Annotated in this window: 52 protein-coding genes (1 of these 52 running past the window's edge); 32 read left to right on the top strand and 20 right to left on the bottom strand. The window is 41.9% G+C overall.

Annotation, left to right across the window (positions count from 1 at the left end; all coding sequences use genetic code 11):
• The 12 genes from KTR06_RS07680 to KTR06_RS07735 all read left to right on the top strand — a co-directional run.
• Nucleotides 1–321, top strand: partial view of a RagB/SusD family nutrient uptake outer membrane protein gene (locus KTR06_RS07680; RefSeq protein WP_118407807.1) — the 3' portion only. It extends 1,533 nt beyond the left edge of the window; the window shows 321 of its 1,854 coding nt (coding positions 1,534–1,854); its start codon lies off the left edge, out of view; the stop codon is at nucleotides 319–321.
• Nucleotides 322–341: 20 nt separating this feature from the next.
• On the top strand, nucleotides 342–797 hold the full coding sequence (locus KTR06_RS07685; RefSeq protein ID WP_254306405.1) for a DUF5004 domain-containing protein: 456 nt from the start codon (nucleotides 342–344) through the stop codon (nucleotides 795–797).
• 17 nt (nucleotides 798–814) lie between these two features.
• Nucleotides 815–1,882: a DUF4961 domain-containing protein gene (locus KTR06_RS07690; RefSeq protein WP_118407809.1), complete on the top strand. Its 1,068-nt coding sequence runs from the start codon at nucleotides 815–817 to the stop codon at nucleotides 1,880–1,882.
• Nucleotides 1,883–1,935: 53 nt separating this feature from the next.
• The gene (locus KTR06_RS07695; RefSeq protein WP_118407810.1) at nucleotides 1,936–5,058 is read left to right on the top strand and encodes a SusC/RagA family TonB-linked outer membrane protein; all 3,123 of its coding nucleotides are present in this window, start codon (nucleotides 1,936–1,938) and stop codon (nucleotides 5,056–5,058) included.
• Nucleotides 5,059–5,069: 11 nt separating this feature from the next.
• The gene (locus KTR06_RS07700) at nucleotides 5,070–6,833 is read left to right on the top strand and encodes a RagB/SusD family nutrient uptake outer membrane protein (protein ID WP_182425121.1); all 1,764 of its coding nucleotides are present in this window, start codon (nucleotides 5,070–5,072) and stop codon (nucleotides 6,831–6,833) included.
• A 6-nt stretch (nucleotides 6,834–6,839) separates the two neighbouring features.
• A complete protein-coding gene (locus KTR06_RS07705; RefSeq protein WP_118407812.1) occupies nucleotides 6,840–9,929 on the top strand; it encodes a TonB-dependent receptor in 3,090 nt (1,029 codons plus the stop codon).
• 22 nt (nucleotides 9,930–9,951) lie between these two features.
• Complete coding sequence (locus KTR06_RS07710; RefSeq protein WP_118407813.1) at nucleotides 9,952–11,277, top strand: DUF5005 domain-containing protein; 1,326 nt, start codon at nucleotides 9,952–9,954, stop codon at nucleotides 11,275–11,277.
• Nucleotides 11,278–11,487: 210 nt separating this feature from the next.
• Nucleotides 11,488–13,476 carry a sialate O-acetylesterase gene (locus KTR06_RS07715; protein ID WP_120067182.1) on the top strand — a complete coding sequence of 663 codons (1,989 nt, stop codon included), beginning with the start codon at nucleotides 11,488–11,490 and terminating at the stop codon, nucleotides 13,474–13,476.
• A gap of 55 nt (nucleotides 13,477–13,531) precedes the next feature.
• Nucleotides 13,532–15,805, top strand: coding sequence for a GH92 family glycosyl hydrolase (locus KTR06_RS07720; protein WP_120067181.1), 2,274 nt, complete (start codon nucleotides 13,532–13,534; stop codon nucleotides 15,803–15,805).
• Nucleotides 15,806–15,835: 30 nt separating this feature from the next.
• Nucleotides 15,836–17,992 carry a GH92 family glycosyl hydrolase gene (locus KTR06_RS07725; RefSeq protein WP_120067180.1) on the top strand — a complete coding sequence of 719 codons (2,157 nt, stop codon included), beginning with the start codon at nucleotides 15,836–15,838 and terminating at the stop codon, nucleotides 17,990–17,992.
• A gap of 78 nt (nucleotides 17,993–18,070) precedes the next feature.
• Nucleotides 18,071–19,204 (top strand): glycoside hydrolase family 130 protein, encoded by a 1,134-nt coding sequence (locus KTR06_RS07730; protein WP_118194803.1) that lies wholly within the window; start codon nucleotides 18,071–18,073, stop codon nucleotides 19,202–19,204.
• 49 nt (nucleotides 19,205–19,253) lie between these two features.
• The gene (locus KTR06_RS07735; protein WP_004301490.1) at nucleotides 19,254–20,636 is read left to right on the top strand and encodes an SGNH/GDSL hydrolase family protein; all 1,383 of its coding nucleotides are present in this window, start codon (nucleotides 19,254–19,256) and stop codon (nucleotides 20,634–20,636) included.
• A 213-nt stretch (nucleotides 20,637–20,849) separates the two neighbouring features.
• On the opposite strand, the gene KTR06_RS07740 is transcribed toward KTR06_RS07735, so the two are convergent.
• The 4 genes from KTR06_RS07740 to KTR06_RS07755 form a co-directional block, all read right to left on the bottom strand.
• On the bottom strand, nucleotides 20,850–22,301 hold the full coding sequence (locus KTR06_RS07740) for a TrkH family potassium uptake protein (RefSeq protein ID WP_087321471.1): 1,452 nt from the start codon (nucleotides 22,299–22,301) through the stop codon (nucleotides 20,850–20,852).
• 20 nt (nucleotides 22,302–22,321) lie between these two features.
• Nucleotides 22,322–23,662 (bottom strand): Trk system potassium transporter TrkA, encoded by a 1,341-nt coding sequence (gene trkA / locus KTR06_RS07745; protein WP_004305310.1) that lies wholly within the window; start codon nucleotides 23,660–23,662, stop codon nucleotides 22,322–22,324.
• A gap of 1 nt (nucleotide 23,663) precedes the next feature.
• A complete protein-coding gene (gene dxs, locus KTR06_RS07750) occupies nucleotides 23,664–25,568 on the bottom strand; it encodes a 1-deoxy-D-xylulose-5-phosphate synthase (RefSeq protein WP_049701907.1) in 1,905 nt (634 codons plus the stop codon).
• A 268-nt stretch (nucleotides 25,569–25,836) separates the two neighbouring features.
• Entirely contained in the window at nucleotides 25,837–25,974 is a 138-nt protein-coding gene (locus KTR06_RS07755) for a hypothetical protein (protein ID WP_153882607.1), read from the bottom strand.
• Between the two features lie 148 nt (nucleotides 25,975–26,122).
• Between KTR06_RS07755 and KTR06_RS07760 the strand changes: the two genes are divergently transcribed.
• From KTR06_RS07760 to KTR06_RS07785, 6 genes are all read left to right on the top strand, one after another.
• Entirely contained in the window at nucleotides 26,123–27,592 is a 1,470-nt protein-coding gene (locus tag KTR06_RS07760) for an RNA-binding domain-containing protein (RefSeq protein WP_120067179.1), read from the top strand.
• Nucleotides 27,593–27,618: 26 nt separating this feature from the next.
• Nucleotides 27,619–28,608: a GSCFA domain-containing protein gene (locus tag KTR06_RS07765; protein WP_217290164.1), complete on the top strand. Its 990-nt coding sequence runs from the start codon at nucleotides 27,619–27,621 to the stop codon at nucleotides 28,606–28,608.
• Nucleotides 28,584–31,124 carry a bifunctional UDP-N-acetylmuramoyl-tripeptide:D-alanyl-D-alanine ligase/alanine racemase gene (locus KTR06_RS07770; RefSeq protein WP_217290165.1) on the top strand — a complete coding sequence of 847 codons (2,541 nt, stop codon included), beginning with the start codon at nucleotides 28,584–28,586 and terminating at the stop codon, nucleotides 31,122–31,124. Before KTR06_RS07765 ends, KTR06_RS07770 begins: the two co-directional genes overlap by 25 nt.
• Nucleotides 31,125–31,278: 154 nt before the next feature.
• Complete coding sequence (tatA, locus tag KTR06_RS07775) at nucleotides 31,279–31,500, top strand: twin-arginine translocase TatA/TatE family subunit (RefSeq protein ID WP_004301497.1); 222 nt, start codon at nucleotides 31,279–31,281, stop codon at nucleotides 31,498–31,500.
• A 17-nt stretch (nucleotides 31,501–31,517) separates the two neighbouring features.
• The gene (gene tatC, locus KTR06_RS07780) at nucleotides 31,518–32,354 is read left to right on the top strand and encodes a twin-arginine translocase subunit TatC (protein WP_004301498.1); all 837 of its coding nucleotides are present in this window, start codon (nucleotides 31,518–31,520) and stop codon (nucleotides 32,352–32,354) included.
• Complete coding sequence (locus KTR06_RS07785; protein ID WP_217290173.1) at nucleotides 32,317–35,808, top strand: AAA domain-containing protein; 3,492 nt, start codon at nucleotides 32,317–32,319, stop codon at nucleotides 35,806–35,808. The genes tatC and KTR06_RS07785 overlap by 38 nt, the downstream gene beginning before the upstream one ends.
• Before the next feature lie 400 nt (nucleotides 35,809–36,208).
• Here KTR06_RS07785 and KTR06_RS07790 read toward each other — a convergent pair whose 3' ends face one another.
• The 3 genes from KTR06_RS07790 to KTR06_RS07800 all read right to left on the bottom strand — a co-directional run bounded on the left by KTR06_RS07790 (nucleotide 36,209) and on the right by KTR06_RS07800 (nucleotide 40,448).
• On the bottom strand, nucleotides 36,209–37,726 hold the full coding sequence (locus tag KTR06_RS07790; RefSeq protein WP_004301500.1) for an MFS transporter: 1,518 nt from the start codon (nucleotides 37,724–37,726) through the stop codon (nucleotides 36,209–36,211).
• Between the two features lie 327 nt (nucleotides 37,727–38,053).
• Nucleotides 38,054–38,974 (bottom strand): 5-dehydro-4-deoxy-D-glucuronate isomerase, encoded by a 921-nt coding sequence (gene kduI, locus KTR06_RS07795; RefSeq protein WP_004324875.1) that lies wholly within the window; start codon nucleotides 38,972–38,974, stop codon nucleotides 38,054–38,056.
• Nucleotides 38,975–39,041: 67 nt separating this feature from the next.
• Nucleotides 39,042–40,448, bottom strand: a complete 1,407-nt coding sequence (locus tag KTR06_RS07800) for a PTS galactitol transporter subunit IIC (RefSeq protein WP_004301502.1) — start codon at nucleotides 40,446–40,448, stop codon at nucleotides 39,042–39,044.
• Nucleotides 40,449–40,749: 301 nt separating this feature from the next.
• Here KTR06_RS07800 and KTR06_RS07805 point away from each other — a divergent pair, with 301 nt between their 5' ends.
• The 5 genes from KTR06_RS07805 (at nucleotide 40,750) to KTR06_RS07825 (ending at nucleotide 51,356) form a co-directional block, all read left to right on the top strand.
• The gene (locus tag KTR06_RS07805; protein ID WP_004309408.1) at nucleotides 40,750–41,949 is read left to right on the top strand and encodes a glycoside hydrolase family 88 protein; all 1,200 of its coding nucleotides are present in this window, start codon (nucleotides 40,750–40,752) and stop codon (nucleotides 41,947–41,949) included.
• Nucleotides 41,950–41,958: 9 nt separating this feature from the next.
• Nucleotides 41,959–42,930: a pectinesterase family protein gene (locus KTR06_RS07810; protein ID WP_120144442.1), complete on the top strand. Its 972-nt coding sequence runs from the start codon at nucleotides 41,959–41,961 to the stop codon at nucleotides 42,928–42,930.
• Nucleotides 42,931–43,289: 359 nt separating this feature from the next.
• On the top strand, nucleotides 43,290–45,038 hold the full coding sequence (locus tag KTR06_RS07815) for a pectinesterase family protein (RefSeq protein WP_217290166.1): 1,749 nt from the start codon (nucleotides 43,290–43,292) through the stop codon (nucleotides 45,036–45,038).
• Nucleotides 45,039–45,389: 351 nt separating this feature from the next.
• Nucleotides 45,390–46,730 (top strand): ATP-binding protein, encoded by a 1,341-nt coding sequence (locus tag KTR06_RS07820; RefSeq protein ID WP_004315064.1) that lies wholly within the window; start codon nucleotides 45,390–45,392, stop codon nucleotides 46,728–46,730.
• 90 nt (nucleotides 46,731–46,820) lie between these two features.
• Entirely contained in the window at nucleotides 46,821–51,356 is a 4,536-nt protein-coding gene (locus KTR06_RS07825) for a two-component regulator propeller domain-containing protein (protein ID WP_217290174.1), read from the top strand.
• A gap of 72 nt (nucleotides 51,357–51,428) precedes the next feature.
• Here the strand turns inward: KTR06_RS07825 and KTR06_RS07830 are convergent, their stop codons facing one another.
• The 3 genes from KTR06_RS07830 to KTR06_RS07840 are packed head-to-tail and all read right to left on the bottom strand — an operon-like array spanning nucleotide 51,429 to nucleotide 58,317.
• The gene (locus KTR06_RS07830; RefSeq protein ID WP_120067176.1) at nucleotides 51,429–53,039 is read right to left on the bottom strand and encodes a DUF5123 domain-containing protein; all 1,611 of its coding nucleotides are present in this window, start codon (nucleotides 53,037–53,039) and stop codon (nucleotides 51,429–51,431) included.
• Between the two features lie 32 nt (nucleotides 53,040–53,071).
• Complete coding sequence (locus tag KTR06_RS07835) at nucleotides 53,072–55,069, bottom strand: RagB/SusD family nutrient uptake outer membrane protein (protein WP_120067175.1); 1,998 nt, start codon at nucleotides 55,067–55,069, stop codon at nucleotides 53,072–53,074.
• A gap of 26 nt (nucleotides 55,070–55,095) precedes the next feature.
• Nucleotides 55,096–58,317, bottom strand: a complete 3,222-nt coding sequence (locus KTR06_RS07840; RefSeq protein ID WP_217290167.1) for a TonB-dependent receptor — start codon at nucleotides 58,315–58,317, stop codon at nucleotides 55,096–55,098.
• Nucleotides 58,318–58,614: 297 nt separating this feature from the next.
• On the opposite strand from KTR06_RS07840, the gene KTR06_RS07845 reads away from it, so the two are divergent.
• From KTR06_RS07845 to nagB, 7 genes are all read left to right on the top strand, one after another.
• On the top strand, nucleotides 58,615–60,255 hold the full coding sequence (locus KTR06_RS07845) for a hypothetical protein (RefSeq protein WP_015532387.1): 1,641 nt from the start codon (nucleotides 58,615–58,617) through the stop codon (nucleotides 60,253–60,255).
• Nucleotides 60,256–60,302: 47 nt separating this feature from the next.
• Nucleotides 60,303–61,880 carry a polysaccharide lyase family 1 protein gene (locus KTR06_RS07850; RefSeq protein WP_117809236.1) on the top strand — a complete coding sequence of 526 codons (1,578 nt, stop codon included), beginning with the start codon at nucleotides 60,303–60,305 and terminating at the stop codon, nucleotides 61,878–61,880.
• A gap of 173 nt (nucleotides 61,881–62,053) precedes the next feature.
• Nucleotides 62,054–62,848 carry a LiaF domain-containing protein gene (locus tag KTR06_RS07855; RefSeq protein ID WP_008020765.1) on the top strand — a complete coding sequence of 265 codons (795 nt, stop codon included), beginning with the start codon at nucleotides 62,054–62,056 and terminating at the stop codon, nucleotides 62,846–62,848.
• Nucleotides 62,849–62,851: 3 nt separating this feature from the next.
• Nucleotides 62,852–63,670, top strand: a complete 819-nt coding sequence (locus KTR06_RS07860; RefSeq protein WP_117809218.1) for a LytTR family DNA-binding domain-containing protein — start codon at nucleotides 62,852–62,854, stop codon at nucleotides 63,668–63,670.
• Between the two features lie 437 nt (nucleotides 63,671–64,107).
• Complete coding sequence (locus tag KTR06_RS07865) at nucleotides 64,108–65,088, top strand: TIGR01212 family radical SAM protein (protein WP_217290168.1); 981 nt, start codon at nucleotides 64,108–64,110, stop codon at nucleotides 65,086–65,088.
• Nucleotides 65,089–65,142: 54 nt separating this feature from the next.
• The gene (locus tag KTR06_RS07870; protein ID WP_008020770.1) at nucleotides 65,143–66,339 is read left to right on the top strand and encodes an FprA family A-type flavoprotein; all 1,197 of its coding nucleotides are present in this window, start codon (nucleotides 65,143–65,145) and stop codon (nucleotides 66,337–66,339) included.
• A 51-nt stretch (nucleotides 66,340–66,390) separates the two neighbouring features.
• Nucleotides 66,391–67,203 carry a glucosamine-6-phosphate deaminase gene (gene nagB, locus KTR06_RS07875; protein ID WP_004301540.1) on the top strand — a complete coding sequence of 271 codons (813 nt, stop codon included), beginning with the start codon at nucleotides 66,391–66,393 and terminating at the stop codon, nucleotides 67,201–67,203.
• Nucleotides 67,204–67,296: 93 nt separating this feature from the next.
• Here nagB and KTR06_RS07880 read toward each other — a convergent pair whose 3' ends face one another.
• The 4 genes from KTR06_RS07880 to KTR06_RS07895 all read right to left on the bottom strand — a co-directional run bounded on the left by KTR06_RS07880 (nucleotide 67,297) and on the right by KTR06_RS07895 (nucleotide 74,206).
• Nucleotides 67,297–67,911 (bottom strand): L-threonylcarbamoyladenylate synthase, encoded by a 615-nt coding sequence (locus tag KTR06_RS07880; protein WP_015532391.1) that lies wholly within the window; start codon nucleotides 67,909–67,911, stop codon nucleotides 67,297–67,299.
• Nucleotides 67,912–67,991: 80 nt separating this feature from the next.
• On the bottom strand, nucleotides 67,992–70,517 hold the full coding sequence (locus KTR06_RS07885) for an AsmA-like C-terminal region-containing protein (RefSeq protein WP_217290169.1): 2,526 nt from the start codon (nucleotides 70,515–70,517) through the stop codon (nucleotides 67,992–67,994).
• An 800-nt stretch (nucleotides 70,518–71,317) separates the two neighbouring features.
• Entirely contained in the window at nucleotides 71,318–73,315 is a 1,998-nt protein-coding gene (locus tag KTR06_RS07890; protein WP_008642180.1) for an AAA family ATPase, read from the bottom strand.
• Nucleotides 73,316–73,420: 105 nt separating this feature from the next.
• Complete coding sequence (locus tag KTR06_RS07895; RefSeq protein WP_004316729.1) at nucleotides 73,421–74,206, bottom strand: Cof-type HAD-IIB family hydrolase; 786 nt, start codon at nucleotides 74,204–74,206, stop codon at nucleotides 73,421–73,423.
• 68 nt (nucleotides 74,207–74,274) lie between these two features.
• On the opposite strand from KTR06_RS07895, the gene KTR06_RS07900 reads away from it, so the two are divergent.
• Nucleotides 74,275–75,447: a MalY/PatB family protein gene (locus tag KTR06_RS07900; protein ID WP_008642182.1), complete on the top strand. Its 1,173-nt coding sequence runs from the start codon at nucleotides 74,275–74,277 to the stop codon at nucleotides 75,445–75,447.
• A gap of 316 nt (nucleotides 75,448–75,763) precedes the next feature.
• Here the strand turns inward: KTR06_RS07900 and KTR06_RS07905 are convergent, their stop codons facing one another.
• From KTR06_RS07905 to KTR06_RS07930, 6 genes are all read right to left on the bottom strand, one after another.
• Nucleotides 75,764–78,529, bottom strand: coding sequence for a glycosyl hydrolase (locus tag KTR06_RS07905; RefSeq protein ID WP_217290170.1), 2,766 nt, complete (start codon nucleotides 78,527–78,529; stop codon nucleotides 75,764–75,766).
• Nucleotides 78,529–79,932 (bottom strand): glycoside hydrolase family 28 protein, encoded by a 1,404-nt coding sequence (locus KTR06_RS07910; protein ID WP_004316732.1) that lies wholly within the window; start codon nucleotides 79,930–79,932, stop codon nucleotides 78,529–78,531. The genes KTR06_RS07905 and KTR06_RS07910 overlap by 1 nt, the downstream gene beginning before the upstream one ends.
• Nucleotides 79,929–80,531: a DUF4450 domain-containing protein gene (locus tag KTR06_RS07915; RefSeq protein ID WP_004316733.1), complete on the bottom strand. Its 603-nt coding sequence runs from the start codon at nucleotides 80,529–80,531 to the stop codon at nucleotides 79,929–79,931. Before KTR06_RS07915 ends, KTR06_RS07910 begins: the two co-directional genes overlap by 4 nt.
• Complete coding sequence (locus tag KTR06_RS07920) at nucleotides 80,482–82,017, bottom strand: glycoside hydrolase family 28 protein (RefSeq protein WP_134993477.1); 1,536 nt, start codon at nucleotides 82,015–82,017, stop codon at nucleotides 80,482–80,484. The genes KTR06_RS07915 and KTR06_RS07920 overlap by 50 nt, the downstream gene beginning before the upstream one ends.
• Before the next feature lie 62 nt (nucleotides 82,018–82,079).
• On the bottom strand, nucleotides 82,080–83,318 hold the full coding sequence (locus KTR06_RS07925; protein ID WP_008771097.1) for a rhamnogalacturonan acetylesterase: 1,239 nt from the start codon (nucleotides 83,316–83,318) through the stop codon (nucleotides 82,080–82,082).
• A 130-nt stretch (nucleotides 83,319–83,448) separates the two neighbouring features.
• Complete coding sequence (locus KTR06_RS07930; RefSeq protein ID WP_217290171.1) at nucleotides 83,449–86,325, bottom strand: sugar-binding domain-containing protein; 2,877 nt, start codon at nucleotides 86,323–86,325, stop codon at nucleotides 83,449–83,451.
• Nucleotides 86,326–86,568: 243 nt separating this feature from the next.
• Here KTR06_RS07930 and KTR06_RS07935 point away from each other — a divergent pair, with 243 nt between their 5' ends.
• A complete protein-coding gene (locus KTR06_RS07935; protein WP_217290172.1) occupies nucleotides 86,569–88,926 on the top strand; it encodes a family 43 glycosylhydrolase in 2,358 nt (785 codons plus the stop codon).
• Nucleotides 88,927–88,975 lie beyond the last annotated feature (49 nt).

An 88,975-nucleotide genomic window follows, 5' to 3' on the forward strand; every position in this document is an offset into this window, starting at 1 on the left:
GCTGGAGATGACGGTAGGTATGGATTGGAAGAGGGCGTAGAAACAGATTACCAAAAAATGAAAGACGCTATTCGTTTGGAACGTCGTATTGAGCTGGCTTTTGAGGGACATCGTTTCTTTGATGTGCGTCGTTGGATGATTGCTGAAGAAACTGAAAATATGCAAATGCACGGATTCGAAATTACCAAAAATATAACAGAAAAAGGCAAGGTGGTTCCGGTACGTAAACATACTTTCCGTAAAGCGATGTACTTCTTTCCTATTCCTTATAAAGAAACGGTGAAATCTGAAGATTTGATACAAAATCCTTATTATGAATAATTTAAGAAATAAAGTATAGTATGAAATTAAATGTGCGATTTATAATGGGGGCTTTTCTTACATTAACAGTAATTGTTAGCTCTTGCAATACGTTTAAAGACGAAATAACCCCTGAAAATTATTCAGAAGTAGTTAAAAATATAAATGCCAACTGGCAATTATCGGCTGTTTCTCGAAATGGAGTAGACATTACGGACATGATGGATTTTACACGTTTCCATATTGTGCTGAATGAAGATAATACATACGAACTAGAAAACTATTTACCTTTTATCGTAAAAGGTAATGGTAGCTGGAGTGTGGATGATCCTATATATCCGTTCCATCTTTTTTTTAAAGAAAATGGGACAGAGAGGGAAATAAAGACGCTAATTGGGTTTCGAACAGTAAATGGAAAACGTCAGATGACCATCACTTTGAGTCCGGGGTGTCATACAAATAAGTATATCTATACTTTTAAGCAAGTAACAGAATAACGTTTTAAAGTAATTTTATGAAAATGAATATCAAAAAAAATAGGATTGCTTGGGTAAGCAGTAGCATTCTGATGGCGCTTGTTGTAGTCGGATGTGTTTATCTTGATAAGGTTAATATCAACCAAGGTACAGAAGAGAATCCCATTTATTGGGCAAAAGCAGGAGAAATTGCAACTTTTACTATTGATGGACATATCGAATGTGCAGAAAATCAAACGAGAAAATTTCTTATGGCAATCTTGGTCCCGAAAAGTTGGAATGCACGTGAGAATACAACTGTGACTTATACGGCTACTGGTAAGGAAGATGGAGTAACTTTGTTTTCCATGTCACCTGTTGATCCTCAATTAGTACCTAAAAATGTGGATGTACCTTGGTCGGAAGTATTAAGGGCTGAATATGGTGTGGGTACCAATGTATTGAACGATATGGAATGGGTAGCCTTTAGTACGAATAAGATCTATACGATGCTTGAGCATGAGGACGCTACTTTCAAAATAACTTTGAAATGTAAAACCGGACCTAAAAATCTCCGTTTTAAACCTGCTTTCTTTATTAATTTTGCGGAAGACGACTTTCCTGCGAATGATGAACACGGTATGAAATATAAGAAATATGTATCTAGTAATGATTGCTTCGAAGTGGTAGAAGGAGTAGGTGAAGTAACTGATTTCTGTGCTTTTCACTATAATAAAGTTGAACCACTAGCAGCATTACAAGATGACTTTGTGACATTCACTTTCCTAGGTGATACATATGACAATAAACTTAAGGAGGCTGATGCTGTCTATCTGGAAGCTATAGCATATACGGATAATGGCAATGCGTATGAAGTAAAAGAAAAGAATGCAAAAACGTTGATGCCTAAGGAAGACAGTATTCTTAGTAATATCTTTAACTTAACAATTTGGCCGGCAGAATATTTTGGAATTCAAGAGGGGGAAACCATCACCCGTATTGAGTACATCTTTACAAATGAGGACGGTACGCTTAGCATTACGGGTACTGATGATAAAATAGCTGCAGAAGGGGGAGAGGTAGAAGGTGAAAAAGAACCTTTTATTTGCGAACTTGCCTGTGAATAAAGACATCAAGCGTTTGTTCTTTTTATTAATATTAAAAAAGATAGATAAATTGTATGTATAATATAGTAACTAAAATAAGTAGACGGTTTTATTTTGTATTGCTTGCTATGAGTATGCTTTGGGGAATGATGTCTCCGAAAGTATTTGCGCAGGAAGTAGGTGGTGCTAATATTACTGGTAAGGTGGTTGACCAATACGGTAATCCAGTTCCGGATGTAACGATCACCATAAAGAATAGTGATTTTAAAGTTATAACAGGGATTGATGGGGCTTTTACATTTCAAATGAAAAAAGGAGATGTATTGCGTTTGTCACATCCGGAGTTCATTCACAAAGAAGTTAAGGTTAATAAGTTGAAGAATACTGAGCGTGTATTCAAGGTAACATTAAATGAACAGTTTATAAAAAATAAAGAAACTATTAGTGGACCTTATGAACCTAAAAATAAGAAAAACTATTTAGGATCTGCTGCTACTGTGTATACGGACGAGTTATCGTCTATGATGGGGACAACTATCTTACCGGCTCTGCAAGGTCGTATGGCTGGTTTGAATGTTAGTCAATATGCAGGAGCTCGTGCACATCAGATTGCTGCTAATTCAAGAAATGATTTGATTGGTGCTATACCTCTGTTTGGTCAGGGATTTTATAGTGACAACACTGAATTCAGCGTCGGTTCACGTGGCAATGCTCCGGTAGTAGTTGTTGATGGTATCCAAAGAGAACTATATTCACTTGACCCGGAAGCTATCGAATCGGTATCTGTACAGAAAGATGCGTTGTCATCAATGTTTTTGGGCATGCGTAGTTCGCGTGGAACTTTACTGATTACAACTAAAGAACCGATTAAAGAAGGTTTTCAATTGTCTTTTACGGGACGTTTTGGTGTACAGAGTGCGTTAAAAACTCCTAAGCCTCTATCAGCATATCAATATGCATATTTGTTGAATGAAGCATTACAAAATGACGGAAAGGATCCGCTTTATTCATACGATGACTTTAATAAGTTTCGTACACACTCTAATCCATACACGCATCCTGATATAAATTGGTTCGATGAAATATTGAACAAAAATGCTATTACACAAGCTTATAATCTAAATGTGACAGGAGGTAATAAGGTTACACAATATTTTGTCAGTGTAGGTTATCAGGGTGAAAAAGGGTTGTTTGCAAATCCCACAGATAATGATGCTCATGATACGAATTTATCATATTCACGTTATATGATTTCTTCGAAGGTGAACATCAATATTACTGATGATTTTACAGCAAAAGTAACTTTACTTGGTCGTGTAGAAGATGGTAATCAACCTGGCGTATCTTATGGGAATTTATTAAATTCTATTTATAATACTCCTAATAATGCTTATCCTATTAAAAACCCAAATGGAACGTGGGGAGGGAATAAAACGTTTGACAATAACCTGATGTCTCAGTCGATTAATTCAGGTTATATCAAGGATAGCGCGAGAGATATGGTAGGAGGCATTAACTTGAAATATGATTTTGGCAAATTAGTGGAAGGTCTGTCAGTTCGTATGGTGGGTAATGTTTCTATTCAGAACCGTTCGTATGTTCAAAGAAGCAAACGTGCTCCGGTATATGCTTATGGATTTGATAAAGAAGGGAAAGAATTTTATACTCTACATGGGGCCACAAATACACAATCTAATTTCTTTAATTCAGTGACTAGTTATCAGCAGATGTATGGTCAGATTGCTGTCGACTACAATCGGCGCTTTGGAAAACATGGAGTAAAAGCTACTTTAATGAGTGACACTCGTCAAACATTGGTCAACTATGATTTACCTCAGTTACCTTCCAATATAATAGGTGATGTGGCTTATGATTATGCAGAGAAGTATTTTGTACAGGCTGCTTTGAGTGAAAGCTATTTCAATCGTTATGCGCCAGGTAACCGTTGGGGAACTTTCTACGCGTTTGGCCTTGGTTGGGATATAAGCAAAGAAAATTTTATGGAAGATGCTAATTGGCTAGATCAGTTAAAAATACGTGGAATATTTGGTAAGACAGGTAATGGTATGGATAACTCTGGTTATTATGGATATCGACAAACTTTTTCTAGCAATGTGGCAGCTGGTTACCCAATGGGAACAAATCTGGGCATGGGGAATCTTACAACAGAAAATACCCCGTTAGCTAATCCCTACTTGACATGGGAAAAAGCGTATAAGTTGAATGTAGGAGTTGATTTGTCATTATTTAATAACCGTTTAAAACTGACTGCAGATTATTATAATGATAAATATTTTGATTTGCTCCAAAGCAGAGGTAAAAGTATCCAGTTAATTGGACAGTATTATCCGGCAGAAAATATAGGTAAGGTACGTCGTTTTGGTGGAGAACTCTCGTTGACTTATCAAGACCGTGTGAGTAATTTCAATTATTATATTTCTGCTAACTGGAGTTGTGATCAAAGTAAATTGCTCTATATGGACGAACAGTATGTTCCGGAAGAATATCTACGTCAAACAGGTCGTCCTGTAGGAGTAATGTACGGATTGGTAGCCGATGGATTCTTTACTTCCAAAGAAGAAATAGAAAATAGTCCGGTTATCGAAGGTTTTAAAAATATTCAGCCGGGTGATATCAAATACAAAGATTTGAATGGTGATAAAGTGATTAATGAGTTTGATCGTACTGTAATTGGTGGTGATAAACCGTATTCCTATTTTGGAATTAATTTGGGTTTTGAGTGGAAAGGACTAGAGTTCTCTATGCTTTGGCAAGGAGCTTATAACCGTGATTATTATTTAGGTGATGTGACTTTGACCGAGGGTTTCCAACAAAATGGTCAATTTTATGGTCAGGCTTATGAAAATATGTTGGGGAGATGGACTCCGGAAACAGCTGAAACTGCTACGTTCCCAAGACTGACGGCTGGTGGAAATAATTATAATCGTGGTAATGGCTGGAACTCCTCTTTCTGGTTACGTTCCGGAAACTATATCCGTTTGAAAAATATCAGTTTGGGATATAACTTGCCCGATTCATTTTGCCGTAACAATTTAGGTGGCTTGCGTGTGAAATTATTTGTCAATGGACAGAACTTGTTTACAAAGTCTGCGTGCGATTTAGTTGACCCGGAAGTTAGTTTCACAAGCTATCCGTTACAACGTTGCATTAGTACAGGTATTAATATCAGATTTTAATGAATTATTGTATGGTACGAAATAAATATTTAACATTTTTGTGTGCAGGCTTGTTGTTCATGGCTTCGGCTTGTAACGATGGATATGAAAAAGAACCGGTGGAACAATTTACGCTTGATTATTTGTTTTCCAGAGTCGATTCGGCTGGAGTACAATCCAGACGATTTCTGAACAATATCTATTATGAACATTTATATAGTGGATACAACCGGGTAGATGGTGATTTTTTGGATGCAGCCTCGGATGATGCTGTCTCTGTCAATAATAATGATCCAGCTGTCTATAAATTGCTAATGGGACGCTATTCGGCATTAACTCGTGTGACAGATATGGAATGGGGTGAATATTATCAAGGAATCCGTAAAGCGAATATCTTGATTAATAATATTGACGTGGTGCCTTTTAACCTGAAATATACGAATGCGTTGGGAGAGGTAAAACCGTTGAATTATACAATGAAAGCGGAAGCTCGTTTTTTGAGAGCTCACTTTTACTTTGAACTAGTGAAACGTTATGGTGGTGTTACTTTGGTGGGAGATCAAGTATACGATTTGAACGATGATATAGAGCTTCCTCGGAATACATTTGCTCAATGCGTTGATTATATTGTTCGTGAACTGGATGAAATTAAAAACGATCTTCGTTCATTACCGATGTCGGATGGTGGTGACTATGCACATGCACCTACAAAAGAAGCTTGTATGGCAATGAAAGCCAGAGTATTGTTGTATGCAGCTAGTCCGTTGTTTAATGAAAGACCTATAGAACCTGGAAATGAATTGATAGGATATGCTTCTTATGATCCGGAGCGATGGAATCTGGCGGCTCAAGCAGCCAAGGATCTGATTGAAGAGTTTGGTCCTAATGGTAAAAAGACGTTAGATTTGACAGCTGATTTCCGTAATATATCTACAGAATTTTATAGCTCAACAAATAATCCGGAATTGATTTTTTTTCGTCCTATAGGTAAAGGTAAAGGATTTGAAACAGCTAATGGACCATTGGGATTTTCTGGAAATGCATTGGGATATGGAAATACTAATCCGACACAAAATTTAGTGGAATCATTTTTAATGAAAGATGGAAAAACTCCCGGTAATAGTACAAAATATGAATATAATGAGAAGAATGATCCGTATAGAGATCGCGATCCCCGTTTAGAGTTAACAGTATTGCATCATGGTTCTTCTTGGTTGAATACGCAGCTTCAAACAAATTTCGGTGGAGCGAATAATCCTTCAGGGGCCGAATATAGCCGAACTAGTTATTATATATCTAAGTTTATGAAAGATTATAAAACGAAAAGCGAGTATGATAATGAAGCACTACACTTGTGGGTGATGTATCGATATGGAGAGGTATTGCTAAATTATGCTGAAGCGTTGAATGAATATCAGTCGACACCTTCACAAGATGTATATAATGCTATTATCGCGTTGAGGAAACGTGCGGGTATCGATGAAGATGATAATTATGGCTTAGGAGCATTAGGGGCGATAAATAAAACTGAGATGCGTAAAATTATTCAAAACGAACGACGTATTGAGATGGCTTTTGAAGAACAACGCTATTGGGATATCCGTCGTTGGAGAATAGCTGAAGAAGTTTTTGAGAAACCTCTGGAAGGTTTAAATATTCAAATTTCTGGTGCCGTAACGACTTATTATAAGATAAATGTATTGTCTACTACGTTTAATGTGAAACGTTACTTCTATCCTATTCCGTACTCGGAAGTGATAAAGAATAAAAATATGGTTCAAAACCCGAATTGGTAATATGTTATGAAAAGAATACTTTTAATATTATTAAGTATAAACCTGTTTGCGTTTGCCTTTGGACAATCGATAACAGTAAAAGGAAAGGTGTCTTCCACAGATGGTGAACTGCTTCCGGGAGTAAATGTAAAAGTGAAGGATGCGACAATTGGTACAATTACGGATTTTGACGGTAATTATCAGTTGAAGGTAAATAAAGGTGAAGTGTTGGAATTCACTTATATTGGTTTTAAGAAACTTACTGTGAAGGTTGGGAATCAGCGGGATTGGAACGTAGAGCTAACGCCAGACTTGACGAATCTTGATGAGGTAGTGGTAGTAGCTTATGGTAAAGCTAAGCGTATTACGATGACTGGAGCTGTTAGTGGTATACAAGCACGTGAAATTCGTAATGTACCGACTAGTAGTTTGCAGAATGCATTAACCGGAAAATTACCGGGCTTTTTTAGCCAACAACAATCCGGACAGCCGGGTAAAGATGCTTCTGATTTCTTTATTCGTGGTGTGAGTTCATTGAATACGGATGGTAATAAGCCATTGATTATAGTGGACGATGTTCAGTATACGTATGATCAGTTGTCTCAAATTAATGTGAATGAAATCGAAAGTATATCTATCTTGAAAGATGCTTCTACAACGGCTATCTATGGTATTAAAGGAGCTAATGGAGTATTGGTGGTGAAGACCCGAAGAGGAGAACAGGGTAAGCCTCAAATCAATGTACGTTTAGAAGGTGGTATGCAGATTCCAGTACGTACTCCGAAATTTTTAGACTCATACAATACGTCCATTTTGGTGAATGAAGCTTACGAGAATGATGGTATGCCTAGACCATTCTCAAAGGCAGATGTGATGGCTTTCAGAGATCATACAGATCCTTACGGTCATCCTGATGTAAATTGGTATGATGAGATTTTTAAGAAAAGTGCTTTTCAGGAAAATGTGAATGTGGATGTTTCCGGTGGTTCTAAAAGGCTGAAATATTTTGTTTCTGCTGGTTACTTTACGCAAGATGGTATGGTGAAAGACTTTGGGACGAAGGATAGTGGAGTGAATTCTAATTATTTCTACCGTCGTTTTAATTATCGTACTAATATAGACTTTGCTGTAACGGATAATTTGAGCATGCGCTTGGATATATCATCGCGTTTTATGAATATCAATGAGCCTTGTAATATGAATGCGACAGGGGAAATTTATGATTTTTCAAAAATGCATCCTTATTCAGCTCCAGTATTGAACCCGGATGGCTCTTATGCTTATTTGAATGATACGGAGGGGTATAGACCAACGTTGAATGCTCGTTTAGCAAATGAAGGATATAAGCGTACCCGTCGTAATGATAATAATATTCTATATGGAGCTACTTGGAAAATGGATTTTCTGACACAGGGACTTTCTGCCAATTACCGCTTGGCATATTCGAGTGTAGACGAAAATCATCGTCAGGCAAACCGATCTCAATATCCTACTTATCATTATGATTCGTCAACTAATGGATATGTAATTAATCCCAATAAAGTATATGATTATGGAACGTTTTCTGTGACTAGTGGTACGGAAAAGGCTACAAAAGATTTGAATATTCAGGCATCGCTGAACTATGCTCGCGTATTTAATGGAGGAGATCATGATGTCAGTGCTATGTTTCTGTATAATCTTCAAACTACGACAGTAGACAGGGATGGTCTTGTATCAGCAGCTGTTCCCAGTAATTTTGAGGGATATACCTTAACAATGGGATATAAGTATAAAAGCAAATATTTGATAGATCTCAATATGGCTTATAATGGAACCGATCGTTTTGGAAGGAGTAATCGTTTCGGATTCTTTCCGGCTGTAGGTATTGGTTATGCTATTTCAGAAGAAGACTTTTTTAAGAATGTAGATTGGCTGGCAGATAAAGTACAACTTTTGAAAGTTAGAGCTTCTTACGGTCTTGTTGGTTCGGATGTGGCAGCGGGCAATCGTTATTTGTATGATCAGGTATATCAGAAGGGTGATGGTTACTCTTTTGGTGATTATCCAAAACTTACTGACTCTTATAAGGAAGGTGATTTGGGAACTCCTAATGCTACTTGGGAAAAGGCGAAGAAATTTGATGTTGGTTTGGATATGAATTTTTTGAATAAATTTTCGTTTACTATTGACTACTTTTTAGATAAACGTTATGATCAATTGGTGACGAGAAATGACATTCCGCTGGTTCTTGGTATCGGATTTTCTCCCAATAATATAGCTAAGACAACCAACCAAGGGTTCGATGGTCAGATTAGTTATCAGGACCGTTTTGGTGATTTTGATTTTAATACGAATCTAGTCTTTTCTTATGCAAAGAATAGAGTCGATTATAAAGCTGAAGCTCAGCAAAAATATCCATGGTTAGCAGAGACAGGGAAACCTTTGAACCAACCTTTTGGTTATAAATGGATTGGGTATTATACTCCAGAAGATATTACAAAAATACAGTCTGGTGCTCCAGATGCTCCGGCGACTCCATATACAGATATTCCAGTACAAGCCGGTGATTTAAAATATGCCGATTTGAATAATGATGGAACAATCGATGATTATGATAAAGGAGCTATTGGTAAACCGAATTTGCCTTCTACTACTTTGGGATGGTCGTTTGGTGGTTATTGGCGAGGATTTAGCTTCAATGTATTATTTCAGGGCTCATTTGATTATAGCTTTGCTATTAATGGTACAGGTATTGAATCATTTAAGAGTCAGTTTCAGCCTATTCATACTAGCCGTTGGACATTGGAACGCTATCAAAATGGTGAAGAAATTAGTTTCCCGCGCTTGACGACCAATCCTTCTACAATTAATAGTGCTAGTACCTATATGTCTGATTTTTGGTTGATTAATGCTTGGTATATTCGCTTGAAAACTGTTGATTTGGGATATCAGCTTCCAAAGAAGATATTGCCGAAAGCTATCGATAATATTCGTTTCTATGTAAATGCTTACAATTTGCTAACATTTACAGGTTATGATAAGTATCAGCAAGACCCGGAAATAAAAACAAATACGGCTGGTGATGCATACATGAACCAACGTGTTGTGAATTTGGGTGTGCAATTGACATTCTAATTAATTGATAAAAGATATAGTTATGAATAAATATAAGATTGGAAAGTTCTTATTACTTCCTTTGTTGTGTGGAACAATTGAAGCTTGTGACAAATTTGAAGCTTTTCCTTTGGAATACAAGAATACTCCGCAAGATGATGCTGTAGAAAATGTATTAAATAATATAGACCCGGCATGGGAATTAGAACTGTTGGAACGTAATGATTATGTGGTAGCTTTTAAAGATAAGAAATATGATAAATTATTTACTCGTACTTTAGGATGGAATGGAGGGGATGGAGTGCTGACGACTCAATTGCCTGATGGAAATACCTTTTGGTCATTTAATGATAGTTTTTATGGAGTTGTAGATGGAGAAACCCGGTCACGTGATGGAAACAAGGTGAACTTCCCACGTAACACGATTATGGTACAAACACCAGGTGATAAGGAGGAGAATCTTGTTTGGTTGGCTGATTTTATCCAGACTACTGATCCTAATGCTCCACGCTATTATCAGGCACGTACTCATATTCGTCATCCGAGGGCATCCAAAACAGATGAACAGATTCAAGAAGGAGAGATTGATCAAGACTGGTTATATTGGGCTGGTGATGCTACAGTATATAATAATCAATTGCAAGTTCTTTGGAATGGGGTGGATAATACGGATGAAGAACATTTGATGAGACATGAAGGGATTTGTCTGGCTACTTATAGTTTAGAAGGTAAACCGGGTGATGAAAACTACATGAAACTCATTAGTGCAAATCATCATTTTAATGATGTTGATATTTATGGATATGGTTCTACTTTGTATGAAGATGAAGACGGACATATTTATTTGTATGGTACATATAATAATTATGATATTATAGTTGCACGTACGGCTACACATAGTTTAGATAGTCCATGGGAATATTATGTGTGTAATGAAGAAGGAGAATACTCCTGGCAAAATGCTTATCCAACGCAAGAACAAGTTGCTCTTTCAAAAATTCAAGCAGAAGATTGTAGTATGCCTTGGGTATTTAAAAAAGGAGACAGTTATTATATGGTAGCACAGGCCAAATGGTTTGGACGCGAAATGTATATTTTCAGGAGTGATAAGCCTTATGGACCTTTTGTAGATCGTAAAACTTTATTCGGATTTCCAAATACTTTGGATAAATTGGGGGTACAGACTTATGGTAATTTATATATGGTGAATTTACATCCTCATTTATCACGAGAAGGTGAATTAGTCTTTTCTACTAATACAGACCCTGCAGATGGCTTTGGAGGAAATTTTAATGCAATAGGTAGTGCAGATCTTTATCGTCCTTACTTCTATCGTGTATACAATTGGGAAATGCTTTATAAAGAATAAGTTTGATAGGCATTAATATCGTTCATTTAAGAGGATCATTTCTTGACTTTATAAACAGGAAATGGTCCTCTTAAATATTGTTAAAGATGTATTTTGGGCTATTCTCAGGTAGGCTAATTGGGAAAACTAAAAAATGGATATTAGTGGTAAATGTTCTTTTATTCGTTCTTATAATAAATATCTTGTAAATTGATAAAAGTATATTTAGGAATGAATAAGTTGTATATGTTTTCATTATTCTGGTCATTATGTGTGACTAGTGTTTCAGCGCAAGTGAACTTGCTTCCAATATTCTCGGATAACATGGTGTTGCAGCAACAAACACAAGCCCCTATATGGGGTGAGTCTAAACCCAATAAAGAGATAGAGATTATTACTTCATGGGATCAGAAGAGATATACTATCCAAGCTGATGCGCGAGGAAAGTGGAAAACAAAAGTAACCACTCCAGCAGCAGGAGGTCCTTATGATATTACAATTTCCGATGGGAAACAAGTGAAGCTTTCTAATGTGATGATTGGGGAGGTATGGGTATGTTCCGGTCAATCAAATATGGAAATGCAGGTAGAAGGTTGGGGTAAAGTAATGAACTACCAACAAGAAAAAGAAGAAGCAAATAGCTATCCAAATATTCGTTTCCTATTGATAGAAAAAGCTACAAGTCCATTGCCTGTTAGTGATATAAAAGCAGCAGGAAATGGCTGGCAAGTTTGTTCGTCAAAAAGTGTGGCAGACTTTTCAGCAGCTGGTTATTTCTTCGGACGCGATTTGCATAAATATCAGAATGTACCAATCGGACTGGTTGACACATCTTGGGGAGGTACGTATATAGAAACTTGGACGAGCAAGGAAGCGTTGGCAACAATGCCAGATATGCAAAAGAAACTGGATGTGTTGAATGAACTTCCAATAACCAAAGAAGATCGTGAAAGGAAATTTCATTCGGATCTGGAAGATTGGAAAAAGGATGTAGAGAAGATTGATAAAGGGTTTGTCAATAGTAAAGCTGTATGGGCGGCTGTAGATTTGGAAGATAGCACATGGAAAACAATGAAAGTACCTGGTTTGATGCAAGATCAAGATTTGAAAGGATTTAATGGTATTGTTTGGTTTAGGAAAACGATAGATATTCCAGCTAACTGGGCAGGTAAAGAGCTGACATTGAATGTAGGGGTAATTGATGATAATGATTTTACTTACTTTAATGGTGTGCAAGTAGGTCATACAGAAGGATGGATGGCTCCAAGAAGTTATAAAATTCCGAAAGGGTTAGTTAAGATAGGAAAGGCTGTGATTGCTGTACGGGTAATGGATACAGGCGGTACAGGAGGAATTAATGGTAGTTCGGAAAGTATTTCACTTCATCGTTCCCAATCAGATGTCATACAATTGGCTGGAGATTGGAAGTATCAGATTTCTTTGAATATTAAGGATATTCCACAGATGCCAGTTAATACTGCTAATGAACCGAATGTTCCCAGTTTTCTGTTCAATGCAATGTTGAATCCCCTAATTCCTTATGCTATTAAGGGTGCGATCTGGTATCAAGGAGAGGCTAATACAAGGCAAGCATATCAATATCGCGAATTGATGCCATTAATGATAAAAGACTGGCGGGATCGTTGGGGATATGATTTCCCATTTTATATGGTACAGTTAGCTAGTTTCACAGCTCAACAAACTGTTCCGGTAGACGCAACCTGGGCAGAGTTACGAGAAGCTCAGACAAGAACCTTGCATCTTGCAAATACAGGTATGGCTGTGACAATTGATATAGGTGATGCTTTTGATATTCATCCGAAGAACAAACAGGAAGTAGGAAGACGCTTGGCGTTAGTTGCCCGGACGCAAACCTATGGAGAAAAGATTCCTTATTCTGGTCCTATGTATGATACTTATCAGATTGAAGGTAATAAGATACGCATTTACTTTAAGCATACAGACGGGGGACTGAAAACTCAAAATAATGAAACTCTAAAAGGATTTACTATCTCTGGCGTTGATCATAAGTTTCACTGGGCTGATGCTGTGATTGATGGTAATTCCATCATCGTCTCATCTCCTGAAGTTGCTTTCCCAATAGCAGTGCGTTATGCTTGGGCAGATAATCCAATTTGTAATTTATACAATGGAGTTAACCTTCCGGCGTCCCCTTTCCGTACAGATGACTGGCAGGGTATTACTTATGGTAATAAATAGATATAGTTGTTTCGATTTGTCAAGTGAAATAGATGTAACACATAAAAAAATAACCATGAACAAGCTCATTTATTTAGTGATCTTCTCTTTTTTCTCAACAGGTATATATGCCCAAATGAAAGACCTTGTGCAATATGTCAATACACTGCAAGGTACCGACTCTCATTTCGGATTAAGTTATGGAAATACATATCCTACTACAGGTATGCCTTATGCCATGCATACGTGGTCTGCCCAGACAGGGAAAAATGGAGAAGGCTGGAAATATCAATATGCAGTAGATAATATCAGAGGATTCTGCCAGTCTCACCAATGCAGTCCGTGGATGAGTGATTATGCAGTGTATTCCTTTATGCCGATGGTGGGGAAATTAGTTGTAAATCAGGAGATGCGGGCAACGAAGTTCAGCCATGATAATGAAATAGCCAAGCCGCATTATTATAAAGTGATGCTGGATAATGGAATTACAACCGAGATGGCTCCAACTACTCGTGGTGTACATTTACGCTTTTCTTATCCCTCTACCGAAGACGCCTATCTGGTAATTGACGGATATACAGATATGAGTGAAATCAAGATTGATCCGGCAAAGAGACAAATCTCCGGTTGGGTGAATAACCAACGTTTTGTAAATAACTCTAAGACATTCCGTAGTTACTTTGTAGTGCAGTTCGACAAAGCATTTGAGGATTACGGTATGTGGGAAAATCAGAAAGATGAGATTTATCCTAAAAAGTTGGAAGGAGAAGGCAAAGGCTATGGTGCTTATATCAAATTTAAGAAAGGATCGAAAGTACAGGCAAAGGCTGCCTCTTCCTATATCAGCGCAGAGCAGGCTGTGATTACACTGAACGACGAACTGGGTAAAGATAAGAATTTGGAAGCCACCAAAATACGTGGACATAAAACGTGGAATGAATTATTGAACAGAATCCAGGTAGAAGGTGGAACAGACGAACAAATGAAAACTTTCTACTCCTGCCTGTTCCGTGCCAATCTCTTCTCACGCAAATTCTATGAACGTAAAGCAAATGGAGAACCTTATTATTATAGTCCTTATGACGGTAAAGTATATGACGGATATATGTATACAGATAATGGTTTCTGGGACACTTTCCGTTCTCAATTTCCATTAACTAATATTCTTCATCCTACTATGCAGGGACGTTACATGAATGCCTTGCTTGCCGCACAAGAACAATGCGGATGGTTACCTTCCTGGTCAGCACCCGGAGAAACAGGAGGAATGTTGGGTAATCACTCCATTTCATTATTGGCAGATGCGTGGGCAAAAGGGATTCGGACTTTTGATCCGGAGAAAGCTCTGAAAGCCTACGCACACGAAGCCATGAATAAAGGTCCTTGGGGAGGTGCCAACGGACGTGGTTTCTGGAAAGAATATTTTGAACTGGGATATGTTCCTTATCCGGAATCAATGGGATCGAGTGCACAGACAATGGAATATGCATACGATGATTTCTGTGGCTACCAACTGGCTAAAATGACCGGAAACAAACACTATCAGGAAGTCTTTGCCCGTCAGATGTATAATTATAAAAACGTATTCGATCCGTCTATCGGTTTTATGCGTGGAAAAGGCGTTGATGGTAAATGGCAGGAACCGTTTGACCCATTGGAGTGGGGTGGACCTTTCTGCGAAGGTAATGCCTGGCATTATACCTGGTCCGTATTCCATGATGTAGAAGGATTAATAGACTTGTTCGGAAGCGACCAAAGATTTACGACCAAAATGGATTCGGTATTCACCCTTCCCTGCACTATTAAACCGGGAACTTACGGAGGAGTGATCCATGAAATGAAAGAAATGGAATTGGCGGGTATGGGACAATATGCACACGGCAATCAGCCGATTCAGCACATGCCTTATTTGTATAGCTATGCCGGCCAGCCATGGAAAACACAGTATTGGGTACGCCAGATCGTTGAAAGATTGTATAATTCCACAGAAAGAGGATATCCGGGAGACGAAGACCAGGGTGGTATGTCATCATGGTATATCTTGAGCTCATTAGGCATTTATGCCGTTTGTCCGGGTACGGATGAGTATGTAATTGGTAGCCCGTTATTTAAGAAAGCTACTATAACGATGGAAAACGGCAATAAATTCGTGATTGAAGCGAACAACAATAGTAAAGAGAATCTCTATATCCAGTCTGCTACCTTAAATGGACGTGTGTTGGATAAGAATTTTATCAGATACGACGATATAGCAGACGGAGGAATTATCCGTTTTGAAATGGGAAGTCAACCGAATAAAGAACGATGTACGTCGAAGTATGCTGCTCCTTTCTCATTGTCGAAAGAATAAGAAACTAAAAAGATATAAGAAGAATACAGTATGAAAAATAAAATTTTAACAGGTTTATTATTGGTTTTGATTGGAGGGTGGGGGAGTCTCTCGGCGCAGAACGTCGGGAGTAATTATGCCCGTCAGGTAAATACCCTGATAGGAACGAAGGGCGTGGGTTTGACTTCGGGATATCTTTATCCCGGAGCCACCTATCCATACGGAATGGTGCAGTTCACCCCCTCTTATTTTTCCAAACGTTCCGGATTCGTCATCAATCAGTTGAGTGGTGGCGGTTGCGAGCACATGGGCAACTTTCCCACTTTTCCGGTAAAAGGTAAACTGAAGATGTCTCCGGACAATATCCTCAACTACCGCATCAATATTTCTGAAGAAAAAGGACACGCCGGTTATTATGAAGCAAAGGTGCAGGAAGATATTCATGCAAAACTGACAGTAACCGAAAGGACCGGTATGGCGAGTTATGAATATCCGGCCGATCAGCAATATGGTACGGTAATTATCGGTGGAGGCATTTCCGCAACTCCGATAGAGCAGGCCGCCATCGTTATTACTGCACCGAATAAGTGTGAAGGATATGCAGAAGGCGGTAATTTCTGTGGACTCCGTACACCGTATAAAGTCTATTTTGTAGCAGAGTTTGATACGGATGCGTTGGAATCGGGAACATGGAAAAGAGATGAACTGAAGCCGAACACGACTTTTGCTGAAGGAGAATACTCCGGAGTCTATTTTACTTTTGATGTAAATAAGAAGAAAAATATCCAATATAAGATTGGGGTTTCTTATGTATCAGTAGAAAATGCACGCGAGAATCTGAAAGCGGAGAATACCGGATGGGATTTCCTGCAGATTCAGAATCAGGCAGAATCCAAATGGAATCATTATTTGGGTAAGATTGAAGTAGAAGGAACCAATCCGGATCGTACCACTCAATTTTATACTCATCTGTATCGTTCATTCATTCACCCGAATGTATGCAGCGATGTGAACGGAGAATACATGGGAGCTGACTTCAGAGTGCATAAATCCCGTTCCAAGCACTATACTTCTTTTAGCAACTGGGATACCTATCGTACACAGATTCAACTATTGTCAATCCTTGATCCTGAAGTAGCCTCTGATATTGTTATTTCTCACCAATTGTTTGCCGAAGAAGCTGGTGGTGCTTTCCCGCGTTGGGTGATGGCTAATATAGAGACCGGCGTGATGCAAGGAGATCCGACTCCTATCCTAATATCCAATGCTTACGCTTTTGGTGCCCGCAATTATGACCCGAAACCGATTTTCAAAACCATGAGAAAAGGAGCGGAAGAACCGGGAGCAATGTCACAGGAGGTTGAGGCTCGTCCGGGACTGAAACAGTATTTGGATAAAGGATATTACAACGCTTCTATACAACTAGAATATACTTCCGCTGATTTTGCAATCGCACAATTTGCCTTACATGCCGTAGGAGATGAGTTTGCAAGTTGGCGTTATTTCCATTTTGCACGTTCATGGAAGAATCTGTATAACCCGGAAACCGGATGGTTGCAATCACGTAATCCGGATGGTTCGTGGAAACCACTGACTGAAGATTTCCGTGAATCGACCTATAAGAATTATTTCTGGATGGTACCATACGACATTGCCGGTCTGATAGAAATCATTGGAGGCAAAGCAGCGGCAGAAAAACGTCTGGATGAATTCTTTACCCGCCTGGATGCCGGTTATAATGATGCCTGGTTCGCTTCCGGCAATGAACCGAGCTTCCACATTCCCTGGATATACAACTGGGTAGGAACTCCCTATAAAGCACAGGAGATTATTAACCGTGTATTGAATGAACAATATTCAAGTAAAATTGATGGTCTGCCGGGCAATGATGATTTAGGGACGATGGGCGCCTGGTATGTGTTCGCTTGTATCGGTCTTTATCCCGAAATACCGGGAGTGGGAGGCTTTACGGTGAACACTCCGATATTCTCATCCGTGAAAGTTCATTTGAAGAAAGGGGATATGGTGATAAAAGGCGGTTCGGAAAAGAATATTTATATCAAGTCCATGAAACTGAACGGTAAACCGTATGACAGTACATGGATCGATTGGGATCAACTGAATAATGGGGCTACGATAGAATACACTACCTCGTCCAAGCCTGACGTGAAGTGGGGAACTAAAGTGACGCCTCCCTCTTTTCCTTAAAGCAAATCAACGAGGTATATGAATTTATGATATAAGATAATTTTGTAAGAGCACTTATTTATAACATCAAACGTGAAAATGAAAAGAAAACTACAAAACATAGCTTATCTACTGATGGCTGCCGCATTAATCACTTCCTGTGGCGAGAAGAAGCAAACAGCAGAGTTCCCGGATTGGGCGTGGGCAGATTTCCAGCGTCCGGAAGGTATTAATCCGATTATTTCTCCTGACACTACTACCTTTTTCTATTGTCCGATGAGACAGGATTCAGTAGCATGGGAAGCGAGTGATACGTTTAATCCCGCTGCTACTGTTTATGATGGGAAAGTAGTAGTCCTCTACCGGGCTGAAGATAACTCGGCAACCGGTATCGGATCACGTACCTCCCGTCTGGGATATGCCTCTTCTGACGACGGACTACACTTCAAACGAATGTCCGTACCTGTATTTTATCCGGCAGACGACAGTCAGAAAGAACTGGAAAATCCCGGCGGTTGCGAAGACCCACGTGTTGCTGTAACAGAAGACGGGCTTTACGTAATGCATTACACACAATGGAACCGCAAACAGGCGCGTTTGGCAGTGGCCACCTCGCGCGATCTTCAAACGTGGGAAAAACATGGACCGGCTTTCGCAAAAGCATATAACGGAAGATTCATAGATGAATTTTCCAAATCTGCCTCTATCGTAACCCAATTAATCGACGGCAAACAAGTGATTGCCAAGATTGATGGCAAATACTGGATGTACTGGGGAGAAAAGTTTGTGAATGTAGCCACTTCCACAGACCTTGTCAACTGGGAACCGATGTTGGATGAAAATGGAGAATTCCTGAAAGTGATGACTCCCCGCTCAGGTAAGTTCGACAGTGACCTGACCGAATGTGGTCCTCCTGCCATCCTGACTGACAAAGGAATCCTTTTATTTTATAACGGCAAAAATAAATCGGGCGCAGAAGGAGACACACTGTATACAGCCAACTCTTATTGCGCCGGACAAGCCTTATTTGATGCCAAAGATCCTACTAAACTAATCGATCGCTTGGATAAACCTTTCTATATTCCCGAATCAGACTTTGAGAAGAGCGGACAATATCCAGCCGGAACCGTATTTATAGAAGGACTTGTATTCCACAATCAGAAATGGTTCTTATATTATGGCTGTGCCGATTCACGCGTGGCAGTTGCCGTATATGATCCTCTCAAAAAATAAAGAAAACGTTCATAATGAAAATAACAGTTTATAAAATAGAAATTAAGACATGAAAAAACTTTTTGTATTGATTGCAGCGGCTTGTATGACATGTACTGCTGCGTTTGCACAAACTGTGAAACCTTTTAAGGAGGGTGAGAGAGCAGTGTTTCTGGGAAATAGTATAACGGATGGTGGTCATTACCATTCATACATCTGGTTGTATTATATGACCCGCTTTCCAGATATGCCTATCCGTGTTTTCAACGGTGGTATTGGTGGAGATACAGCCTATGATATGAACAAACGTCTGGATGGTGATATTTTTGCGATGAAACCTTCCGTGTTGATGGTTACTTTTGGTATGAATGATTCCGGATATTTTGAATATAACGGTGATAAGCCCAAAGAATTCGGTGAGCAGAAATATCAGGAAAGTATAAAGAATTACCAGCAGATGGAGAAACGTTTTAAAGATCTTCCTGATACCCGTATCGTGATGGTCGGAACTTCTCCGTATGATGAAACCGTACAACTCAAAGAGAATACACCGTTCAAGACAAAGAATGAAACCATCAAACGGCTTGTTGAATATCAGAAAGAATCGGCAGCTAAGAATAATTGGGAATTTACCGATTTAAATGCTCCTATGACAGCTATTAATCAGCAATATCAGCAGAAAGATCCTACCTTTACCCTTTGTGGCAGTGACCGTATTCATCCCGATAACGACGGGCACATGGTGATGGCCTATCTTTTCCTGAAAGCCCAGGGATTTGTAGGTAAAGAAGTAGCGGATATGGAGATTAATGCTAATAAAAAACAAGCCGTTAAGTCGGAAAATTGTACCGTTTCAAATATAAAGAAGAACGGAAAAGATTTGAGTTTTGACTATTTGGCAGAAGCTCTTCCTTATCCTTTAGATACTATTGCTCGTGGTTGGGGACAGAAAAAGAGCCAGGCAGAAGTGCTGAAAGTTGTTCCTTTTATGGAAGAGATGAACCGTGAAACGTTGAAAGTAACAGGACTGAAAGGCAATTATAAGTTGTTGATAGACGATGAAGAAATTGGAACCTGGAGTGGAGATGAACTGGCAAAGGGCATTAATCTTGCTGCTGAATCCAAAACTCCCCAATACCAACAAGCATTGACGGTGATGCACCTGAATGAATATCGTTGGGAAATTGAAAGAACATTCAGAGAATATGCGTGGTGTGAATTCGGCTTTTTCCAGCAAAAGGGATTGCTGTATGCTGACGACAGAAAAGCGATCGAGGTGATGGATGAAAACTTGGATAAAAACGTTTGGTTGAAGGGACGTCGTGATATGTATTCAAAGATGATGTTTGAAGCTGTCCGTGATGCTCGCCAACAGGAAATGGATGTTCTTATCAATAAGATTTATGAAATAAATAAGCCTGTTGTAAGAAAGATTTTACTTAGAAAGATATGATGTGATAACAGCGTAAAAATACGATAGAATACTCACCGTAATGAGAAAGAATTCTCACTATAATGAGAACTTTTTCTCATTGCGATGAGTATTTTTTCTCATTACAGTGAGTATCGTTGAGAATATATGAATAGATAAGTACTCTTTGTAATAGCTTGATAATGTATGTCTTATTGTAGCTTTTGCATTAAAGAGACTACCTTTATTGAATTCTTAATTCTTTTTCCAGAAATCGGAAGTGAAAAGTAGTAATACTGTAAACAATTCCAAACGTCCCAAGAGCATTAAAAAAGAAAGCAGCCATTTGGCGGCATCAGGCAATTGACTCCATGAAAAAGCCGGGCCGCATGTACCGAGTCCCGGTCCCATATTACCCATACTTGAGATAACCGTTCCGATTGATTCCAGAAAACCGACTCCCAGCCCCATCATGATAAGTATGCTGATGATAGCGATGACTGCATATAAAAAAGTAAAGGCCAATACTGTAGACTGGATGGAAGGAGAAATAACCTGTTTGTTAACTCGCACCGGGAGCACGGCATTAGGGTGAAGAATATGTTTGAATTCGTTTTTCACAACCTGAAACAGGATAACCATACGAATACATTTTATACCTCCTGTTGTACTGCCGGCACAGGCTCCGATTATCATCACTATTAGAAGGCATCCCCAAAGGATAGAAGGCCAAAGCATATAATCGGCTGTGGCAAATCCCGTAGAAGTTTGCAAGGAAATCACTTGGAAAAGAGATTTACGGAACGCTTCTTCTATCTCCATAGAAGAAGTCTGATGAAGCCAGACTGCAATAAATATAGTAAAGAAAGAGACACACCAGAAATAGAACTTTAGCTCTGCATCATGAATGAACTTCTTTATTTTTCCATTGAACATCAACAGTAATAGCGTGAAGTTGATGCCCGAAAGAAACATGAAAATAGAGATTACATAATCTATATAGGGTGAGTGATAATATTCGATACTTGCTTGTTTGGTAGAAAATCCGCCAGTGCTGGTTGTCGTGAAAGCATGGCATATACTGTCAAACACACTCATACCTCCAAATACTAATAAGACAATCAATGTTCCTGTCATTCCGGCATAAATACCCCAAATCCATTTGGCAGTGATACCAATACGGGGATGCACTTTGTCATGAGTAGGACCGCTGGCTTCTGCTGCGAACACCTGAATTCCACCCACACCGAAAATCGGTAGAACGGCAATGGTGAAGAATACAATACCCAAACCGCCTATCCATTGCGTCATAGCCCGCCAAAAAAGTATTCCATGAGGCATTGACTCTATATTATTCAAGATGGTGGCACCCGTACTGCTGAACCCGGACATCGTTTCAAAAAATGCATCCGTAACACTTGGAATATACCCTCCTATATAATAAGGTAACATTCCGAAAAGGGAAAAGGTGACCCATGCTACACTGACTATGACATATCCATCACGGCGATTCAGGGATTTCACTGCGTCTTTCCCGATGGCGAGCAACAGAATACCGATGCTAGTGGTAATAGCCGATGAAACCAGAAAACTCTGCAAGTCATTCTCCTTATAAAAAAGAGAAACACCCCCACAACATAATAGCATAACTGTTTCTATCAGAAGCAGAAAACCCAGAATCCGGAATATCATCTTCGAGTTAATCATATACAAGTATTTGTTAATACTTAGTTAAAGAACTTCTCAATCTTTTTAATCATCATGCTTAGGCAGAATACGACTACATGGTCGCCGGGGCGGATTTGCGTATCACCTGTCACCAGGATACCTTCTCCGTTACGGATCATTCCTCCGATGGTGGTGCCTTTGGGAAGTCCCAGGTCTTTAATCAGGTGTTTGGTTATTTTGGCCCCTTCCGGTACGGTGAATTCTGCAACGTCCGCATTGGCAAAAGTCAGGCATTTCACATTAGACACGTCGGCGTCCAGCATCATTTGGTAGATATGGCTGGCAGCAATCATTTTTTTATTGATAACTGTGCCGATGTCAAGACTCTCTGCCATACCGATATAGTCGATGTTCTCCACTTCTGCCACCGTCTTTTCCACTCCCATACGTTTGGCGGCGAGACAGGCCAGGATATTCGTTTCCGAGTTGCCGGTCAAGGCTACAAATGCTTCGGTATTCTTTAGCCCTTCTTCGATAAGCAGGTCCATGTCGCGACCGTCTCCGTTGATAATCATTGTTTTGTCATCCAGTAGCTCTGTCAGGCGGTTGCAACGGTTCAGGTCATTATCCACTATTTTCACCTGCATATAGTCCGGTACATATTGTGCGGTACGGACTGCGATACGGCTACCTCCCATAATCATTACATTGCGTACGTCGGCATAGTCTTCTTTGCCGGCTATCTTACGTATATAAGGAATGTATTTGCGGGTAGTGGTGAAATAAACAATATCATGCAATTTAATAACATCGTCTCCGCGAGGGATAATCGTTTCCGTTCCGCGTTTGATGGCTACTACATGGTAAGGAATGTTGGGACCGCCTAATTGGTGCAGCGGTATATTCAGGATTTCAGCCTTTTCGCGCATCTTCGTACCAATCAGAACCAGCGAACCTCCACAGAATTCCCACCATTGGCGTACCCAGCTCATGCGCATGGAAGATACGATTTCTTTAGCAGCCAGCATTTCCGGGTAAATCAGCGAATCTACTCCCAGCTTCTGGAAAAACTCTTTATTTTTGGGTAGAAGATATTCATAGTTGTCGATACGCGCCACTGTCTTTTTGGCTCCCAGGTTGGTGGCCAGCATACAGGCAGTCATGTTGCGGCTTTCGTCCGGTGTGACTGCGATAAACAGGTCGGCTTCTTTGACGCCCACTTCTTTCAATCCGGAGATGGAAGAAGGAGAAGCGGCAACAGTCAGCAAGTCAAAGTTGGCGCTAAGAGCACTTAGTTTCTCTTCGTCATCATCCATCAAGATAATATCTTGCTTTTCGCGCGATAACAGTTTGGCCAAATGGGTGCCTACGTTGCCGGCACCGGCAATAATAATCTTCATGTCAATTGATAAATTCTTTTATTTTAGTCAGAATCCCTTCTTCATCCATGCCGCACAGTTGGTATAGTTCGGCGACTGCCCCATGTTCTACAAATATATTAGGGATACCGATACGCTTCACGGTCGGTTTGTATTCGTTGTCTGCCATAAATTCGAGGACAGCGCTACCCATACCGCCTTTGATAATTCCGTCTTCGATGGTCAGGATACGTTGGAATTTGCGTCCTGCCTCATGCAACAACTCTTCATCCAGCGGTTTCAGGAATCGTAAATCGTAATGGGCGATGGACAGACCTAAATCTGCTTCTGCCCGGGTGATGGCACGGGTGGCTACGTTTCCTATCGGTCCGATAGTAATCACTGCAAGGTCGCTACCCTCTTTCAGTTTCCGTCCTTTTCCTACCGGAATTTCTTCCAGCGGACATTTCCAGTCTACCAGTACACCGCGTCCACGGGGGTAGCGGATCACGAACGGTCCCTTGTCCGGCAATTGTGCCGTATACATCAGGCGACGTAATTCGTGTTCGTCCATGGGGGAACTGATAGTCAGATTAGGGATCGGGCGTAAACATGCCATATCAAAAGCTCCGTGGTGAGTAGGACCGTCTTCGCCAACCAGTCCGGCGCGGTCGAGACACAAAACAACAGGAAGATTCTGAATCGCTACGTCGTGGATGATATTATCATGCGCCCGTTGCATAAAAGAAGAATAGATATTGCAGAACGGTTGCAGTCCGTCTTTAGCCATCCCTCCGGAGAAGGTAACCGCATGTCCTTCGGCAATGCCGACATCGAAAGCGCGTTTCGGCATTTTCTCCATCAGTATATTCATCGAACAGCCGCTGGGCATGGCGGGAGTGACACCGACAATCTTCGGGTTGGCTTCGGCAAGTTCCACCAGTGTATTTCCGAATACGTCCTGGAAAAGCGGGGGCATTCCTTCGGTGTTGGCAATGAAACGTTCGCCGGTGACGGGATCGAATTTGCCGGGAGCATGCCATTCGGTAGCGTGTTTCTCTGCCGGACCGAATCCTTTTCCTTTGATAGTGTGCAGGTGCAGGATTTTAGGTCCTTGCATATCTTTGATATCACGTAATACTCTTGCCAGGTTCTTTACGTCGTGTCCGTCTATCGGACCGAAGTAACGGATATTCATCCCTTCAAAAATATTCTGTTGCTGTGCCGCCATTGATTTCAGGCTATTTCCGAAACGGATGAGTGCTTTGCGGCGTTCTTCGTTTAAAATGCCAAGCTTGAACAGCATGCGCGAGAGCTTGAAACGTAGCTGATTATAGCGGTTGGAAGTCGTTAAGTTGAAAAGATACTGCTTCATGCCTCCTACGCTGCGGTCGATTGCCATATCATTGTCATTCAGGATAATGAGCAGGTTGTTCGACGTGGCAGATGCGTTGTTCAGTCCTTCAAAAGCCAGTCCGCCACTCATTGATCCGTCGCCGATAATGGCTACTACATGGCGTTTGGCGTCTCCTTTCCGGGCGGCTGCGACAGCCATACCGAGAGCGGCAGAAATAGAATTGGAAGCGTGTCCGCACGTGAAAGTATCATATTCGCTTTCTTCCGGAGATGGGAAAGGGCGGATTCCTCCGAGTTTCCTGTTTGTGGAAAATGCTTCACGGCGTCCTGTCAGAATTTTGTGGCCGTATGCCTGATGTCCCACGTCCCATACAATACGGTCGTATGGTGTATTGTAGACGTAGTGCAGAGCTACGGTTAGTTCCACGGTTCCCAGGCTGGCGGCGAAGTGTCCGGGGTTGCAGCAGAGTTCTTTAATAATGTCTTGCCTTAGTTCACCGCATACTTCCGGCAGTTGCTCTACGGTTAGTTTACGTAGGTCTTCGGGGTAATTGATGGAGTTTAACAAGTTATATGTTGGTTCACTATTCATGATTCTAGGAAATTTAGTGCAAAAATACGAAAAGAAAGTATATTCGACCTCCTTTTCGGCGAAAAACTTATTTTGTTTCCTACTGTCTAATCAGTCTGTAGTACCAATAATAAATGAATAAATGAGAGTAGGTTAACTATCCAGTTAATCTAAATGGTTACTTTTTATCAATGAACTAATCATTTTACATGTATGTCTTCTTGTTTTATTCCTTTAAATAATGGTTGGCACTCTTTGGCTATTTCATCCAATAATTGATTAGAAATATTCATTGATAGCTGATTTGTATGAATGAAATATTGTTCCAGTTCCAGTCGGTATCTATGATACTAAATAAATCAACTCCTTGTATGGATAGTATTCCGTTTTGGTTATCTGCTTTTAGGCTAACTTGTATGTTATTCATATTATGGATAATTATATTTTGCAGTTTGTTGGTTTGATTATCAGATAAAGACAAAGATAAGAAAGTTCTTTTGCTTCTCCAATTATTTGTCATATCTTTATTGTACTTTTGCTTCGAGAAAAAGTTTAAAAAACAATATATTCAATAGATGTCTATTAATGAACTTATAAACCAGTCTGAAGGTCGGCGTTTAGAATTTAAAGGTGAGCTTCCTACAAATTCTGATTTAGCAAAAACTGTAGTGGCTTTTGCCAATGATGCGGGAGGTGAAATTTATATAGGTATCAATGATAACCCGCGACAGATAATAGGGTTGTCAGAAGAAGAATTACCTCGTATTGAAGAGCAAATTAGTAATTTAATATATGATAGATGTTATCCGATTATATTACCTGAAGTCTCTTTTTTAACTATAGAGGACAAACACCTTATTAAAGTGTGTATTTATCGTGGAAGTATGCCCCCTTACTATCTTAAAGATAAAGGGAAGCTGAAAGGAACTTATATTAGGGTTGGTTCAACCAATAAACTAGCTGATGAAACAATTATTGCAGAGTTAGAGCGGAGACGGAGAAATATTTCTTTTGATAGTGAGGTTGTCATGGATAAGTCCGCAGATGAATTGGATATAAGTGGGTTTAAGTTACTCTACAAAGAGAAAACAGGTGAAGATTTAAATATTCAAGTACTTCGTAAACTGGAATTGGTTAAGACTGAACAGGATAAAGAATATCCTACAAAAGCTTTACTTCTATTTTCGGATGATAATTTGCGTAATTCTATGTTTCCGAATGCCAAAGTTGAATGTGCCCGTTTCAAAGGGACAGGAACGGAAGAGTTTTTAGATCAAAAAAGCATTATTGTCCACATTGGGTTACAGGCGGAAGAAACTTATAACTTTGTACTTCGGCATATTAATAAAGCAGCAAATATAGAGGGAGTATATACGGTTTCACGTTGGGAGTATCCAGTGAAGGCAATAAGGGAGATTATCCGTAATGCGATTGTACATAGAGATTATTCTCTGACAGGAAAAGATGTCAAAGTTGCCATATATGATGATATGGTTGAGATCACAAGTCCTGGTCTTTTACCACCCTCTATTGATTATTCGGCAATGGAGAGCCGCCAATCAGATGCAAGAAATAAAGTAATAGCTCCTGTGTTTAAAAGACTTGGCATCATTGACCAATGGGGTAATGGATTGAAAATGGTGGCTGAAGAAATGAAATCTTATCCTGAAATTGATTTATGTTGGAAGGAGGTTGGTTTGTCTTTTCAAGTACAGTTTATTAAAAAGAACTATCAGGAGAATATAAATATGGAAGATAGTGCCGATAATGAACGAAGACCGGCTCAATATACTACCCAACATACTACCCAACATACTACCCAATCTACTACCCAATACACTACCCAGAAATTAACAGAAGCCCAAAATATGATTTTAAGTTATCTAAGAGAACATCCGGAGGCCACACGGGCGGATTTAAATAGTCATATTGAAGGTATAACAGTCGATGGTATAAAATATAACTTGGCACGTTTACAGGAGTTGGGCTTATTAAAACGCGTAGGAAGCAAACGATATGGGTATTGGGTAGTGCTTGGAGAATAGTTTGAAATTTTTAAAGAGAAAATAATATGGATTTCCGTACACAAATAGAGTTACCTGTTGGTTTACCGCCTATTACTCATGCCGGACAAATACTCATGATGGGATCTTGCTTTGTCCAAAATGTAGGGAATTTTTTGAAAGATGCCAAATTTCAATTAGATTTGAATCCTTTTGGTATTCTTTACAACCCTTCTTCTCTTTCTGCTGTTCTGATTGAAATCTTAAAAAGAAAAGTATATAAGAAGGGTGACTTGTTTTTCCATAATGACCTTTGGCATAGTCCTATGCATCATGGTCTTTTTTCTGGACCTACCTTGGAAAGTACATTGCAGAATATCAATATTCGGCTGTTACAAGTTCATCAGGCTATGCAAAAACTTGACTGGCTGATGTTGACTTTTGGAACTGCTTATGTTTATGAGCAGAAAGAAACGGGAAAGGTAGTGTCTAACTGTCATAAACTGCCTGAGAATAAATTTAATCGTAGGCTTCTGTCTGTTGAAGAAATTGTAGAAGATTATACAGCACTCATCACCGAAATGGCCGCCCGGAATCCGGATCTAAAATGGCTGTTTACAGTCAGCCCGATCCGTCATATACGCGACGGGATGCACGCCAACCAGTTAAGCAAATCGACTCTGCTACTCGCCATCGACCGATTGCAACAACTGTTCCCGGAACGAGTGTTCTATTTCCCCTCTTATGAAATCATATTGGACGAATTACGTGATTATCGCTTCTATGCCGACGATATGTTGCATCCGTCTCCTCTGGCGATTCGTTACCTGTGGGAACGCTTCTCCGAAACCTTCTTTTCTCCTGAAACAAAGCAGGTTATCGTAGCTGTGCAAGACATCCGCCGGGACTTGGCGCACAAACCCTTTCATCCCGAGTCAGAAGCGTATCAACGCTTTTTAGGACAAATAGTGTTAAAAATAGAACGACTTATTGGAAAATACCCGTACTTAGATTTTCAAAAAGAAACAGAACTATGTCATATGCGATTGAATCCATAGCCAAAAGTATCGGTGCCCGCCGTGTGGGCAAACATAAAGCGACTATTGATTGGCTGCTAACAGACAGCCGCTCTTTGAGTTTTCCGGAAGAAACTCTTTTTTTTGCTTTAACTACCAAACGAAACAGCGGAGCCCGTTATATCCCCGATTTATATGACCGGGGCGTACGTAATTTTGTAATTACGGAAGAAGACTTTAAAGAAGTTGAGAATGGAGAGTTGAGAGTTGAGAGTTCTATGCAGCATGATGGTGCGCAGCCCACTCTCAATTCTCAACTCTCAACTCTCAACTTCCTCATCGTTCCCAATCCTCTGAAAGCTTTGCAGAAGCTTGCCGAAACACATCGTGATAAATTTAAGATCCCTGTGATCGGTATCACCGGCAGTAATGGAAAAACCATTGTGAAGGAGTGGTTGCACCAGTTGCTTAGCCCGGATCGTTGCATCGTTCGTTCTCCACGCAGTTATAATTCGCAGATCGGAGTCCCACTTTCTGTGTGGCAACTTTCTGAAGAAGCCGAACTGGGTATTTTCGAAGCCGGCATTTCCGAGATGGGGGAGATGGGAGCTTTGAAACGAATGATTAAGCCTACTATTGGTATTCTGACCAATATCGGTGGTGCCCATCAGGAAAACTTCTTCTCCTTGCAGGAGAAATGCATGGAAAAGCTGACGCTTTTCAAAGACTGTGATGTCGTGATTTACAATGGTGATAACGAGTTAATCAGTAATTGTGTCGCAAAATCAATGCTGACGGCACGTGAGATTGCTTGGAGCCGTACCGACATTGAACGCCCGTTGTATATCAGCCGTGTGACCAAGAAAGAAGATCATACCGTTATATCTTATCGTTATCTGGAGATGGATAATACTTTCTGTATCCCTTTCATCGATGACGCTTCCATTGAAAATGCACTGAATTGTCTGGCAGCTTGTCTTTACCTGATGACACCTGCCGACCAGATAACCGAGCGGATGGCCCGTCTCGAACCGATTGCCATGCGTCTGGAGGTGAAAGAGGGGAAGAATAACTGTGTACTGATTAATGATAGCTACAATTCAGACCTGGCATCATTGGATATTGCTCTCGATTTCCTTGTACGCCGCTCGGAAAAGAAAGGCTTGAAACGGACGCTTATCCTGTCGGATATACTGGAAACCGGACAAAGTACCGCTACGCTTTATCGGCGTGTAGCACAATTGGTACAGAGCAAAGGGATTAATAAACTGATTGGTGTAGGGCAGGAGATATCTTCTTGTTCCGCTCGTTTTGATGATGATCTCGAACGCTACTTCTTCCCTAATACAGAAGCACTCCTTGCATCCAATATACTTAAATCGCTTCATTCGGAAGTGATTCTGGTGAAAGGTTCCCGCGTGTTCAACTTTGATTTGGTATCCGAAACCCTCGAATTGAAGGTACATGAAACCATTCTTGAAGTAAATCTCGGAGCGATGGTAGCCAACTTGAACCATTACCGTTCTATGCTTCGCCATCCGGAAACAAAGATGATCTGTATGGTGAAAGCATCAGCTTACGGAGCCGGTTCGTATGAAATAGCCAAGAGTTTACAGGAACACCATGTCGATTATCTGGCCGTAGCTGTTGCTGACGAAGGTTCCGAACTCCGCAAGGCAGGCATTACCGCCTCTATTATCATTATGGACCCGGAACTTACCGCATTCAAAACCATGTTTGATTATAAACTGGAACCGGAAGTCTATAATTTCCATCTGCTCGACGCACTTATCAAAGCTGCGGAGAAAGAAGGAATCACCAACTTCCCCATTCATGTGAAACTTGATACAGGTATGCACCGTTTGGGCTTTGCGGTAGAGGATATTCCATTGCTTATCCGTCGACTGAAGAATCAGAGTGCGGTGATTCCCCGTTCTGTATTCTCTCATTTCGTAGGAAGTGATTCGTCGCAGTTCGACGATTTCACCCGCGGACAGATTGAATTGTTCGAGAAAGGTTCGCAAGAATTGCAGGCCGCTTTCTCTCATAAGATTCTCCGTCATATCTGTAATACGGCAGGAATCGAGCGTTTCCCCGAAGCACAGTACGATATGGTGCGCTTGGGAATCGGACTTTATGGAGTCAGCCCGATAGACAATTCGATAATACATAATGTAAGTACGCTCAAGACCACCATCCTTCAGATCCGGGATGTTCCTCAAGAAGATACGGTAGGATATAGCCGGATGGGGCATTTGGTACGCCCTTCACGCATTGCAGCTATTCCTATCGGTTATGCGGATGGACTGAACCGCCACTTGGGACGCGGTAACGCCTATTGCCTGGTGAACGGAAAGAAAGCTCCTTATGTGGGGAATATCTGTATGGATGTTTGCATGATCGATGTGACGGATATTGATTGTCGGGAAGGCGATCAAGCTATCATCTTCGGTGATGATCTGCCGATTACGGTGTTGTCCGATAAGCTGGAAACGATCCCTTATGAAGTGTTGACAAGTATATCGACACGGGTGAAACGGGTATATTATCAGGACTAATTTTAATGAAGAATGAAGAATGATGAATGAAGAATGGCTACGCGATTATGATGAATCACTCACATCGCGAATTTTTCATTCTTCATTCTTCATTCTTCATTAAAATAATTATCTTTGCATCAGCTATTAAAAACCTCTTATATCAAATAAACTTATGACAAACTTATTATTGTTAGGCTTTTTGCCCAGTGGTTCCGAATGGATTATTATCGCTTTGGTTATCCTTCTTCTTTTTGGTGGAAAGAAAATTCCTGAACTGATGCGCGGATTAGGCAAAGGCGTAAAGAGCTTCAAAGACGGTGTAAACGAAGCGAAAGATGAAATAAACAAGGCTAAAGACGAGTTGGACAAACCAGTAGATCCTTCTAAGAACTAAAAGAGCACAACATACGGATGGCAGAAATGACCTTTTGGGATCATTTGGACGAATTGCGTAAGGTACTTTTTCGGGTAGTTGGAGTTTGGTTTGTATTGGCAATAGGCTATTTTATTGCTATGCCCTACCTCTTCGACCATGTAATACTTGCGCCTTGCCACAATGATTTCATATTCTACGATTTATTACGGCATATCGGTAAAACATTTGATTTGACCGATGACTTCTTCACGCAACAATTTTATGTGAAGCTGGTCAATATCAACTTGGCTGCTCCTTTCTTTATTCACATGTCGACAGCATTCTGGATGTCGGTGGTGACGGCTATGCCTTATATCTTTTTTGAAATATGGCGTTTCATCAATCCCGCCCTTTATCCGAATGAGAGAAAGGGCGTGCGTAAAGCATTGACTATCGGAACACTGATGTTCTTCATCGGTGTACTGTTGGGCTACTTTATGGTTTATCCGTTGACTCTCCGTTTCCTTTCTACTTATCAGTTGAGTTCGGAAGTGGAGAATATCCTGTCGCTCAATTCTTATATCGACAATTTTATGATGCTGATTCTCTGCATGGGATTGGCTTTTGAACTTCCATTGGTTACATGGTTGCTTTCTTTAATGGGAGTGGTCAACAAGTCCTTCCTGCGGAAATACCGCCGTCATGCGGTTGTCGTCATAGTGATAGCTGCTGCTATTATTACTCCGACGGGAGACCCGTTCACCTTGAGTGTTGTTGCTATTCCGCTTTATCTGTTGTACGAGATGAGTATTTTGATGATAAAGGACAAGAAGAAAACAGAAGAGGAAGTTGAAGATGAAGCTGGAGATGAAGTTGCCCTGTCCGAAGAGTGAAGCGATAGAATCTTATGAAATCCTTTTAGCAGTTTGCCGGACGGAAGATGCTTATCTTGCCGTAGGATATAAGCAAATGCGCGACTTGCTGGAGCGTATTTGTCGCGCGCAAATGCAAAACGAAAGCTTACAGATGACCGACCTTTCCGCACGAATCAGTTTCGTGGCGGCTAAGGTCGGTCTTTCTGTTGCAGAGCAGAACCGGCTGCATACTTTCCGGCTCACTTCGAATGCTATCTTGAACCGCCAGCAGGAGCCCAACCGGGAACAACTCTTGCGCGATGCGAAAACATTAGCTTTTTTTATTCGTAAACTCTTGGAAGAGGATATTCCCTTGGAATTATACCGCCTACTTCCGCGTGCGGATGCCACCTACCTGGTTGCGCCTCCTGCCCGCGAACGGGTGCAGCGAATGCGTGTCTGCTTCCAGTATGCCGATGAGCAATATTTGTATGTGACTCCCTTGGACGAAGTCTCGGAGAAACCATATTTAGTTCGTTATAATATCCCTCAAATCAATGAAGAGTTTGCAGAGACGTGCAAACTGCTTTGGCGTCATGCCCAGGTCAATTTATTGGATGTTGCAGTGGATGAGGCGGGAATCCTGACTCCTTCTTTCATTGTACTCGAACCGGATTATTTGCTTGACATCAGTTCTTTGGCAGAGTGTTTCCGTGACTACGGGCATCATCCGGCCAATTATTTCCTGTCCCGTCTTCAACCGATCGAAAATGCCCGGCCTCTGTTGCTGGGAAATATAGCCAATCTTTTCCTGGACGAATGGATTTATGCGAAGAGTGAAGACATAGATTATCGTACCTGTATGCAGAAAGCCTTCCGGCGTTATCCTATTGAGCTGGCTGCCTGTTCCGATTTGCGCGACAAAGAGAAAGAACGCCAATTCTTTGAGGACTGCAAACTGCACTTCGATCATATTCGTGAAACGGTCAATGATACCTTTCATGCAGCCGGTTATGAACTGGACAAGACGGATGCCGTGCTCGAACCTTCTTATATCTGTGAAGCACTCGGACTTCAGGGACGTCTCGACTATATGCAGCGGGACATGTCTTCTTTCATAGAAATGAAATCCGGCAAGGCGGATGAATACGCTATCCGGGGCAAGGTAGAGCCGAAGGAGAATAATAAAGTACAGATGTTACTTTATCAAGCAGTCCTGCAATATTCGATGGGAATGGATCACCGGAAAGTGAAAGCCTATTTGCTTTATACCCGTTATCCGCTCCTTTATCCCTCCCGTCCTTCGTGGGCGATGGTACGTCGGGTGATTGACTTGCGTAACCGCATTGTGGCCGATGAATATGGCGTCCAATTACGCAACAGTCTGGAATATACGGCACAAAAACTGGAAGAAATCAATGCCTCCACCTTGAATGAACGAGGATTGAAAGGACGTTTTTGGGAAACATACCTGCGTCCCTCTATTGATAACTTTCAATCGAAACTGAAAGCTCTTTCTCCACTGGAAAAGAATTACTTCTATGCGGTGTATAACTTTATTACAAAGGAACTTTATACCTCAAAATCCGGTGATGTGGATTATGAGGGACGTACCGGGGCAGCTTCTTTATGGCTTTCTACATTAGCGGAGAAATGCGAGGCCGGAGAAATCATTTATGATTTGAAAATAAAGGAGAATCATGCGGCCGATGAACATAAAGCCGGACTTACTTTTTCTTTCTTTAAAAAGGAAAAGGCTGGGAAAACTTTGTTGAATGAAGCTGCCGTAAATGACATTACCGGAGATAAAGCTATTGGAAATGATATTCTTGGAAATGAAGCCTCTACAAGTAAGACTGTCAGAAGTGAAGCTCTTGAAACAGAGATTTCTCTCCCTAATTTCCGTCAAGGCGACGCCATAATCCTTTATGAACGAAACAGCGATACAGATAACGTTACCAATAAAATGGTTTTCAAGGGTAATATTGAATACCTGACAGAAAACGAAATAGGTATTCGCTTACGTGCTACCCAGCAGAACCCATCCGTACTTCCTGCCGAAAGCCTTTATGCGATAGAACATGATACGATGGATACAACATTCCGCTCGATGTATCAGGGGTTATATATTTATCTTTCTGCAAGGAAGGAGCGGCGTGACTTATTGTTGTCACAGCGTCCTCCTCGGTTTGATGAATCATTGGATTCCATGATTTCCCGTTCGGAAGACGATTTTACGCGAATCGCCTTGAAAGCAAAAGCCGCACAGGATTATTTCCTTCTTATCGGGCCTCCGGGAACAGGCAAAACTTCATGTGCCCTGAAGAAAATGGTAGAGACTTTTCATGCAGATAAAGATGCGCAGATTCTTTTGCTTTCATACACCAACCGGGCTGTCGATGAGATATGCAAGTCGCTGGCTTCCATTGCTCCGGCTGTTGATTTTATACGTGTGGGAAGTGAATTATCATGTGATGAAGCCTACCGCGGGCATCTGATTGAAAATGAATTATCCTCTTGTAACCGTCGTTCGGAAGTGTACGAACGCATCCGGAATTGTCGGATTATTGTGGGAACGGTAGCGGCTATTTCCGGCAAACCGGAACTGTTTCGTTTGAAGCATTTCGATGTAGCCATTATTGATGAGGCTACCCAAATATTGGAACCGCAGTTGTTAGGCATCCTCTGTGCACGTGGAGAAGACGGAAAAGATGCAATAGATAAGTTTGTGTTGATCGGAGATCATAAACAACTGCCTGCTGTGGTACAGCAAAATACGGAGCAATCGGCCATTTATGATGAATCTTTACTGTCTATCGGGTTGACCAATCTGAAAGATTCCTTGTTTGAACGCCTCTACCGGAACTGTACCGCAACGGTTCAACGCTCCTACGATATGCTGTGCCGTCAAGGGCGAATGCATCCGGAAGTTGCTTTGTTTGCTAATCGTGCCTTTTATGGAGGGCGTCTGATCCCTGTCGGCCTGCCTCACCAAATAGAATCATCCGATACTATCTGTCGTTTGGCTTTTTATCCCTCTGTGCCGGAAAAGGCTGGAGCATCTGCAAAGATCAACTATTCGGAAGCACGTATTGTTGCCGACTTAGCTGCTCGCATTTATGAAGAGCATCAGACAGATTTTGACGAATCCCGTACTTTAGGGATCATTACCCCTTACCGGAGTCAGATAGCATTGATAAAAAAAGAAATAGAATCATTAGGTATTCCAGCTCTGAACCGAATTCTAGTTGACACAGTAGAACGGTTCCAGGGAAGCGAGCGTGATGTAATAATCTATTCCTTCTGTGTCAACTACCCTTACCAACTAAAATTTCTATCCAATCTGACGGAAGAAGAGGGTGTTTTGATCGACCGGAAACTGAATGTTGCCTTGACTCGTGCAAGAAAACAGATGTTCATTACAGGAGTTCCCGAACTACTCGAACGCAATCCACTCTATAAAAGTTTATTAAAATTAATAGAAAGCTTCTGAAAAATTGCATCATTTTGCAGATGTTAGTTTTTATTCTCTCTTTATGCAATTCATTAACACCTCTATGTTGAACAAACGCCTATATTTGCAACACGTTTTTTTCATAGAGATTTAGATTTAAGGTTAGAAGAATTGTGGAAGTCGTGAGACTTCCCTTTTTTTCATCTTAACGTTTACTATACTTCATTATAGGAATGCAAAAACACTGTTTCTAGTGTTTCGGTTAAAAATTTTGCAGGAGGATGATGCAGGATAAGTAAACCTAAAAAGCCTTCTTCGTGAGAAGAGGCTTTTTTATTTTTTCATTTTTCATTTTTTTTGAATAATTGGCTAAAACAAAAGAGTAACTCGGCGACGAGTTACTCTTTTGTTTTTAATGATTCTATCTGTTCGAATAGATTTACTCTAATACGATAGGTTTGTATTTCGGAACTAATGCCTTCATGATAACCCAACCCAACAGATAAGCTACTGCACATACGCAGAAGATAACGAAATATCCGGCTGGTTTGCCTTCGAATCCCATGAATGTCATGGCTGGGTGTACGAATTGTGCTCCTTGTTCGAGTAATTCTTTTGTCATTTCCACCTCTTTGCCGTCGATCATCGTTGTTCCGGAAGCATATACGAACAAGTTACCTGCCACTTTCTGAAGAATCATAGAGCCTACGCCTCCTGCCATACCACCTATACCGGTGATACTTGCAATAGCTGTTCTTGGGAACATATCGCCTACGGTAGAGAATATATTGGCCGACCAGGATTGATGAGCAGCTCCACCAATACCGATTAAGATAACCGGGAACCATGGAGAAACAGTACCTAACGGTTGTGCTAATAGTACAACCAGCGGGAAGAAGGCGAAGATTAGCATCGCTTTCATACGGGCTGCATACGGATTCATACCTGTTCTGTTGATGAAGATAGTAGGTAGTTTACCACCATAGATAGATAACATAGTCACTGCATAAAGCGTAAAGATCAACGCCATACCTAGCGGGTCGGAGGTTTTAATACCGAATTGTGTATTCAGATAAGACGGAGTCCAGAAAAGGAAGAACCACCATACGCCGTCAGTCATGAACTTACCGAATACAAAGGCCCATGTTTGTTTGTAGCTGAAACATTGCCAGAACTTCATTCTCTTTTCATCTTTTTCGTCTGTCATTGGAGCACTGCCTGCTTCGCGATTATCTTGCTCGATGTAGTCAAGCTCTGCCTGATTGACATGTTTGCTTTTCGACGGGGCATCATACATAAACACCCAGAATCCCATCCAGATAAAGCCAAGTCCACCAATTACGATAAATGCCATTTCCCAACCGAACATTTTTGCCAGGATAGGAATGGTAAGAGGAGCGATCAATGCTCCGATAGATGCACCAGCATTAAAGATAGAAGTAGCATAAGCACGGTCTTTTTTAGGGAAGTACTCTGCGGTTACTTTAATAGCGGCAGGGAAGTTACCGGCTTCTCCTAAAGCAAGGATACAGCGGGCAGCGAGGAAGCAGTACATACTGACCGTAGCAATAGTCACTACCACATCTCCTGTGGCACCGGCCAGTTCTGCTGCACTATGAAGCCCAACTTGTGCTTCTGTAACAATACCACAAACGGCATGAAGACAAGCACCTGCCGACCAGACACCGATAGCCCATAAAAATCCTTTTTTAGTTCCCATCCAGTCGACAAAACGACCGGCAAACAGCATACATATAGCGTATACAATGGAGAAAACAGAAGTAATAGTACCGTAGTGAGATTCGTCCCAGTGGAATTCCGGTTTGATAAATTCATCCCACGTCAATGAGAGAACTTGACGGTCGAGATAGTTAACTGTAGTAGCAAAAAATAGCATAGCACAGATGGTCCATCTGTAGTTTGTCATCTTTTCGCCTGTTTTTTGAAATGCATTCATGATAATGGATTTAAATAGATTTTGTTTCGTTGACAAAGGTCGGTATTTCGACTGAATTTTATTTGTAAAAATTGGTCAAAATCATGTATTATTCGTTGCATTATATATGCTATTTGTTTCAAAGGATATAAAAATGTCTCATAGCATTATCATTTGCAACGTTGGGGGTAATACAGAAAGAAGATAAACGAGTTTGTGAATCAAGAGCAAATGAGTCTTATCTTTTAGACGCAGATGACGCGGATAATGCGGATTCTTATTTTTGATCCGTGCTATCCGCGTTATCTGCGTCTGAAAAATTATATGTCATACAGGAATACGCAACGGTTAGCGCATTTCTGTATATTTGATCTTGTCCATGTCTCCGTAATCGAGGTTTTCACCTGCCATACCCCAGATAAACATGTAGTTGCTTGTTCCGGCAGCAGCGTGGATAGACCATTCCGGTGACATGATAGCTTGTTCGTTCTGCATCCATACGACGCGTTCTTCTTGAGGTTCGCCCATGAAGTGGCAGATAGCATTTCCTTCCGGTACATTGAAGTAGAAGTATGCTTCTACACGACGAGAGTGAGTGTGTGCCGGCATGGTGTTCCATACGCTACCCGGTTTCAGTTCAGTCAATCCCATTTGCAGTTGGCAGGGGCCTTCTTCAAGTACGTTGTTAACAATCAACTGGTTGATAACGCGGTCGTTGCTTTCTTCCAGCTTTCCGGCAGCGAATGAGTTTGCTTTCAGAGAACCTTTACGTCCGTCGATAGTAATCAATTGAGTCTTGTATTCCTTGTGGGCAGTAGCCGAGTTGATGTAGAATTTGGCAGGATTGCTGGAATCTTTGCTCTTGAAAGTCACTTTCTGCTTGCCTCTACCTACGTACAGGGCATCTTTGAATTTCAGCGTATATTCTTTACCGTCTACGGTTACGATACCTTCGCCACCAATGTTGATGACACCCAGTTCGCGGCGTTCGAGGAAGAATTTAGATTTCAGCGGGTCGATTGTTTCAAGTACCAATTCTTTTGTTGCAGGCACTGCGCCACCGAAGATCAGACGGTCGTACATAGAATAAGTAACGTTGATTTCGTTTGGAACCATTACTTTTTCCATCAGGAAGCTACTGCGCAAGCGGTTAGTATCATACGTTTTCACGTCTTGCGGGCTGCAAGCCACTTGCATCTTGTAATTCACCTGGGCGGAGGCAGACATTGCTGCGATACCCAACATCATTGCAATTGCTAATTTTTTCATCTTTCGAGTTTTTTATTGAGTTATATATTATATACCACTTATTATTATCAGTTAAAGGCTTTTCTACTTATTCCTTATTACTGTTCAATGCGTTCTTTGCGTCGTTTCTAGTCATGCGGATACGGTTGTAGATAGCCATTCCGAGTGCCAGTGCCACGAGGATGGCAGGGCCGATAATCTTCAGACTGTAAGTAAGGTGGAAGATACCCCAGCAGAAGAGACTGGAAGCAAAGTCAAGCGCGCCGCCTTCAAAGCCCGCAGGGATATTTACTGTCGGGTCGCCTGTTGCTTCGTATACATCTTTAGCAGCCAGTGTAAAGAAGCCTGCCAGTCCTGTTACGAAATACAGACCTACAATCAATGCCACCAGGCCGATAATAAATGATTTCACTACGTTACCTTTTGTAATAGGCAGAATCATCGGGAACAGGTAGAACATACCTGCCAGAGAAGCCAGCGGTAAGAAACGGTTGCCCGGAAGGATAACAGCCAGGAAGATAGTGACAGGGATCAACAGCAGAGATACCACCAGGGTAGTCGGGTGACCGATAACCAGTGCAGGGCTCATACCGATACTCAAACCGGTGTTATTTTTATATTTCTTAGCGATCAGTTCGCGGGTAGCGTCAGAGATCGGTTTCAAACCTTCGATAAAGAGGCTGGTGATACGTGGAATCAATTCCATCACCGCACCCATCTTGATACCCAGTCCTAAAATGCCCGGAATATTATCCAATACTTCTTTCCAGCTGGCACAACCCAATGCGCCGATACCGCAACCGATTACGATACCCAAGAACAGCGGTTCACCCATCAATCCGAATTTCTTTTTCATACCTTCAGAATCGATATTCAGCTTGTCGAATCCCGGAATTTTATCCAATAGTTTATTGATTACAATAGCAAACGGAACGAAACTTTGGCAGAACGGTTGAGGAATAGAGATACCGTCCATTTTATCATAGAACTTCTGGAAAGCAGGAGCAGTCATATCAGCCATTACCAGTGTAATGATGTAACAGATGATGGCAGCGAAGAATCCCCAATAGATATTGTCGGAAGCGAAGTACACGATAGCACCGATAAATGCGAAGTGCCAATAGTTCCAAAGGTCGATATTAACGGTACGGGTTGTTTTGGTAAGCAACATTAATAAGTTAACTCCCAAGCAAACAGGGATGATGAAAGCACCGACTGAAGTGTTGTAAGCTACCGCCGCAGCAGAAGGCCAACCCATGTCGAAAATTCCCAATTCCAATCCGTAGATTTCAACCATTTTACTTAATGCCGGACCCAGACTGCTGGTGAGCAATGCCGTCACTACTGATAAACCAACGAAACCGACACCAACCAACAAACCGCTCTTCAGCGCTTTGGGAAGTTTAATACCGATACATACTCCTAAAATCGTGAAAATGATTGGCATCATTACTGCCGCTCCAAGACCGATAATGTACTTAAATACTTCTTCCATTCTGTTCTATTTTTTCTCTGTTTTAATGATAAATTACCTGTGTTTCCCCAGAGGGTATTAGTTGTAAACCGTGCCAAAAGTAAGACCTTTTTTGCTTTCTTCCAAAACGAAACTCTTAATTTATGAGATATTGCATCAAAAATGGACATTTTTGACGTTTGCGTGCACAAAATTAGTCGTTTCCGTGCACGAAAAACAAAAAATGCACCTACTTGACTAAAAAATCCCACTGGGTTTGGAGGAAAAACACTACTTTCGTACCGTGAAAAAAGACTATGTTGAATCCTTAAAATAACAAACCATGAGACGAACTCCTTTTTATAATTTTTTTATAGTGGCTTTATTGGTTACAATGACCGCTTCCGTATCGGCACAACAGGTAGACAGCAAGCTTCCCTGGTCTGTGCGACTGACTGAATCGGAAATGATCCGTTACCCCGAATCCTGGCAGCTCGACTTTCAGCCGAAACTGAAGTGGGATTATTGCCACGGACTTGAACTGGGAGCCATGCTCGATGTGTACGACGCTTATGGCGACAAGAAAATTCGCGATTACGCCATCGCGTATACGGATACAATGGTGCACGAAGACGGAAGCATTACCGCTTATAAATTAACCGATTACAGTCTTGACCGTATCAACTCCGGAAAAATCCTTTTCCGTATTTATGAGCAGACTAAAAATCCTAAATATAAGAAAGCGCTCGACCTGCTTTATAGCCAGTTTGAAGGACAACCGCGCAATGAGGACGGCGGTTTTTGGCATAAAAAGATTTATCCCCACCAAATGTGGTTGGACGGAATTTACATGGGAGCTCCTTTCTACGCGGAATATGCATTCCGTAATAATCTTCCGCAGGACTATGCAGATGTAATCAACCAGTTTGTCACTTGTGCCCGTCATACGTACGATCCTAAAAATGGTCTTTATCGTCATGCGTGCGATGTAAGCCGCACTCAACGTTGGGCGGACCCGGTGACCGGACAGTCGAAACATACGTGGGGACGTGCGATGGGATGGTATGCGATGGCATTGGTGGATGTGCTCGAATTTATTCCGCAGCATGAAGCCGGAAGAGATTCCCTGCTTGATATATTGAATAATGTAGCTGTGCAGGTGAAGAAACTTCAGGACCCGAAGACCGGAGGATGGTATCAGGTGATGGACCGGAGTGGTGATAAGGGTAATTACGTAGAATCTTCCTGTTCCGCTATGTTCATTTATTCGCTCTTTAAGGCGGTTCGTTTGGGATATATTGATAAGTCTTATCTGGATGTGGCATTGAAAGGCTACAAAGGATTCCTGGATAATTTTATCGAAGTGGACAAGAACGGATTGGTAACCATCACCAAGGCTTGTGCAGTGGCAGGATTGGGAGGAAAGGTCTATCGTTCCGGCGATTATGACTATTATATTAATGAAACTATCCGCAATAACGATCCTAAAGCCGTAGGACCTTTTATTATGGCTAGCTTGGAATACGAACGTTTACAAAAGTAATTTCCGACAATGAAAAGGACTATTTTTAAAGGAATGATGTGTTTGCTTCTACTGGGTGTGGGAGCAACATCTGTTTATGCACAACAACAGCAACGCAAAGACACATTAGTCGTGGCACGCGACGGGACAGGGGAGTATCGTAACATTCAGGAAGCCGTGGAAGCTGTCCGCGCTTTTATGGATTATACGGTGACGATCTATATCAAGAACGGTATATACAAAGAAAAACTGGTCATTCCTTCCTGGGTAAAGAATGTGCAATTAGTGGGCGAAAGCGCAGAAAAAACGATTATCACTTATGATGACCATGCCAATATCAATAAGATGGGTACTTTCCGCACCTATACGGTAAAAGTGGAGGGAAATGACATCACTTTCAAAGACCTGACGATTGAAAATAATGCGGCTCCACTGGGGCAAGCGGTAGCTCTTCACACCGAAGGTGACAGACTGATGTTTGTCAACTGTCGTTTCTTGGGAAATCAGGATACTATTTATACAGGAACCGAAGGAGCGCGTCTCTTATTCACGAATTGCTATATCGAGGGAACTACCGATTTTATTTTTGGTCCTTCCACCGCTCTATTCGAATACTGCGAACTGCATAGTAAACGTGATTCGTATATCACTGCCGCTTCCACTCCTCAAAGTGAAGAATTCGGTTATGTTTTCAAAAACTGTAAGTTGACGGCCGCTCCGGGAGTGAAAAAAGTATATTTGGGTCGTCCGTGGCGTCCTTATGCGGCAACGGTCTTTATCAATTGTGAGTTTGGTAATCATATCCGTCCCGAAGGATGGCACAATTGGAAGAATCCGGAGAACGAAAAGACAGCCCGTTATGCCGAATTCGGAAATACGGGTGCGGGCGCAGATACTTCCGGGCGTGTGGCATGGGCTAAACAGTTGACAAATAAGGAGGCAATGAAGTATACTCCGCAAAATATCTTTAAGGAAAGCAGTAATTGGTATCCCTATAAATAAAAATACGTAGGTTTTCCGACTGTTTATGCAGCTTGAAATTTTTGTTTCCGGGCTTGGCTCTTTGCTTTCCCTAGCTTAAAACTCCTGTTCCAAGGCAGGAAACTGCAGTTTCCCTATGTGGGAACTGTCGTTTCTCTACGTGGAAACTAGCGTTTCTTCCCGGGGAAACTGTAGTTCCTATGCGTGGAAACTGAATTTGCCTGCGTGCAAAACAGGATTATATAAGGTGTTGCAGATAAACATCTGCAACGGTATCTGCAACAGTATCTGCAACGCTGCAATCAGTTGATTGCAAGTAAGATACAAGCAAAACGTTGCAGGTGGCAGATAAAAACAAAAAATAAAACTCGTAAGAGGGGATGAAGAATATGAAAACATTTAGGATTAAAATGGTAGGGCTACTTGCAACGGCTCTTATTCTTTTTTCTGCATTTCGTGCAGACAAACCGGTCATCACTATCTTTATGATAGGTGATTCGACAATGGCTAACAAGAAAATAGACGGAGGAAATCCCGAACGTGGTTGGGGAATGGTACTTCCCGGATTCTTCTCCGAAGACATACGGATAGACAATCATGCCGCCAACGGTCGAAGTTCTAAGAGTTTTATCAGCGAAGGACGCTGGGAAAAAGTAATTTCTAAAGTGAAAAAAGGAGATTATGTCTTTATCCAGTTCGGCCATAATGATGAGAAAGCAGACTCTACCCGTCACACCGATCCGGGTAGTACTTTTGATGAAAATCTTCGTCGGTATGTGAATGAAACCCGCGCCAAAGGTGGAATTCCGGTGTTGTTCAACTCTATCGTCCGTCGAAACTTCGTACAGCCGAAGGATGATGCCATCGCAAAAGATGTCCGCCGTACACCGGGGGAAAAGGAACAACCGAAAGAGGGAACCGTTTTATTCGATACACATGGCGCCTATCTGGATGCTCCCCGTAATGTGGCAAAAGAACTGGGAGTGACTTTCATCGACATGAACAAAATCACCCACGACCTGGTGCAGGGACTGGGACCAGTAGAATCAAAGAAACTATTCATGTTTGTCGAACCCAATCAGGTGCCGGCTTTCCCGAAAGGTCGTGAAGACAATACTCACTTAAACGTATACGGAGCACGAACAATTGCCGGACTGGCAGTGGATGCCATCGGCAAGGAAATTCCGGAACTGGCGAAATATATCCGTCAATTCGATTATGTAGTGGCCCAAGACGGTAGCGGTGATTTCTTTACTGTGCAGGAAGCTATCAATGCTGTTCCCGATTTTCGCAAAGACGTCCGTACCACTATCCTGATTCGTAAAGGAACTTATAAAGAGAAGCTCATCATCCCCGAATCCAAGATTAATATCTCTTTGATTGGAGAAGACGGTGCGATACTGACTTATGACGGTTTTGCAAACAAGAAAAATGTATTCGGCGAGAACATGGGAACTTCCGGTTCGTCCAGCTGTTACATCTATGCCCCTGATTTTTATGCGGAGAATATCGCATTCGAGAACTCATCAGGTCCCGTAGGACAGGCAGTTGCCTGCTTTGTGTCTGCCGACCGTGTCTATTTTAAGAACTGTCGTTTTTTAGGTTTCCAGGATACCCTCTATACATACAGTAAGCAAAGCCGCCAATATTATGAAGACTGCTATATCGAAGGAACGGTTGATTTTATCTTCGGTTGGTCTACGGCTGTTTTCAACCGTTGCTACATTCATAGTAAGCGGGATGGTTATGTCACCGCTCCCTCTACTGATAAAGGAAAAAAATATGGCTATGTATTCTATGATTGTAAACTGACTGCGGAACCGGAAGCCACAAAAGTGTATCTGTCCCGTCCCTGGCGTCCGTATGCACAAGCTGTATTCATCCGTTGCGAACTGGGGAAACACATTCTTCCCATTGGCTGGAACAACTGGGGCAAGAAGGAAAACGAGAAAACTGTCTTTTATGCCGAATATGAAAGTCGGGGCGAAGGAGCCCATCCGAAAGCGCGCGCTGCTTTCTCCCAACAATTGAAGAATCTGAAAGGATATGAGATAAATGCAGTTTTGGCAGGAGAAGACGGATGGAATCCGATAGAGAACGGAAATAAACTGATAACGGTAAAGCGTTGATCTGACGAACAGATATGATTGTTTACTCAAGTTTCGGAAGTAGTTTAATAGGCTGAAAGCCTTCTATTATATAGCGTAGGGCATTGCCCTACGTGATAGGTATACACCAAACATAAGCCCTGAAAGGGCGGAACTGCATATGCTCAACTGGTACACTGCTTTATTGAGCTGGTACAACTTTATTGAGCTGGTACAACTTTATCGATCTGGTACAACTGATAGTCAATATGCCCCTACAATGGAACAAAAATTAAGCTAATTCACCTCTGCAATGAAACAAAAAATGAGTAAATTCACCCCTGCAATGAAACAAATTTGTATATTTGTAACTGTAAATAAACAAATTACGATATGTTTGAACGAAGGATACAGAATCAGTTGCATGAGTGGGCAGAGAAAAATAATAGAAAACCTCTGATATTGAGAGGAGCCCGCCAAGTAGGGAAGACCACTATTGTTGAGCAGTTTGGCAAAGAATTTGATAATTTCCTGTCTTTAAACCTTGAAAAGAAAGAGGCAAAGGATTTGTTTGAGTCTACTGATGATGTAAAGATGCTGCTGCCTTTATTGTTTTTGTATGATAATAAGCCGCAGAGGCCGGGACGGACCCTGCTTTTTATCGACGAGATACAGTCGTCGCCACAAGCTGTTGCATTGTTGCGGTACTTTTACGAGGAATTGCCGGAGTTGTATGTTATTGCAGCAGGTTCTCTTCTGGAAAATATGTTGGACAAACACATCTCGTTGCCTGTAGGACGGGTGGAGTATATGGCTTTGCATCCGTGTTCCTTTATTGAGTTTCTTCAGGCAATAGGAGAGGGACGGTTTGTAGATTGGATTTTGGAAGCACGCTTGCCGGAGGCTTTCCATCAACAATTAATGCTACTTTTTAATAGTTATGCACTGATAGGCGGGATGCCCGAAATTGTAGCGAGGTATGCTGCTAACCGAGATGTTGTATCCTTGTCCGATACTTACAATCAACTGCTAAATGCCTACAAGAATGATGTGGAAAAGTATGCGGAGACAAACACGCAAGCTGCGGTGATTCGTTACATACTGGAAGAAGGTTGGGGATATGCAGGGCAAGCTGTCACTTTAGGAGGATTTGCACAGTCCGCTTACAAAGCCCGTGAAACGGGCGAGGCTTTCCGTACTCTGGAAAAAGCATTGTTGCTGGAGTTGGTATATCCTACCACTCATACGATAATGCCAGCTACCACAGATTTGAAACGCGCTCCTAAATTGATCTGGCTGGATACAGGACTAGTAAATTATGCGGCTGAAATACAAAAAGAATATCTTCTTAGTAAAGATTTGACGGATACATGGAGAGGTATGGCTGCCGAACAAATCGTTGCGCAGGAATTAAAAGCTCTTTCCAACGAAGTAGGTAAGAAGCAAAAGTTTTGGGTACGGGCTAAAAGGGGGAGTTCTGCAGAAGTGGACTTTGTATACATATATGGCGGGAAAATCATTCCAATTGAAGTGAAAAACGGACACAACGCCCACTTAAAATCCATTCATCAGTTTATGAATGAAACGGAGCATGATTTGGCAGTTCGAATCTGGTCGGGGAATTATGCTATAGACGAAGTTACTACTAATGAAGGAAAACATTTCAAACTTATCAACCTTCCTTTTTACATGATAGCCGCATTGCCTAATATTTTAAAAAAAATAGAGACATAAGTCATGTTGGCCCGATTCTGTTAAATAGCCGCTAAAGATTGCATGATACTACAAGTATTTTTCTATCTTTACGCCACAGAACCGAGTGATATGATGAAGAAAACCTTAATTTCAGTAATTCTATTGTTAGCTATTGCGTTCTCAACATACGCGCAACAGCACTGTTTTTTCACCCACTATTCTACTGAAGATGGATTATCCCAAAATACAGTGATGAACATCTTGCAGGATCACAAAGACAACCTTTGGTTTGCCACCTGGGATGGTATCAACCGTTTCAACGGTTATACTTTCAAAACATACAAGGCCCGTCAGGGAAACTACATCAGTCTGACCAATAACCGTGTAGATCGTATGTATGAAGATCGTTACGGCTTTCTGTGGTTGCTGACTTATGACAACCGTGTCCATCGTTTCGACCCGAAGACAGAGACATTCGAGCAAGTGCCTGCTGCCGGAGAAGAGGGGAGTGCTTTCAATGTACATACCATTGAAGTGATGCCGAACGGAACCGTCTGGCTGCTGACGGAAAACGACGGAGCCATCCGCATCCTGACGCATCCGGATGAGAATAATCGCTTGACATGGGATATTTATTCCAGCAAGACAGAACTGTTTCCTTCTTTACATGTATTCAAAGTTCATCAAGATAAAGCCGGCAATGACTGGTTGCTGACGGATAATGGCCTCGGTATGATCCATCCCGGAAAGAAAGAGCCGGATTCTTATTTTACGGAGACAAAAGGAAAGTTTGGCGGAATGAATCAGGCTTTCTATGCTGTGCAGGAACGTGATAAAGATATTTGCTTCGCCTCGGATCATGGACGCATCTGGTCTTATCAGAAAGAAAGCGGAGAGTTTACGTTGATCGAGCTTCCCACAAAAGGACAGATCACCTCCATTCATCCCATTGCACCGGACGTATCCGTTATTACTACCGATTCGGATGGCTTCTTTACTTACAACCTGCGAACAAAAACAAACGTACATTACTCGTTCCTGACTTGTAAGGCGTTACCCGCAAAGCCGATCCTTTCTGCATACGTAGACCGTTCTTCGGAAGTGTGGTTCGAACAGGAAGAACCGGGTGTTGTAGCTCATTTTAATCCCTCGACCGGAGTGGTGACCCGTGAACAAATTCCTATCGAATACAGCAATCCCGAACGTTCCCGTCCGGCTTTTCATATCCATGAAGACGTAAACGGTTATCTTTGGGTACATCCTTACGGAGGAGGTTTCTCTTACTTCGATCCTCAAAAAAAATGCTTGGTTCCTTTCTATAACGGACTGGGTAGCCGTGACTGGCGTTTTTCCAATAAGATTCATTCGGCCTTTTCCGACAAACAAGGTAATCTGTGGCTTTGTACCCACTCTAAAGGATTGGAGAAAGTGACTTATCGAAATGTACCCTTTGCGATGATGACCCCTATGCCTCATGAACACGAATCGTTGCATAATGAGGTACGTGCCCTGTGTGAAGACAAACTGGGTAATTTGTGGGTTGGCTTGAAAGACGGTATACTTCGTATATATGATGCCGGCAAAACTTATAAAGGATACCTTACCGAAAGCGGCACGATCTCTACCACCGGTACTCCCATGCTGGGAACCGTTTATTTTGTTATTCAGGATTCAAAAGGAATCATCTGGATTGCGACAAAAGGAGACGGCCTTGTTCGTGCCGAGCCGATTTCTTCCAACGGAATGTCTTATAAGCTGACCCGTTATCTTCATCGTGAAGATGATATGTACAGTTTGAGCGATAATAATGTATATTGCGTCTATGAAGATCATTATGGTCGTATCTGGCTGGCAACTTTTGCCGGAGGTATCAATTATATCACGGAGAATGAAGCTGGAAAGACATTGTTTATCAATCACCGGAACAACCTGAAAGGTTATCCCATTGATCCTTGTTACAAAGCGCGTTTCATCACTTCCGATAACAACGGACGCTTGTGGGTAGGAACAACTACGGGGGCCGTTGCTTTTGATGAGAATTTTAAGAAACCGGAGGATGTGAAGTTCTATCATTTCTCCCGTATGCCGAATGATACGCAAAGCTTGAGTAATAATGATGTCCATTGGATTATCTCCACCAAGAAAAAGGAACTTTACCTGGCTACTTTCGGCGGCGGACTCAACAAGCTGGTATCTATCAGTAAGGACGGTCACGGAGAATTCAAATCATATTCCGTATTGGATGGTCTTCCTTCCGATGTCCTGCTTTCCATTCGCGAAGATAGTAAGCAGAATCTATGGATTAGTACGGAGAATGGAATTTGTAAGTTCATCCCCTCTGAAGAACGTTTTGAAAGTTATGACGAGCGTAGTATCACTTTCCCTGTACGCTTTAGTGAAGCCGCTTCGGCCTTGACAGCTAAAGGAAGCATGCTTTTCGGTGCCAGCGGCGGAGTCTTTATATTTAATCCTGACTCTATTCGTAAGAGCAGCTATATCCCGCCTATCGTATTCTCCAAACTGACAGTGGCTAATGAGGACATTACCCCCGGCGGCAACTCATTGTTGAAAGTGGATATTGACGACGCTGATAAATTGGTTCTTTCGCATAAAGAGAATATTTTCTCCGTTCATTTCGCGGCACTCGATTATACCAATCCGCAGAATATACAGTATGCTTATATTCTCGACGGATTTGAAAAACAGTGGACCTTTGCCGACAAACAGCGTAGCGTGACTTATACGAATCTTCCGAAAGGAGAGTATGTGCTCCGCGTCCGTTCTACCAATAGCGATGGTGTGTGGGTGGATAACGAACGTATCTTGGATATTGTCATTCTGCCTTCTTTCTGGGAAACGCCGATAGCATACGTGCTTTATATACTTTTCATTCTGATTATTATTCTTGTGGCCGTTTATATCCTGTTCACCATTTACCGGTTGAAGCATGAAGTGTCGGTCGAACAGCAGATTTCGGATATAAAACTGCGCTTCTTTACGAATATATCCCATGAGTTGCGTACTCCGCTTACGTTGATAGCAGGTCCGGTAGAGCAGGTCTTGAAGAATGATAAATTGCCGGCTGATGCCCGTGAACAGTTGGTGGTGGTGGAACGGAACACCAGCCGTATGCTTCGTCTTGTCAATCAGATATTGGACTTCCGTAAGATTCAGAACAAGAAGATGAAGATGCAAGTACAGCGTGTAGACATCGTTCCTTTCGTGTGCAAGGTGATGGATAATTTTGAAGCTGTGGCCGAAGAGCATCGGATTGATTTCCTGTTTCAGACGGAAAAGGAGCATCTTTATCTTTGGGTGGACGCCGATAAGCTGGAAAAGATTGTATTCAACCTGCTTTCCAATGCATTTAAGTATACGCCGAATGGCAAGATGATAACGATGTTTATCCGTGAAGATGAGAATACAGTTTCTATCGGTGTACAAGACCAGGGAATTGGTATCGCGGAAAATAAAAAGAAGTCCTTGTTTGTCCGTTTTGAGAATCTGGTGGACAAGAATCTGTTCAATCAGGCTAGTACGGGTATCGGACTTTCATTGGTGAAAGAGCTTGTGGAGATGCACAAGGCTACTATTTCCGTGGATAGTCGTTTGGGAGAGGGAAGTTGTTTCAAAGTCGATTTCCTGAAAGGGAAAGAACATTATGATAAGGAAACCGAGTTTATCCTGGAAGATGCGGAAGCTCCGGTAAGGATGGGGCAAGTGGTGGATATAGCCAACTCTTCCATTCAGTCTGAAACGCTGATACCCGATGATTCGGAGAAAATTGAAGCTGTTTATGAGGAAGATGCTGCGAAAGAAGAAAACTCCAAAGAACTGATGTTATTAGTTGAAGATAATCAGGAGTTACGTGAATTCTTGCGTAGTATATTTTCTCCGATGTACCGGGTAGTGGAAGCTGCCGATGGTAGGGAAGGAGCAAATAAAGCATTGAAGTATCTTCCGGATATTATTATCAGTGACGTGATGATGCCCGAGAAAGACGGTATCGAAATGACGCGTGAACTGCGTGCGGATATGACAACCAGCCATATACCTATTATCCTGCTTACTGCCAAAACTACGATTGAAAGTAAACTGGAAGGACTGGAATATGGTGCGGATGATTATATCACGAAACCTTTCAGTGCTACCTATCTGCAAGCCCGTGTGGAAAATCTGTTGATGCAGCGTAAGAAACTGCAAAGTTTCTATCGGGATAGCCTGATGCATATCCATATCTCTGCCGGTCAGGAGGATGCACCTGTTGCTACGGATGTGCCATCGGCAGAAGAAGACACCTCCGAAACTGTATCTGCAACGCTCGAAATGTCTCCCAACGACCGTAAATTTATGGATAAACTGGTGGAATTAATGGAGCAGAATATGGATAATGGTGAACTGGTGGTAGATGACTTGGTTCGGGAACTGGCTGTCAGTCGCTCTGTCTTCTTTAAGAAACTGAAAACACTAACCGGACTGGCTCCTATCGAATTTATCAAAGAAATGCGTATCAAGCGGGCCACGCAATTAATAGAAACCGGAGAGTTTAATATGACGCAGATTTCATATATGGTCGGTATTAATGATCCACGTTATTTCAGTAAATGTTTCAAGGCGCAAGTTGGAATGACGCCTACGGAGTATCGGGATAAAGTGGGAAGATAATAAGAAAGGCTATCATTTATCTGATAGCCTTTTTTATTCAATATGTCTTTTCTGACATTCTACTCTCTTTTATTATTCTGTCCAGCGAGGGTCACCAATGCTGCTTGGGAATAAGGCATCTATAATTTTGAAGTTTCCTTCTTCCGGATTTTCAAAAACTTCTGTAGATGGCTTATCATATTTGGTTACGTCACCAAGAGTGCTATGGAATGTCATGTCATTGGTACCATAAACTTTCTCGATAGTCAGACTAAGATTAGCAGCTGCATTTGCATTATGAGCTTTTCTATTGCTTCCACCATTAGCCAAGATTGTATTTTTGATAGCTAAAGACATGCCTAGGGTATTTTTATCTCCCAGTTCTAACATAGCTTTTGAACCTCCCCAGCCGTACATCGTACAATAATCGATGGAGAAAGAAGCAGCATTTCCTGCATAGAAGATGCGTCCTTGTGGTTTTATCAAGGTACTATTAGTTATTTCAGTAACAGGAATTTGGGCAACCGTTGATTCTTTATAAGCAAACATATCTCCGCTACAACCATTGATAATAGATTTGTTTACACTAACTTTATTAATTTGGATGCTTATACCTTCTTTGGCTCTTACTAATGATTTAGAGTTACTAATCGTACAGCTTTCTATTAATAAAGTGTTGATATTGGTTGATATATCATCTGTCATATCTGCACCTTTTTGAAGATTAAAGAAATAATCTCCTTGTGCATCAACATTTAAATTATAGAAACGTACCACATCTTTGTTGCCTAAAGTCAAAATAGTCTTAGTTGTCATTGTTGCCTGTTCAGCTCCGCCACTTGCTCCCCAGAATACGATTGATGTAACAGCTTCAGGTACAATGACAGTTTTACTGAATGTGATTGCTGTAGAATGTGGTACAACTAGAACTACATTTCCACTTTGTGCAGCAAGTACCTCGTTTGGATCATCAGCAACAGTAAGATATACAGGTGTGTAACCATCCGGGAAGTTTTCTGTAGTTTGGAATGATTTCTCACCTCTTAATATATCTTCACCGTTAACAGTATTGTATATACCGATAGTGTATGTGGTAGAAGCTGCCAGATCTGTAAGTTGATAACTACCTTCTGCATTCATTTCCGAAGAAATTGGAATGTTTGTTACTGCTGAAGTCTCTGTGTTCGTCAGTAAGAAGTGGGTTACGCTCTGATTCTTTTTCCATGTGATAATGGCAGTAGAACCAGTGATGGTTGAGATCTCCTCAATTAATTGTTCTGTCTTGGTCTTAAAGCTTGTATTTTCCGGATATACCCATTTGGAAGGTGAAGCTGTTTCAGAGCATGAACGGATACGAATATAATAACTGGTATTTGCATCCAATCCTTCAATAGTGTACGGAGAGCTTTTTATACTCTTATCCTCTCCGAAGATAACAGATCCTTCCTGATAATTTTCAGCTGTAAGTTCAGAAGTATTCACTTCAATGATATAATAATCAGTATTGATTGTATTATTCCATATAACTTCAGCATCATTGATGCTAGGGCTGACTGCCAGTTTAGTACTACGGAACAGACGATTATAGGCACTATCTGTTTCCCAATCATTTGCCTTCTCACACGATGAAAGCAGTACGGTCAGGGCTATAAAAAGCCCTGATAAAACCGTGTATTTTGTTGATTTGATAAAATTCATGTTCATGAGATCAATTATTGAATGATATTCATAATTTATTAGAAGTTATAAGAGTTCTCTATGTAACCGTTGGCATCCGAGACAGTTTTGGAGCCTATCGGTAATAGATGTCTATTTTTGATTGTAGCATTTAAACCACTGCTGATATCATCTACATACTCAAGATTTAAATCATTGGTTGTTTTACTGGTATCTGCTACTCCCTTCTTCCATTCATAGTTGGTTCCCCAACCGGTAACATATTCATAACCTGCAGTTTTAGCAGCTTCTTTCACTTTATCTGGATCTTCAAGGTTGCTAAGCTCATTAGGAATTTGTTCAGTACGCCAAGTGATACTATTCATATCAATAGAATACGGATCATCTGTCTTCATTTTATAGAAGATGAATTTGGGAGCAGTCTCAATCATAGTTTTGTAGTCTGTTCTGAATTGATCCAGCTTTTCGGAAAGTGTTCCCCAACGTATCAGGTCATATTTGCGAACACATTCACCTGCAAACTCCCATGCACGTTCTTGGTCAAGGGCTTCCATGAAATTGTTTCGGGCAGATGCTTCGATTGCAGTTTTAGCAGCATTTTGAGCAGCAGTGTCAAAGGCACGAATATGTACTTCTGTTAAAGCTTCAAGTGCAGTTTTTGTAGTGGTACCATTGGGATTGCTGCCTTCTAATCCATACAAGTTATACATCACTTCAGCATACATTAATAAAATATCAGAATAACGCATAACTACCCAGTTAATACCTGGAGCCCACTTCTGGTCTGTATTTTGTGCCAGAGAGATGATTGCATCATCCATTTTACGAATGTCCCATTTTGCTACATAGGCACTGAAAGGAGCGTTAGAAAGCAATGTCTCTTTTATCACAGCTTTATTGTCTACTGTCGTTTGTTTTAATTCATAGTAAGCACATGTAATATCTCTACGGCTGTCGTTATTATCAAAAGATAAAATATAAGAAGCTGTAAGTCTGATATTACCACTGCTATTACCTTTTGCGCCATATTTGTTGCTGGCACCATTGATACGAACTCCGGTACTGTAACCCATTTCACCAGATCTACCTAATCCGTGAGCTACCTCATATAGATTTTCATAATATTTGGTATCCAGTGTCCGTTTATTGATTAAATCCCATTGGTTTTCAAAAGATGGATTCAGTTTATGAACTTGTTTGCTTACTACAATATCCAAATGTGCTAATGCACGTTCGTGTAATTTTTGAACTTCAGCTACAGACGGACATTGAGTAGGGAATTGTCCGTCGCTGCAAGTCGGATGATTTCTATAACCTGCTTTTGCCTGTTCGCGAATACTATATCCGGCACGTGATAAAGCGATACGGGCAAATAGACCGTGTGCAAAGCCAGCAGTGGCATGTTCCGTTGTATATCCATCTTCACCTGCCCATGGAAGATAATTGGCAGCTTCGTCCAGATCATCTAACAACTGGTCTAAAATAATATCCCGGTCTGTTTTTGCTGCATACATGTTAGAACCATCAGGTTGGGTAGGCTCAAAGCGCATCGGAACATCTCCGTAATTCTTAACTATATCATAATATACCATTGCACGCATGGTTAATGCTTCTCCTAAATAACGGAGCATTGGTTTACGGGTGGTAGTTCCTTCTGCTAACAAGTCACTATTACGAATACCGTCAATAACGATATTGGCATTCTCAATAATAGCAAAACATCTTTCCCAGTTCGTATCGAGTTTATCCCATCCTTTGCTTAGATAGTAATTCCCTAATCCTCTTTCTGAATTTTGATGAACTTCCGATTGCTTGGTTGCATTTGCCAGTTCAATATCCGTATTATTACCGAAATTGATAGGAATACGGGAACCATAAGTGTGGTCGTATGTCAAATCGGCATATACCTTGTTTAACGCCTGTTCTGTATACACAACGGAGTTAAAAACATTTTCTCCTTTCAACTCCGAAGGGGATGACTGGTCGAGAAAGTCACTGCATGAAAGCAAGCTGAACAATCCGGTTCCTAGTAATACTAATTTTATATAAGTTTTCATATATGTATTTCCTTTCTATTTATGGGTTAGAATGTAACATTAATACCCCCTACAAATGAGCGGCTTTTGGGATATGCAGAATAATCTACGCCCGGAGTCATTGGAGTACTGCGGCGTGTATCTACTTCCGGATCTGCTCCCGAGTATTTTGTGAAACAATACAAGTTGTAACCAGTCACGTAGATACGTACGTTTTGCATAAACATTTTGTTTACGAAAACTTTAGGTAATGTATATCCGATTGAAATGTTATTGACACGCAGGAAAGAACCATCTTCTACTGCCCAGTCAAGTAATGGCATTTCTGTGATTGAACCTGGATTATACATGGAAGCTCCGGCATTTATTTCATTTAAGCGATTAATAGTATAATCAAGCCCATTACTCTTGATATATGAACTTTTCAGCATGTTTTCTCCTGTTGACGGATCAATCCAGGAATAACGGTTAGCTAATGTAAAGTTATCATTTAAATTCCATCCTTTTTTAGTATCATTGTAGTAACTTGAACCTAACTTGGTTGCATTCACAATCTTGTTACCAAGAGAGTAATTGAAGAAGGCTGATAAATCAAAGTTCTTGTAACGCATGTTTATACCGAAACCACCGGTAACAGTTGGAACAGTATTTCCTAGACGTTTCTTCGTAAATTTACCATCTTCATCAGCTTTCAGTTTTAGTGAGCCCGGACCAAAATTGTTATATTTAATCAGTTCTGTCGGATCAGTGAGATTCTCGTTAAGTATCCACTTGCTGCCGTCCCATGAAAAATCGTCAGTAGTATAGAAGCCATCCAATTCATATCCATATACTTCTCCCAGACGTCCTCCTTCTTCAATGAAGAAGTCGTTTTGTCCGGCAGGTTTGCCTCCCCAGTTACTACTTTGCCAGGTTTGTCCTCCGGCTAACTTATCAATTTTGGCTCTATTATAAGAAATGTTGAAGTTGGCATTTAAACCAAAATCTTTAGTATCTACTATGACTGCGTCTAATGCTAATTCTATACCTTTATTTGATGTCTGTCCAAAGTTCTTATATTGGGTAGAAAAACCAGTGCTTGAAGGTATTGTTGCATTCATCAACAAGTCTTTAGTTGTATTCCAGTATGCATCAATACTACCGGATAAACGGTTGTTCCAGAATCCGAAGTCAATACCTAAGTTACGGGTAAGTGTTGTTTCCCATTTTAGGTCAGGATTAGAAAGATTAGAAGCATGTTGTAATACAACAGCACTTGTTTCATTGAAATAAATGTTCTTATCACTTGTCTCTGCTAATGAGAAAGTAGAATTAATGGCACCCGATTTAATACGGTTATTACCAGCTGTACCTACACTTAAACGAAGTTTTAGGTTGGATAACCATTCTTTGCTTCTTTCCATCCATGCTTCGTCAGATATTCTCCATGCTAAAGCTAATGACGGGAAATATCCCCATTGGTTTCCTTTTGAGAATTTGCTGGAGCCATCGGCACGCATTGTGAAAGTCATCAGATACTTGTCTTGTATCGTATAGTTGACACGTCCGAAGAACGATAATAGATTGTCTTTGAAACCAATATAAGTAGAGGTAGGCAATGCCGTTCCGTTACTCATACCAGAAAGGACATCACTGATAGTCATATATTTGGAAAAAGCAACAGAAGTATTAATCGTTTCATGATCGTAACTACTTGAAACTTCATGTCCTAACATAACATTTAATTTGTGAGTGTTATTCAAGAACTTAGTATCATACGTTACTGTATTTGCATTACGCCAGTTTTTATTAACGACCTTATTTAACAGAGCTTGTGGCTGTCCATAATAACCATATTTAGAATTACTTGTAGCTTCCACTCCCCATACTTGGTCAGTATTGTTATATCTCCATCCATAACCAAACTCACTTCTGAATGTTAATCCTTTGATTGGTTTCCAGTTAAGTCCTACGTTATAGTTTTGTTGCAAGCGGGTTTGTTTCTTGTAAGTTGCATTTAAACGTTCCAGTGGGTTATATTGTGCATTGTTCACATTTTCATCATCATCGCTGTCTGAACTTGTTGTATTAATTTCCTCTACCGGTTTGTAGATGACGGAACGTGATATTAGTGAATTGGCTGCACTTGATTCGTTTGCATCTGCTCCACCACTGATACCATCAATCGTTTGGTAACTAAAACGGGCATTAAAGTCCATTGTTAACCATTTGTTGATATTGGTATTAAGTTTGGCATTAATATTCTCTTTTGAGAAACCTGAACCAAGCATGATACTTTTTTCTTCGTTATGGGCATAACTAACACTGAATTTGGTATCTTTATTACCTCCACTCACACTCACATTGTATTGCTGTTGATTTCCTGTACGACCAAAAATCTCATCCTGGTAGTCGGTGCCTTTCATAGATTTGTAAATATCCAAATCATCAAACATACCATATTTCATCCCTTCCTGGTCTATTTCCTGTTGCCATAACACATATTCGTAAGGGTTCAGTACATCTACCATTTTAGTAACTTTACGAACACCGAACGAAGCCCCCAAATTTACCTGAATCTTACCTTCTTGACCGGATTTAGTAGTAATGATGATAACACCGTTTGCACCACGGGCACCATAAATAGCAGTAGAAGAAGCATCTTTCAATACATCTACCGATTGAATATCTGTTGGAGCAATATCAGAGATACTTGATACGGGAAATCCGTCTACAATATAAAGCGGTGAATTATCTTGAGATAGAGAACCGCCACCACGTACGCGGATTTTTACGTCTGCATCAGGAGAACCTTCAGTCGTTGTGATAGATACACCAGCCATTTTTCCCTGTAATGCTTCTGATGCAGAAGATACCGGAATGGCAGCTATCTGTTTGGCACTAACGGAAGATACGGAACCAGTCAGATCCTTTTTTGCAACGGTTCCGTAACCAATTACCACAACTTCGTCCAATGCTTGTGTATCATCGGAAAGAGTGACATTAATTTGACTTTGTCCTTTTACAGCAATATCCTGAGTTTTCATTCCGATATAAGAAATTGTAAGGGTTGCTTTTGAAGGAACCTTGATAGAATAGTTACCATCTAAATCAGTAATTGTACCATTGGTAGTATTACCTTTCTCTACTACAGAAGCTCCGATGATCGGTTCTCCTGTTGTGTCTTTCACATTACCTTTTACGGTAATTGTTTGCGCTGATACGCCAAGCGATATCGCTGCAAATAGCATTAGCAGCCAACTGCGCATGTTTTTCACTTTGTTAGACATTCTTTGCATGTTTATTAATTAATGGTTATTGTTTTGATTCTGTACTCACATTTAGAGTTAATTCCTCGGTACAAAAGTATATGAATGTGAATATAGATATGTGCAATATTTGTTTTTCACCTAGTATTTTTTGTTTTTTAATAGCCGGCAGGCATTTTTAGAATAGTTTTAAAACAAAAAATACACATGCTAGCTTGAAAAGCCTTGTTTTATCGATTTTAATGATTTGGAAAAACAAAATTTGAACAAGACTTTTCTTTATCCTGTCTACTTTTGTCCTCATTAATCTAATAATGTATGAAAATGGATATAATTCTAAGTAAATGGTGTTTGGCCATTTTGTTTGCTTTTGGAATTCTGGCGTGTACTGATGGTGGTGACGCAAATGAATTGCCTAAAGAACCTGAAGGGACTGGAGAAACTCAAGATGAAAAGATACCAGCTTTTCCTGGGGCAGAAGGACATGGACGCTACACAACCGGTGGGCGTGGTGGCGATGTATATATTGTTACTTCATTGGAGGACAAGTTGCAGAACGGAACTTTACGTTATGGTATTGAGAAATTAAGCGGAAAACGTACAATTATTTTCCAGGTATCCGGAACTATTCATTTAAACGGTGATTTAAAGATTAAGAATGGAGATTTGACCATTGCAGGACAGACGGCTCCGGGGGATGGTATTTGTTTGGCTGGTTATCCGGTTTTCTTGGAAGCAGACAATGTTATTGTCCGTTTTATGCGTTTTCGAATGGGAAATAAAGAAGATGTCAGTGCAGACGGAGCCGACGCCTTTGGCGGTCGGTATCATAAAAATATAATGATTGATCATTGTTCTATGAGTTGGTGTACTGACGAATGTGTTTCTTTCTATCAAAATGAGAATTTTACACTGCAATGGTGTCTTATTTCTGAAAGTCTGCGTTTAGGTGGGCATACGAAAGGTCCTCATGGTTATGGTGGTATATGGGGAGGTATGAAAGCTTCTTTTCACCATAATCTATTGGCACATCATGATAGCCGTAATCCTCGTCTAGGTCCTGGAGTTAATTCGACAAAAGAGAATGAAATTGTTGATATGCGTAATAATGTCATTTATAACTGGTGTGGAAACTCTTGTTATGGTGGAGAAGCCATGCATGTAAATATTGTGAATAATTTTTATAAGCCGGGGCCTGCCACTCCTACTGGCACTTCTAAACGTGGACGTATTATTGCCATTGACAAAAAAGTGAGTGATTCGGATAAGAAATCATATCCGGCCATTTTTGACACTTGGGGAGATTTCTTTATCCAAGGAAATGTGGTGGATGATGGGCAAATTAATGGTGCGGCTGATTACGATCGTTGTATGAAGGCTACAAAGGATAACTGGGAGTACGGAGTTTATAATCAGTTTGATAAAAAGTATGGAACGTTGGATGAAAGTACAAAAAAAGCTCTTAAACGTACTACTCCTGTAGAAACAGGTACTGTTACCACTCATGATGCCCGTATGGCTTTTGAGCGTGTTATGGATTATGCAGGTTGTTCTTTGCACAGGGATAGAGTGGATGAACGTATTGTTCAGGAGACTCGTACCGGGACTGCGAACTATCAGGGAATGAACGAGCACAATGGTCAGGGAGTTGTTGAAGGTATTGATTGGAAAAGCGTGGGGTATCCAAAGAAAGGTATCATTGATAGTCAGGATGATGTGATTCCTGTTGGAGAATCTTCAGCATGGCCTGAATTGGTACAAGGTGTTATTCTGAAGGATTCGGATAATGATGGTATGCCTGATGAATGGGAAAAAAAGTATGGTTTGAATCCGAATGATGCTTCTGACCGAAATGGTAAAACAGTAGATGAGGAAGGAACATATACAAATCTGGAGATGTATATGAATAGCTTGGTACAAAAGATTGTTGAGGAACAGAATAAAGGAGGAGTACAATAAATAAATTTGGTGTATTTTTGTATTATTCCATAAATAAAAATATGAATATGAATTTGATCTTTCGTTGTTTAACCGTTTTATTAACTCTGATCGGAAATGAGGCTGCTTTTGCCTCTGCTGGTATTGGTAACACTCTTGATTTTGGAGAGTTGGCTGCTTTTCCCGGAGCAGAAGGATATGGACGTATGACTACAGGCGGACGTGGAGGTGAAGTGTATATTGTTACTTCTTTAGCAGATGATGGGATGCCTGGCACTTTACGTTATGGTATAGAAAAGTTGGATGGTCCTCGTACTATCATTTTTCAAGTGTCCGGTACAATATTTCTGCATAAAGACCTAAAAATACGGAAAGGGGATTTGACTATTGCGGGACAAACTGCACCAGGAAACGGTATTTGCATAGCGGGTTATCCGGTGACAAATTATGCTAGTAATGTAATTCTCCGTTTTTTACGTTTCCGTATGGGTAATAAAGAATGTGTGCATCCTGACGGTGCAGATGCTTTAGGAGGAAAAGGGGCAAGGAATGTGATTATAGACCATTGCTCTATCAGCTGGTGTACAGATGAATGTGCCTCTTTTTATGAAAATGATGATTTTACTATGCAGTGGTGCATTATTTCTGAAAGTCTTAGATTAGGTGGACATACCAAAGGTCCTCATGGATATGGAGGAATTTGGGGAGGTGAACACTCTTCTTATCACCATAATTTATTAGCCCATCATGATAGCCGGAATCCCCGTTTCGGATTAGGAGCTAAGGTACGTAAGAATGGAGAATGTGATGGTGATTATGTAGATTTTCGCAATAATGTGATCTATAATTGGGGTATGAACAGTTCGTATGGTGGTGAAAGGATGAATATTAATATAGTGAACAATTATTATAAACCAGGTCCTGCAACGGTGACAGGCTCTAAACGTGGACGGATTTTTGCTATAGATGCAACAGAAAATAGGAATGGGGGGTATCTGTGGGGAAAGTATTATATCGATGGTAACGTTGTAGATGGAGGGGCAGATGATAAAAACAGCCAAAAGGCTACAGCTAATAATTGGGAATATGGAGTCTACAATCAATTTTCGAATAATTATAAGAAAGTAGTTACGCAAAAAACTAAAGACTCGATTCGATTGGACAAACCTCATGAATTTGCATCGGTAACAACACATTCTGCTTTCAATGCTTATAAACAAGTGTTGGATTATGCGGGGTGTTCATTGCATCGAGATGATGTGGATGCACGTATTGTGAAGGAAACACGTACGAGAACAGCTGGATATAAAGGTTTGAATGTTCATAATGGAGAAGGAGGTATTTGGAAAAGTGAAGGATATCCGAAACCAGGATTGATAGATAGTCAGGATGATTTGCTCTCGTTAAATACTTCGGAAAATGTTTCCGCATGGCCAGTTCTTTTACAGAGAAGTACCTTGATTGATTCTGATAATGATGGTATGCCTGATGCATGGGAGAGAAAATTCGGATTAAATCCTCATGATGCTTCTGATGGCAATGGAAAAACGATAGATAAATATGGCCAGTATACAAATCTGGAAATGTATATGAATAGTTTGGTGCATGACATTATTGAAAAACAAAATAGCGGTGGAAAGAAGTAATCTGCAAACATCGTATTGAGAATTATCTTTATCAGGTAAGATACTTTATAGTCAGTTTCACCGGTTTTTATCCGGCATTCATCGGAATTTATACCGGAAATCAACAGAAAAGGCTGTAGAAGCAGTGGGAAATGATGTATCTTTGAACCATTAATCAATTAATAATAGAGACAATGGAAGAGAAACAAAAATTTCCCACTGCTACAGGCTTTTCCGGTAAAATACTGATAGCTTCGCTTTTTATCCTTTCCGGGATTCTGCTGTTTGCCCGTAATATGGGATGGATTACATCTGAAGTCTTCGATATGATCGTATCCTGGCATTCACTCCTTATTATATTAGGTATATATTCTATGATTCGCCGCCATTTCATCGGTGGAATCATCCTTTTGTTGATAGGTTTGTATTTTTTGATTGGAGGGCTTTCATGGTTGCCCGAAAATTCGCAGGCAATGGTATGGCCTATCGCTCTGATAACAGCAGGTGTCTTATTCTTTTTTAAATCCGGCAAGAACAGGCGGGGGCACTGGGCACACCATCATGCCATGCAACATCGTCAGAAATGGATGAAGATGCATCAGGGACAACCCGGCATGAATTTTGAAAGTGAGCAACAGCAGGCAGAGTCAGTAGATGGTTTTCTACGTGCCGAGAATGTTTGGGGAGCTGCCCGTCACGTGGTGCTTGACGAATTGTTTAAAGGAGCTGTCATTCGCACATCTTTCGGAGGAACGACGATTGATTTGCGCCATACCCATATTGCACCCGGAGAAACATACATAGATTTGGATTGCAGTTGGGGAGGAGTTGAGATATATGTCCCTTCTGACTGGAAAGTCGTGTTTAAATGCAATGCTTTCTTTGGAGGATGTGATGATAAACGTTGGCAGAATGGAAATATAAATAAGGAGAGTGTGTTGGTAATTCGGGGAACACTTTCTTTCGGAGGCTTGGAGGTTAAAGGCTAGCGTATGAAAGCACATCCGATTATAGAATCTCCTTTTCGTTGGATTCCGATACTGGTGCTGGCATTGATTCTGGTTGTATTCCAAGTAGCTTTAGTCTGTGGATACACCGGAAACGATTATCTTCCCGCTTTGGTAGATGGAATAGTAACGATCGGTTGGTTGGCGGCTATCGCCTATCTGGCATGGTTTGTGGTCGGTCTTGTCTCGTTGTTCCAGACGGATGTAATTATGATTATCGTTGGAAGTCTGCTTTGGCTGGCAGGAAGTTTTATGGTCTGTGACATAATGGTGAGAATTGTAGGAGTGTCCTATGTTCCTTTTGCGCAGACAATCCCTTTCCGGTTATTGTTCGGACTACCGGTTTTAATTGCTATTACTCTATGGTACCGCTTGATAGTCACAAAAGAAGAAGTACAAAATCAGGAACTGGAAAAAGAACTGGCTGTACATCAGGTGAATGTGGCTGAACAGCAGGAAGAATCACCCATTGAATGGATAGATCGTATTACAGTGAAAGACGGCTCCCGGATTCATTTGGTGAAGGCAGACGAATTGATTTACATACAAGCATGTGGAGATTATGTGATGCTGATAACCCCCACAGGCGAATACCTGAAAGAGCAGACCATGAAGTATTTTGAAACTCATCTCTCTCCGGATACATTTGTTCGGGTGCATCGTTCTACGATTGTGAATGTTACGCAGATTTCCCGGGTCGAGCTTTTTGGAAAAGAAACCTATCAGTTATTATTGAAGAATGGAGTGAAACTTCGGGTTAGTCTTTCCGGTTATCGATTATTGAAAGAACGATTGGGGATATAAAGTTTGTTTATTCTGATTTTGTAATATACTCTCACTACAGCCCTATTATAAATGTTTCACTTAGCAGATCGGTTGGGCAATAATATTGGTCTCTCTTCTTTATTTTGAAAAAGTGAAATGAATAATATTCGTTAAAAAAATCCTCTTTATAATCTTATTCAGAATATAAAGAGGATAATTTTATTGACAAGAGTTGCATGGGGTATGGTGAGATGAAATCATAATTGGGGAATAATTGCACAAGACTTTCACAAGTATCCTCCTGCCAATGCCTAAAATCATTACAAAGCTAATTAAATAGTTTTTTGAATAGCAATGTTTATTAATTTATCTTATGGAATTTATGAAATTTTTAATATATTGAAGATATTTTGTGTCAACTTTCCATAACTCGCTGATTTTGCTTATGTTTGTAGGTAAAATAAAGAAAGAAGTGAATGAACATGTCTACGCAGCTATTATATAATGATTTTCCTACTTTTTTGCGGAAATATTTTCCTTACAAGGTACAAAAGATTTCATTGAACGCAGGTTTCACTTGTCCTAATCGTGACGGAACAAAAGGATGGGGCGGATGTACATATTGCAATAACCAGACTTTTAATCCGGATTACTGCTGGACAGAGAAGTCTATCACTACCCAATTGGAAGAAGGGAAATGCTTTTTTGCCCATAAATATCCGGAAATGAAATATTTGGCTTACTTTCAGGCTTATACCAATACGTATGCCGAACTGGAAGGCTTGAAGCGTAAATATGAAGAAGCGTTGACGGTAGACGGGGTGGTCGGATTGGTAATAGGTACACGCCCCGATTGTATGCCGGAGAGTTTGTTGCGTTACTTGGAAGAATTGAACAAACATACTTTCCTTATGGTTGAATATGGGATCGAGAGCACTTGCGACGAAACCTTAAAACGCATTAACCGGGGGCATACTTATGCCGATACGGTGGAAGCCGTCCGGCGGACAGCCGCCTGTGGTATCCTGACAGGCGGACATATCATCCTCGGACTTCCGGGAGAAACGCATGATACGATGGTGGCACAAGCGGAAATCCTTTCCGACCTGCCTTTAGCTACACTCAAGATCCATCAGTTGCAATTGATTCGTGGTACACGCATGGCACATGAGTATGAGGAAGCTCCTGATGGTTTTCATTTGTTTAACGAGGTGGAGGAATACATTGGTCTGGTGATTGATTATGTAGAACATCTTCGTCCCGATATAGTTGTGGAGCGTTTTGTTTCCCAATCTCCTAAAGATTTATTAATAGCTCCGGGCTGGGGATTGAAAAATTATGAATTTGTAGCGCGTTTACAAAAAAGAATGAAAGAAAGAGGTGCTTATCAAGGTAAGAAGTATAGGGATTCGGAAAAAAGGATTATTTTTGCAGACGATAAACTTACCACTGAATAAATAGCTGTTTGAGCGGAATATAGATGGTGGAAGAAATATAAATGGATTTGAAGAATGGAACATAAAACAAGAATTAAAGGAAATGTCCACTATGTGGGAGTGAATGACCGTAACAAGCACAGATTTGAAGGGATGTGGCCATTGCCCTATGGAGTTTCATATAACTCTTATCTGATTGATGATGAAATGGTGGCATTGGTGGATACGGTAGATATTTGTTATTTTGAAGTCTACTTGCGCAAGATCAAGCAAGTGATTGGAGAACGTCCTATTAATTATTTGATTATAAACCACATGGAACCGGATCATTCGGGATCTATCCGACTGATTAAGCAACATTATCCGGAAATTATTATCGTGGGTAACAAGCAGACATTCGGTATGATTGAAGGTTTCTACGGTGTAACCGGCGAACAGTATCTGGTAAAGGAAGGTGATTTCTTAGCTTTGGGACATCATAAACTGCGTTTTTATATGACTCCGATGGTGCATTGGCCGGAAACGATGATGACTTTTGATGAAACGGACGGCGTTCTTTTCTCCGGCGACGGATTCGGATGCTTTGGCACTGTAGATGGCGGATTCCTAGATACGCGGATCAATGTGGATAAGTATTGGGGGGAAATGGTTCGTTACTACTCTAACATCGTAGGCAAATACGGAAGCCCCGTGCAAAAAGCTTTGCAAAAATTGGGAGGACTACCTATTTCTGCCATCTGTTCTACACATGGTCCGGTATGGACAGAGAATATTGCCAAGGTAATTGGTATCTATGACCGTTTGAGTCGTTATGATGCAGACGAAGGTGTTGTTATTGCTTATGGAAGCATGTATGGAAATACGGAGCAAATGGCGGAAGCTATTGCAGAAGAGCTTTCGGCACAGGGTGTTAAGAACATTGTCATGCATAATGTGACAAAGAGCCATCCTTCTTATATTATAGCGGATATTTTCCGTTACAAGGGATTGATTATCGGTTCTCCCACTTATAGTAATCAGATATTCCCGGAAGTGGAAGCGCTGCTCTCAAAGATTCTGCTGCGTGAGGTGAAGGGACGCTATTTGGGTTATTTCGGTTCTTTCACATGGGCAGGTGCTGCTGTGAAACGTCTGGCAGAGTTTGCGGAAAAGAGCAAATTCGAATTGGTCGGTGATCCGGTGGAGATGAAACAGGCAATGAAAGACCTGACTTATACTCAATGTGAAAACCTGGCACGTGCCATGGCGGATCGTTTGAAGAAAGATCGTTAAAACTGTGAATGAGATAATAATTTATTAACTAACCTATAAAACAATCGACTTATGAGACTTATTATTCAGCCGGACTATCAGTCCGTATCTCTGTGGGCTGCACATTATGTTGCTGCTAAAATAAAAGCTGCCAATCCAACCCCCGAAAAACCATTTGTATTGGGCTGTCCCACCGGATCTTCTCCTCTGGGTATGTATAAAGCTTTGATCGACCTGAATAAGAAAGGAATCGTTTCCTTCCAGAATGTGGTAACATTCAACATGGACGAATATGTAGGATTGCCGAAAGAACATCCGGAAAGCTATTATTCTTTCATGTGGAATAACTTTTTCGGTCATATCGACATCAAACCGGAGAATACGAATATTCTGAATGGTAATGCTCCGGATTTGGATGCAGAGTGTGCACGTTATGAAGAAAAGATCAAGTCATACGGTGGTATCGACCTGTTCATGGGCGGTATCGGTCCTGACGGACATATTGCGTTCAACGAACCGGGATCTTCATTGACTTCACGCACTCGTCAGAAAACATTGACGATGGATACCATCATTGCTAACTCCCGTTTCTTCGATAATGACATCAATAAGGTTCCTAAGACTTCTTTGACAGTGGGAGTGGGTACTGTGCTTTCTGCAAAGGAAGTGATGATTATTGTAAACGGTCATAACAAAGCTCGTGCTTTGTATCATGCAGTAGAAGGTGCTATCACACAGATGTGGACAATCAGTGCGTTGCAAATGCATGAAAAAGGTATTATTGTTTGTGATGATGCTGCTACGGCGGAATTGAAAGTAGGTACTTACCGTTACTTCAAAGATATCGAGTCTGCTCATTTAGATCCGGAATCTTTGATTAAGTAAGCATAAAACTGATTCTATAAAAAGAGAATGGGCTGCATCAGTGTTGAATTGATTGCAGCCCATTTTGTATGTTAGAGATAGCTGTCAGCGGAATTAATTCTCTTCCAGCCAGCCTTTTCCCTGTCGGACGATTTCCAGTTCGTTGTCCGTGCATTTCACAACCGTTGAAGGTTCTATACCTCCGATACCGCCGTCAATGACCAGATCGACGATGTCGCCGAACTTTTCATCTATAAGTTCGGGATCAGTCATATATTCCAAGTCCTCGTGCTCTTCGTATGGCAGTGTGGTGGTCATAATGGGAGCGTCCAGCAGGCGTGCGATTTCACGGATGATGTTGTTGTCCGGCATACGGATACCTACTTCTTTCCGGTTGCGAAAGATTTTCGGTAACCGGTTGGTGCCGTTCAAAATAAAGGTAAATGGTCCCGGAAGATTATGCTTCATCAGTTTGAATACGTTATTGTCTACTTTCGCGTATTCGCTGATACTGCTTAAGTCATAACAGATGATAGACAGATTGTTTTTTCGAGGGTCTATCTCTTTAATCCGGCAGATCCGTTCTATGGCACGTTCCTTCAGACCATGGCAGCCGATGGCGTACATCGTATCGGTAGGATAGATGATAAGTCCGCCGTCATTCAGGATATCGATGATTCGTTGTAAATCCTGCGGGTTATTGTTTTTATCATATAGTTTCAGTAGCATATTAAAAGCTTCATCCCTTCCCTCTCGCAAAGGAGAAGGAGGAGGGACGAGTGGGGTTAAATGGTTATTATTTTCTCTTTTTATTTGAGTTTCTTTTTCAAGAAATCCAGTGCCTTTTCCGCAGCTTTCTCTGTGACTTTCTGTTTGATTGAGTCTTTGTTGGCGGTAGCGGCAGAGTCCAGTCCAAGTTTCTGTCCGAGTTTGCTGATTGCTTCATCGGCTACGGCTTCGACAGCTTGGTTGGCCATGCTTTTAGTATCTACGCTGACTTTCGGAGAGGTGAACGAACCTCCGATTTTCAAGTCAAGAGTCATTAACTTAGAGATATTGCCTACGGATGCGGGCAGTTTCACTTTACCGGAATAGTCGATGGTTTGATCGAGTCCTGTGCTGCCGGAAAGATTCAGTGTGTAGTCTCCCATCTTGATATCAAACGGTTTGGTTTCTACGCGGCCGTCTTTGATGGTGAAATCCAATGTCATGTCTTTCACTTTCATGTCTTTCAGGCTGGGTTGCTTCACGGCATCGGCTATCTGGTCGATTGCTTTTACTCCGCTTAAACTAAGGTCGCGGGTGGAAAGACTACCGTCACCCTGCATCGTATTCAGTACGGGGCTCATGGCTGCATCCAAATCTGTTAGGATATTGATGCTTCCGGAGAAATTACCTTTCAGGTTTTCGAAGATAGGAGCCATTTTCTGCACCATATCCAGTTCTTTGTAAGCTTGTGCGAAACCGATATTGGAGAGCTTGAATCCGGCTTTCATTTCCGGCTTCTTTACGTTGGCGGTGGAGTAGTAGCCGTTCATCACTACATTACCACCCATGGTGTTCATGGAAAGGTTTTTCATATCCACTTTGCCATCTTTTACAACAAGTTTGCCATTCATATTATTGAAAGACATCTTGTCGAATAACACCTGTTTCAGGTTAGCGTCCATTTGGAAGTCGATGTTACGGGGAACTTCAACAATACCTGTGGCGGCTGTAGCTACAGAGTCGGTGGACGCAGCTTCTGATGTGGAGGCTTCATCGGCAGAAGCGGTGATGAAGTCGTTCAGATTGAAGTAGTTGGAACGAATATTCAGGTTTCCTTTCAATGTGCTACCTTTCAATACATAACCGATGTAGTTTTCAAACCGGCTGTCGGCGGTGATATCGTTCTTTCCGATGTTGACGGTTGTTTCACTCAACTGGAGGTATTTCGGAGTGAAGGTGAAGAGAGACTTTTTAATTTCTACATCCGGCATATCTTTCATTTTGAGTTTCATGCCCGTCAGTCCGATAGTACCCGAAGCTTGTATACGTTCGTATTCTTCTTTTTCGATGGATGAGAGGCGTCCCGACATTTGCATATCGGCGTCGATGGTACCGTTCAACTCCATGTCTCCAAGCGGGTAGACTTGTTTGATCATACCTAAGTTGAGCACTCCTTTCGCTTCTGCTTTAAAATCCGGATCACTGATCGGCGTTTTCACTGTAGCAGTCAGGCTAAACGGATTTCCGGCAAGGCGGAAACTGAACGGATTGATGTTGACCGTAGTCAGGTCGATATTTCCTCCGGGATTTTGAACGTTGGCACTGATGTTGATTTGATCTACTCCTGCCGGTAAAGCCGGATAGCGGAACATCGCATCCTTGACTTGCATGTCAATATTGAATGATGGAACGGTGTCTCCTTGCAGGATACCTTTGGCCGTTGCAGTGAGCGTTGCAGTTCCGTCTGTTTTCAGGCTGGAGAATTCTGTGGCGTAAATGGCGGGAATCAATGACAAAATTTCCTTGAAGCCTATATCATTCGTGTTAAGTTTCAAGTCCATGTCGATAGCCGGGTCTTTCAAGGCTACCCAGCCGTCGATGCCTGCCTGAATGGCGTTGAGGCGGATGGTATTGTCTTTTAATGTGTATTTGTTATTGGCAAGGTCAGCATCTACGTCCATCTTGGCGGAGATATTGGCATTTGCCAGGAAAGGGATTCCATTCATCTTGTAGGTGAGTGATTTGGTTTCCGCTTCCAGTTTCAGAGTGGTACGTTCGCTTCCTAAGTCTCCGGCACAAATAGTGTTGAAGTCGCGGATATCAGCATACATCTTTCCTTGTTGATCGTCATAAATTAGATTCATGTTTTTGATAACAAAGCGTTGCAGCTTGACTTTGAAAGGAGAAGAGGCTTCTTCTTCTGCAGGCGTTTCGACTGTTGCTATTGTATCCGGTTTCATGATATCCCAGTTGGCACGTCCGTCCGGCAAGATAATGGCATGTAATTTCGTGTCTTCGATAAATATTTTAGAAATATCGTAACCGCTATCTCCGAAAAGGGAGAATAAGTTGACTGCGGCGGTAACTTCTCCGGCTTGTACAAGGGTGTCATTGGCAAATTCACCCGTACCCTTCAGCCAGAAATCTTCGAGAGTGACAGAAGCCTGTGGAAAATTGCGGAACAGACTAATGTTAAGGTTCTTAAAGTCAAATTGTGCGTTAAGCATCTTGTTGCCTTCTGTTTTTACAATGTCGGCTATCTTTCCTTGGAAGGCGAAAGGAAGAAGGAACATCAGAATGATAATTACTCCTACGGTGATAGCTGCGATTTTCAAACCTTTTTTCATTTGCTTCTATTTTAAGAGTTTGAGATATAATGAAGAGCAAAACTAATAAAACTTTTTGATAATAAGAGATAAAAGAGAAATTTTTAGGGATTCTTATTTTTAAATTAAGCGGAATCCAAAGGACTGGCTTCTGGCTTAATCCGAACTTCCGGTTTTAGTTCAAATCGGTGCAGAAATGAGATAAATGATCATTTTGCGGAGTGCCCTGAAAGAGCTTAATTATATAGCGTAGGGCAACGCCCTACGTAAAAACGACAATCTGAATTTGCGCCCTGAAAGGGCATAATTGTATACGGTTCCGCCCTTTCAGGGCTTGTGGCTGGTGTGTTTTTTTCGTAGGGCGTTGCCCTACGCTATATAATTAAGCCCTTTCAGGGCACCCCAATAAATATATAATTGTAAGGCTTTCAGCCTAACTGCAAAATTCCCATTTAACCACTAAATTCCCATTTAACCGCTAAATTCCCATTTAACCGCTAAATTTTCATTTAACTAATAACCTGTACCGTGATGGATGAAAAAGAATTTACCACAGATCTATAGGTTATACAGAATTTGAGAATTGCCTATAAAGTAATCTTTTTTTCGGATTGATCCGAATCTAGTCTGTAAATATATTTGTGTATGATTCGCCAAAGGAGACAATGGTTCTACAAGGGGTTGTAGGTGGGGGATCCGTTCCTCGGTGAGCAATGCTCTCTTTCTCGGTGAGGAACAGGTCTTTCCTCGGTGAGGAACGGGGTGTTGGTCGGTGAGGAAGAAAACGGACGGTTTCCGTCTTCTTCTTTTATGTAGATTTATTACTTCTTCTTTTTTTTCAGTTCCTCTGCAATTCTCCATTGTAACGCAGCTTCCACTTCTTTTCCGGCTTTTAACAGGGCATCCCCGAAAAGTTCGTGTGCGCCGGCGTGTTCGGGTTTCAGGCTGGTGGCTTTGTCCAGGTCGGCGATGGCGCCTTCTGTGTTTTCTGTTTTTAGTCGGAGCTTTCCACGGTTATAGACTGCTTTAAAGTTTGCAGGATGGAGGCTGACTGCGGTGTTGAAACAGTTTTCAGCGTCGAAGTACTCTTTGCTGTTGAAGAGTGTGATTCCTTTTCTTATCCAGGCATCTATATAGTTGGGGTCGAGGCTAAGGGCTTTGTCGTAGTTGGCAAGGGCGGCACGTACGTCGTGGGCTTGGGTGATACATTCGTTTCCCATTAACAGGTACTCGTGGGCGTATTGTCGTATACGTTCCTGTTGTTCGCGCATCTGTTCTTTGAGCTTCTTGTTCTGCTCTTTCAGTGTATTGATAATGCCGAGTTTACGGCGGATCAAACGACGGGGAACAGGTTTCTCAATATCGTAGCGTGAATGGATGGCACGGAAAAACTGTTCCAGACATTCTTCCATATCCCCTTTGTCGAAGGCACGTGAGGCAGCGGCATATTGCACATCGGCTTGTGCTTGTTTCAGGGCTTTGTCGATGGCTTGGCGGTTGTTGAAGCGTCCGGCAAAGTTGACGATTTCGGGGCGGACGAAAACATCGGCACGATTAACAGGCTTTTTGAGCTGGATGCCGTCCAGTGAGGTACAACGGCTAAGTGCTACGTATGCTTGTCCTCCGGCAAATACACCGCCGGTGAAGTCGATGACTACACGGCTGAAGGTCAGTCCCTGACTTTTATGGACAGTGATGGCCCATGCTAACCGGATAGGGTATTGAGTGAAGCTGCCTAATACTTCTTCTTCTATTTCTTTTGTTTTTTCGTTGTAGTGGTAGCGGATATTTCGCCATGATTCCAGTTTTACGTCACATTCTTTTCCATCGTCGGTGATGACGTAGATCGTTTCTTCTTCCTCATCAATTCCGGCAATGACACCAATCGTACCGTTTACCCACCTACGATCGAAATCATTCTTGATGAAGATGATTTGTGCACCGGGTTTGAGTACAAGCTCTTGTGAAGTAGGCAGACTGCTTTCCGGAAAATCTCCTTCGATAACCCCTTCAAAAGTAATGGGTTCTCCGGGGAGTTCTGCTAATTTCTTCTCATTAATGGAGTCGACTGTATCTCTTCGGGTGGCGAGTGTGATGTACATATCCGCTTCAGATTCTTCAATCTGGCTTCCGTAGCGGGTGTTGAGTAGTTGCAAATCTGCAGCTCCGGCTGTATTGGTGCGGATATGGTCGAGGACACTGACGAATACAGGGTCCGTCTGTCGATATACTTTTTGAAGTTCGATAGAGACGAGGTCTATTTGTCCAAACACTCTGGCAGAGAAAAAGTAAGGAGTGGGATAGAAGCGGTTCAATATTTCCCGCTCATCGTTCTTTACAACGGGTTCCAGTTGGAAGACGTCTCCTACCAATAAGAGTTGTTTTCCACCGAAAGGTTCGCGCAGATTATGTGAATAAACTCGTAAGATACGGTCGATGGCATCGATGATGTCTGCCCGTACCATAGAGATTTCGTCGATAATGACCAGTTCTATTTGTTCCAGCAACTTACGATGTGGCTTGGTGTATTTGAAGAACTCGTGAATACGGCCACGTTGGAGACTTAAATTAGGATCATCCGGCAATAGCGGATAAAAAGGTAATTTAAAGAAGCTATGCATCGTACTTCCACCGGCATTGATTGCGGCAATTCCGGTCGGTGCAAGTACGACATGCTTCTTCTTGGTATGCTCGCAGACATAACGCAGGAATGTAGATTTTCCCGTACCGGCTTTTCCTGTCAGAAAGACTGATTGGCGGGTATATTGAATCAGATTCAGTGCATCCTGAAACTCAGCGTTGTTAGTGTCTACGCTCATAATATAATAATATGCAAATTTGTTGATGTGCTAATTTGCCAATACGTTGTGTCATGAAATCGCGGGATAATAGTTTTTTGGGCGCATTGGTAAATCGGCACATTATTAAATAATTCCGAAATGTTTCATAGCCTTACTTATTCCGTCCTCGTCAATGGGAGCCGTAACGTAATCGGCAGCGGCTTTCACGTCTTCCTTAGCCTGTCCCATAGCAACTCCGATAGCTGCGTGACGAAGCATAGTGATATCATTTCCTCCATCTCCGAATGCCATTGTTTCTTCCAGCTTTATGCCGAAGTAACGGATGATTTCATCAATACCTTTCTGCTTGGTGTCTCCTTTGGCTGTTATGTCTGCGAATGAGGGATACCAGCGTCCGATTTCGCAGGTGGGGATAGACGGACGGATTTCTTTTTCTTCTTCCTCTGTGATAAAAGGAGTCATCTGTATAATTTCCTTGCTTGTTGCTTCTTCAAAAGATACAGTAGGAATTACATTCACATGCAGAAAATCGTAGAATATCTTTTTCACCATATCATCAGGTTGGCAGACAGAAATATGATGTTCCTCTACGAAAATGCAGGGAACACCTTTCTTCTCGCAAAAAGCTGCCATTGCTTTCACTTCTTCCTGTGGTATGGCACTTTTATAAATAACCTGTTCACCGACAAAACAATAGGCTCCGTTCATGGTTATATATCCATCGATAAGGTTCCGGTCCTGCAATTCGGAAAGGTTGTTGATAATGGCTTTCGGGCGTCCGGTAGCAATAAATATCTTCAGCCCTTTTGCGTGGGCAGCTTCCAACGCCTCGATGGTAGAAGACGGTATACGGTGAGTTTCAAAACTGACCAGCGTTCCGTCTATATCAAAAAATAAAGCTTTCGTCATAAATTCCTTTTTGAATTGAGTACAAATGTACTACTTTTGTCTCACATAACATAAAAACATTATGCAGTATGAACTATAATTTTGATGAAATAATAAACCGTAACGGTACAGATTCCGTAAAATGGGATGCTGTAGAAAGCCGTTGGGGACGCAATGACTTGATTCCAATGTGGGTAGCTGATATGGATTTCCGTACGGCTCCTTTTGTAATAGAGGCTTTGAGAAAACGGCTGGAACATGAAGTGCTCGGATATACTTTTGCTTGCAAAGAATGGTCGGAGTCTATTGTTAACTGGGTGAAAGAGCGTCATGGCTGGACGATCCGTGAAGAGATGTTGACTTTCACTCCCGGTATTGTCCGCGGATTGGCTTTCGTTATTCAATGTTTTACGCAAAAAGGTGATAAAGTAATGGTCATGCCTCCTGTTTATCATCCTTTCTTTTTGGTAACACAGAAGAATGAGCGTGAAGTAGTATACAGCCCATTGGTACTGAAAGATGGACAGTATTATATCGACTTTGACCGTTTTCGCCGGGATGTACAAGGATGCAAATTATTGATTTTAAGTAATCCCCATAACCCGGGCGGACGCGTATGGACAAAAGAGGAACTTTCTCAAATAGCTGATATCTGTTATGAAAGCGGTACTCTGGTGATCTCGGACGAGATTCATGCCGACTTGACCTTACCACCTTATAAACATCCTACTTTTGCTTTGATTTCGGAAAAAGCACGGATGAATTCACTTGTCTTTATGTCTCCGAGCAAAGCATTCAATATGCCGGGGCTGGCCAGTTCTTATGCAATCATAGAAAATGACGAACTTCGCCATCGTTTCCAAACCTATATGGAAGCAAGTGAATTTAGTGAAGGGCACCTGTTTGCTTACCTTAGTGTAGCGGCTGCTTACAGTCATGGAACGGAATGGCTGGATCAAGTGGTAGCCTATATTAAAGGAAATGTAGATTTTACAGAGACATATTTGAAAGAACATATTCCTGCGATTAAAATGATTCGTCCACAAGCCTCTTATCTTATTTTCCTAGATTGTCGTGAGTTGGGACTCGATCAGAAAGAACTGAACCGCCTTTTCGTAGAAGATGCACATCTTGCATTGAATGACGGAACAACGTTTGGCAAAGAAGGCGAAGGATTTATGCGGCTGAATATCGCTTGTCCGCGTGCTGTACTGGAACAGGCATTGAAACAACTTGAACAGGCTGTAAGAAATTTAAAGTAGCACTGGCAAGAAATAATCTGCCGCTATACTATATTTAATTGTTTTCTTTGAAGACAATATCTTTTTCATTCCCTAATGAGTTTTCGTTTGACTTAAGTCGAACGATAGAATAACTTAAGTCAAACTATCGCTTAACTTAAGTCAAACGAAAACCGGAATGCAAGTTCGATCACTATTTATAGGAGGAAAGATATAAAAAATACTAGTGAAGGAAATTATCTTTCACTAGTAAGCAGAAGATCATCTGCTAGTTTATACCCCCGAACTGTTTTCACTTCTGTGTCCTTTGCGTCCTCCTTGGTGAATAATGATTTCCTTACTCTTGTGTAAAATCTACCGGAATCAATCGTACTTCACTATTCAAACCGGAAGGCATAGGAGCCCAATGTCCATAATTAGCCGGACGATATCTTAAATCTACAATATTGATTTCCTTGAATTTGCGCCACTGCACTCCCTGTCTGTCCAATTCTGCAATCCGATTCGCAGGGAGGTTAGTGACTTCTATCTCGATGTGGTTTTTTCCAGGTTTCAGGAATTGCCCTACCTTAAGCTGATAAGGCACTGCCCATACACAGCCTGCTTCCTGTCCGTTGATTCGGACACGGGCACTTTCGCGTACGTCTCCCAAGTCAAGAATCCAGTTGTCAGCTTTCAGAGCCGGCAACTCAATATCCAAAGAATAAACGCCAGTCCCCATATTTGTTTGGGCTGCCGGATGATCTATGTTTGTCCATGAACATGGACGGTCTATATCAAATGTACCCTGAATCTCCGGTGTGCTTTCAGCAAAGTGCAATTTCCAGCCATGGTCCAGGCGAAGACTAAAGGGTTGTTCTTTTACATACTTCCACGGCTTGGATGCTTGTAAAGGTTGTCGGTATGTTTGCAGGATGATAGACTCGCCCGATTTTAATTGCAGATAGACTTGTGTCTTTCCGTCTACCTGACGCACTTTCGCCTCTCCGCATTCTCCGGTCATGGGGTTAAAGAGAGCGGCTGTTTCGGCATTTGTACCTAAAGTAATCCAACCATCTACTCCTTTGTTCTGCAATGAAGAGATGAAGTAATGATGTCCTGTGTCATTTACTCTTCGAATGGTCTGTAACCCGAATTTTGTTTTCATTTCTTCCGCAGGGATATTGCAACATGCCAATGTACGTGCATAATCCGTTCCGGTGATAATCTTACCTTTCCCAATCGGAGTAACGGTTGTTTCTGAAAACGATACGGCAGGCAGATTCTTCAAAGTCTGTTGATAACTTTTTCGTTTCTGTTCCAACTGACCATATCCCGGTACATCTGTCGGATAGTTTTCGAGGAATACAATGGTAGCTCCTTGCTTGGCTAGTTCATAAAGATGCGCCAGCACATCACTCGGCATCAAGTGCGCGGCAGGTACTACCAGTGCTTTATAACCAGTGCCGCCCGATGTAACTAACTGTCCGTTCTTGAAACGGGTACTGCGAATAAAGTTGTCAGAGATATAATCCCCGTCATATCCGCTGTTATTAATACGATGGATAGCATTGATAAATTTGGGAGCGAGTTTATCCATGTGGTGGATGGTGAACAGTAACAATCGTCCCGGTTGCTCGTTCCACATATCATATACCGGAAGATAAATCAGGAAATCATTATCCGGCCGTCCCATTTGCAGAAAACTCTGACAGCGGGTAATGTAATGGAAGAAAGAAGGGGCATCACGCCAAATACTGTTTGTCGGACTCATATTGATAGAAGCATAGAACAGCCATCCGGGCCATTCGGCTTCTTTCGGAGAATAAGGAGTACCGTGGAAAAACATGTGATTGACTCCGGAAATAAACATCAAATCCATATCCGGTTTACATTGCGACAGGGAAGTACGGAAATGCTCCGTCAGCCATGTAAATGTCTCGGAAGAAGTATACGTTTTTCCTGCAATATGAGCTGCCGAAGAAGCATATTTCAACATAGACAGATCCGAATCATTCTTTTTGGTCAATGAGTCCTGACGCAATCCTTCGATATGGAACTGCGACAATCCGAAACCTTCACATTCGGGAATATCCACGGAAGCATAGATATCAATCAAATTGCCGGGCGAACCGTGTGCTTGATTACGGGTGATACTACCGTTTTTGTGTGCCCAGTCTGTCCATTGATGACTGAAGTTCTCCAATAAGAGGTCGGAAATGGTTTCCCGGTAATCCGACACGATACGTCTGCTAACTTCCGGACGATTTTCATCCAGAAACTCGGAGAAATGTTCTTCCAGTTTATACCCCCGTCTGCGAGCGAACTGTTCCAGGAAATCATCCGTCCAGTCAGCTTGATAAACCTCGTATGAATCGTTGAAGAAAGTATGCGGATAACTTGTCTTGCTACTTTTGAAAGCACGGTCAAAGCGGGAAAGATAATTTTTTACCGCCTTTTTTGAGAGGTGATTCATCACGTAGCCTTCTCCTCCCGGAGCTGCCCGTTTCACTTTCTGCCTTGTTTTTCCGATGTAAAGAGCGATCACTTTCCATTTGCCGGCAGGTGCTTTCCATTGCAGCTTGTCTTTTTTGACGTGAGCAGTCAGGTTGATACATTTGCCTTTTTCATCGTATGCCATCACCCGGCTTAGTACGGAAAATGGTTGTTGCTTGGGATCGGTCACATTGATATCCTGTTCAACCTCTTTGCCGCCTTCTATTTCGTATGTCTGGAAGATAGCCTTGGTAGCCGCATCTTCGATACTGACTTCAGGTCCGCCAAAAGGCCATCCTGTTCCGGTATTCATATCAATCTCGATACCCGTACGTTTTCCTTCCGCCTGTGTATGTTTAAGCATTTCCATCCAGCGGGGAGAAAGAAACTGAATTTCATTCGCGTCATTGCCTTGCACCCCATAGATAGGAGTAATTTCTACTGCTCCCATTCCGGTGCGTGCGTATTCTTCCAGATTATACGTCAGGTTCTTTTCGTCTACGGCACTTCCCAGCCACCACCATCTGGCACCGGGACGTGCTTCCACCGGAGTGTCCGGCCATTGTTGTGCTTGCATTACTCCACCTGTGGCGAGCAGGCAAAGAACTATCCATTGTCTTTTATTCATTATTCTTTCGGTGTATTATAGTATTCTATGTTTTCTGCGTCATCAGTTACAAAAAGCGGTCGTCCGTCCGGTTGTTCAAAGTGGAAGCGGATGCCGTCGAAGGTAATATTCCGTGCATGGCGGATATAAAACCCTTTAGCGGGAATAGTGCCGAACATCCAGGGCTCGGGATATACTTTCTCCTGTTCGGGCGGAATACGTTTGCCATCCTCTTCGCTATATCCTCCTTTATAATAGAGGTGAATATTTCGAAAAGTTACGTCCTCAATACATGCACCCGGCACTCCGCTGATGATGGAGGCATAACGGCTGTCGGCATTCCAAACGTTGATGTTGCTGATGAGAATGCGCTTCATGGTGCCCACAGGCGTACCTTCGGGGCTACGCATACGTGCGCCTAACCGGAGGAAGATAGGAGCGTTGACAATATTCCTCATCGTTATATTGTTGATAACAATATCTTCCAGATGTCCTCCGTCTACCGTTTCCAATGCCAGTCCCCTGCAATGTTCAAAGATACAATTAGTAATCGCAATATTGCGGAAACCTCCGCTACTTTCTGTTCCCAGTTTGATGCGTCCGGTGCGGTAACCATGATCGGGGGCTTGCGGTTCATCCAGTTGCCAGGTGCCATCCAATACACTTCCTTTATCATAACCACTTACATAACAATCGCTGATCGTCACATTTTCCGTATCCTGAAAGCGTCCTAAACCGTAGGATGCTTTCAATACAATGGCATCATCCCAGGGCGAGTTCACCGTGCACTGGCTGATACGCACATTCCGGCAACAATCAATATCGAATCCATCCCGGTTTGTATCTACTTTCAGATTCAGAATAGTCAGATTATCTATTCCTGTAGCCAGCAGGGCAAAATGTCCGCAATGCAACATGGATAAATCTTTCAGAGTCACATTTCTACATTCCTTCAAACTGATAGCTTTATTGCCTACACCCGGTAGGCGGCTTTCTTCGCGAGTCAGCCCTTTACCGTAGATAAGTCCGGGCCCACTGATCGTTATGTTCTCCAGCCCGATTCCCCAAATTAAGGAATTCTTCCAGTGGCTGTGTCCGAAATCCTGATATTTGTTATGTTCATTCGGTTCGGCACTATCATATCCTGCCTCTTTTCCGGGGAAAGCGGCAAGAATACACGCACCTTGCTCCAGATACAAATGAATGTTACTTTTTAACCGGATAGAATAACAGGCATATTCTCCGGCTGGTAGGTAAACCGTACCTCCTCCGGCTTCTGCAGCTGCTTCAATCGCACGATTGATAGCAGGAGAATCGATGGTTTTTCCATCCGCTTTGGCTCCAAAGTCCTTAACGTTATAAATGGCTGCATGTATATAGATGCAACCAATTAACAGAGTGAATAATAAATAAGCTCTTTTCATTTTTTGTCGATTTTGGCAAAAATATCCGGTAACATATAATAGTTGTAATCCGCTTTTTCATTCTGTTCGTAGAAGCAGAAGTAAAGTCGGAATGGCTTGGTGTCCTTTTCTTGCGAGAGGGTAGGAGATAGATTACAACGTCCGGCCAATACCGGTCGGTCCGTCCGTTTGCCCGATTCGTAAAGCATCAGGGGAGTTTCATCCTTATGTCCGTTGCTCAAGCGAATATCATCGCTGGGAGTGACAGCCTGTAAAGTACGTAATTTCATACTTTCTCCATAATAGCAAGTGAAAGCCTGTCCTTCCACACTGAAGACATTGATATCCGAATCCGGCTGGCAATCGCCGAAGCTCCAAAAGAGCTTATCCGCTTTTGATGTGGAAGTCACTTCTACTTCCAGAATAAATCCATGACTATCGGGCAAGGCTTTCCATTGGAAATGGATCCCTTCTACTTTTTCTTTAGGCTTCAGCCAGTGACTTTCATTTCCCTTCGATATTCCCAGCCGGAAAGTACCGGCAGGCGGAGTCAGGGATTGTGCTTGCGCATCAATGAGCAAGATTCCCAGCAGTACGGTGGTCAGGAGTTGTTTCAGCATAGTTGAAGTGGATATTACTTTGTTCATTTTCCTTTAGTTCAATAGCGTTTTTGTCTTTCATATCCAATGTTATTTCAGACAAATTGAAGTTTTTTGTATAGCAGATTTTTCCCGGTTTATTGGTCTGCGCTTCGATGGCATAAAGATAGAAATTTTCCAGACGTAACGAGTCATTCCAGCCGGAAGCAGAGATAAATTCATCTACATTTTCTGCTTTGATCTTTGATACATATACATTGCGGAAGTGTGGATAACCTTTTTCGGGTGGTGTTACCGGAGTCAGCATTACTCTCCAATGTTCCGGAATATCTTTCCCTTCATACTCTTTAGGTAATACGCTGTAACTATAACTGGGATTCCAGTTCAGATCCGCAGCCAGTACGTGGCGGACGTTTTCTGCTTTTACGTCGGTCATATAGATGTTTTCGATCGTTCCTCCGCGGTTCATGGCACTTTTTAACCGTAGTACAGCCGAGGTGCCGACTGCTTGAAGATTGTATCCCAATATATTTCGTATACTGCCGGAGGTTTCACTGCCACAGGTGATGAGGCCTGCGCCTTTGCGGGCTATACAGTTGCGTATTACTATATTTTCCGTGGGGAGATTGACACGCAATCCGTCTGCGTCGCGTCCCGATTTGATACAAATATTATCATCATTGCAATCGACGTCGCAGTTTTCAATCAGAATATTAGTGGACGAGTCGATGTCGATACCATCCGTACTGGGGCCGTGTCCTCCCAAGTTATTATTAATGATCAGTCCGTCTATGGTGCAGTAATTGGAATAAAGAACCTGGCATCCCCAAAAGCCTGTCCGCATCAGGGTGAATCCTTTGAGGGTAATGTCCGAACTGCGTTCCACGAGAATACCCCGTACACGTTTGCAGTCGTAATCTACAATCCAGCGTAATCCTTTCTTTTCATATTCTTTCCGCATTTCCCAGTATTTATCCCAGAATACTTTGCCCCGGCAATCCAGCGTTCCCTCTCCACTGACGGCAGCGTTCTTTTCGTTGACAATGTTGATTACTGCCGCGGGCCATGTCATCTCAATTCCCGCAATCCGTGAACGGAATTCGGGATAATGATGAATGTGAGGACTAGCCAGTAGAGTCACTCCTTTATCCAGTTGCAGGTTGACACCGCTTTTTACGAACAATGCCCCTGTCTGATAATATCCCGGTTGAAGGGTGACCGTGCCTCCGCCGGAGACGGAACAACTGTCGATTGCTTTCTGGATAGCCTCTGTGCTAAGCACCGTGCTGTCTGCTACTGCGCCAAAAGAATTGGCGGATAAAATAAGATTGTTTCCGGGCATTTGCCGGCTTCCTACACTGTCAGCCCATGACAAATCCGGTTGTTGCGGTACTTGCCCCCATTCGAAGCTGTTACTTCCTGCTTGTTTGGCTGTTGGGGTGACGCAAGCTGCTGTCAAAAGTGTGCTTGCCAGTAGGAACAGGGGAAAGATGCTTTTGGTTTTCATATTTATCTAATGCCTGATACTTAATACTTGATACTTAATACTTAATACCTAATACCTATCTCTCAATTTCCGTCCGGTTTCTCTATTTCTGTGAAAGGTGATTCGTTCCAGTGGAAAGTATTCACATCATCCGGGTGTGCCGGGTTATATGCCGGATCTATTTTCAAGTGTTTGGCTAACTCAGGTACGGCTTTCTTCATACCTTCAATCACACACTGGGCTATCTGGTAAGCGCCGTAAGGGTTAAAGTGGGTATTGTCTTCAAAAGCCTTGGTCTGTCCGGGATAAGTTCCTGCCGGATAGTGTACGAAGGCGCGTTTGGATGTTTCCGTGCCTAACGCTTCATATAGTGTCCGAGTCATTTCGTTGAGGTCAATCAAAGGTATATTTTCTTTGGCGGCCAGCCAGCGCATGGCCTCCGGATAATCTTCGTGTGTATCGCGGATATGTCCGGTTGAGTCAAAGCTCCGGCGTTGGGTGGGAGTAACCAGTACGGGATATGCTCCACGTGCCCGTGCTTCGTCGATGAATGTTTTCAGGCTGGTCATAAAAGAGTAGTAAGCTCCTTTTCCGGGACCTTTCTGCTTCTGATCGTTATGTCCGAACTCCATGAAGAGATAATCGCCTTTCTTCATCTGGCTCAATGCTTTTTTCAAACGTCCTGCTCCGATAAAAGTATTGGCCGATTCACCGGATTCCGCATAATTGGCGATACAAACATCTGTTCCGAAGAAATGAGGAATCATTTGTCCCCAGCTAGCCCAAGGCTCATTGTCCTGATCGACTACCGTACTGTTACCACACAGAAAAACAGTGATAACCGACGGATCGGCAGGTTCGATGCGGATACTTTGACACACAGGTGCATCTCCATTAAATTCCAATGTCAGTTTATCATCCCAGTTCAGTTTCGCTTTCTCACGGGGCTTGATTCGTACATATTCTTTTTCGGAGATACGAGGGGTACGCTTATTGATGATAAATGTTTCGTCTACGAATTGTCCTTTTTTAGTTGGCAGGTTCTCAACAAATAGCCGGCGTGACTCACCTCTTACGGTGGTCACTCCTGCCTGTTTTTTACTTCCCAGGCGTACTGTAACTTTGTAATTCCCGTCTGGAACACGGACAGAGAAGAAGAAAGGTGATTTACTCCCTTTCTCGGGTGTGGCGGTGAGGTCGTATCCGTATCCCGTCTCCTCGCTATATCGGGGTGCGTCCGACAGTTGGTAGGTTCGGACTTCTTCTTGGGCATGGACGGTTATTGTAGCCAAGAGTAGTAAGCCTATGATGGTAGTTTTCATTATAAATAATATGAATGTATATTGTTTATAGAATTTAGGCACGGATTACGCGGATTTCACGGTTTTTAGAATTACGCTTTCTATAAAGCAACAGTGTAATTCGTGTAATCTGTGCCTGATAATTTCCTTTTTAGTTAATTTTCGGTTTGAGCTCGTCCGGCGAATCTTTGGTATAAGATTTTACATCTCCTGCCACTTTGGTGAACAATGCCTGAATTAGCTCAGGAGATATTTTCTCTGTTGGACGGAAAGCATCCGAATTCATATAATCCAGGATTGCCTTGTGCATTTGTCGGGCAACGATTCGTTTCTCCGGTTGAGAGGTGATATCCATGCTGGTCATCATCAGTTTACCGTTCAATACATTTGCTTCAAACAACATTCCGATTTTCCGGCTGATGAACCAGGTGTCGATGCTTTGAACGGTTGGCTGGAATTCTGCCGGGAAGTCGGTAAATTGCATCACTTGGGCTTTATTTAATAATTCCCACCATTGCAGGTTACTATGAAATTCCGTAGGAAATTCACGGAAAAGAGGATGATATTCATTCAGGAAAATACCAGTTGTGTGCGGCGGGCGCATCTTGAACCAGGAAGTATTCCAGAATACCGGAGTAAAGTATTGTTTAACTTCTTTTCCGTATTGTATTTTGCCCGCTGCCGTAATCAAGACATTTCCTCCTTCTTTCAGTACGGAAATGGCTTTTTCATCCAGTGTGTCGGTAGTATATACGCTTCCTTGTGTCAGTTCCACTTGTGCAGGATATACCCAGAAATCCCAGTCATTGACGGCATCGCTGCCTTCAATACACACTTCCAGATTTAGTTTCTGTGGAGTATCGATCCCCTTCAGGCTCATATCCACGCTGCCTAGTGCACAAAGGTTCCCAATAGGAATCGTTTGTGTGCCGACAGTTCCTTTGGCATACACCTTTCCGAACTTGTCTTTGATGGTATAGCTAGTTTTTGCTCCTTGCAAAGGGGCTGCACCAAAGTGGGAAACTTCGATGTCGGCATGGAATGTTTCATCATTGGCATATACAAACTTCGGAATACGGGCTAAGGGGACAGTCGGACTGCAAAAACGTCTGAATTGTTCCGCGTTGATATATCCTTTCTCTTCAAAAAATACATCCAGTACGCCGACCAATGCCGTTCCCTGACCCGAATAATCGTTGAGAGCCAGCAATTGGAAACCTGCATAATCGGGGGTACGCAATGTCTTTTCAATCTCATGTTTATAGCAAAGTGCCTGCAATTTGCCCGAAGCCATCATAAAATCATAACTTTGGCCTCCCATGTGATTATCATTCAGAATATCCCTGAAAATCTCAAAGTTCTTCGCTTTGTTGACTCCGGTATATTTGCGGATTTCGTTGAAATTCGGGAATACGCACCATTGACCTGTTTCATGTGATACATACGGTTGTTTCACGGTGTCTATCCTTGCACGATAATCCGATTTGCTTTCCGGTTGCGCACCTGCCCAACTCAAACCGCGTGCTCCGGCTTTCACATGGTATTCATTGTGAGGTTGCCACTGCCAGCTGTTTCCTACGGAAGCTCCCGTATATACACGACGCGGATCTGTCGCTTTCCAATAATCGACAAACTTGCTCACCCATGCCACCCAGCGTCCGGAAGGTTCGTTACCACAAGCCAGCATACAGTAAGATGCATAGTTTCCGTATTTTTTAGTCAGGGCAATTGTTTCGTCCATCAGATATTTGTCAATTGGCTGACCGTTACCCAGTCTTGGTCCGTGATTCGGCCAACTCGGACCTTCCGGTTGCAGATAGAAACCGACCAGATCGGCTGCGATAAAAGCAGCCTCCGGCGGGCAGAAAGAATGAAAACGCATGTGATTCAAACCATAGTTGCGGCAAATGCGAAACACTCGTTCCCAGGAAGCTACGTCCATCGGAGCATAACCGGTCAATGGGAAATCACAGTTTTCCACTGTGCCGCGAAGCATTGTTTTGTGACCATTGACGTAGAACCATTTTCCTTCTATCTTGAAATCGCGCATACCAAATTGTACCTGTTTGATGTCGGCCTGTTTACCGTTGGTCAGTTTTGCTGTCAGTTTATACAGTGCAGGATTGAACTCATCCCATGTGAGGAAATCTTTTCCCATAGGAAGTTCCATCTCTATCGCATTGTCTCCCGGACGGATATGGAAGCTTTGCTGAACAGGAGCTACTTTGTGTTGAGTGTCCGTATTGAAACTTTCGGCAGAAAGTGTAATATCTCCTTTGGTGGAAGAGGCAGACTGTATGTTCATGCGTACCAGTGCTTTCTGATTGCTTAAATCAGGGTATATCTGGATGTCTTCAAGATGAACTTTAGGAGTGGCTTGTAATTCAATTCGTCCTACGATTCCGTTCCAGTTACCTTGGGTCTGGTCGGTGATGCTGTGAGAGTCGGGGCCTACATTGATTTCTTTGATGCGGTTGTCGATGCGGATAGTAATCAGGCAGGTTTTGCCGGGAGTAACAGCAGAAGTCAGATCATACACATGAGGGACACAAAGACTGTTCTGCATACCGAGTTCCTGTTGATTGACCCATACGGTCGTTTCGATGTGCGGGCGTTCCAGGAAAAGAGTGATTCTTTCTCCTTTCCAGTTGGAAGGTATTGTAACTTTCTTTTGATACCAGGCTACCCCTACATAATGTTTGTCGGGAGTCAGGAAAAAGGGAAGTTTCACTTGTCCTTCTATTCTGTATTTCTCCATGTATGGATTGAAAAAGTAAGAGCTGTCATACAAGCTTCCGGTCCACCGGGTGCGGGCGGTTACTTCATCTCCTTTCTGCTTTTCGGGCATGGAGCCGGGGAGATTAATCTGATCATCAAGGCTTTTTTTGAACCATTGTTCCTTGGTGCCGATATCTTCCCGGTCTATCTGGAAATTCCATTTGCCGGATAAACTGAAAGAATGATTTTGCCCCGTTACGGTCAGTATAGAGGCAAATACGATGGCAATACTTACTAAAAGTTGTTTCATGATATATAGAATTGATATGTTTTTCATCTCTATTTTAAAATCTGCCGCTAAAGTAGAGCTTTTTAAGGGTTTAGTAAATAGAAAGATGTACAGATACATAGAATATTGTATCAAAATGCACTTATAGGACGGATGGTGTACAAAACTACATGGATTTGAAATATTGTCCATGCTCTTTATCTTTGAGGAGGTTGGGAGATACCTTATCTTTGCGGGGTAAACTTTTTAATCTTAAAAGGAACCATGAAAAAAGTAGTTGTTTGGATGGCTCTAAGTCTTTGCTCGGTAATGACAATCTTCGCCGGTAAGACTGCTTATCTCTTTTCTTATTTCATCAATGACAGTAAAGATGGATTGCATTTAGCTTATAGTTATGACGGGTTGAACTGGATGCCTTTGAATGGCGGACGGTCTTATCTGACACCTTCCGTCGGTAAAGATAAATTAATGCGAGATCCGAGTATTTGCCAGGCTCCGGACGGAACTTTCCACATGGTCTGGACTTCCAGTTGGACTGATCGGATTATCGGCCATGCTTCTTCTCGTGATTTAATTCATTGGAGTGAACAACAGGCTATTCCGGTGATGATGCACGAGCCGACTGCCCATAATTGTTGGGCACCTGAACTCTTTTATGACGAACCTTCGCAAACTTACTATATCTTTTGGGCAACTACCATCCCCGGTCGTCACAAGGAAATACCTACCAGCGAAAGCGAGAAGGGATTGAATCATCGTATTTATTATGTGACAACAAAGGATTTCTGCACTTTCTCAAAGACAAAGATGTTCTTCAACCCTGATTTCAGTGTGATTGACGCTGCTATTGTGAAAGATCCGAAGCTGGGAGACCTGATAATGATAGTCAAGAATGAAAACTCCAATCCCCCGGAAAAGAATTTGCGCGTTACGCGTACAAAAAAGATCGAAAAAGGATTTCCGACCAAAGTATCGGCGCCTATTACAGGAAAGTATTGGGCGGAAGGACCTGCTCCTCTTTTTGTCGGTGATACGCTTTATGTTTATTTCGATAAATACCGTGATCATCGTTATGGTGCCGTTCGCTCTTTAGATCATGGCGAAACATGGGAAGACGTGTCCGATCAAGTTTCTTTTCCGAGAGGTATCCGTCATGGAACGGCGTTTGTGGTAGATGCTTCCGTGGTGGAGGCATTGATAGCCAATCGTACTTATAATCCTTTAATCCCCGATAATGTGGCGGATCCTTCCGTTTCTAAGTTTGGTGATACCTATTATCTCTACGGAACCACTGATTTGGATTATGGTCTTGAACGTGCCGGAACACCTGTCGTGTGGAAGTCGAAAGATTTTGTAAACTGGAGCTTTGAGGGTTCTCATATTAGTGATTTCGACTGGTCGAAGGGATATGAATATACGAATGATAAAGGTGAAAAGAAAAAAGGATATTTCCGGTATTGGGCTCCCGGGAGAGTGATTGAACACGATGGAAAGTTTTATTTATATGTTACCTTTGTCAAGCCCGGTGATAAGATGGGGACTTATGTGCTTGTTGCAGATCGTCCGGAGGGTCCTTTCCGGTTTACCGAAGGAAAAGGGCTTTTTGTTTCCGGAGAGGAAGTAGATAGCCCGGCCATTATTGATGATATCGACGGAGAGCCTTTTATTGATGATGACGGTACGGGATATATCTTTTGGCGTCGTCGGAATGCGGCACGTCTTTCTGCTGACCGGCTTCATTTGGATGGGGAACCGGTGACATTGAAAACAGCCCGTCAGGGATATTCCGAGGGCCCCGTAATGTTTAAACGTAAAGGTATCTATTATTATATTTATACATTGAGCGGTCATCAGAATTATGCAAATGCATACATGATGAGCCGCGAATCTCCTCTTACAGGTTTTGTGAAACCGGAGGGCAACGATATCTTTTTGTTTTCTTCTCCCGAAAATCAAGTGTGGGGACCAGGACATGGCAATGTATTTTACGATGAAAGAACAGATGAGTATATCTTTCTTTATCTCGAATACGGAGATGGTGGAACCACCCGGCAGGTATATGCTAACCGGATGGAATTTAATGATGACGGAACAATTAAGACTTTAGTTCCCGATAAGCGTGGAGTGGGGTACCTGGCAGCTCCACAAGAGAAACGGACGAATTTATCATTGCAGTCACATTTTTATGCTTCTAGCGAGAAAGAACCGCGCACTTCTGTAGTCAGCATTGAAACACAGCCTAACCAGCCTCTACCGGAGAAAGCCTCCGTGAAGAATTATACTCGAACGCATACTTATCAGGCTGCCCATGTAGCCGATGAATCGAATGGAACTCGTTGGATGGCAGCCGATACGGATAGCAGTCCATTCATTACGGTGGATTTAAAAGGGATTCGCAATGTCAACGAATGTCAGTTTTACTTTACCCGCCCTACTGAAGGACATACGTGGCGGTTAGAAAAATCGATGGATGGAAAAAACTGGCGGACATGTGCCGAACAAGCTAAAGTAGAAGTGCGCTCCCCGCATTTGGCGAAGGAGATAGGGGAGGCACGTTATCTTCGTCTTCATATCCGAAGGGGAGATGCAGGATTGTGGGAATGGAAAATCTATGATAAATGATAATTTTGCGGAGTGCCCTGAAAGGGCTTAATTATATAGCGTAGGGCAA

It is taken from the genome of Bacteroides sp. MSK.20.12 (assembly GCF_019052435.1).
Classification (GTDB): Bacteria; Bacteroidota; Bacteroidia; order Bacteroidales; family Bacteroidaceae; genus Bacteroides; species Bacteroides xylanisolvens.

Coding starts and splice junctions, on each gene's coding strand:
- trkA (WP_004305310.1), bottom strand. CDS start 23,662: ATGAAGATTATTATTGCCGGTGCCGGCAACGTAGGCACCCATTTGGCC.
- KTR06_RS07740 (WP_087321471.1), bottom strand. CDS start 22,301: ATGATTAACTCGAAGATGATATTCCGGATTCTGGGTTTTCTGCTTCTG.
- tatA (WP_004301497.1), top strand. CDS start 31,279: ATGACAAACTTATTATTGTTAGGCTTTTTGCCCAGTGGTTCCGAATGG.
- KTR06_RS07890 (WP_008642180.1), bottom strand. CDS start 73,315: ATGAGCGTAGACACTAACAACGCTGAGTTTCAGGATGCACTGAATCTG.
- KTR06_RS07755 (WP_153882607.1), bottom strand. CDS start 25,974: ATGAATAACATACAAGTTAGCCTAAAAGCAGATAACCAAAACGGAATA.
- KTR06_RS07805 (WP_004309408.1), top strand. CDS start 40,750: ATGAGACGAACTCCTTTTTATAATTTTTTTATAGTGGCTTTATTGGTT.
- nagB (WP_004301540.1), top strand. CDS start 66,391: ATGAGACTTATTATTCAGCCGGACTATCAGTCCGTATCTCTGTGGGCT.
- KTR06_RS07920 (WP_134993477.1), bottom strand. CDS start 82,017: ATGAAAACCAAAAGCATCTTTCCCCTGTTCCTACTGGCAAGCACACTT.
- KTR06_RS07735 (WP_004301490.1), top strand. CDS start 19,254: ATGAAAAAACTTTTTGTATTGATTGCAGCGGCTTGTATGACATGTACT.
- dxs (WP_049701907.1), bottom strand. CDS start 25,568: ATGAATAGTGAACCAACATATAACTTGTTAAACTCCATCAATTACCCC.
- KTR06_RS07850 (WP_117809236.1), top strand. CDS start 60,303: ATGAATTTGATCTTTCGTTGTTTAACCGTTTTATTAACTCTGATCGGA.
- KTR06_RS07860 (WP_117809218.1), top strand. CDS start 62,852: ATGAAAGCACATCCGATTATAGAATCTCCTTTTCGTTGGATTCCGATA.
- KTR06_RS07820 (WP_004315064.1), top strand. CDS start 45,390: ATGTTTGAACGAAGGATACAGAATCAGTTGCATGAGTGGGCAGAGAAA.
- KTR06_RS07705 (WP_118407812.1), top strand. CDS start 6,840: ATGAAAAGAATACTTTTAATATTATTAAGTATAAACCTGTTTGCGTTT.
- tatC (WP_004301498.1), top strand. CDS start 31,518: ATGGCAGAAATGACCTTTTGGGATCATTTGGACGAATTGCGTAAGGTA.
- KTR06_RS07800 (WP_004301502.1), bottom strand. CDS start 40,448: ATGGAAGAAGTATTTAAGTACATTATCGGTCTTGGAGCGGCAGTAATG.
- KTR06_RS07685 (WP_254306405.1), top strand. CDS start 342: ATGAAATTAAATGTGCGATTTATAATGGGGGCTTTTCTTACATTAACA.
- KTR06_RS07770 (WP_217290165.1), top strand. CDS start 28,584: ATGTCATATGCGATTGAATCCATAGCCAAAAGTATCGGTGCCCGCCGT.
- KTR06_RS07785 (WP_217290173.1), top strand. CDS start 32,317: ATGAAGCTGGAGATGAAGTTGCCCTGTCCGAAGAGTGAAGCGATAGAA.
- KTR06_RS07865 (WP_217290168.1), top strand. CDS start 64,108: ATGAACATGTCTACGCAGCTATTATATAATGATTTTCCTACTTTTTTG.
- KTR06_RS07720 (WP_120067181.1), top strand. CDS start 13,532: ATGAACAAGCTCATTTATTTAGTGATCTTCTCTTTTTTCTCAACAGGT.
- KTR06_RS07710 (WP_118407813.1), top strand. CDS start 9,952: ATGAATAAATATAAGATTGGAAAGTTCTTATTACTTCCTTTGTTGTGT.
- KTR06_RS07815 (WP_217290166.1), top strand. CDS start 43,290: ATGAAGAATATGAAAACATTTAGGATTAAAATGGTAGGGCTACTTGCA.
- KTR06_RS07895 (WP_004316729.1), bottom strand. CDS start 74,206: ATGACGAAAGCTTTATTTTTTGATATAGACGGAACGCTGGTCAGTTTT.
- KTR06_RS07700 (WP_182425121.1), top strand. CDS start 5,070: ATGGTACGAAATAAATATTTAACATTTTTGTGTGCAGGCTTGTTGTTC.
- KTR06_RS07765 (WP_217290164.1), top strand. CDS start 27,619: ATGGATTTCCGTACACAAATAGAGTTACCTGTTGGTTTACCGCCTATT.
- KTR06_RS07725 (WP_120067180.1), top strand. CDS start 15,836: ATGAAAAATAAAATTTTAACAGGTTTATTATTGGTTTTGATTGGAGGG.
- KTR06_RS07880 (WP_015532391.1), bottom strand. CDS start 67,911: ATGCTACTGAAACTATATGATAAAAACAATAACCCGCAGGATTTACAA.
- KTR06_RS07695 (WP_118407810.1), top strand. CDS start 1,936: ATGTATAATATAGTAACTAAAATAAGTAGACGGTTTTATTTTGTATTG.
- KTR06_RS07905 (WP_217290170.1), bottom strand. CDS start 78,529: ATGAATAAAAGACAATGGATAGTTCTTTGCCTGCTCGCCACAGGTGGA.
- KTR06_RS07690 (WP_118407809.1), top strand. CDS start 815: ATGAAAATGAATATCAAAAAAAATAGGATTGCTTGGGTAAGCAGTAGC.
- KTR06_RS07915 (WP_004316733.1), bottom strand. CDS start 80,531: ATGCTGAAACAACTCCTGACCACCGTACTGCTGGGAATCTTGCTCATT.
- KTR06_RS07810 (WP_120144442.1), top strand. CDS start 41,959: ATGAAAAGGACTATTTTTAAAGGAATGATGTGTTTGCTTCTACTGGGT.
- KTR06_RS07935 (WP_217290172.1), top strand. CDS start 86,569: ATGAAAAAAGTAGTTGTTTGGATGGCTCTAAGTCTTTGCTCGGTAATG.
- KTR06_RS07910 (WP_004316732.1), bottom strand. CDS start 79,932: ATGAAAAGAGCTTATTTATTATTCACTCTGTTAATTGGTTGCATCTAT.
- KTR06_RS07870 (WP_008020770.1), top strand. CDS start 65,143: ATGGAACATAAAACAAGAATTAAAGGAAATGTCCACTATGTGGGAGTG.
- KTR06_RS07715 (WP_120067182.1), top strand. CDS start 11,488: ATGAATAAGTTGTATATGTTTTCATTATTCTGGTCATTATGTGTGACT.
- KTR06_RS07885 (WP_217290169.1), bottom strand. CDS start 70,517: ATGAAAAAAGGTTTGAAAATCGCAGCTATCACCGTAGGAGTAATTATC.
- KTR06_RS07835 (WP_120067175.1), bottom strand. CDS start 55,069: ATGAAAACTTATATAAAATTAGTATTACTAGGAACCGGATTGTTCAGC.
- KTR06_RS07845 (WP_015532387.1), top strand. CDS start 58,615: ATGAAAATGGATATAATTCTAAGTAAATGGTGTTTGGCCATTTTGTTT.
- KTR06_RS07830 (WP_120067176.1), bottom strand. CDS start 53,039: ATGAACATGAATTTTATCAAATCAACAAAATACACGGTTTTATCAGGG.
- kduI (WP_004324875.1), bottom strand. CDS start 38,974: ATGAAAAAATTAGCAATTGCAATGATGTTGGGTATCGCAGCAATGTCT.
- KTR06_RS07930 (WP_217290171.1), bottom strand. CDS start 86,325: ATGAAACAACTTTTAGTAAGTATTGCCATCGTATTTGCCTCTATACTG.
- KTR06_RS07855 (WP_008020765.1), top strand. CDS start 62,054: ATGGAAGAGAAACAAAAATTTCCCACTGCTACAGGCTTTTCCGGTAAA.
- KTR06_RS07790 (WP_004301500.1), bottom strand. CDS start 37,726: ATGAATGCATTTCAAAAAACAGGCGAAAAGATGACAAACTACAGATGG.
- KTR06_RS07730 (WP_118194803.1), top strand. CDS start 18,071: ATGAAAAGAAAACTACAAAACATAGCTTATCTACTGATGGCTGCCGCA.
- KTR06_RS07840 (WP_217290167.1), bottom strand. CDS start 58,317: ATGTCTAACAAAGTGAAAAACATGCGCAGTTGGCTGCTAATGCTATTT.
- KTR06_RS07925 (WP_008771097.1), bottom strand. CDS start 83,318: ATGAAAACTACCATCATAGGCTTACTACTCTTGGCTACAATAACCGTC.
- KTR06_RS07825 (WP_217290174.1), top strand. CDS start 46,821: ATGATGAAGAAAACCTTAATTTCAGTAATTCTATTGTTAGCTATTGCG.
- KTR06_RS07760 (WP_120067179.1), top strand. CDS start 26,123: ATGTCTATTAATGAACTTATAAACCAGTCTGAAGGTCGGCGTTTAGAA.
- KTR06_RS07900 (WP_008642182.1), top strand. CDS start 74,275: ATGAACTATAATTTTGATGAAATAATAAACCGTAACGGTACAGATTCC.